This is a genomic window from Arthrobacter sp. AG367 (genome assembly GCF_007828995.1).
GTDB lineage: Bacteria > Actinomycetota > Actinomycetes > Actinomycetales > Micrococcaceae > Arthrobacter.
The window spans coordinates 342,892-457,920 of sequence record NZ_VIVE01000003.1 but is presented as its reverse complement, the minus strand read 5'-3'; the positions used below and the strand labels follow the sequence as shown (position 1 = coordinate 457,920).

At 65.9% G+C, this 115,029-nt stretch carries 106 protein-coding genes and 1 tRNA gene (2 of these 107 cut by a window edge); 64 read left to right on the top strand and 43 right to left on the bottom strand.

Going from position 1 to position 115,029, the window contains the following annotated elements; genetic code table 11:
* The 5 genes from FB478_RS11790 to FB478_RS11770 all read left to right on the top strand — a co-directional run.
* Nucleotides 1-1,068, top strand: the 3' portion of a protein-coding gene (locus FB478_RS11790; RefSeq protein WP_144600553.1) for an Nramp family divalent metal transporter. Its footprint begins 159 nt before the window's first position; 1,068 of the gene's 1,227 nt are visible here — the last part of the coding sequence; its start codon lies off the left edge, out of view; its stop codon occupies nt 1,066-1,068.
* Entirely contained in the window at nt 1,065-1,472 is a 408-nt protein-coding gene (locus FB478_RS11785) for a hypothetical protein (RefSeq protein WP_144600551.1), read from the top strand. The genes FB478_RS11790 and FB478_RS11785 overlap by 4 nt, the downstream gene beginning before the upstream one ends.
* Complete coding sequence (locus tag FB478_RS11780) at nt 1,459-1,806, top strand: PRC-barrel domain-containing protein (RefSeq protein ID WP_018770411.1); 348 nt, start codon at nt 1,459-1,461, stop codon at nt 1,804-1,806. Before FB478_RS11785 ends, FB478_RS11780 begins: the two co-directional genes overlap by 14 nt.
* A 201-nt stretch (nt 1,807-2,007) precedes the next feature.
* Nucleotides 2,008-2,211, top strand: coding sequence for a cold-shock protein (locus FB478_RS11775; RefSeq protein WP_009372930.1), 204 nt, complete (start codon nt 2,008-2,010; stop codon nt 2,209-2,211).
* 439 nt (nt 2,212-2,650) lie between these two features.
* A complete protein-coding gene (locus tag FB478_RS11770) occupies nt 2,651-3,607 on the top strand; it encodes a plastocyanin/azurin family copper-binding protein (protein ID WP_144600549.1) in 957 nt (318 codons plus the stop codon).
* Between the two features lie 57 nt (nt 3,608-3,664).
* On the opposite strand, the gene FB478_RS11765 is transcribed toward FB478_RS11770, so the two are convergent.
* Nucleotides 3,665-4,399, bottom strand: coding sequence for a FadR/GntR family transcriptional regulator (locus FB478_RS11765; RefSeq protein WP_186447789.1), 735 nt, complete (start codon nt 4,397-4,399; stop codon nt 3,665-3,667).
* Nucleotides 4,400-4,591: 192 nt separating this feature from the next.
* Between FB478_RS11765 and FB478_RS11760 the strand changes: the two genes are divergently transcribed.
* Complete coding sequence (locus FB478_RS11760) at nt 4,592-5,137, top strand: gluconokinase (protein ID WP_056393373.1); 546 nt, start codon at nt 4,592-4,594, stop codon at nt 5,135-5,137.
* A 35-nt stretch (nt 5,138-5,172) separates the two neighbouring features.
* Nucleotides 5,173-6,576, top strand: a complete 1,404-nt coding sequence (locus FB478_RS11755) for a GntP family permease (RefSeq protein ID WP_018771829.1) — start codon at nt 5,173-5,175, stop codon at nt 6,574-6,576.
* A gap of 527 nt (nt 6,577-7,103) precedes the next feature.
* Here FB478_RS11755 and FB478_RS11750 read toward each other — a convergent pair.
* Nucleotides 7,104-7,640: a hypothetical protein gene (locus FB478_RS11750; RefSeq protein ID WP_144600547.1), complete on the bottom strand. Its 537-nt coding sequence runs from the start codon at nt 7,638-7,640 to the stop codon at nt 7,104-7,106.
* Between the two features lie 535 nt (nt 7,641-8,175).
* Between FB478_RS11750 and FB478_RS11745 the strand changes: the two genes are divergently transcribed.
* A complete protein-coding gene (locus tag FB478_RS11745) occupies nt 8,176-9,006 on the top strand; it encodes an SDR family NAD(P)-dependent oxidoreductase (RefSeq protein ID WP_144600545.1) in 831 nt (276 codons plus the stop codon).
* On the opposite strand, the gene FB478_RS11740 is transcribed toward FB478_RS11745, so the two are convergent.
* A complete protein-coding gene (locus FB478_RS11740) occupies nt 9,003-9,782 on the bottom strand; it encodes a hypothetical protein (protein WP_261377386.1) in 780 nt (259 codons plus the stop codon). The genes FB478_RS11745 and FB478_RS11740 overlap by 4 nt on opposite strands.
* 139 nt (nt 9,783-9,921) lie before the next feature.
* Nucleotides 9,922-11,331, bottom strand: a complete 1,410-nt coding sequence (locus FB478_RS11735) for a PLP-dependent aminotransferase family protein (protein WP_144600543.1) — start codon at nt 11,329-11,331, stop codon at nt 9,922-9,924.
* Between FB478_RS11735 and FB478_RS11730 the strand changes: the two genes are divergently transcribed.
* Nucleotides 11,330-12,256, top strand: a complete 927-nt coding sequence (locus FB478_RS11730; RefSeq protein WP_144600542.1) for a DMT family transporter — start codon at nt 11,330-11,332, stop codon at nt 12,254-12,256. The genes FB478_RS11735 and FB478_RS11730 overlap by 2 nt on opposite strands.
* A gap of 19 nt (nt 12,257-12,275) precedes the next feature.
* Nucleotides 12,276-12,899, top strand: a complete 624-nt coding sequence (locus FB478_RS11725) for an FMN-binding negative transcriptional regulator (protein ID WP_056393589.1) — start codon at nt 12,276-12,278, stop codon at nt 12,897-12,899.
* Between the two features lie 12 nt (nt 12,900-12,911).
* Here the strand turns inward: FB478_RS11725 and rlmC are convergent, their stop codons facing one another.
* Both rlmC and FB478_RS11715 read right to left on the bottom strand, forming a co-directional pair.
* Nucleotides 12,912-14,039 carry a 23S rRNA (uracil(747)-C(5))-methyltransferase RlmC gene (gene rlmC, locus FB478_RS11720; protein ID WP_144600540.1) on the bottom strand — a complete coding sequence of 376 codons (1,128 nt, stop codon included), beginning with the start codon at nt 14,037-14,039 and terminating at the stop codon, nt 12,912-12,914.
* A gap of 100 nt (nt 14,040-14,139) precedes the next feature.
* Complete coding sequence (locus FB478_RS11715) at nt 14,140-14,775, bottom strand: HAD hydrolase-like protein (protein ID WP_261377385.1); 636 nt, start codon at nt 14,773-14,775, stop codon at nt 14,140-14,142.
* Nucleotides 14,776-14,900: 125 nt separating this feature from the next.
* On the opposite strand from FB478_RS11715, the gene FB478_RS11710 reads away from it, so the two are divergent.
* On the top strand, nt 14,901-15,416 hold the full coding sequence (locus FB478_RS11710) for an Lrp/AsnC family transcriptional regulator (protein ID WP_144600536.1): 516 nt from the start codon (nt 14,901-14,903) through the stop codon (nt 15,414-15,416).
* Here the strand turns inward: FB478_RS11710 and FB478_RS11705 are convergent.
* Together FB478_RS11705 and FB478_RS11700 are read right to left on the bottom strand one after the other, a co-directional pair.
* The gene (locus FB478_RS11705; RefSeq protein ID WP_144600534.1) at nt 15,400-16,818 is read right to left on the bottom strand and encodes an aldehyde dehydrogenase family protein; all 1,419 of its coding nucleotides are present in this window, start codon (nt 16,816-16,818) and stop codon (nt 15,400-15,402) included. The two genes, FB478_RS11710 and FB478_RS11705, sit on opposite strands and share 17 nt — an antisense overlap.
* Nucleotides 16,811-17,863 carry a homoserine dehydrogenase gene (locus tag FB478_RS11700; protein ID WP_144600532.1) on the bottom strand — a complete coding sequence of 351 codons (1,053 nt, stop codon included), beginning with the start codon at nt 17,861-17,863 and terminating at the stop codon, nt 16,811-16,813. Before FB478_RS11700 ends, FB478_RS11705 begins: the two co-directional genes overlap by 8 nt.
* Before the next feature lie 285 nt (nt 17,864-18,148).
* On the opposite strand from FB478_RS11700, the gene FB478_RS11695 reads away from it, so the two are divergent.
* A complete protein-coding gene (locus tag FB478_RS11695) occupies nt 18,149-19,594 on the top strand; it encodes an amino acid permease (RefSeq protein ID WP_144600530.1) in 1,446 nt (481 codons plus the stop codon).
* Between the two features lie 153 nt (nt 19,595-19,747).
* Nucleotides 19,748-20,521 carry an IclR family transcriptional regulator gene (locus FB478_RS11690; protein ID WP_144600528.1) on the top strand — a complete coding sequence of 258 codons (774 nt, stop codon included), beginning with the start codon at nt 19,748-19,750 and terminating at the stop codon, nt 20,519-20,521.
* 7 nt (nt 20,522-20,528) lie between these two features.
* Here the strand turns inward: FB478_RS11690 and FB478_RS11685 are convergent, their stop codons facing one another.
* From FB478_RS11685 to FB478_RS11675, 3 genes are read right to left on the bottom strand one after another with little or no spacing between them, the layout of a single operon-like run.
* Nucleotides 20,529-21,305, bottom strand: coding sequence for an IclR family transcriptional regulator (locus tag FB478_RS11685; protein WP_186447788.1), 777 nt, complete (start codon nt 21,303-21,305; stop codon nt 20,529-20,531).
* Nucleotides 21,306-21,335: 30 nt separating this feature from the next.
* Nucleotides 21,336-22,085 (bottom strand): cyclase family protein, encoded by a 750-nt coding sequence (locus FB478_RS11680; protein WP_056393397.1) that lies wholly within the window; start codon nt 22,083-22,085, stop codon nt 21,336-21,338.
* Nucleotides 22,082-22,531, bottom strand: a complete 450-nt coding sequence (locus tag FB478_RS11675) for a hypothetical protein (RefSeq protein WP_018771813.1) — start codon at nt 22,529-22,531, stop codon at nt 22,082-22,084. Before FB478_RS11675 ends, FB478_RS11680 begins: the two co-directional genes overlap by 4 nt.
* A gap of 117 nt (nt 22,532-22,648) precedes the next feature.
* Between FB478_RS11675 and mmuM the strand changes: the two genes are divergently transcribed.
* Nucleotides 22,649-23,593, top strand: coding sequence for a homocysteine S-methyltransferase (mmuM, locus tag FB478_RS11670; RefSeq protein ID WP_144600526.1), 945 nt, complete (start codon nt 22,649-22,651; stop codon nt 23,591-23,593).
* Between the two features lie 54 nt (nt 23,594-23,647).
* On the top strand, nt 23,648-23,998 hold the full coding sequence (locus tag FB478_RS11665) for a DUF3846 domain-containing protein (RefSeq protein WP_144600524.1): 351 nt from the start codon (nt 23,648-23,650) through the stop codon (nt 23,996-23,998).
* Nucleotides 23,999-24,000: 2 nt separating this feature from the next.
* On the opposite strand, the gene FB478_RS11660 is transcribed toward FB478_RS11665, so the two are convergent.
* Nucleotides 24,001-24,552 carry a dihydrofolate reductase family protein gene (locus FB478_RS11660; RefSeq protein WP_018771810.1) on the bottom strand — a complete coding sequence of 184 codons (552 nt, stop codon included), beginning with the start codon at nt 24,550-24,552 and terminating at the stop codon, nt 24,001-24,003.
* Between the two features lie 222 nt (nt 24,553-24,774).
* On the opposite strand from FB478_RS11660, the gene FB478_RS11655 reads away from it, so the two are divergent.
* Nucleotides 24,775-25,179 (top strand): hypothetical protein, encoded by a 405-nt coding sequence (locus FB478_RS11655; protein WP_144600522.1) that lies wholly within the window; start codon nt 24,775-24,777, stop codon nt 25,177-25,179.
* A 3-nt stretch (nt 25,180-25,182) separates the two neighbouring features.
* Here the strand turns inward: FB478_RS11655 and FB478_RS11650 are convergent, their stop codons facing one another.
* The 4 genes from FB478_RS11650 to FB478_RS11635 form a co-directional block, all read right to left on the bottom strand.
* A complete protein-coding gene (locus FB478_RS11650) occupies nt 25,183-26,091 on the bottom strand; it encodes a diguanylate cyclase (RefSeq protein WP_144600520.1) in 909 nt (302 codons plus the stop codon).
* Nucleotides 26,088-29,090: a response regulator gene (locus tag FB478_RS11645; protein WP_261377384.1), complete on the bottom strand. Its 3,003-nt coding sequence runs from the start codon at nt 29,088-29,090 to the stop codon at nt 26,088-26,090. Before FB478_RS11645 ends, FB478_RS11650 begins: the two co-directional genes overlap by 4 nt.
* A gap of 135 nt (nt 29,091-29,225) precedes the next feature.
* Complete coding sequence (locus FB478_RS11640) at nt 29,226-31,394, bottom strand: bifunctional diguanylate cyclase/phosphodiesterase (RefSeq protein WP_395858348.1); 2,169 nt, start codon at nt 31,392-31,394, stop codon at nt 29,226-29,228.
* Between the two features lie 143 nt (nt 31,395-31,537).
* Nucleotides 31,538-31,807, bottom strand: a complete 270-nt coding sequence (locus tag FB478_RS11635) for a GlsB/YeaQ/YmgE family stress response membrane protein (RefSeq protein ID WP_144600518.1) — start codon at nt 31,805-31,807, stop codon at nt 31,538-31,540.
* 276 nt (nt 31,808-32,083) lie between these two features.
* Here FB478_RS11635 and FB478_RS11630 point away from each other — a divergent pair, with 276 nt between their 5' ends.
* A complete protein-coding gene (locus FB478_RS11630) occupies nt 32,084-32,947 on the top strand; it encodes an HAD family hydrolase (RefSeq protein ID WP_144600516.1) in 864 nt (287 codons plus the stop codon).
* A gap of 18 nt (nt 32,948-32,965) precedes the next feature.
* On the opposite strand, the gene FB478_RS11625 is transcribed toward FB478_RS11630, so the two are convergent.
* The gene (locus tag FB478_RS11625) at nt 32,966-34,336 is read right to left on the bottom strand and encodes a UDP-glucose/GDP-mannose dehydrogenase family protein (RefSeq protein ID WP_144600514.1); all 1,371 of its coding nucleotides are present in this window, start codon (nt 34,334-34,336) and stop codon (nt 32,966-32,968) included.
* Nucleotides 34,333-35,490, bottom strand: a complete 1,158-nt coding sequence (locus FB478_RS11620) for a glycosyltransferase family 1 protein (protein WP_056393410.1) — start codon at nt 35,488-35,490, stop codon at nt 34,333-34,335. The genes FB478_RS11625 and FB478_RS11620 overlap by 4 nt, the downstream gene beginning before the upstream one ends.
* Before the next feature lie 258 nt (nt 35,491-35,748).
* Between FB478_RS11620 and FB478_RS11615 the strand changes: the two genes are divergently transcribed.
* Entirely contained in the window at nt 35,749-36,603 is an 855-nt protein-coding gene (locus tag FB478_RS11615; protein WP_018771801.1) for a PRC and DUF2382 domain-containing protein, read from the top strand.
* A 436-nt stretch (nt 36,604-37,039) separates the two neighbouring features.
* A complete protein-coding gene (locus tag FB478_RS11610) occupies nt 37,040-38,356 on the top strand; it encodes a DUF6350 family protein (protein ID WP_144600512.1) in 1,317 nt (438 codons plus the stop codon).
* Nucleotides 38,357-38,370: 14 nt separating this feature from the next.
* Here FB478_RS11610 and FB478_RS11605 read toward each other — a convergent pair whose 3' ends face one another.
* Nucleotides 38,371-38,802, bottom strand: coding sequence for a hypothetical protein (locus tag FB478_RS11605; protein ID WP_144600510.1), 432 nt, complete (start codon nt 38,800-38,802; stop codon nt 38,371-38,373).
* 39 nt (nt 38,803-38,841) lie between these two features.
* On the opposite strand from FB478_RS11605, the gene purN reads away from it, so the two are divergent.
* The gene (gene purN, locus FB478_RS11600; RefSeq protein ID WP_144600508.1) at nt 38,842-39,435 is read left to right on the top strand and encodes a phosphoribosylglycinamide formyltransferase; all 594 of its coding nucleotides are present in this window, start codon (nt 38,842-38,844) and stop codon (nt 39,433-39,435) included.
* 120 nt (nt 39,436-39,555) lie between these two features.
* Complete coding sequence (locus FB478_RS11595; RefSeq protein WP_144600506.1) at nt 39,556-40,506, top strand: hypothetical protein; 951 nt, start codon at nt 39,556-39,558, stop codon at nt 40,504-40,506.
* A gap of 63 nt (nt 40,507-40,569) precedes the next feature.
* Here the strand turns inward: FB478_RS11595 and FB478_RS11590 are convergent, their stop codons facing one another.
* Entirely contained in the window at nt 40,570-41,922 is a 1,353-nt protein-coding gene (locus FB478_RS11590; RefSeq protein WP_144600504.1) for an MFS transporter, read from the bottom strand.
* A gap of 142 nt (nt 41,923-42,064) precedes the next feature.
* Here FB478_RS11590 and purH point away from each other — a divergent pair, with 142 nt between their 5' ends.
* Entirely contained in the window at nt 42,065-43,750 is a 1,686-nt protein-coding gene (gene purH, locus FB478_RS11585; protein WP_018771794.1) for a bifunctional phosphoribosylaminoimidazolecarboxamide formyltransferase/IMP cyclohydrolase, read from the top strand.
* 61 nt (nt 43,751-43,811) lie between these two features.
* Here the strand turns inward: purH and FB478_RS21130 are convergent, their stop codons facing one another.
* Nucleotides 43,812-43,985, bottom strand: a complete 174-nt coding sequence (locus FB478_RS21130) for a hypothetical protein (RefSeq protein ID WP_166673078.1) — start codon at nt 43,983-43,985, stop codon at nt 43,812-43,814.
* Nucleotides 43,969-44,934, bottom strand: a complete 966-nt coding sequence (locus FB478_RS11580; RefSeq protein WP_018771793.1) for a serine protease — start codon at nt 44,932-44,934, stop codon at nt 43,969-43,971. Before FB478_RS11580 ends, FB478_RS21130 begins: the two co-directional genes overlap by 17 nt.
* Before the next feature lie 328 nt (nt 44,935-45,262).
* Between FB478_RS11580 and FB478_RS11575 the strand changes: the two genes are divergently transcribed.
* Entirely contained in the window at nt 45,263-47,482 is a 2,220-nt protein-coding gene (locus FB478_RS11575; protein WP_144600502.1) for an NADP-dependent isocitrate dehydrogenase, read from the top strand.
* Nucleotides 47,483-47,575: 93 nt separating this feature from the next.
* Here FB478_RS11575 and FB478_RS11570 read toward each other — a convergent pair whose 3' ends face one another.
* From FB478_RS11570 to FB478_RS11540, 7 genes are all read right to left on the bottom strand, one after another.
* Nucleotides 47,576-48,088 carry a hypothetical protein gene (locus FB478_RS11570; protein WP_144600500.1) on the bottom strand — a complete coding sequence of 171 codons (513 nt, stop codon included), beginning with the start codon at nt 48,086-48,088 and terminating at the stop codon, nt 47,576-47,578.
* Nucleotides 48,085-49,368 carry a serine/threonine-protein kinase gene (locus FB478_RS11565; protein ID WP_144600498.1) on the bottom strand — a complete coding sequence of 428 codons (1,284 nt, stop codon included), beginning with the start codon at nt 49,366-49,368 and terminating at the stop codon, nt 48,085-48,087. The genes FB478_RS11570 and FB478_RS11565 overlap by 4 nt, the downstream gene beginning before the upstream one ends.
* 282 nt (nt 49,369-49,650) lie before the next feature.
* The gene (locus tag FB478_RS11560) at nt 49,651-50,871 is read right to left on the bottom strand and encodes a hypothetical protein (protein ID WP_144600496.1); all 1,221 of its coding nucleotides are present in this window, start codon (nt 50,869-50,871) and stop codon (nt 49,651-49,653) included.
* An 88-nt stretch (nt 50,872-50,959) separates the two neighbouring features.
* The gene (locus tag FB478_RS11555; RefSeq protein ID WP_261377383.1) at nt 50,960-51,928 is read right to left on the bottom strand and encodes a hypothetical protein; all 969 of its coding nucleotides are present in this window, start codon (nt 51,926-51,928) and stop codon (nt 50,960-50,962) included.
* A gap of 208 nt (nt 51,929-52,136) precedes the next feature.
* On the bottom strand, nt 52,137-53,207 hold the full coding sequence (locus FB478_RS11550; protein ID WP_056393428.1) for a Gfo/Idh/MocA family protein: 1,071 nt from the start codon (nt 53,205-53,207) through the stop codon (nt 52,137-52,139).
* Between the two features lie 120 nt (nt 53,208-53,327).
* Nucleotides 53,328-54,035 (bottom strand): ABC transporter ATP-binding protein, encoded by a 708-nt coding sequence (locus FB478_RS11545; RefSeq protein ID WP_144600494.1) that lies wholly within the window; start codon nt 54,033-54,035, stop codon nt 53,328-53,330.
* A gap of 2 nt (nt 54,036-54,037) precedes the next feature.
* A complete protein-coding gene (locus FB478_RS11540) occupies nt 54,038-55,498 on the bottom strand; it encodes an ABC transporter permease (protein ID WP_134164572.1) in 1,461 nt (486 codons plus the stop codon).
* 145 nt (nt 55,499-55,643) lie between these two features.
* Between FB478_RS11540 and FB478_RS11535 the strand changes: the two genes are divergently transcribed.
* Nucleotides 55,644-56,678: an AAA family ATPase gene (locus FB478_RS11535; RefSeq protein ID WP_144600492.1), complete on the top strand. Its 1,035-nt coding sequence runs from the start codon at nt 55,644-55,646 to the stop codon at nt 56,676-56,678.
* 174 nt (nt 56,679-56,852) lie between these two features.
* Here the strand turns inward: FB478_RS11535 and FB478_RS11530 are convergent, their stop codons facing one another.
* The 4 genes from FB478_RS11530 to FB478_RS11515 form a co-directional block, all read right to left on the bottom strand.
* Nucleotides 56,853-57,956 carry a sugar-binding protein gene (locus FB478_RS11530; protein WP_056332472.1) on the bottom strand — a complete coding sequence of 368 codons (1,104 nt, stop codon included), beginning with the start codon at nt 57,954-57,956 and terminating at the stop codon, nt 56,853-56,855.
* Between the two features lie 46 nt (nt 57,957-58,002).
* Nucleotides 58,003-59,286, bottom strand: a complete 1,284-nt coding sequence (mmsB, locus tag FB478_RS11525; RefSeq protein WP_056393436.1) for a multiple monosaccharide ABC transporter permease — start codon at nt 59,284-59,286, stop codon at nt 58,003-58,005.
* Nucleotides 59,287-59,331: 45 nt separating this feature from the next.
* Nucleotides 59,332-60,891 (bottom strand): multiple monosaccharide ABC transporter ATP-binding protein, encoded by a 1,560-nt coding sequence (gene mmsA, locus FB478_RS11520; protein ID WP_144600490.1) that lies wholly within the window; start codon nt 60,889-60,891, stop codon nt 59,332-59,334.
* A 131-nt stretch (nt 60,892-61,022) separates the two neighbouring features.
* Entirely contained in the window at nt 61,023-62,213 is a 1,191-nt protein-coding gene (locus FB478_RS11515) for an ROK family transcriptional regulator (protein WP_018770238.1), read from the bottom strand.
* Nucleotides 62,214-62,452: 239 nt separating this feature from the next.
* Here FB478_RS11515 and FB478_RS11510 point away from each other — a divergent pair, with 239 nt between their 5' ends.
* Nucleotides 62,453-63,310 (top strand): nitrilase-related carbon-nitrogen hydrolase, encoded by an 858-nt coding sequence (locus tag FB478_RS11510; protein ID WP_056393439.1) that lies wholly within the window; start codon nt 62,453-62,455, stop codon nt 63,308-63,310.
* A 6-nt stretch (nt 63,311-63,316) separates the two neighbouring features.
* Here the strand turns inward: FB478_RS11510 and FB478_RS11505 are convergent, their stop codons facing one another.
* Complete coding sequence (locus tag FB478_RS11505; RefSeq protein WP_144600690.1) at nt 63,317-64,936, bottom strand: PucR family transcriptional regulator; 1,620 nt, start codon at nt 64,934-64,936, stop codon at nt 63,317-63,319.
* Between the two features lie 214 nt (nt 64,937-65,150).
* Between FB478_RS11505 and FB478_RS11500 the strand changes: the two genes are divergently transcribed.
* Nucleotides 65,151-66,581: an amino acid permease gene (locus FB478_RS11500; RefSeq protein ID WP_315898342.1), complete on the top strand. Its 1,431-nt coding sequence runs from the start codon at nt 65,151-65,153 to the stop codon at nt 66,579-66,581.
* The gene (locus FB478_RS11495; protein WP_186447787.1) at nt 66,578-68,314 is read left to right on the top strand and encodes an NAD(P)/FAD-dependent oxidoreductase; all 1,737 of its coding nucleotides are present in this window, start codon (nt 66,578-66,580) and stop codon (nt 68,312-68,314) included. Before FB478_RS11500 ends, FB478_RS11495 begins: the two co-directional genes overlap by 4 nt.
* A gap of 16 nt (nt 68,315-68,330) precedes the next feature.
* On the opposite strand, the gene FB478_RS11490 is transcribed toward FB478_RS11495, so the two are convergent.
* On the bottom strand, nt 68,331-68,849 hold the full coding sequence (locus FB478_RS11490; protein WP_018770233.1) for a gamma carbonic anhydrase family protein: 519 nt from the start codon (nt 68,847-68,849) through the stop codon (nt 68,331-68,333).
* A gap of 115 nt (nt 68,850-68,964) precedes the next feature.
* Nucleotides 68,965-69,825 (bottom strand): formyltetrahydrofolate deformylase, encoded by an 861-nt coding sequence (gene purU / locus FB478_RS11485; RefSeq protein ID WP_144600488.1) that lies wholly within the window; start codon nt 69,823-69,825, stop codon nt 68,965-68,967.
* A gap of 275 nt (nt 69,826-70,100) precedes the next feature.
* Here purU and glyA point away from each other — a divergent pair, with 275 nt between their 5' ends.
* The 10 genes from glyA (at nt 70,101) to FB478_RS11435 (ending at nt 79,410) form a co-directional block, all read left to right on the top strand.
* Nucleotides 70,101-71,399 (top strand): serine hydroxymethyltransferase, encoded by a 1,299-nt coding sequence (gene glyA / locus FB478_RS11480; RefSeq protein WP_056393445.1) that lies wholly within the window; start codon nt 70,101-70,103, stop codon nt 71,397-71,399.
* A 3-nt stretch (nt 71,400-71,402) separates the two neighbouring features.
* Entirely contained in the window at nt 71,403-72,305 is a 903-nt protein-coding gene (locus tag FB478_RS11475; RefSeq protein ID WP_018770230.1) for a bifunctional methylenetetrahydrofolate dehydrogenase/methenyltetrahydrofolate cyclohydrolase, read from the top strand.
* Between the two features lie 161 nt (nt 72,306-72,466).
* On the top strand, nt 72,467-73,408 hold the full coding sequence (locus tag FB478_RS11470; protein ID WP_018770229.1) for an ABC transporter ATP-binding protein: 942 nt from the start codon (nt 72,467-72,469) through the stop codon (nt 73,406-73,408).
* Nucleotides 73,401-74,285: an ABC transporter permease gene (locus FB478_RS11465; RefSeq protein WP_395858347.1), complete on the top strand. Its 885-nt coding sequence runs from the start codon at nt 73,401-73,403 to the stop codon at nt 74,283-74,285. The genes FB478_RS11470 and FB478_RS11465 overlap by 8 nt, the downstream gene beginning before the upstream one ends.
* Complete coding sequence (locus tag FB478_RS11460) at nt 74,282-75,127, top strand: ABC transporter permease (protein WP_144600486.1); 846 nt, start codon at nt 74,282-74,284, stop codon at nt 75,125-75,127. Before FB478_RS11465 ends, FB478_RS11460 begins: the two co-directional genes overlap by 4 nt.
* A gap of 77 nt (nt 75,128-75,204) precedes the next feature.
* Nucleotides 75,205-75,768: a hypothetical protein gene (locus FB478_RS11455; protein WP_144600484.1), complete on the top strand. Its 564-nt coding sequence runs from the start codon at nt 75,205-75,207 to the stop codon at nt 75,766-75,768.
* A gap of 10 nt (nt 75,769-75,778) precedes the next feature.
* On the top strand, nt 75,779-76,612 hold the full coding sequence (locus FB478_RS11450) for an exodeoxyribonuclease III (protein ID WP_018770225.1): 834 nt from the start codon (nt 75,779-75,781) through the stop codon (nt 76,610-76,612).
* Between the two features lie 15 nt (nt 76,613-76,627).
* On the top strand, nt 76,628-77,671 hold the full coding sequence (gene trpS / locus FB478_RS11445; protein ID WP_018770224.1) for a tryptophan--tRNA ligase: 1,044 nt from the start codon (nt 76,628-76,630) through the stop codon (nt 77,669-77,671).
* Nucleotides 77,672-77,675: 4 nt separating this feature from the next.
* Nucleotides 77,676-78,380 (top strand): 2'-5' RNA ligase family protein, encoded by a 705-nt coding sequence (locus tag FB478_RS11440; protein ID WP_235509878.1) that lies wholly within the window; start codon nt 77,676-77,678, stop codon nt 78,378-78,380.
* 58 nt (nt 78,381-78,438) lie between these two features.
* Nucleotides 78,439-79,410: a YihY/virulence factor BrkB family protein gene (locus FB478_RS11435; RefSeq protein ID WP_186447786.1), complete on the top strand. Its 972-nt coding sequence runs from the start codon at nt 78,439-78,441 to the stop codon at nt 79,408-79,410.
* Between the two features lie 45 nt (nt 79,411-79,455).
* On the opposite strand, the gene FB478_RS11430 is transcribed toward FB478_RS11435, so the two are convergent.
* Complete coding sequence (locus FB478_RS11430) at nt 79,456-81,744, bottom strand: hypothetical protein (protein WP_223994424.1); 2,289 nt, start codon at nt 81,742-81,744, stop codon at nt 79,456-79,458.
* A 14-nt stretch (nt 81,745-81,758) separates the two neighbouring features.
* Entirely contained in the window at nt 81,759-81,947 is a 189-nt protein-coding gene (locus FB478_RS11425; protein ID WP_056393454.1) for a hypothetical protein, read from the bottom strand.
* A 100-nt stretch (nt 81,948-82,047) separates the two neighbouring features.
* Here FB478_RS11425 and FB478_RS11420 point away from each other — a divergent pair, with 100 nt between their 5' ends.
* Nucleotides 82,048-83,349 carry an ABC transporter substrate-binding protein gene (locus FB478_RS11420; protein ID WP_056393455.1) on the top strand — a complete coding sequence of 434 codons (1,302 nt, stop codon included), beginning with the start codon at nt 82,048-82,050 and terminating at the stop codon, nt 83,347-83,349.
* Nucleotides 83,350-83,374: 25 nt separating this feature from the next.
* On the opposite strand, the gene FB478_RS11415 is transcribed toward FB478_RS11420, so the two are convergent.
* The 5 genes from FB478_RS11415 to sdhC all read right to left on the bottom strand — a co-directional run bounded on the left by FB478_RS11415 (nt 83,375) and on the right by sdhC (nt 87,776).
* Nucleotides 83,375-84,148, bottom strand: a complete 774-nt coding sequence (locus FB478_RS11415) for a carboxylesterase (RefSeq protein WP_144600482.1) — start codon at nt 84,146-84,148, stop codon at nt 83,375-83,377.
* Nucleotides 84,149-84,238: 90 nt separating this feature from the next.
* Nucleotides 84,239-85,021 (bottom strand): succinate dehydrogenase iron-sulfur subunit, encoded by a 783-nt coding sequence (locus FB478_RS11410; RefSeq protein ID WP_134164564.1) that lies wholly within the window; start codon nt 85,019-85,021, stop codon nt 84,239-84,241.
* A gap of 1 nt (nt 85,022) precedes the next feature.
* Nucleotides 85,023-86,822 (bottom strand): succinate dehydrogenase flavoprotein subunit, encoded by a 1,800-nt coding sequence (sdhA, locus tag FB478_RS11405; RefSeq protein ID WP_018770217.1) that lies wholly within the window; start codon nt 86,820-86,822, stop codon nt 85,023-85,025.
* A gap of 108 nt (nt 86,823-86,930) precedes the next feature.
* On the bottom strand, nt 86,931-87,392 hold the full coding sequence (locus FB478_RS11400) for a succinate dehydrogenase hydrophobic membrane anchor subunit (RefSeq protein WP_018770216.1): 462 nt from the start codon (nt 87,390-87,392) through the stop codon (nt 86,931-86,933).
* Nucleotides 87,393-87,395: 3 nt separating this feature from the next.
* Nucleotides 87,396-87,776 (bottom strand): succinate dehydrogenase, cytochrome b556 subunit, encoded by a 381-nt coding sequence (gene sdhC / locus FB478_RS11395; protein WP_081620212.1) that lies wholly within the window; start codon nt 87,774-87,776, stop codon nt 87,396-87,398.
* A 276-nt stretch (nt 87,777-88,052) separates the two neighbouring features.
* Between sdhC and FB478_RS11390 the strand changes: the two genes are divergently transcribed.
* From FB478_RS11390 to FB478_RS11265, 26 genes are all read left to right on the top strand, one after another.
* Nucleotides 88,053-89,186, top strand: coding sequence for a mannose-1-phosphate guanylyltransferase (locus tag FB478_RS11390; protein WP_018770214.1), 1,134 nt, complete (start codon nt 88,053-88,055; stop codon nt 89,184-89,186).
* A 99-nt stretch (nt 89,187-89,285) separates the two neighbouring features.
* Nucleotides 89,286-90,503 (top strand): amidohydrolase, encoded by a 1,218-nt coding sequence (locus FB478_RS11385; protein WP_018770213.1) that lies wholly within the window; start codon nt 89,286-89,288, stop codon nt 90,501-90,503.
* A 144-nt stretch (nt 90,504-90,647) separates the two neighbouring features.
* The gene (locus FB478_RS11380; protein WP_144600480.1) at nt 90,648-91,082 is read left to right on the top strand and encodes a MarR family winged helix-turn-helix transcriptional regulator; all 435 of its coding nucleotides are present in this window, start codon (nt 90,648-90,650) and stop codon (nt 91,080-91,082) included.
* Between the two features lie 42 nt (nt 91,083-91,124).
* Nucleotides 91,125-91,556, top strand: coding sequence for an organic hydroperoxide resistance protein (locus tag FB478_RS11375; RefSeq protein ID WP_018770211.1), 432 nt, complete (start codon nt 91,125-91,127; stop codon nt 91,554-91,556).
* The gene (locus FB478_RS11370) at nt 91,553-92,569 is read left to right on the top strand and encodes an NADP-dependent oxidoreductase (RefSeq protein WP_018770210.1); all 1,017 of its coding nucleotides are present in this window, start codon (nt 91,553-91,555) and stop codon (nt 92,567-92,569) included. The genes FB478_RS11375 and FB478_RS11370 overlap by 4 nt, the downstream gene beginning before the upstream one ends.
* Nucleotides 92,570-92,862: 293 nt before the next feature.
* A complete protein-coding gene (locus FB478_RS11365; RefSeq protein ID WP_051081395.1) occupies nt 92,863-93,933 on the top strand; it encodes a BMP family protein in 1,071 nt (356 codons plus the stop codon).
* Between the two features lie 179 nt (nt 93,934-94,112).
* Complete coding sequence (locus tag FB478_RS11360) at nt 94,113-95,684, top strand: ABC transporter ATP-binding protein (protein WP_144600478.1); 1,572 nt, start codon at nt 94,113-94,115, stop codon at nt 95,682-95,684.
* Nucleotides 95,677-97,071 (top strand): ABC transporter permease, encoded by a 1,395-nt coding sequence (locus FB478_RS11355; RefSeq protein WP_144600476.1) that lies wholly within the window; start codon nt 95,677-95,679, stop codon nt 97,069-97,071. The genes FB478_RS11360 and FB478_RS11355 overlap by 8 nt, the downstream gene beginning before the upstream one ends.
* Entirely contained in the window at nt 97,068-98,393 is a 1,326-nt protein-coding gene (locus FB478_RS11350) for an ABC transporter permease (RefSeq protein ID WP_018770206.1), read from the top strand. The genes FB478_RS11355 and FB478_RS11350 overlap by 4 nt, the downstream gene beginning before the upstream one ends.
* 5 nt (nt 98,394-98,398) lie before the next feature.
* Nucleotides 98,399-98,806 carry a cytidine deaminase gene (locus FB478_RS11345; RefSeq protein WP_144600474.1) on the top strand — a complete coding sequence of 136 codons (408 nt, stop codon included), beginning with the start codon at nt 98,399-98,401 and terminating at the stop codon, nt 98,804-98,806.
* The gene (locus tag FB478_RS11340; protein ID WP_144600472.1) at nt 98,803-100,119 is read left to right on the top strand and encodes a thymidine phosphorylase; all 1,317 of its coding nucleotides are present in this window, start codon (nt 98,803-98,805) and stop codon (nt 100,117-100,119) included. The genes FB478_RS11345 and FB478_RS11340 overlap by 4 nt, the downstream gene beginning before the upstream one ends.
* Nucleotides 100,120-100,125: 6 nt before the next feature.
* Complete coding sequence (locus tag FB478_RS11335) at nt 100,126-100,755, top strand: DedA family protein (RefSeq protein ID WP_018770203.1); 630 nt, start codon at nt 100,126-100,128, stop codon at nt 100,753-100,755.
* 134 nt (nt 100,756-100,889) lie between these two features.
* Entirely contained in the window at nt 100,890-101,615 is a 726-nt protein-coding gene (locus tag FB478_RS11330; protein WP_144600470.1) for a DedA family protein, read from the top strand.
* A gap of 53 nt (nt 101,616-101,668) precedes the next feature.
* A complete protein-coding gene (locus FB478_RS11325; RefSeq protein ID WP_018770201.1) occupies nt 101,669-102,805 on the top strand; it encodes an adenosine deaminase in 1,137 nt (378 codons plus the stop codon).
* A gap of 61 nt (nt 102,806-102,866) precedes the next feature.
* The gene (locus FB478_RS11320; RefSeq protein WP_018770200.1) at nt 102,867-103,439 is read left to right on the top strand and encodes a MazG nucleotide pyrophosphohydrolase domain-containing protein; all 573 of its coding nucleotides are present in this window, start codon (nt 102,867-102,869) and stop codon (nt 103,437-103,439) included.
* Nucleotides 103,440-103,557: 118 nt separating this feature from the next.
* Nucleotides 103,558-104,838 (top strand): phosphopyruvate hydratase, encoded by a 1,281-nt coding sequence (gene eno / locus FB478_RS11315; protein ID WP_018770199.1) that lies wholly within the window; start codon nt 103,558-103,560, stop codon nt 104,836-104,838.
* A gap of 137 nt (nt 104,839-104,975) precedes the next feature.
* Complete coding sequence (locus FB478_RS11310; protein ID WP_018770198.1) at nt 104,976-105,656, top strand: septum formation initiator family protein; 681 nt, start codon at nt 104,976-104,978, stop codon at nt 105,654-105,656.
* A 27-nt stretch (nt 105,657-105,683) separates the two neighbouring features.
* Nucleotides 105,684-106,355, top strand: a complete 672-nt coding sequence (locus FB478_RS11305) for a DUF501 domain-containing protein (protein WP_018770197.1) — start codon at nt 105,684-105,686, stop codon at nt 106,353-106,355.
* A complete protein-coding gene (locus FB478_RS11300; RefSeq protein WP_018770196.1) occupies nt 106,352-107,299 on the top strand; it encodes a Ppx/GppA phosphatase family protein in 948 nt (315 codons plus the stop codon). The genes FB478_RS11305 and FB478_RS11300 overlap by 4 nt, the downstream gene beginning before the upstream one ends.
* Before the next feature lie 3 nt (nt 107,300-107,302).
* Nucleotides 107,303-108,712, top strand: a complete 1,410-nt coding sequence (locus FB478_RS11295; protein WP_018770195.1) for a S8 family serine peptidase — start codon at nt 107,303-107,305, stop codon at nt 108,710-108,712.
* Nucleotides 108,713-108,746: 34 nt separating this feature from the next.
* Nucleotides 108,747-110,213: an NAD(P)/FAD-dependent oxidoreductase gene (locus tag FB478_RS11290; protein ID WP_018770194.1), complete on the top strand. Its 1,467-nt coding sequence runs from the start codon at nt 108,747-108,749 to the stop codon at nt 110,211-110,213.
* Nucleotides 110,214-110,323: 110 nt separating this feature from the next.
* Nucleotides 110,324-110,397, top strand: a tRNA-Leu gene (locus FB478_RS11285).
* A 242-nt stretch (nt 110,398-110,639) separates the two neighbouring features.
* Nucleotides 110,640-111,872 (top strand): branched-chain amino acid ABC transporter substrate-binding protein, encoded by a 1,233-nt coding sequence (locus FB478_RS11280; RefSeq protein ID WP_018770193.1) that lies wholly within the window; start codon nt 110,640-110,642, stop codon nt 111,870-111,872.
* Nucleotides 111,873-112,028: 156 nt separating this feature from the next.
* A complete protein-coding gene (locus FB478_RS11275) occupies nt 112,029-113,036 on the top strand; it encodes a branched-chain amino acid ABC transporter permease (RefSeq protein ID WP_018770192.1) in 1,008 nt (335 codons plus the stop codon).
* Nucleotides 113,033-114,280, top strand: a complete 1,248-nt coding sequence (locus FB478_RS11270) for a branched-chain amino acid ABC transporter permease (protein ID WP_018770191.1) — start codon at nt 113,033-113,035, stop codon at nt 114,278-114,280. Before FB478_RS11275 ends, FB478_RS11270 begins: the two co-directional genes overlap by 4 nt.
* On the top strand, nt 114,277-115,029 hold the 5' portion of the coding sequence (locus FB478_RS11265; protein ID WP_018770190.1) for an ATP-binding cassette domain-containing protein. 195 nt of this gene lie beyond the right edge of the window; only the first 753 of its 948 coding nucleotides appear in the window; it begins with the start codon at nt 114,277-114,279; its stop codon lies off the right edge, out of view. Before FB478_RS11270 ends, FB478_RS11265 begins: the two co-directional genes overlap by 4 nt.

The following is a 115,029-nucleotide window of genomic DNA, read 5'->3' as shown; positions in this document are numbered from 1 at the left end:
AACATGTCCGGCCGGGTGGCGGCCGCATCCGGCCGCGCCACGTTCGAAGTGATCCGCGAACGCCTGGGGCCCCGGGCCGGGCTGGCCAACCTCTCGGCGTCGTTCCTAATCAACCTCATGACGGTCACGGCGGAGATCGGCGGCGTGGCCCTGGCCCTGCAATTGGCCAGCAGTGTGTATTACCTGTTGTGGATTCCCGTTGCCGCGGTGGCAGTGTGGCTGGTGATCTGGCGGGTGCGGTTCTCCATCATGGAGAACGTCACGGGCGTGCTGGGGCTGACGCTGATTGTCTTTGCGGTGGCGCTGTTCCTGCTCAAGCCGGACTGGGGTGCGCTCGCCGGGCAGCTGGCGCCGGCCGTGCCGGAGCAGGAAACGGTATGGACCTACAGCTACTACGCGATCGCGCTGTTCGGCGCTGCCATGACCCCCTATGAGGTCTTCTTCTTCTCCTCCGGGGCCGTCGAGGAAGGCTGGACCGTGAAGGACCTGCTGCAGGAGCGCACCAACGTCCTGGTCGGCTTCCCGCTGGGCGGCCTGCTGTCCGTGGCGATCGCCGGGTGCGCCGCCGTCGTCCTCCTGCCCGCCGGTATTTCGGTGACGTCGCTGTCCCAGGTGGTCCTGCCCGTGGCGGAGGGTGCCGGGAAGGTCGGGCTGGCGTTTGTGCTGGTGGGCATTGTGGCCGCCACGTTCGGCGCCGCCCTGGAGACCACCCTCTCGTCCGGATACACCCTGGCCCAGTTTTTTGGCTGGTCCTGGGGGAAGTTCCGCCGGCCGGCGGAGGCCGCGCGGTTCCACCTGTCGATGATGGTGTGCCTCCTGGTGGGCATGGCCGTCCTGGCCACCGGTGTGGACCCGGTGCTGGTGACCGAATACTCGGTGGTGTTCTCCGCCATCGCCCTGCCGCTCACGTACCTGCCGGTCCTCATCGTGGCCAATGATCCCCAGTACATGGGCGAGCATGTGAACGGGCGGGCCGTGAACGTGCTGGGAATGGTTTACCTGGTGATCATCCTGGTGGCCTCGCTTGCCGCCATCCCGCTCATGATTGTGACAGGAGCCGGCTCATGACGTCGCCATCCGGTCCTTTGCCGCCGACGCGCGTAAGCGGCCGCATCCTGGACGCGCAACTGCACCTCATGGACCGGCAGGTCCTGGACCACGACGGCGTCCCGGTCACCACCGTGGACGACCTTGAGGTGGGCGGGCCTGATTTGGGCGTGGAGATTCCGGCGGGGACGGCACCGCCGGCCATCACCGCCCTGCTGACCGGCGCGGTCCTGGGCACGCGGATCTTTGGCGGCAGGCCGCCGTCGTCCCGGCTGATCCGCATCCCGTGGAAGGACGTGGCGGAAGTGGGTGTGGTGGTGCGCCTTGGCGTGAGCGGGGAGCCGCTGGACGCCGGCTGGGTGGAACGGTGGGTGCGGGACAAGATCATTGCGCGGATACCGGGAGGCCGCCATGATCCTCGGTGACCTGCTGGGCACACCGGTCCACGATGCCGACGGCGGACGGCTGGGCCGCGTTGCCGACGCCCGTTTCGTGCTGGACGGAGCCCCGCACCAGCTGATGGCGGAGCCGCGGCTGCTGGGGCTGGTGGTCAGCCCGCACAGTGTCGCATCGTTCCTGGGCTACGAGCGGAACGGCCTCACCCGGCCCTGGCTGCTGGCCCGGATCCTTCGGTGGCGGCACCGCGGCTCGTTTTTGGTGCTGTGGGAGGACATATCGATGGTGGGGCCGCACTCAGTCCGGCTCCGGCCGGGATACACCCGCTACAGCACGGCGTTGGAAGGCGGCGGCCAGGTTTAGCGGCGCCCAACAGGTGCGGGATTAGGTGTGGGCGGAAACTCCTGTAGTGTTGAGACTGTTGTTGTGTTTATGCAGTTGGTAGTTCAGGCAGTACGCGCGGTCGAAAGTCCGTGTTCTTCTGAAGTAGCGGTTTTTGAACACCCCACGCCGGAGGGCCCGAAAGTCGGGATTTTCCCTCCACCTTCACGAAGGACAAAAATAATGGCTACTGGTACCGTCAAATGGTTTAACGCTGAAAAGGGCTTCGGCTTCATTTCCCCGGACGACTCCTCGCAGGACGTTTTCGCGCACTACTCCGCGATCAACTCCAACGGCTTCCGCTCCCTCGAAGAGAACCAGAAGGTTTCCTTCGACACCGAGCAGGGCCCCAAGGGTCCCCAGGCCACCAACATCCAGGCTCTCTAATTCCTTAGAGTTCCGGGACCGTTAGGTTTCCAAGCAGGGCCTGCCGTTTATCGGCAGGCCCTGCTTTCTGTTTAACCCGTGTGTGCCAGTTCCCCGGGTTGGGCCTTGCCCAGGGCTGAGCGTTGGGCGGGCATCTTCCTTGGAAGAACCGTCTCGACAAATGTGAATTGCAGGAGCACTCTTGTACTGCGCACGCCTCTGACGTGCGGAACCAGCGCCTTGGCTGGGAAGAGAATTGAACCTGCGCGGCACCAGTTGGGGTGGTGCATATCCGGCCCCGATCACCGGCCGGCACTGGCTGCCAGCGCTCCCCGGCATCGGCAGCCGGCACCTTCACTCCGAAAAAACAGTGGCCGGTTGGGCCAGTCATGCAATGGGTTTGAATCGGCCGCAGCTGCAAATCGGCATTTAACAGATCGCCGTTCAAGAAAGCATCGCCATGAAGCACTATCGGGGAATCAAACCGAGATCCAACAAGCTGGCATTGATTGTGGCATTCGCTGTCGCATTGCTCGCCTCCCTGGCTGCAGCCGGCCCCGCGTCAGCCGACGGATGGGGCCACCGGACCTGGCAGGTACAGGTGGGCTCTGAGTCCAGCGACCAGGAGATCCAGGGGATGGCCTTCCTTCCCTCAGAGATCTACATCAATGAGCGGGACACCATCACCTGGCAGGCAAACTCCGCAGAAATACATACCGTGACGTTCCTGGCGGCAGGCCAGTCGCTGCAGCCGTTCAATCCGTTCAGCGACGATGAGCTGCAGAAGCGTGGAAAGGATTATTACGACGGAAAGTCGTACTACAACTCCGGCATCCTGGCCAATGTGGACGTCCCTGGCTTCCCGGATGCGAGGAGCTACACCCTGTCCTTCCCCCGGGAAGGAAACTTCACCTACTACTGCCTGGTCCACGGCACGATGATGAAGGGGACCGTGCACGTGCGCGACCGGGGCACCGACTACCCGTACAGCCAGGCTGACTACGACAAGGCATCACGGGCGCAGGAGCGGGCCATCCTCCGGGACGGGCACCAACTGGACGCATCCCTGGCACAGGAGGCATCCAACCACAAGGTGATGGCAGGCGGTGACGACGGCGTGGCCATGGTCATGCGGTTCGTGCGGCCCACCGTGACGGTGCACGTGGGCGAGACGGTGGAGTTCGTCAATGACGGCATGGGCGCACCCCACACGGTCACCTTCGGCACTGAACCGGCGAACATTTTCGCCCCGTCCGGCGACCCGGAGCATTTCACCGGCGGCGACCTTAGTTCGGGCATCATCCCGCCCGGTGGCGGCACATTCGAAGTAACGTTCAAGTCCGAAGGAACGTTCGAGTACATCTGCGCACTCCATGACTACATGGGCATGGTGGGCAAGGTGAGAGTGGTCGACTAACGCCGGCTACACGGTCCGGCCGGGGCGGTTGCCCCGGCCGGACCTGCGTTTTCCGGGTCAGTGCAGCCCCATGGCCTCCCGCACCTCATCGAGGATGTGGTGCATGGCCCGTTCAGCCTCCGCCGTGTCACCGCCGGCCACGGCTGAGGCCACGTCCTCGTGCGCCTTCAGCGCCTCGTTCCTCGGCTTGAACGGCATGAGCCCCTGCCGGGTCCGGCTGGTCAGGACCTCCGCGATCATTCCTTCCAGCGCACGGAACATTTCATTGCCGCAGCTTCGCAGCAGCAGCTGGTGGAAGGCGATGTCGGCGGTCAGGAAGGCCTGAAGATCACCAGCCTCGCCCAGCTTGCGGAGGTCAGCGGCCAGGGCCACGAGCTGGGCACGTTCGGCTGCGCTGGCCCGGCGTGCCGCCCCAGCGGCCGCGATGGGTTCGACGGCGATGCGTAGCTCGGTCAGGCTGCTGTACTGCAGGTCCCGCCGGTCCGAGGCCAGCCGCCAGCGCACCAGGTTGGGGTCAAACACATTCCACAGGGACGGTTCCTGCACCACGATGCCCACGCGACGCCGCGAATAGACCAGGTTCATCGATTCCAGGACCTTCATGGTGTCCCGGGCAACGGTCCGGGAGATGCCGTAGTCGTGCTGCAGCCCTTCAAGAGTGAGGCGGGTGCCCGGGGCCAGCTTCCCGGAGGCTATGGCTACCCCCACTGCCTCAATAACCCGGCCCTGCGTGGCTGGGGCAGGCCCGCCGTCGTGCACTTCATCGCCGTCCTGGACTGTCGCCGTCGACATTCTTTTCCCCGTTCCCTTACGCGCCGGTGCGCCCCTCAAGAATAGCCCCCTAACCGCCAAAGGTATGACTTGTGACACGAATAGATAGTATCTATTGCTCAAAAAGGTGATACCTTATCGCTTGGTCCGATGAACACCGGACCCGCAGCGAGCTTCTTCGAAAGCCAAAGACGTCTTCTCCGGAGGTATGACATGCAGTATCCAGCCACGCACCTGGTGGTCATGGGCGTTGCCGGTTCCGGCAAATCCACCCTGGCGGCCGCCCTGTCCCAGCAGCTGGGATGGGCCTGCGCCGAAGCAGATGAGTTCCATCCAGAAGCGAACATCACCAAGATGAGCCAGGGGATTCCGCTCCAGGACGAGGACCGCTGGCCCTGGCTCGATGAGATCCGCAGCTGGATGACCGCGCAGGCCGCCGCCGGCAAGAGCACCGTCCTCACCTGCTCCGCGCTCAAGCGCGGCTACCGGGAGCTGCTCGCCGGCGCCGAAGGCCGTGTCATCTTCCTCCACCTCGACGGCGGCGCGGACCTGATCAGCCAGCGGATGCAGGGCCGGGTGGGCCACTTCATGCCGCCCGCCCTGCTGCCCAGCCAGCTGGCCACCCTAGAACCGCTCAGCCAGGAAGAGCTCGACGCCGGCAGCCTCCGCCTCGACATCTCGCACTCACCCGAAGAGCTGGTCGCCGCCGTCGTCCGGGCCCTGAACCTCCCCGCCGGCCAGGCGCCCAAAGCGTCCTGACCCCGTAGTCCCCAACCCTGTTTCAAAGGAGAACCATGACCATCGAAGGATGGACCCAGACGATGGGTGCAGGCCCCCTGCTGCTCATCGCCGCGGCGGCAATTCTTGTGCTGCTGTTCCTCATCATCCGGCTGAAGATGCACGCGCTGGTGGCACTGATCCTCATCAGCCTCGCCACCGCCTTCGCCACCGGAATCCCCGCCAACCAGGTGGTTCCGGTCCTGATCAACGGCTTCGGCACCACCCTGGGCACCGTGGCACTGCTCGTCGGCCTCGGCGCCATGCTCGGCCGCATCGTGGAAACCAGCGGCGGCGCCAAAGTCCTGGCCGATTACCTGATCGGCGTCTTTGGCGAGAAACGGGCACCGTTCGCCCTGGGCCTGGCCTCCCTGATCTTCGGCTTCCCCATCTTCTTCGACGCCGGCCTGGTGGTCATGCTGCCCGTCGTCTTCGCCGTAGCCCACCGACTTGGCGGCGGCGTGCTGCGGTATGGACTTCCGGCCGCCGGCGCGTTCTCGGTCATGCACATCTTCCTGCCGCCGCACCCGGGGCCGGTCTCGGCCGCTGCATTCTTTGACGCCAACATCGGCCTGGTGCTGATCGCCGGCCTCATCACCGCCATTCCCACCTGGTACGTCACGGCCTACCTGTATGGCCTCTGGACCGGCAAGAAGCTGGTCCTGCCCGTGCCGGAAATCCTGGGCCACGCCAGCGCGGAGGCCGAGTCCCACCCGCCCCGGTTCCGCACCATCATTGGCCTGCTGCTCCTGCCACTGGTCCTGATCTTCCTCAACACCGGCCTGAACACCCTGGCCTCCTCCGGCGTGCTGTCCGACGCCGTGAAGAAGGAACAGTGGTTCCAGCTCCTTCGCACCGTGGGTGAAACGCCGGTGGCGCTGCTGATCGCCGTGCTCGTGGCCATGTATGTCCTCGGAGCCCGCCGCGGAACCCACGCCGGTGCCCTGGAGAAGCTGCTTGAGTCCTCGCTGGGCCCGGTCTGCTCTGTCATCCTTATTACCGGCGCCGGCGGCATGTTCGGCGGCGTCCTGCGCACCTCGGGCATCGGCGCGGCGCTGGCTTCTGTCCTGGGCAACCTGGGCATCCCGCTGATCCTGGCCGGCTTCCTCATCTCCGCCATCCTGCGCATCGCCCAGGGTTCGGCCACCGTCGCACTGACCACCACCGCGGGCCTCATCGCCCCGGCAGTGGCCACCGCGGGGCTGACCGGCATGCAGGTGGCGGCGCTGGTCATCGCCGTGGCTGCGGGCTCAGTGGTGGTCTCACACGTCAACGACTCCGGCTTCTGGCTGGTTGGCCGCTTCTTCGGCATGGACGTCAAGACCACCCTGAAGACCTGGACCGTGATGGAAACGCTGATCGGCGTGATGGGCTTCGCCGTCGCCGCGGTCATCTTCATGGTGGCCGGTATAGGGGGCTAAGTCCGCTCTCAACCAAGCAGCGCCGACTGCCGTTCTGAGCCTTCGGAACGGCAGTTGGCGCTTTTGCTTGACCTGTGGTCAGGGAGCATGGGTGGGCCCCGAAACCCGCGAGGGGCTCCGGGGCCGTGCAGTCCTCAGACCCAGGGGAGAAGCTGCGGGCTTTCGGATCGCTGAAGGGATGTACTGCCCCATGTCAGTGGGAACCGACCATGGTGTCTCCTAAAGCGGTGAGCCGGATGTTGATTGCTCGGTGCCGCTGGACTGCTCCGCCACGGTAGGTGAGGTCGTATCGTCATAGTGGGGCTGCTGGTTGCGGGATGACAGCGACGATGTTGCGGTCGCGAAGTTGGGACCGGGTGGCCCTCGAGGAGTAGGCCTTGTCGTGGGCGGCGGGATAAGTGAGCCGCCGCGGGATCCGGTGGTGTGTTCGACTAACACCCACAACGAGATCGCGCCGTCGACGGCAGAGAGCCAGGGCCCGGCCCCGGCTCTCCGCCTCGCGCAAAACTACTGGGCTGCGATAGTTACTACCCGGTGATCTTGATGTAGTCGCCGGTGAATCCAGCGAAGTGCAGCGTGTAGGTGAAGCTGCTGAGCGTGATGGTTCCGCCGAGCAATTCCTTGGTCCAGTTGCCGTTGGGGCAAGTCGCACGGGCCTCAAACTGTGCCGCCGTCGGGACGGGCCCCGAAGTCAGCTGTGGGACGGTGAGCCTGCCGTTCTTGGGCTCGAGTTTGCCGGTGGACGTCGGCGCTGTGGTGACCTGAGACTTCACCTCGACGATCTGGCCGCCGTGGTTGCGGCATTGGACCGTGGCCGTGTAGGTCGCGGTCAAGGTTGCTGTGGCGTTGGTGTTTCCGACGCCCGCCAATTCGAACGTGGTGCAGGTAACGAGTTGCGTTGTCGAGTCGACGCTACAACCGATAGTTCCCGTCTGAAGATGCGTACCCGTCGGGGCGGCAGCGGGATTGATGGTGGTGGCTGCCTGCGCCGCCGACATGCCCGTCGCGAGGGCGAAAAACAGTGCCGCGAACAAAATCCAGACGCGGCGGAGTGATAGCTTCATTTTTAGTCTTTTCTGCAAATGCCTGGGGTTTCGACGCCGAAGGCAGACATAACAGGGATTCGCGGATACGGCTTTCGCCTCCTCCGTGCATGCTTCGGAAAGCCCTTTCAAGCACCGAACGCCAACCGGCCGCGGCCAAATTCAAGCTGCGCCTTTCAAGTCCGACGGGTGCCCAGCAGTGCAACTGCCTGTGCTGTCACCGCCGATGAAGGGACTGAAATCGAGTCCGACTAATTTGCTTGACTGATATTCGGATTCTTTCAATGCATTGATGCAAATATGAATCCGCCATCCCAGCTACTGGCGGTGTGTGCGATCATCGCTAAACCTTAAGGAGGTCCTTTTAGGCGCACCTTCCGGCACAAACATTTTACGTCTCGAGGTGCGTCCTAGCAGGCCACGGTCCCAAATAGGGGAGGGACTATAGGGGAAGTGGGTAGGGAGGGGAACACCTGCCGCCCGGCCGTCGTTGTGCCAGAGTCACCCCTTCCGGAAGTACAACGGCTCCGGAAGTACCTCAACCGAAGGACACCCCTTGACTCCTCGCACCATCGTGATCACCGGCGCCAGCGACGGCATCGGCGCTGCGGCCGCCCGGACACTGGCAAAGGCGGGGGAGCAGGTGGTCGTCGTCGGCCGTTCCGCTGAAAAGACCCGCGCCCTGGCGGAGGAGATAGGTGCAGACTTTTACCTCGCCGACTTCGCCGACCTTTCGCAGGTCCGGACCCTGGCCACGGAACTTGAGGAAAAGTACCCCCGCATTGACGTCCTGGCGAACAACGCCGGCGGCATGATGGGCAAGCGAACGCTCACGGTGGACGGGAACGAACTGACGTTCCAGGTCAACCACCTGGCGCCGTTCCTGCTCACCACCCTGCTGATGGACACGCTGGCGGCCAGCAACGCGAAGATCATCAACACCGCCAGCGCCGCAAACTACTCGGGAAAGATGGACCTCTTCGACCTCAAGGCCGAGCAGGGGTACCGCACCTACCGCGCCTACGGGACGGGCAAGCTCGCCAACATCCTCTTCACGTCCGAGCTGCACCGCCGCTTCCATGACCGGGGAATCACGACGGCGGCGTTCCACCCCGGCGTTGTCCGCACCAACTTCGCGGCAGATTCCACCAGCCACTTCCGGCATGCCTACAAGACCCTGCTGAACCGCTTCATGCTCAGCCCGGACCAGGGTGCCGACACCATGCTTTGGCTCATCAACGGCACCCCCGGCACGGACTGGATCTCCGGGGCCTACTACGCCAAGCGGGCCCTGGCCAAGGCCAACCCGCAGGCTTACGACGCCGAACTGACGCGCGGGCTGTGGGACAAGAGTGATGAGCTGGTCAAGGCCTTCGTCCAGCCCTAACGCTCACAGGCAACGCCGTCGTGGTCGGCGTCCAGCCCGTAGATGTCCCTGCCAATAACCTGGAGGGGGCCACTGACGTAGGCCGGTCCGTTGCCGCTTCCGCCGGCGCAGTCCACGTCCGAGGCAATGGGGACGCACCCTGAGTAGTTCGGGTCGCAGCCGGGATTGGTGCCCGGAACGGCCGGGGCAACATGGGCCGGAGGCGCAACGGGAGCGGGCGGCGCTGCCGCCTTCGCGGCTGCTTCGGCGGCGGCCTTTGCTGCCGCAGCATCCTGCGCCGCCTTCGCCTCGGCGGCCTGCCGGGCGGCGGCTGCGTCAGCGGCGGCCTTGTCGGCAGCGGCTTTGTCAGCTGCCGCCTTCTCGGCGGCTGCCTTTTCCGCCGCGGCCTGGTCGGTGGCCGCCTTCGCTGCGGCAGCGGCTGCCAGCTTCTCCGTGACGCGCTTGGACTCCGCGGCTTCCAGCCACACAAGCCTGCCCGACCCGTCCTTGGTACAGACGTAGGTGGTGCCGGCCGAAACCTGCTGCCCGTTTGCGGCGGTGCACAGCGTACCGGCAATGGGCGTTGCCCTGGGCGTTGCGGTGGCGGATTCGCTGGCGGGTCCGGCAGCGGCGCTCAGGGAGGCCTGGGGTGCACCGCACCCGGTCAGCAGAAGCACGACGGCGGCGGCCCCGGCGCCCAGCACCTTGTGCGGGCCCTTCCGCCCGGCGGCTCCTGGGGTCAGCGCGGGTTCCCGACGGCGGGTGCGGGGCGCGGAAAAGCGTTGGACGGCAGGCATGGTTCCCCCAAGTGCGTGTGCTGGATGCGATGTGCACGGCCAGCGTAGCTACGCCGGGATGGCCGGAACGGTTTAAGCGCAAATCTTGATGTATTCCTGCACCAACCTTGAAGCTCCCGGTTGCCCGGTTGTGCGGAGGTCAGCCCTGCCTGGCCAGCGCCCCACCGATCAGCCGCGCACCCTCCGGGTAGGCGCCCGGATTCGGACCCGAGAAGTTGAGCCGGATGAAGGCTCCGGCGGGTTCGGCCGGGTACCACTCCGTGCCGGCGGCTATGATCACGCCGGCATCCTCGCAGTCCCGCACCAGGCGCGGCAGATCCGTGGCGTCGGGCAGGCGCAACCACAGGTTCAGGCCGCCCTTCGGCAGGACATCGAGGTGCGCCTGGGGGAGGTGCTCCCGGATGCTGGTGGCCAGCAGGTCGCGGCGTGACTGGAGCTGCTGCCGGAGGCTCCGCAGGTGGGTCTGCCACCCGGGTTGCGTCACCACGTCCAGCGCGGCGGCCTGCAGGAGCCCGCTGACGTACATCGACTCGGCGGCGCGCTGGCCCAGGATGCGTTCGCGCGCCGGTCCCCGGACGATCACGGCAGCAATCCGGATGGCGGTGGACACGCTCTTGGTCAGGGACCTGATGTACACCACGTGCCCGGAATCATCGCGGGTTGCCAGCGGAACGGGGTCGGAGGTGATGCCGAAATCGTGTGCCCAGTCGTCCTCCACCAGGAAGGCGCCGTGCCGGCGGGCCACGTCCAGGATCTCGTCGCCGCGCCCTGCCGCCCACTGCCCGCCCGTGGGATTCGAATAGTTGGGCTGCACGTAGAACGCCCGCGCCCCGGTCTCGGCAAAGGCGCGGTCCACGTCCGCGGGATCCGGCCCGTCCGGGCCGGTGGGCACCGGAACCACCCGCACCCCGGTCTGCGCGGCGGCAAGGATGGCGCCCCAGTACGACGGCGACTCCATCAGCAGCGGCTGTCCCGCGCCCACCAGCGCACGGAAGATGGAGCTGAGCCCGCTCTGGCTTCCGGGCAGCACAACCACATCATTCGGGGTGGGAGGCGTGATGCCCACCGGGGTGGCCGACCCCAGTTCCTGCGCGAACCATTGCTGCAGCTCCGGCATGCCCGCCGCCGGCGGCCGCGACAGTGCGGCGTCGCCCCGGGCAGCCCGGGCCAGCGCGGCGCGGACCAGCCGTTCCGGCAGCAGTTCGCGGTCCGGGTAGCCGGAATGGAACCAGATGGCATCGCCGGGAACGTTGCGCATGGTGCCCGACGACGACGGCAGCGGGGACGACGGCGACCGCAGCGCAGCCGTCTGCCAGCCATAGTCCGACGGACGGGCGGTGCGCACGGCACGGACGAACGTTCCAACGCCGGGCCGGCTTTCAATCAGCCCCTGAGCGGTCAGCGCCTGCAGCGCCTTCTGCACTGTCACCGGGCTGGCCTGGTACTCGGCAACGAGCTGCCGGGTGGACGGCAGCCGGGCCCCCGGAGCCGCGCCGCCGACCCATTGCCGGAGTGCCGCAACGATCCGCGAACTGCTATCGTTATTCATGAAAGAACATAGTAGCGCTACTGTACTGAATCGCCCAGTGATATCGCCGCGAAAGGCCACCGGAATCTGGTGGGGCCTGCTCGGCGTGGCGGCCTTCTCCTTCACCGTTCCGTTCACCCGCGTGGCCGTGGCAGGCATCCCGCCGCTGCTCATCGGTTCCGGCCGGGCCGTCGTGGCCGCTGCCCTCGCCATCGCAGCACTTGCCATCACCCGCCAGCGGCTGCCCCCGCCCCGCACCTGGCTGCGCCTGTCGCTCGTGGCGGGCGGCGTCGTCGTCGGCTTTCCGCTGCTGACGTCCTATGCCCTCACTGCCGTACCGGCGGGACATGGAGCCGTGGTCATCGCCCTCCTGCCGGCCGCCACCGCAACGGTGGCGGTCCTGCGCACCGGAGAGCGGCCCCCGGCCGCCTTCTGGGTGGTGATGGCGCTCGGCTCGCTGGCCGCCATCTCCTTCGCCTTCCTCCAGTCAGGCGGCGTGGGGCACCTGCACTGGGCGGACCTCCTGCTGCTCGGCGCCGTGGCCTGCGCCGCGGTGGGGTACGCGGAGGGCGGCCTGCTGGCGCGCACGCTGGGCTCGTGGCAGACCATCGCCTGGGCACTGGTCCTTGCCGCGCCGGCCATGCTGGTCCTCGCCGTAGTGTCGGTCCTGGACCAGCCGCCGTCGGCCACACCCGTCCAGTGGGCTGCCTTCGCCTACCTCGCCGTGGTCAGCATGTTCCTGGGCTTCTTCGCCTGGTACCGGGGGCTGGCCATTGGCCCCATGGCGCAGGTGAGCCAGATCCAGCTGTTCCAGCCCGTCCTCAGCATCGGCTGGGCCGCGCTACTGCTGGGGGAGGCGCTCACCTGGACCACCCTGATCGGCGCCCTCGCCGTGATCCTCTGTGCCGCTGCGGCCGTCCGCGTCCGGCTCAAACCGGCCCCCTGAACTGCTGAAAGGACTTCCCATGTACATTCCCGCCCACTTTGCTGCCGGCCCCGATGCCGTCCGGCACCTCCTCACGACTCCCGGCGCCGCCAACCTGGTGACCATGACGGACCACGGCCTGCTGGCAACACTGCTGCCCTTCGCCTTCAACCCGGCGGTGGGGGAGCGCGGCGCGCTGCAGGCCCACATGGCGCGCACCAACCCGCAGTGGTCCACCGCGCCGGCCGGCGAGGCGCTGGCCATCATCCAGGGCCCCGACGACTACATCTCGCCGTCGTGGTACGCCGCCAAGGCCGAGCACGGGCGGGTGGTCCCCACTTGGAACTACAGCACCGCGCACGTGTACGGCGAGCTGGTTATCCATGACGACGCCGGCTGGCTGGCACGGCACGTCCGGCACCTGACCGGACTGCACGAGGACGGCCGGGCAGACCCTTGGGCCGTGGACGACGCGCCGGAGAAGTTCATTGCCGGGCAACTGCGGGCGATCGTGGGCGTGGAGCTGGTGATCAGCCGGATCGAGGCGAAGGAAAAACTGAGCCAGAACCGCTCCGACGCCGACGCTGAAGGAGTGGCAGCGGGTCTTCGGGCCGGGGGGCGTGAAGCCGGCGCGGCCGCCGTCGAACGCGCGCGCCGGAACTGACGCCTATGGGCCCTAAGCCGCCCGTTCCAGCAGCACCATCACCTCGTAGTGCGTGGTCTGCGGGAACATGTCCAGGACGCGGGCACGCCGGGCGGTGAACGACGGGAGCGCGGCCAGGTCCCGGGCCAGCGACTGCGCGTTGCAGCTGGAGTACACAACGTGCTGCACGTCCGAGGCTTCCAGCCAGCCGCAGAGCTCCTTGCCGATGCCGCGCCGGGGCGGGTTCACGATCACCAGGTCCGGCGACTGCTTGCTGGCCACGGCAAACGCGGTGGCGTCCCCGGCCTGGAACTCCATCCCCTCCAGGCCTGCCTCGTCACTGCTGAGGCGGGCGGACACGATCGCTTCGCTGCTGGTTTCAATGCCCGTGACGGTGCGGGCCGGTGCGGCGCTGTGCAGGGCGAACCCGCCCACGCCGCAGTACAGGTCCCACACCGAGGCCGGCGCCAGTTCGTTGACCCACTCGCGTCCCTGGCGGTACAGGGCCGCGGCCATCTCACTGTTGGTCTGGAAGAAGCTTTGCGGGCGGAGGTGCAGGTTGATGTCGTTGACCCGCATGTTCAGGGTGGACTGGCCGGTCAGCAGGATCTCCCGGTCGCCTTCCAGCACGGCCTTGTGTTCCGGGTGCAGGTTGACCGAGACCACCTTCACCTGCGGCAGGGCGGCCAGGAGGTCCGGGAGGTGCTTCCGGATGCGCGGCACCACCTGGTCCGAGCGCAGGACCAGCCGGAGCATGACCTCGCCGTCCGGGGATTCGGTGAGGATGACGTGCTTGAGTTCACCGGTCCGGCGGGGAACGTCATAGGGCGTCAGGCGGACCCGGCGGATGAAATTCGCCAGCACGGGGAAACAGGCGAGCAGGCCGGGTGAGCAGACGCCGCACTTGCGCAGGTCCACGCCATGCCCATCGGCGTCCAGGATCCCGATGGTGGGATTCTGCGCGGTCCCGCCGATCACCATCTTGGCCTTGTTGCGGAAGCCGGACTCCTGGCTGGCCACCGGCGGCAGCCATTCGAGTTCGGTGTGACCGGACAGGAGGGTCTGGCAGTGCAGCTGTTTGCCGGCCAGCTGCTCACCGTAGGGCACGCCCATGTGGGTGCAGGAGCGGCAGGTGCCGGCATCAAAGTAGGAACAGCGCATGACCGGACAAGTTTACCCGGTTGCCTTCCCCGCCACGACGTGCAGGTCCTACGCCGGCACTTGGGGGAGTGCCGGCGTCGTACCTTTCAGGGCTGTACCGTCAGGGCAGCGCAACCGGCAGCACCCCATCCGGGAAGGGCGCAACGAAGGCGGCTCCTGCTTCTTCCCCTGCAGAGCCGTAGCCCCAACCGGCGAAGACGGTGGGAATACCGTGGACGGCTGCCCCGGCCACGTCGTAGCTGCGGTCACCCACCATGAGCGGGGCAGAGACATCCACCTTGGCTGCCCTCAGCCTGTCCAGCACTTCGGCAATGACATCTGCCTTGCTCCACCTGGCTTCCTGGTCCGATGCGCCGCAGACGGCGGAGAAGTAATGGTCCATCCCAAACAGGCGGGCCATCCGGAGCGCCTGGTCTTCGGCCTTCGAGGTGGCAACCGCCATGGGTACGCCCGCACGATGGAGCTGTTCCAGCAGTTCCCTGATCCCGGTGTACGGAACGGACTGGTGTGCACCGTAATCCGCGTAAGCCTTCCGGTAATGCCGCAGCGCCAGCCGGGCAAGGACCTCATCGTGTCCCAAGTGCTCGCGGAAGGACTCAAGCATGGGCGGCCCCACCAGCCGGACCAGGTCCCCGGCCGGTGGCACAGCGGCCCCCACGGCGGCAAGCGCCCGGGCGGCGCTCGCCGTCACGCCTGCCGCCGAATCCAGCAGCGTCCCGTCCATGTCCAACAGCACGCAGCTGAAGGCTCTCCGCTGACTCTGCAGCGGCTGCTGCCGAAGTATCATCTCTGTGTGCTTTCATTCTGGAGCCGGGCCGACTCGTGTCTGCTGTTGTGAAGTCATGCGGTGAAGGGTGAAACATGGATCGGGCGAGTCTTGACCGGATCGACCAGGGCATCCTGGCGGAGCTGACCCGCAATGCCCGGGTCAGCCACGCGGAGCTGGCTGCAAAGGTGATGCTGTCCCGCAATGCGGTCCGGCAACGCATCGACAGGATGGAACGGCAGGGTTACATCCAGGGCTACACCGTGGTGACCGGCGCCCCGGGGCACGGCACAGTCTCTGCTTTCCTGATGGTCTACCGGAAGGACAGGGTGCGCGGATCGGACGTCATCGCCGTGCTGCAATCGATCCCGGAGGTGGTCCTGTGCGATGTGGTCAGCGGCGACTTCGACCTGCTGGTGCGGGTGGAAGCACGGTCGCTTGAACGCATCCAGGAGATCTGGGAGCAGATAGCGGCCACGCCCGGCGTGACGGACACCGTGACGGCGATGACCCTTTCCAACTACATCCGGCGGGATGCGGCAGCGAAGCCGGCCCAGCCGGGAAACGCTCTCGACCAGGCTCCGCTTCCGGTGATCAGCCCTGGCGCTTGACGCATACCACTTTCGGCTGGGTCATCTCCTCATAGGCGAACCGGACCCCTTCGCGGCCCAGGCCGCCATACTTGGATCCCCCGAACGGCATGCCGTCGAAGCGGTAGTCCGATGAGTCGTTGACCATGACGCCGCCTGCGTCGATGCGGCCCGCGGCGTCCAGGGCCGTGTCCAGCGAGCCGGTGAAGATCCCGGCGTGAAGGCTGAAGTCGATGGCGTTGGCGGTCCCCACGGCTTCGTCGAAGGTTGTGAAGGGGTGCAGCATGACGACCGGCCCGAACACCTCCTCCGTCCACAGCCTGCTGCCGGCGGGCACTCTCTCCAGGACCGTCGGATGCAGCACGTTGTTTACCCTGGTGTTGCCGGCGAGGACCACGGCGCCGGAGGCAACCGCCGCCTCAATCTTGGCCTGGAGCTGATCCACGGCGGCGGGACTGATCATGGGACCGACGTCGGTGGCTTCCTCGGCGGGGTCGCCCGCCACCAGCCGCGACGCCTCCTGCAGGAAGCGCCGACGGAACTCGTGGTAGCGGGAGGCGGCCACGAGGATGCGCTGAACCCCCACGCAGTTCTGTCCGGCTGCCCAGAAGGCTCCGGAGACGCAGGCTGAAACGGCAGCATCCAAGTCGGCATCATCCATGACGATGACCGGGGCGTTCCCGCCAAGGTCCATGGACAGCTTCTTCAGGCCTGCGGTCCTGGCAATGGCCTCGCCGGCCGTGAATCCGCCGGTGAAGGACACCATGCGGACCTCCCGGCTCCGCACGATCGCCTCCGCCACGTCCCTGTCCCCGTGGACCACTGTGAGGACGCCGGCAGGCAGGCCAGCTTCGGCGAAGACTTCGGCAAGCAGTTGCGCGGACAGGGGCGTCAGCGCGGACGGCTTGAGGATGACGGCGTTGCCACCGGCGATTGCCGGGCCCACCTTGTGTGCCACCAGATTAAGGGGGTCGTTGTACGGGGTGATGGCCGCAATGATGCCCAGCGGTTCCCGTGCGTACCACCCCATGCGGTCCTCGGAGCCTTCATAGGAGTCAAAGGGAATGATCTCGCCGGCGTTCCGGCGTGCCTCCGCGGCGGACAGGCGCAGGGTGTTGACTGCCCGCAGCACCTCCTTTCGTGCCTGGCGGATGGTTTTGCCGCTCTCGGCTGTGATGGTCTGGGCGAATTCCGCGTGGCGCGCGTCGATTAGTGCGGCAGCCGCGTCCAGCAGCTTCCCCCGGGCATGGCGGGACAATGCGCGTGCCTGCGCCGCCCCGGACCTGGCAGCCCGGATAATCGCGTCCACGGACTCCGCCGTGGTCAGGGCCACGGCTCCCACCACCCGGCCGTCGTAGGGGCTGAGCACCTCCCGGATCGCGGCCGTTGCGTGATCCAGCGGTGCAAGGGTTGATTCACGCATCTGCAGCCACCTGGTTCCGTGCGGCGTGCATGGCGATGATGTCGGACAGCAGGGCGTACGCTGTCTCCACCCGCCCGGCCCCGGGTCCGGACACCGTCACCGGGCCGAGGAGATCGGTGTTGAACGACACTGCATTGTTGGCACCCGAAACCCCGGCGAGGCCGTGGGCCAGGGGGAGCGCCACGGGGGCAACTCCGGCACTGATGCTTCCATCCAGGTTCCGCCGCGCGGAGCCCACCAGTTTCCACCGCCGCCCCTCGTTCCTGGCGCGCCTGATGTCCTCGGGCGACAGCGTTGACATCCCTTGGCGGTGCACGTCCGCCAGCGTGATGTCCGCCCCCAGCAGCTCATTGGCCAGGATCAGGACTTTCAGTTGGACGTCGTGGCCCTCGATGTCGGCCGTGGGATCTGCCTCTGCGTACCCCCGGCTCTGGGCTTCGAGGACCGATTCCTCAAAGCTGAGGCCCTCTTCCATCCTGCCCAGGACATAGTTGCTGGTGCCATTGAGGATGCCCTCGAAGCCATTGAGCGCCAGTCCGGGGAACAGTTGTTTGGCCAAACGGATGACGGGTGTCCCGCTCATCACCGCGCCCTCGAATTCGAAATGCAGCCCTTTAAGCTTCGCGAGCCGGCTCAACTCCTGGCCATGCAGGGCGACCGGACCCTTGTTGGTGGTGCAGACACTCTTTCCCGACTCCAGCGCCCAGCGAACGTGTGAAGCCGCAGGCTCGCCGTCTGCAGGGTTGGTGAACGTTGCTTCGCAAATGATCCCTGCGGAGCAGGTCCGGATCACGCGCTCGTTGTCCGGGTCCGCTGACCCGCCGTACGCTGCAAATGTCGCGACGGCGGGATCCAGGCCCAAAGCCATGTCAAGATCGATCCCCCCATCCTGGACCAGGGAACCCAGCCCAAGGTCCGTAATGGCAACCACCCGCAGGTCAAAGCCGAGGGCGCTGCCAAGCGCATCCCTTCTGGTGGCAATCAGTTCGGCCAGGGTCCGGTTGACGCCGCCGAACCCGATCAGCGCGATGTCGTAGGTGGTCATTGCTGCTCCCTTGAGGTGGTTGTTGTTGCTCCCATCCTGTGCCCACCGGGTGTCCGTTGAGGCATGTCCAAACGCTCCGCCGGGGAGGCGAAACGACCATCTGAAGGGCAAATCGACATACGGAGTAACAGCAATAAACGTGCAACATTCGCATTTAAATATGATTTTGATGACTAAAAATGCCAGCTTGTGTTACTTTCGTCACTGTCGACGCGCTTAAAGCTTTCATGGACCGGCACCCGAACCGCGGCCGTCCTTCCGACCATCCCCCACTGGAGGCACCACTTGGAATCTTCGACCCCCCTCACCCTCAAGCCGGAGCCGGACGCACCGCCGTCAACGGAATCAGGGCTCCGCCGCTCCATGGGGCCCCGGCACCTTGTCATGATCGCCATGGGCGGCGTGATTGGTTCCGGACTGTTCCTCAGCTCGGGTTACACCATTTCCCAGGCCGGCCCGCTGGGAGCCGTTCTCGCCTACCTCATCGGTGCCTTCGTGGTTTACCTGGTCATGGCCTGCTTGGGGGAGCTCGCCATCGCCTACCCCGTCTCCGGTGCGTTCCATATCTATGCTTCCCGGTCCATTGGTCCCGCCACGGGATTCGCCACCGCCTGGCTCTACTGGCTGTGCTGGGCGGTCGCCATCGGATCGGAGTTCACAGCCTCGGGCCTGCTGATGCAGCGCTGGTTCCCGGGCGTTGACGTCTGGGTCTGGTGCCTGATCTTCGCCGCAACGTTGTTCGGCCTCAACGCCGTGTCATCCAAGTTCTTCGGTGAGTCGGAATTCTGGTTCGCCATCATCAAAGTGGGCGCCATCATCGGGCTCATCGTCCTGGGCGGGGCAGCCCTCCTGGGCTTCCACCCGCTCAGCGCATCGGGCAACCATCCCTTCCTGTTCGAAAACTTCAACACCGAGGGAGGGCTGTTTCCCAACGGTTTCACCGGCGTTCTGGTGACGGCGCTCGCAGTCTTCTATGCCTTCTCAGGCTCTGAACTGATCGGCGTCGCCGCAGGGGAGACGAAGGATCCCGCCACCAGCATTCCCAAAGCGATGCGCAGTACGGTCATCCGCCTCCTGGTGTTCTTCGTCGGAGCCATCGCCGTCATCGCCGCCACGATCCCGTACCAGGAAGTTGGGCTCGACGAAAGCCCGTTCGTGACGGTGTTCACGGCGACGGGTGTTCCCTTTGCCGCCGATCTGATGAACTTCGTCATCATCACGGCGCTGCTGTCTGCAGGCAACAGTGGCCTGTTCTCGTGCGCCAGGATGCTGTACTCCCTGGCCGACGAAGGCCACGCACCCCGGGCGCTTAAGAAGCTGACTAAGCGCGGCATTCCCATGACCGCGCTCTCGGTGAGCATGCTCGGAGGGCTGGCCTCACTCATCAGCAGCGTGGTTGCTCCGGAAACCGTGTACCTGGTGCTGGTATCGGTAGCGGGCTTCGCAGTGGTGGGAGTCTGGATGTCCATCACCGCCTCGCATTTCTTCCACCGGCGGTCTTTTGTCCGGAACGGCGGGGACGTGTCCACCTTGTCCTACCGCGCGCCGCTCTTCCCACTGGTGCCGGTCCTGGCATTCACTCTCTGCACAGTCTCCCTGGTCGGCATCGCTTTCGATCCGGCCCAAGTGGCGGCGCTGTACTTTGGGATTCCTTTCGTCGCCGCCTGCTACGGTTACTTCCACATCAGGTACGGGCGCCGGGCCGCAGCCGAAAAGACGGCGCAGGGCTGAACCGTTTCCATGGCCTGGCGCGGACGGCCGAACGTCCGTGCCAGGCCATCGCCGTGCCCGGGACTGCGTTGCTTCCGGCTGATTGGTGTTTCCCGTTGGGCGGTGCCGCAACGTGTGAGGATAGGCTGGTTGCCGGTCGGAAGGAGCAGCAGGGTGGATAACTCCCCGGAGGCGGCGTCGCTGGCGCAGGGATTGCGGATAGTGCGCCTGGTCATTGACCGGGAAAAGACGGGGAAGCAGCTTATGGGTGTCTCCCAGTTGGCCGCCGAGCTGGACATGGACCAAAGCCGCGTCTCCCGTTTGACCCAGGAGCTTTGTGAGCTTGGCCTGCTGGAGCGCCGCGAACGCGGCCCGTTCCGCGTAGGGACGGGCTTCTTCGGCCTTGCGGCCACCCTCAATACGGGGTGGATCCGGCATGCGGCGGCGGAACTGGAGGCGCTGGTGGCCACTACCGGGCTGCGCGCCCGGGTCTCGGTCCGCGACGGCTACAGGGTCATCCTGCTCCTGGCGTCCAGCAACGATTTGCAGGCGGGCAGCTTCGTCCAGCCCGGCATGGTGACGCCTGTGTGGTGTACCGGATCGGGCAGGGCGCTGTTGTGGGACCATAAGCGGCGCGGGTTTGAAGCTTTGCTTTCCGACGTGAACTTTGTCGGCGTCGGTGGTCCCGGCGCCCCGCATTCCAGCGCGGAGGCCTGGGAACTCATGGCCAAAGACAAGCCCCATGGTTTCGTTGTCGCCACCGAGGAATTCGAACACGGCATCGTGGAGGTGGCCGTGCCTGTCCGGGATCCGGGCGGTGGGATCGTCGCTTCGCTGAGTGTGCTGGGCGGGCAGCCGGACGTTGGACCCCGCGCAGGGGAATTGGCGGATGTGCTCGCGGAGGCCGCGGCAAGGCTCGGTTCGGTCCATCCCGGGCCGGAGGGGTAGGCGGCCCTTAGGGGTTGCTGTCCGGAGACTGCCATCCCAGCATGCCTTCCAGCCAGCGGCCCTGGCGGACGAGCGCTTCGGCGTGCCGGGACCGGCTGGGTTCAAGGCGGCCCTTCAGGCCCACCACCTGCAGGGCCGCCACCACGTCGCCCCTGAAATCCCTGATGGGTACGGCCAGTGAGTAGAGCCCGGGCTCCGCTTCCTCGTCGACGATGGAGTAGCCGCGGACCCGTGCGTCCCTGAGCCGTGCCAGGAAATCCTCGACGTCCGCGGGGGTGTTCGGGCCGTGCTGCTGGAACTGGACGCCCGCGAAGATTTTGCGGACCTCATCGTCCGGAGTCTCCCACAAAAGTGCCTGCCCGGCGTCGCTGCAGTAGGCCGGGTAGGGCCGGCCCAGCCACGAGCCCACCAGCCGGCTGCTCGCCGGGACGCTTTCGCCCACCGTTACGGTGCTCCTGCCGCTGAGGACCCCCAGGAAGCACCCCTCATCAGTCTCCCTCGAAAGGCGTTCCAGGGCGGCGGTCCCGTCGGTTGCCAGCCGGCGCCGGGTCAGCAGGAGGGCGTCGGTCAGGACGCTCCAGTCCAGGGCGAAGGTGCGTTCGGGGGTTCTCCGCAGGAAACCTTCCTGTTCAGCTGTGCGCAGGCTTCTGGAAACCTGGCTTCGGTCCCTGCCCAGGTCCGCAGCGATCTCTGCAACCGAGCCGCCGGGGAGGCCACGCAGGTGGCGTTCCCCGGCCGCCAGGACGGCCATGACGCCACGTCCCATGCTTGAAGTCCTCGACATGGTCCGAGTCTAGAGGACCGCCCGCCCGGGTCAGGAGATGGCGAAGACGCGGGCCGGGAAGCCGCTCCCTTCGGAGGGTTTGGCCCAGCTGGCCACGATTGCGGCACCCGATTCAGGGAGGCCGGACAAATCAGCCATCAGTTCTATCTGCCAGCGGTCCTTCGCCAGGATGTAGGTTTCCAGGCTAAAGTCCCCCTGCGAGGTTGCCAGCCCCGGATCGGTGTCCGTTTGCTCGTGCCCGATGGCCGAAACCCAGCGTTCCTCCACCAGGAAGGACAGCACCTCACGGGACCACCCGGGAGTGTGGCTGACTCCGTCCGCATCCTTGTTGGCCATGGCATCTCCGTCCGGCCACCGTGAGCTCCAGCCGGTCCTCAGGGCAACGAAGCATCCAGCCGGGATTCTTCCGTTCCGGTCTTCCCATCCGTGCACATCCTGCAGGGTGGGGGTTGCATCCGGATCCCGTTCCACCCGCCGGGTGATGTCCAGGACCACAAGGGGAAGAATCATGTCCTGGACTGGAATCCGGTCAAGGGTGCGTCCACCCCGGATGAAGTGGGAAGGCGGATCCACATGCGTGCCCCACTGGCCAACGATCGAATATCGGTGGGCCGTAAACCCGTCGCCCCTTTCAAGGTCGAAAAGAGCCTCCCGGGTTTCGTCCGGAAAGGCGGCGAAACGGGGCTGGCCTGGATGGAAGGCATGGGTGAGGTCCGTGAACGTCCTGCCTGCCAGGGCGGACTGAAGCGCGGGCCAGGCGGCAGTGGTGGTGAGTGTCATGATGCTGCCGCCGCCGAGGGGGTTTTACGGTGCAGCCCACCGGCCACGCTCACGGGACCGGTCACCTCGATGACAGGCAGTTCCCACGGGTGGATGGCCACCAGTTCCTGCATAACCCGTTCCAGGACGGCCTCGTCCAGGGTGGCATCAAAATAGGTGGTGAAGACGAACGTGGGGGAGAGGGTCTGCTCGCCCACCCTGCCAAGCGTGGGAGACGCCCCTTCGCCGCACGAGAATCCTTCGAATCCGATGCCGGATTCGAAGACGTGCTTGTAGTTCCCGAAATCACCGAGGTCCGGGTAATGCCCAACGGTGTGCAGGAGTTCTGCCAGCCCCGGATCCTGCTGGACGGCGTTGGCGTCTCCGGCGGCTATCCGGCCGAAGGTTTCCGCACTGATGGGCCAGTGGACCCGTAGCTTGCGGACACTGTTCAGGTGCACACTCACGAATATTCCTCCTGTAATGGTCGTTGCTGCAGTCATCGTGGCACACAGTGATATGCATTACAAGCATGGAAACTTGCCTATAATGAATAAAACAGCCAACAATCGACCGGAGTTGCGATGCCTAGCCGCCGTTCCCTGTCCACCCTGCTTGACGCCGGCGCAGGCCTCGTAGCTGACGGCGCCCTGGCCACCGAACTGGAGGCCCGCGGCTGCGATTTGAACGACGCACTGTGGTCCGCCAAGGTCCTCCTGGAACAGCCCGAGCTGATCAGGGACGTGCACCGGGACTACTTCGCCGCCGGCGCGAACATCGCCACCACCGCCAGCTACCAGGCCACGCCCCGGGGGTTTGCGGCGCGGGGGATGGGCGAACGGGAAGCCCTGGAGCTCGTTGCGCTGTCCGCCCGGTTGGCGGATGAAGCGCGGCGGCAGCATCTGGAGGACCACCCGGACGCCGGGCCGCTGCTGGTCGCCGGTTCCGTGGGTCCCTACGGTGCCTACCTTGCGGACGGCTCGGAGTACCGGGGGGACTACGCCCTCACCGCAGAAGAGTTCCAGGACTTCCACGCCCCCCGCATCGCCGCGCTGGTGGACGCCGGCGTGGACCTCCTGGCCTTGGAAACGCTGCCTTCCTTCGCTGAGGCCGAAGCCCTCCTGGCACTCAGCCGGGAACACGGCGTCGACACCTGGTTCTCCTTTTCCCTGCGCGACGGCGGGCACATCAGCGACGGAACCCCGCTCGCCGACGTGGCCCGGCTCCTTGACGGACAGCCCCACGTCGCCGCCGTGGGTGTGAACTGCGTCCCGCTCAACCTGGTCGCTCCCGCGCTCGCAGCACTGGGCCTGCACACGGACAAGCCGCTGCTGGCCTATCCCAATTCGGGAGAGACCTACCATCCCGCGACAAAGACGTGGAGCCAGGACCGGGCGGCTTCCGGCAGCGGTGCTCCCTCCAGCCTCGGCACAGGTGCCCCTGAGTGGCGGCAGCTTGGTGCCCGCATCGTGGGCGGCTGCTGCCGGACCACGCCCGCCGACATCGCAGCGTTGGCCGGGAAGGCATAGTTACCGGGAACACTGCCGTCTCCACCGGTGTTAAAACCTAAGGAGAAATGAACGATGAACAACAGAACTTACACTGCACTTGTCGTACCGGCCGGCAATTCTGAGCCCATGCGCATCGAGCAGGTGCCGGCAGACCTGCAGGCCTTGGAAGCCCTGGTGGGCGGGCCGCTGGAGTCGGTGATCCGCGGCGACTGGCATGTCTACGTCAACGCCGAAAGCGTCACCATGCTCCTGCCGGTCAACTTCCGCGCCGGGCAGCTGATGCACGAATGCGGCCTGGACCTTGACGGGATCCGTGGCACCGCGGTCTTCCTCGGCCGCGGCGAGCACGGGGCCGAAGCGGACATCCCGGACCACTTGTCCCGGCTTGCGGAGGAGCTTTTCGGGGCCCCGCTGGCCGCGTAGGCTTAGTCCCCGCGGACCCCGTAGGTGCTCAGCACGTTGCCCTTGCTGGTGGTGGACTGGTCAAGCAACACCAGCCGGGTCAGCGGGTCACCGTCCTGGAACAGCCTGCGGCCGCTGCCGGCAATGACCGGGTGCGTCATCAGCTGCAGCGAGTCCAGCAGCCCGGCGAACAGCAGCTGCCGCACCACCGAGATGCTCCCGCACACGGCGATCTCGCCGCCGTCGCGGTCCTTCAAGGCGGCAACGAACTCCTCAAGCGGAGCGTCCATCAACTGAGAGTTCTGCCATTCCAGCTGCCCGGTCAGGGTGCGTGACGCAACGAACTTTTCCACCGGGTTGATGAACGCGGCAAAGTCCTGGTCTGCCGAGGCGGTGGGCCAGTAACCAGCCCACTCCTGGTAGCTGACGCGGCCCAGGACCACGGTATCCACGGTGTTCATCATCTTGGTCAGGCCCGCGCCGAGTTCGTCGTCGAAGCTGTCGAACTGGAACTTGAAGGGTTCGGACACCACCCCGTCCACGGAGTGGAACAGGCCGGCAGTGACTTTGCGCATGGGAACCTCCAGTTTTCGAGCGGACAGGCATTACGGTATGCGCCCAGGGCCTTTCCGGGAAGGGCGCCGGACCTTATTTTGGCCCGGGAATTCGGACGACGGCGGATGGTTACGTTAGCTTGATCACTCGCCGTGTCGTCTTGCACGGTTTCGCGCCGGCCGGGCCCCATACTTGTTTTTGAGCGGCTTTCGCCGTCCCCCCGGCCAGGCAGGAGGAAGTGCATGGAAACCCTGAAAAAAGTCGTGACCAACCAGTATTTTCCTGCCGGCGCTGTCCTGACGGCCGTAGTGCTGTTCTGGGTTGTTGGAATGCTGGGCGGACTGTCCCTGCTCAACAACAACCAGCCACCGCTCACCACCCTGACCTGGATGCTGTTCGTCTACGCGGCAGCTGTGCTGACCCCCCTCGCAGGCCTGCTGGCCGCCGTCGACCTGGTCCGCCGCTGGCGCCGCAACCGCGCCGCCGCACCCGGTGTGCACGCTGAACCTGCTGCTTCCGCAACGGCCAGGGCGCCGTACGCTGGCCGGCCGGCAGAAACACCCGCCCATGCGGCAGCCGTTGCTGAGCAGCGGCCGTCCGGTCAGAAGGCCCCGCAGAAGAAGTCTGGCGGGAAAAAGGCAGCATAGCGCCTACGGTGCAAGCATCACCTGGTTCCGCCCTGCGGCCTTTGCCGCGTAAAGGGCTGCGTCGGCTTCATTTAGCAGCATTTCGGCACTCACCACATGCCCCGCGGAGAACCCGGAGACTCCAGCGCTGAACCCCAACTGGCCCGATGGGTCGCCGGCATGGGGTATGGCCAGGTCACGTACGGCGCATAACGCCCGTTCCACAAGGGCCTTGGCCCCGATCACGCCCTGTCGGGGAAGCACCAGCAGGAACTCCTCGCCCCCGAACCGGTAGACACCGTCAGCCCGTCGTGCCGTTGCCGCGAGGGTGGATGCCACCGCCCGAAGGGCCAGATCGCCGGCCTGGTGACCGTAGAGGTCGTTGTAGCTCTTGAAATTGTCCACGTCGCACAGCGCCACACTGTACTCCTCGCCATGGCGGGCGCTCCGGGCGTGCAGTTGCTCCAGGTCCTCTGAAAGTTTCAACCGGTTGTGAAGTCCGGTCAGGGGATCGGTGCGCGCTTGCTCCGAGAGGACTTTCCGGTAGTGTGCGAGGTCCGCGTGAAGCGTGGTGATCCGCAACGCCACTAGGAGCCTGGTGTGCAGGACAAAGGGGTCCAACGGCTTGGTGACGTAGTCGTCGGCGCCGGCCTCGAGCCCGGACAGAACGTCGTCGCGCGATCCTTGCGAGGTCAGCAGCACGATGTAGGTGTACAGCTCAGGCTCCTCTGCACGGATGGCCCGGCAGAGTTCCAATCCGTCCATCACGGGCATCATCCGGTCGGTGACCACCACATCCGGCCGGTGTGCCTGGAACAGGGCCCATGCCTCGCCACCGTCCGCAGCCGTTATGCAGTCATGCCCCGAACGTTCGACGGCGGCCCTGGCCACCAGGAGCGACCCCGGATCATCGTCCGCTACGAGAACTCTCAATGGTCCCCCTTCACTGCGGCCTCCAGTTCGGCGTCCAACCGCTGCAGTTCAGCCTCGAGCCGGCTGACGAGTCCCTCGGCGTTGCCCAGTTGCCCGTTGCGGCCCAGCTCTTCGAGCTCGGCACAGGCCGAAACCACGCCGGAGGCTCCGATGTTTGCCGCGGACCCCTTCAGGGCGTGGGCAGCCTGCACCAGGACCTGGCTGTCGCCAGGAACCGCTGCGCGAAGCGCCGCCACGCGCACCTGGCTCTCCCGTCGGAACGCCTCCAGCGTTGCCCGCAACAATGCCCCTCCGTCATCCTGGCCCAGGTCCCTAAGGACGGCGAGGCGGTTCGGGTCCAGTGCGGGCCCGGGGCTTCCGGCGGAAGGACCTCCGGTGACAGCAAGAGGCTGCGGGAGCTGCACGGGAACCCAGCGGGACAACGCAGCTTCCAGGGCAGCCGCGTCCACGGGTTTTGACAGGTAATCGTCCATGCCCGCGGCGAGGCAGCGTTCCCGGTCTCCATCGAGGGCCCCTGCGGTCATGGCAATGATGGGCACCCGGATTGCAGAGGGCAGGCGGCGGATCTCGCGGGTTGCCTCGAAGCCGTCCATCACCGGCATGTGGCAATCCATCAGTATGGCGGAGTATCTTGTCGCGGCCGCGGCCGCCACCGCTTCGGCACCGTTGCACACCACATCCACCGCGTAGCCGAACTTTTCGACTGTTGCGCGTGCCACCAACTGGTTCACCTCATTGTCCTCAACGACCAGGATCTGCCCGCGGCGCGGCGTGCCGCGCCCAGCCTGCGCGGTTCGGGCGGGCCTTGGGCGGCTCCAGGATTCCGGTGTGGGCTCGCGGGTCGAGATCAGGCGGACCAGCCGGTTGTAAAACTCGGAACTGCGGACGGGTTTCATCAGCCACTCACGCACACCCGCGGCGGCAATCTCTGCCGGGTCTACCTGCATGGTCGAGGTCAGCATGATCAGTTCCATGCCCGCAAGTGCTGCGTCGGCCTTGATGCGCCGGGCCAGCTCCAGGCCATCCGTGTCGGGCATGCAGTAGTCCAAAACGGCGAGATGGAAGGGTGTCCCGGCCTGCCGCGCGGCGCGGGCCACTTCCAAAGCGGCCGTCGCGTCCGGAACGGATTGCGGTTCAAGGCGCCAGCCACGGAGCTGGGATTCGAGGACCAGCCGGTTTGTGGCATTGTCATCCACCACCAGGACGCGGAGACCGGTGAGGAAGCCGGCGGCCGGCACAGGATCCGTGGACGGGGGTGCTATGGGCAGCGGCAGCCGGAACCAGAATGTGCTGCCCTGGCCCGGTGCGCTGTCCATCCCGATGGCACCGTCCATCACAGCGGTCAGGCGCCTGCAGATGGCCAGGCCAAGACCCGTACCGCCGTAGCGGCGGGTGGTGGAAGCATCCGCCTGCGAGAAGGATTCAAACAATTTGCCGTGATGTTCCGGGCTGATGCCAATGCCGGTGTCGCGGACCTCGAACTCAATTGCCGCGGTGCTTCCCGGGCCGTAGCCCGGGTCCTTGGCCGTGACCCGGATGGAGACCTCCCCGGATGCCGTGAACTTCACGGCATTGGAGGCAAGGTTGAGCAATATTTGCCGGATCCTGCCGGAGTCGCCCTGCAAACGGGCAGGAACGTCAGGCTCACAGTAGGCGATCAGCTCCAGGTTCTTGGCCAGTGCAGGTTCGGCCAGCAGGGCGGCCACCTCTTCGACGAGGACCCTGGGGTCGAAGGGACGGACGTCCAGGTCCACCTTTCCGGCCTCCAGCTTCGAGAAATCGAGGATGTCATTGATAAGGGCCAGCAACGATTCCCCCGCACCCTTAACCCCTTGGGCGTACTGACGCTGCGTCTCGTCCAGCCCGGTTTCCAGAAGGAGCCCGGTTAGGCCGACTACCCCGTTCATCGGAGTGCGGATTTCGTGGCTCATGGTAGCCAGGAATTCGGATTTGAGGCGGCTGGATTCCAACGCCGCCTCCCGGGCCGCCTCAAGTTCCACGGTGCGGGCAGCCACTTCATCCTCGAGTCCGCCGGTCAGGCTGATGTTCTCGAAGACGATCAGCACCTGACGGACCAGCACGGAGGCAAGGACAGTGGCTCCCACTACGAGAAGGAACGGATCGAGCTCCTGCAGGTGCGGGCCGGCGAATTGGAGTACAGCCAGGAGGAGGGGAACGTATGGGAGCAGTTCCAGTGCAAGCGTGTATCCCTTCCGGTCCGGGCCTGTGTTCTCCACGTACGGTGCAGCAGGAGCCATGGCGATGATGAGGAAGGCGCCTATCCAGCCCAAGGCAAGCGGTGATCCGGTGGTTCCCGTCACGCCGTCGAACGTCATGCGCACGTAAATGCTGTCCGTAACGGCCAGCACCACCAGGCCGCCACCGAAACAGAGCCAGGGCAGGCGCTCGCCCGGCTGACGCCGCATGGCCAGGACCAGTACCAGGGACGTGATCACCAGATCCACCACGGGGTAGGCCATCCCGGTAAGGCGTGTCAGTGGGTCCCCAACAGCGTTGAAGGCGGGGCCAAGGGCCGTGTACCAGCTGACCACAAGCACCGAGCCGGCAATGACGGCGGCGTCCATGACCGCCCGAAACAGCGCCACGGGAGTGCCGGCGCGCCGCTTGAACGAGAACAGCGCCACGACAGCGGGCACCGAGTAGCCAAGGAACAGGGCGTCTGCCAGGGAGGGAAAGGGGTAAACATGGTCGTTCAGAAGGCCGTAAAACGCGTAGAGCGCCATTCCGGCTGCCCAGACGAAGGACGCCGCAGCCATATAGGTCCAGGCCTTCGCGTTCGCACCCCCTCGGGCACCGGCTCGCGCACAGCTCACCCCGGCCACCAGGGACGCGGCCAAAATGAGGAAGTCGCCGGTAACAAGGGCGGCCGGAGTGCCCCTGTTCACTGCCAAAAACACCCCGAGTCCAGTGAGGACCAACGCTGCCGCCACGATCCGCGGCCACAGCCGCGACCTACCGCTGTTGACACGGTGTTCCAAGAGACCAGACTGGGACACGGAGACCCCTTCCCCCTAATTGCGCCCAATGCCCCAAAACAGGGGCGGAGCCGCCGGAGACCACGGCGGAGACGCCCCCTCATAATATCCCGCGCACCCTTGGAATGGGCCGGAAAATTACCGCCCCTTCAAGGCATTGAGGGCTTCTTCCGCGTTCTGCAACGCGTGGCCAAGCCGCTCGCCTGGCTCCGGCAAGGAAAACAGGTAACCCTGCAGCGAATCGCACTCCAGCGCGGCCAGGTAATCCGCCTGCGCCGCCGTCTCAATCCCTTCAGCCGTGACGGTCAGCCCCAGGCTGTGGGCCATGTTGATCATGGAGCTGAGGATCGGCAGGCGCTCGTTGCCGGTCCGCACCATGGACACAAAAGACTTGTCGATCTTGACCGTGTCCACGGGCAGGTCCTGCAGCCGGCCCAGTGAGGAGTAGCCGGTGCCGAAATCATCCAGTGCCACCCTGGCGCCGGCGTCCCGCAGCGTGCTGAGTTGCCGGATCAGGCTGCAGTCGGCGTCAAAAAACACACTCTCGGTAACTTCCATGACCAGCTGGTAGGGGGCCACGCCGCTGGCTGCCGCCAGCCTTAGGACGGTCTCGGCGAAGTCCGGTTCCTGCAACTGGACTCCGGAGACGTTCACCGCCAGGGACCGCGCCGGATCCTCGCTGAGCCATCGCGCCAGCTGCACCATGCCGGACGCCATTACCTCGGCCCCGATCTCGCCGATCAGCCCGGTGCGCTCGGCAAGGGGGATGAAGATCGACGGCGGCACCCGCTCACCGCCGCGGTCCCACCTGGCCAGCGCCTCGAGTTGGACCACCTGCCCCATGCGGTGCGACACGATCGGCTGGAAATCCACGGTGATTTCGCCGCGCGGAACAGCCAGCCGCAGCCCGCCCTCCATGTGGGTGCGCTGCACCAGTGCCTGCATCATGTCCGGGTGGAAGCGGAGGAACCGGTTCTTGCCTGCCGCCTTGGCCGCATACATGGCAATGTCGGCATGCCGCAGGAGTTCCGAGGGCCCAACGCTGTCCTGCCCCAACGAGGCGAGGCCCAGGCTGAGGCTCGGCCGGAGGACAGTGCCGTCGATGGTCACGGGGACGTGCAGGCAGCGCACGATGCACGCCGCGATGGCGTCGGCATCCGGGCACGCCGTCAACAGCACCACGAACTCGTCCCCGCCCAATCGTGCAACAACGTCAGCTGTAGGGACGCAGCCGCGAAGCCGGCGTGCCACTTCGATGAGCATGTCATCACCCGCCTGGTGGCCAAGGATGTCGTTGACCTCCTTGAAGTCGTCCAGGTCAAGGAGCAGGACATCCACCGTCTTCAGCCGGGCTTCCTGAAGTGCTTCGGCCAGGGCGTCGTTGAACACGGCCCTGTTCGCGAGCCCGGTCAGGGGGTCCTGGAACGCCATGGCCCGCAGCTTTTCGGCCTGGACGGCCAGGTCCATCATGGCCCTGTGCGCCTGCTCCTGCGCTTTTCGCCGGGGCGTGACGTCGCGGAAGCTCCACACCCGTCCAACGATCTTTTCCTCTACCCGCTGGGGGCGGGAATATCTTTCATAGGTGCGGCCGTCCCTGAACTCGACCACGTCGTGGCTCTCGGCGGCCGGGTCTTCCTGAAGTTCGCCCAGCCGCGCGGTGAAGGCCGCTGGGTCTGCCACCTGCTCCACGATGAGCTGCATGGCCGGTTCTCCGCTGTCCGCTTCCATCAACTCGGGCGGGATGCGCCACATGGCAAGGAATTGTTCGTTGAACCCAGCCACCCTGCCGTCATTGCCCATGACCAGGATGCCGTCGGCAGTGGATTCAAGGGTGGCCGTCAACAAGGACATGGCCTCGCGCAGATCCTCGTCCGCCGCCTTGCGGTGTGCCGTGCCACGGGCGGAGAGCAGCAACCGCGCTCCGGATTGCCCTTCTGGCCCGCGCTCTGCGCGGGCGTGGTCCGCGGTTGGCTGGGGGAGGAGTGCGGCCGCCACTTCGATGGGGACCTCGCTGCCGTCGTGACGGAGTCCCCTGATCTCGCGGGGCAGCGGATGCCCATCCGGCTCTGCAAGGAGCTGGAGGAACAACTGGCCTACCTCGTCGCGGAAATCCTCGGCAATCAGTGGGCGGTGGTCCAGGCCCGCAAAAGCTTCCTTCGGTAAGCCAAAGAGCCTTGACGCAGCAGAATTGGCCGCAAGGATAATACCGTCCGCGGTCAAAGCCAGCAGTGCGTCCGGGCTGGCATCCATGACCACGCCAAAAGTTTGTAATGCCACATCATCGCCACGGCCCATAAAACTGGTCATTACACCACCCCTTCGCCATCATAAAGGCCAACGGCAGGAATTGGGTGCGCACCAGGGAAGGCAAATTAGGCGTGGAACAGAGAAAGCGCCGTCCTCCCTTTGGGGAGTCCGGCGCTTCTTGTTTAGGTGAACAGGTGCTGCGGCTACACCCTGCGGCCGCTGCGGTTGGCGACTGCCCCGTAGATCAACAGAACGACGATGGAGCCGAGGATGGCCAGCAACCAGGTCCTGAGGTCGAAGAATTCGGCCAGTCCGCCGCCAAAGATGAGCGATCCAATCCAGCCGCCCAGAATGGCTCCGACGACGCCGAGGACCAGGGTCACTACCCAGCCGCCGCCCTGGCGACCCGGCAGGATTGCCTTTGCAATGGCTCCAGCAATCAGGCCCAAAATGAGAAATCCGATAATGCCCATGTTGCCACTCCTTGTCAGTAAGTTGTGCCGGGCCCCCATTTCCGGTTCCATCATTCAATCAGCAGGCTTACTACTGTGCAAGGCCTTGAATATCACAGGATGACTGTCAGTTTCAGGCGGAATGCCGTGCTTTTATCAATCGGTGTCCTGACGGTCCTTGGTTTTCCGCCGTATGGCCTGGCTTGGGCATCCCGTAAACCGTTCATTCTCGGGTGCGGCCTGCCTGGCGTCCGCCGATAGGATGGCAAGTCCCCGAACAGACCAAGGAGCGCAGGCATGCCCAGCCAGACCGCCAGGCCCCGTGCCATCTTCCTCGACATCGACGGAACCTACGCCGACCACGGCCTGGCTCCGGCAGCCCACGTGGACGCGGTGCGGACCGCCCGGGCACGGGGCCACCTCGTCTTTGTCTGTACCGGACGCCCGCTGTCCATGGTCCCCGGCCACATCCTGGACGCTGGGTTTGACGGCACCATCACAGGCGCCGGCGCCAGGGTGGAGGTCAACGGGGAGATCCTCAAGGATGCCCGTTTTGAACCCGGCCTGGCCGCACGCATCGTTGAGGCCCTGGATGCCCACAACGCCGCCTACATCCTGGAGGCCCCGGAAGCCCTGCATGGCCGCACCGGTGTGGACCGGCGGCTGAGGGAGGTGCTGGGCCCCATCTTCGCCGGGCGTCCGCGCCACGACGGAGTGCTCAGCACGGACGTGGATCCGCTCGAGGACATCCTGGGGCCAATGCATTACGGCGATGACCTCCGCGCCACCTCGTACGCCAAAATCTCTTGCTTCGATTCACCGGTGCCGCTGACCCGGCTGTTGGAGGCCTTCGGGCCGGAGGTTGGGCTGATCCCGAGCTCCCTGTCAGCGCTCGGCGACCGTGCAGGGGAAATCTTCATGGCCGGCACGCACAAGGCGGTGGGCATCCAGGTGGTGGAAGCCCGGCTCGGCCTGGACCGGGCCGACATCATTGCCATCGGCGACAGCGCCAACGACATCGAAATGCTTGAGTACGCAGCCGTCGGCATCGCCGTGGAAGGTGGCCACCCCGCCGTCCTTGCCGTGGCGGACAGGACCACTGCCGCACCCGCCGGCAACGGCGTGGCCCTGGCCTTCGCCGAGCTGGGGCTCCTCGGCTAGGCCGTCCCCTGTCGGGCGTCAGCCCACCGCGCTTGCCGTGGCCAAGGTGCCGGCGGAGGTGCCAAGGCCGCGCACCAGCCAGCCTTCCTCCCGCCACGCTGCCGCGTCCAGCACGTTCCGCGCGTCCAGGACCACCCGCCGTCGTACCAGCTGTCCGGTGACGGCGGGGCACAGCCGCCGGTACTCGTCCCATTCGGTGAGGAGCAGCACCAGTTCGGCATCCTGGAGTGCCCGCCCGGTCGACGCCTCGAAGCGCAGGCGCGGGTAGCGGCGCCAGGCAAGATTGACCGCTTTGGGGTCGGTGACGGTGACGTGTGCCCCGGCAGCGGCCAGCCGGTCCGCCACATCCAGCGCCGGCGAATCCCGGATGTCGTCCGTCTCAGGCTTAAAGGAGGCGCCCAAAACAGTGACCGAGCGTCCGGCCAGCGCTCCGCCGCACAGCTCCGTGGCGAGGCCCACCGTGCGTTCACGCTGCCCAAGGTTCACCGCATCAACCAGGCGCATCCAGTCCTCCACGGCGGGCACGCCCAGTGTGGCTGCCTGTGCTCCGAAACTGCGGATGTCCTTGGGCAGGCAGCCGCCGCCGAAGCCCAGCCCCGCCTGCAGGTACCTGCTTCCGATCCTGGGGTCCAGCCCCATCGCCTCGCTGAGCTCCGACACGTCCGCGCCGGCAGCATCACACAGCCCTGCCACGGCGTTGATGAAGCTGACCTTGGTGGCCAGGTACGCGTTCGCGGCCGATTTGATCAGCTCTGCCGTGGCGAAGCTGCAGACCAGGCGGGGGATCCCGGCGGCCAGCAGCGGTTCATAGACGGCATCCAGTGCTGCCGCCACCCCAAGGGGTGCGCCGGTTGCCGGGTTGAAGGCAGCGGGCCGGCCGCCCTCCACGCCGTAAACCAGCCGGTCCGGCACCAGCGAGTCCTTGACGGCGGTGCCCTGCCGCAGGAACTCGGGGTTCCAGCCGAGCAGCACGTCGGGCCGTCGCGCCAGGATGCGGCGCAGCATGTCCACGGTGCCAACCGGCACGGTGGATTTGCCCACGACGACGGCGCCCGCGGCCAGGTGCGGCAGCAGGCTTTCCAGGGCTGAGACCAGGAAGGTGAGGTCGGCGGCGTCGGACGCCTTGTCCTGCGGCGTCCCCACGCACAGGAAATGAACCTGCGCGCCCCTTGCCTCTGCCGGGTCGGTGGCGAACCGCAGCCTTCCGGTAGCGCGGCCGTCCTGGAGCAGCTCGTCAAGCCCGGGCTCGTGGAATGGCGCCACCCCCTGCGCCAGTTGCTGCACCTTGCCGGGATCGACGTCGATGCCCACCACCGAGTGGCCCATGGATGCAAGGGCCGCCGCGTGGACAGCGCCCAGGTAGCCGCAGCCTATTACAGAAATCCTCATGACGGTGCTCCTGCCTTTGACGCCTTCCGCGGGGGACCGGGAACCGTCGCGGTGACGTCCCGGTAGTGCTGCGCCAGTTCGGCGCACAGCGCCGGCCAGGTCCTGTCCTGCACCGACGCGTGGGCTGCCGCCGCGAACGCCCGGCGCTTGGCGTCGTCGCCCACCAGGTCCTGCACCCTGGCGCGCATGGCCGCCAGGTCGCCCGGTTCGTAAAGCCACCCGGTCCGCGAATTCTCCACCAGGTCCAGCGGACCGCCCCGCCCCGTGGCCACCACAGGAACAGCCGATGCCATGGCCTCCTGGATGGTCTGGCAGAAGGTTTCGAACTCGCCGGGGTGGACGAACAGGTCGAAGGACGCCACCGCCCGGGCCAGTTCTTCGCCGCCCAGGAACCCGGTGAACACCGCGCCGGGGAGTACCGTCTCCAACGCCGTGCGCTGGGGCCCGTCGCCCACAATCACCAACCGGGTGTTGGGGAGGCCGGAGAGGGCGGCCAGGTCCTCCACCTGTTTTTCCACGGCGAGCCTGCCCACGTAGCCGATAATCCGTTCACCGTTCGGGGCCACCGAAGCCCGCCACCCGCCGTCGCGCTTTTCCGGTGAAAACCGCGCGGTGTCCACGCCGCGGCGCCACATCCGCACCCGCGGAATGCCCCGGCCGCGCAACTGGTTCAGCGCGAACGTGGAGGGCACCAGGGTTCGGGTGGCCAGTAAATGAATGTTCTCCACCCGGTTCCATGCCCAGTTCTCCAAAAAGGGCACACCGTACCGGGCGGCATAGCTGGGGACCTCGGTCTGATAGACCGCCACGGTGGGAATGCCCAGCTGCGCGGCAGCCTGGGCGGCGCGCCAGCCCAGCACGAACGGCGAGGCAAGATGCACCACATCGGGCGCGTACTCGGCAAGGATTCGCTTGACCCGGTACACACCTCCCACGGCCACCCGCACGTTCGTATAGCCTGCCAGCGGAACCGCTGGAAGCCGGTGGACCTCGGCGCCGTTGACGTGGACTGCGGCCTCCCCGTCGTGCGCGGACGGGGCAATGACCATGACGTCGTCGCCCCGCTCCTGCAGATGGTCCAGGACCCGCAGGATTGAGTGCGTGACGCCGTTCATCAACGGCAGAAATGATTCGGCGACGATTGCGATCCTCACCCCTCAACCGTGCGCGGCCTCCCTGAAATGGCGGGGGAGTAGGCATTACCCGGAGGCAAAGGACCGGTGAACAACTGGACCCAGTCCCGAAAAAAATTACTAAGTAGGCTTGGCATTCGATGCTAAGCATGCTTACGGTAGGGGGGTAGTCAGCGCAGAGCCTCAAGCAGCCGGGGCGGAAACCGGGCGTCGGAGACATCCCGCGCAAGGACATCCATTGCTGGCAGACCCAGTGCAACGACACATCCAAGGAGAGTCATGCTCAACAGGGAAAATCTTGAAAACCTTCTCACCAAGGGCGGCAACGTCGTCGGTTCCGATGGTACGAAGATCGGTTCGATTGGCCAGTTGTACGCAGACGACGACACGGGTGAGCCCACTTGGGTCACGGTCAAGACCGGCCTTTTCGGCACTTCCGAATCGTTCATCCCGGTCGAAGGCGCACGCCACCAGGACGACGACCTGGTAGTCCCCTACACCAAGGAGCACGTCAAGGACGCGCCCCGCGTGGACGCGGACGGCCACCTCACCCCCGAGGAAGAGGACCGGCTGTACACCTACTACGAACGCGGTGCCCGGACCTACACGCAGGCGACCACCGGCACTGACCGGGACGTTGACCTGCAGGGCGACGCCGACCTGAACGCCGGCACCCCCACGGCAGGCCTGGCGGCAGGCCACGGCACCTCCGACCGCGACACCACACGGGGAACCGTCGGCCACGACACCTCCGGCCCCACCACCGATGACGCCATGACGCGGTCGGAGGAACAGCTTCACGTGGGCACGGAGCGTGAGGCCACCGGCCGCGCGCGGCTGCGCAAGTACGTCACAACCGAGAACGTCACCAAGACCATCCCGGTGGAGCGCGAAGAAGTCCGCATTGAGCGCGAGCCCATCACGGACGCCAACCGCGGTGCCGCCATGGGCGGACCGGCCATCAGCGAGGAAGAGCACGAAGTGGTCCTCCATGAGGAGCGCCCGGTGGTGGAGAAGGAAGCCGTCCCCGTGGAGCGGGTCCGGCTGGACAAGGATGTTGTCCGCGACGACGTCACGGTCAACGAGGAAGTCCGCAAGGAAAACATCGAAACAGACGGCGGCAGCCGCCGCTGACAGGTGCGGGGGACTCGTCCCTACGTTCCGCGGGCAGGCTGGCTGAAACAGCGGCCCTGACACGGTGAACGGCGCCGGGAGCCTACTTGGAGGCTCCCGGCGCCGCACTCTTTAAACGCTGGTGCAGCCGCGCATAAACGTGGCTGCACCAGCCAGTAGGACGAATATCTTCAGAACTTACGGTTCATCTCTCATTCGCGGCTCCTGTTTTCCCGGTTTACGGAATCCGGGTCATCGAACTGGCGCCGGGTCACGGCGGCGGCCAGCAGAAATCGCAGCACGCCCTCGGCGGGGCAGCGGGTGTTGGTTTCTACCAATTTTACGGCGGCCTCCAGGAAAAAGCGCCGGCGTCCCGGTCATTTGATTGATCATCCGCACCCCCGTGGAGCCTGTCGTTCGCGGGCAGAGCCCACCCGGCGTGACACCATGGAGCACGATGAAACTGCGCGCTGACCAGACCGGAGACCGTGGCCTTCCCATGCCGTTGTGGCTGCAGGGAGCCCTTGAAACGGCGCAGGCGGCCATCATTTCCGCGCTGGTGGTGGTGGCGCCCATCGTGGCTGTCTGGGCCACCGCCGGTTTCCAGAACGGACAGTTCGAGGTCCTGGCCCGGCTGGCAGGCCAGTCCTGGCTCCTGGTACACGGCGTGCCGCTGGAACTGGCGGGCGCGGGACCGCAGGCGGCCACGCACGGCGGAACCGGCGTCCTCAGCCTGATTCCCCTGGGCCTGACCCTGATCCCGTTCCTCCTTGCCTGGCGGGCTGGCCGCCGGCTGGCCCGTGCTTCCTACACGGACCAGCTGTGGCAGGCGCTGCTTGGATCCTGGGTGGTCTACGGGGCTTTCGGCGCCGCCACCGGGTTCGTCTGCCGCAATGCCGACGTCGTCATCAATCTTTGGTACGCCATGCTGGTTCCCCTGGTTCCGTACGGACTGGGCATGGTGATCGGCGCGCGCAGGGAAGCAGGATCCTGGAGCCGGCTCATCGGCGTTGACGCGGTGGACTGGATTTCGCGCACCAGCCAGCATTCGCGCTGGGCCGGTTCCTACTTCGCGTCGGTGGCCAAGGCAGGATTCGTGGCGGTGGTGTCCGCGCTTGCGTTGGCAGCAGCGCTGCTCGCAGTTGACCTGTTCATCCACTGGAACCTTGTGGTGTCTGTCTATGAGGCGCTCGACGCCGGCCCGGTGGGAGGTGCCGCCCTCACCATCGCGCAGCTCGGCTTCCTGCCCAACCTTGTGGTCTTCGCCCTCGCCTGGACATCCGGTGCCGGCTTCGCCATGGGTGTGGGCTCCCAGGTGGGTCCGCTGGGCACCGCCGTGGGTCCGCTTCCGTCCATCCCCGTCCTGGCCGCCATCCCCTCGGGCCCCCTGGATTACGCCTTCGTGGCCATGATCGTTCCGGTGCTGGCCGGTGTCATTGCGGGGTGGTGGTTCCTCCGGGAGGGAGAGAACCACTTTGATGAGTGGCTTGCCATCAAGGTCCACGCCCGCTGGTTCACGGCGACAGTTTCCACCCTCGCCCTTGGCGTGCTGGCCGGCGTGGCCGCGGGGCTGCTGACCCTGTGCCTGGCCTGGGTTGCCAGGGGTTCAGCCGGGGTGGGCCGCCTGACCGCCATTGGACCTGACCCGCTGTGGACGGGACTGTGGGTGGCCGCCGAGGTGGCTGCCGGCGTCGTGATTGGCTACGCAGCCGGACCATGGCTGGAACGCGAGAAAAGCACGGCTGTTGAACGGGACGCGGAACTGGTCCACTAGGACCTGCGCGGGGCCTAGCGCACCTTGGTGGGCAGGACGTCCTGGAACTGCACCATGCAGGCGTGGGTGGCCCGGTCCGTCAGCGCACGGCCAAGGCAGGCCTGGTACTCGCGGACCTGGTCAAAGAGGACCATGGTGGTGACAATCAGCAGCACCATGACGGCAGCGACCACCAGGCCGGAAATGGTGCCCAAGAGAATCAGCTTGGATTCCTTCAACCGGACTGCACGGACCAGCAGGACAATTCCCAGGACCAGGCCCGAGGCGGTGAGCACCGTGGTCAGCCAGAGGTAGCCCACATCCAGCTGGTAGACGAAGAACGCGCCGAGCACCGAGACCACGAACATCCGGAACAGGGTCTGGGTCTTGGCGAGGGACGCTTTCGCCGCCTCGCTGAGCGGGGGCCTGACCTGCTGCTGCCCGCTCCGGCCCGGTTCGCTGTTCATGTTTTCCAGCGTACGCGAGCCTGCACCTAAGCTGGACCAATGCGTATCGTCGTCCTCGTTTCCGGCACCGGGTCCAATCTCCAGGCAGTCATCGACGCCGTCAAGGCGGGCGGGCTCGCTGTGGAAATCGCTGCGGTGGGCGCGGACCGCGAAGGAACGTACGGCGTCGAACGCTCCGCTGCCGCAGGCATCCCCACGTTCGTGGTGGACTTCAAGGCCTACCCGGACCGTGCCGACTGGAATGCCGCCCTGACCGAAGCCGTGGCCGCCTACAAGCCGGACGTGGTGGTGTCTTCAGGGTTCATGCGGATTGTCAGCCCCGGTTTCATCGACGCGTTCAACGGCAGGTACCTCAACACGCACCCGGCGCTGCTGCCGGCGTTCCCAGGGGCCCATGGCGTGCGGGATGCGATGGCATACGGGGTGAAGGTCACGGGCTGCACCGTCCACTGGGCGGACGCGGGCGTGGACACCGGCCCCATCATTGCCCAGGAGGCCGTGACCATCGACGACTCAGACACCGAGGAAACGCTGCACGAACGCATCAAGGTGGTGGAGCGGCGGCTCCTGGTCTCCACCTTGGCGGCCCTCGCCGCAGACCCCTCGTTCACGTCCCCCCAGCCCCCCAACTAGCTCGCAGTTGTTGTCGTTTTGACCCGTCAAAACGACAACAACTGCGAGTCACTTAATCATCGCCGCCGCTGGCTGTGGATAACTCCGGCAGATGGCAGAAGCGTTTGCGACTATGGTCGCGTGAAGACGCCTCGTCCACTTCCCGCCGAGATCGCCCGGGTGCCGTTTACGTGCCAGGAAGCGGTCGACGCCGGCGTAACTCTTAGGCGGCTGCGCCACGGAGAGCTGGACGCACCCAGCCGCGGCATCAGGGTCCCGCAAGACGGCTCGGGCCAGGGTCGAGAGGGCACGGCCCTGTCTGAAGCGTTGAGGCCGTTTACGAGGATCACTTCGTTTTCGGCGGTGTCCCACGCCACGGCCTTCACGTTCTGGAGTTTTCCTGGTTTTTTGCCCGGTCAAGAGGACCCGCTGATCCATATTTCCCGTCCGGACACCATGGCTATTCCCCGCCGCAAGGGCGTTGTCGGCCACGTAGGACAGTTCTTCGACGACGAGATCGTGCATGTGGAAGGGGTGCTGGTAACCAGCAGGCCCCGGACATGGCTGGACAATGCCCGAAGGATGAGCGTTGAGGAGCTGACAGTAGTGGCGGACCATCTTCTGCGGGTGCCGAGGGCTGCGTTCGAAATCAGGACGGAGCCGTTTTGTACCCTTGGGCAGTTGTCCGACATGTTGGATCGACACAAAGGTACACCCGGCATCCGGAAGGCAAGACTTGCCCTGGAGTTGGCGCGGGTTGGTTCGGACTCGGCGCCGGAGACGCGGCTTCGGCTTGCCCTGAACGCCGCGTGCCTGCCTGAGCCGATGCTGAACATGCCCATCGAACTTCGCCCCGGCGTCATTCGTCAGCCTGACCTGAGCTATCCGGAGTACAGGATTGCGGTGGAATACGACGGCGACGGCCATTCCGAGCCACAACAGATCGTTAGGGATATCGACCGCGAGGAGGATTTCAGCCGAGGAGGATGGCTGCTCGTGAGGATCTCAAAGCGCCACATGCAAAACCAGGCGTTGTCCGCCCTCTCGAAAGTGCGCGGGGCGCTTCTCAGCAGAGGCTGGGTACCAAAGTAGCTCGCAGTTGATGCCGTTTTGACGTGCGAGAACGACAGCAACTGCGAGTCAGTTGGGAACCGTCTACTGCAGCCGGCGCTGGCGGGTTTCGGGGGAGAAGAACGCCATCCACAAAACGGAGACCAGTACCAGGGCTCCCGCCAGTGCAAACGACGTTGCAAGCCCGAGTTCCGGCCAGAAGTAGTTCGCGAAGATCAGCGGCCCAAAACCTGCGCCGAGGCGCGAGAACGTGGATGCCCAGCCGAAGCCGGTGCCGCGCAGTTCTGTGGGGTAGAGCTCGGACACGTAGGCATACAGCACGGGGATGGCCACCTGCACCACGAAGCCGAACACCAGCAGCCAGAACACCGCGGCCGTGGGGATGTCCACCACGAAGGCCACAATCACCAGCGTAAGAGCGGACAGCGGGCCGGTGATGGCCAGGATCCATTTGCGGCCCACACTCTCCACCAGGAGCGCTGCCACCACCACGCCAAGGAAGCCGACGGCGGCCATGGAGGCTGTGGTGACGAACGCCTTGTACTCGGCGAACCCTGCGCCGATGAGGATGCGCGGCATCCAGGTCAGGGACAAGTAGTAAACCAGCAGGATGCTGAAGAACAGGGACCATGCGGCGGCGGTGATCTTCCAGCTGAACTGCCACACTGAGCGCAGCTGCGTCCAGGCGCTGCCGGCGGAGAGCCGCGGGACATCCCTGGCGTCCGGAAGGCTGTAGGCACGCGGTTCTGCCCCGGTTGCTTCCACCAGTCCGTCGATGATACGGGCCGCTTCCTCCCGCCGGCCTTTCCGGATCAGGAACAGCGGGGACTCGGGCACGCTGCGCCGGACCCAGAAAACCAGCAGCGCCGGCAGGACCATCACCAGCATGGTCAGCCGCCAGTCGCCGTAAAGGGCCACCAGCCCGGCCGAGACGAATCCCGCCAGGGCAGCGCCGATGGGCCACCAGCCATCCATGGCCGTAAGCACTTTCCCGCGCTGCTTCCGCGGCGTGAACTCACCCACCAGTGCGTAGTCCACGGGAATGCAGCCGCCCAGGCCGAATCCTGCCAGGAACCGGAAGGCGCAGAACCAGATGAAGTCGGGGGCGAAGGCGCCGCACACGGTGAACACGGAGAAGAGCAGGAGGGTTGCCGTGAAGGCCTTCTTGCGCCCAACGGTGTCCGCGATGGTCCCCCAGATGAAGGCGCCCAGCGCCATGCCGACCAGGTTCGCCGTGCCCACCCAGGCCGCTTCCCCCGCGGAAAGGGACCAGTGCTTGGACAGCAGCGGAATCAGGATGCCGTTCAGGGTTACATCCCAGGCATCGAACATGAAGCCGAGGCCTCCGATCAGGAAGATCCTGCCCTGGACTTTCCATCGCCAGGGCAGTTCCTGGACCACCTGTTCGCCGCTGGGCACAGTGGTGTATGTATTCATCGCCGCCTCCTGTCCAAAACTTTAGCCCGCCCCAGCCCGTTCACACTCCGGCGTCCACGCCGGGCAACCGCGCCCTTCGCGATAAACTGGCCCTATCCCCACCAACCGCGGCCCTGTACCGCGAGATAAGACGGAGACATTTGTGAGCTTCACGCAGCATGAGCGCGTATCCATCGACCGTGTACCCATCCGCCGGGCCCTGATCTCGGTTTACGACAAAACCGGTCTGGAGGAGCTCGCCACGGGCCTGCACGCAGCGGGCGTGAAGCTCGTCTCCACCGGCTCCACGGCAAAGAAGATCGCCGCCGCGGGCATCCCCGTGCAGGAGGTGGAGGAAGTCACCGGTTCCCCCGAAATGCTGGACGGCCGCGTCAAGACGCTGCACCCGCGTGTGCACGGCGGCATCCTGGCGGACCGGCGCGTTCCGGCCCACATGGAAACCCTTGCCAGCATGGACATCGAAGCCTTCGACCTGGTGGTGGTGAACCTCTACCCGTTCGTGGAGACCGTCAAGTCCGGCGCCGCCCAGGATGACGTCGTCGAACAGATCGACATCGGAGGCCCCGCCATGGTGCGTTCGGCCGCCAAGAACCACGCCGCCGTCGCCATTGTGGTGGACCCGTCCTTCTACGGCCAGGTGGTGGAGGCCGCCGCCGCCGGCGGCTTCGACCTGAAGACCCGCCGCCGCCTCGCGGCCAAGGCATTCGCCCACACCGCGTCTTATGACAACGCGGTTGCCACCTGGACCGCCAGCCAGTTCCTGGACGAGGACGGCGACGGCGTCATCGACTGGCCTGCCTACGCCGGCCTGTCCCTGGAACGCTCCGAGGTCCTCCGCTACGGCGAAAACCCGCACCAGCAGGCTGCACTGTACGTGGACAAAGCCGCCCCGGTGGGCATCGCCCAGGCGGACCAGCTGCACGGCAAGGCCATGAGCTACAACAACTTCGTGGACGCCGACGCCGCCCTGCGCGCTGCCTACGACTTCAGCGAGCCCGCCGTCGCCATCATCAAGCACGCCAACCCCTGCGGTGTGGCCGTCGGCTCCAAGGACGCCGCAGACCCCATCGCCGACGCGCACGCCAAGGCCCACGCCTGCGACCCCGTCTCCGCGTTCGGCGGCGTCATCGCCGCAAACCGCCCCGTCACCGCAGGCATGGCCAACACCGTCAAGGACATCTTCACCGAAGTGGTCATCGCCCCCGGCTTCGAGCCGGAAGCCGTGGAGATCCTGTCCAAGAAGAAGAACATCCGCCTGCTCGCCCTGCCCGAGGGCTACGGCCGTTACCCCACGGAGTTCCGCCAGGTCTCCGGGGGCATGCTGGTCCAGGTAAGCGACAAGGTGGACGCCGATGGCGACAACCCCGCCAACTGGACCCTCGCAGCCGGTGAAGCAGCGGACGAGAAGACCCTCGCGGACCTTGCCTTCGCCTGGACAGCCTGCCGGGCCGCCAAGTCCAACGCCATCCTCCTCGCCGAGAACGGCGCAGCTGTGGGCATCGGCATGGGCCAGGTCAACCGGCTCGACTCCTGCCGCCTGGCCGTGGAGCGGGCCAACACGCTGGGCGTCACGGTGGAGTCCGACGTCGAAGGTGCCGGCGGTGCCTCCAACGCCAGCGCTGCCGGGGCACCGCAGCGGGCCCGCGGCGCCGTGGCTGCCTCCGACGCGTTCTTCCCGTTCGCCGACGGCCTCCAGATCCTGATCGACGCCGGCGTCCGCGCTGTCGTGCAGCCGGGCGGATCCGTGCGCGATGAAGAGGTGATCGCGGCAGCCAATGCGGCCGGCATCACCATGTACTTCACCGGGGCCCGCCACTTCTTCCACTAGGACAAACGACGGCGCCCGCCCCCTGAGCAAAGGGGGCGGGCGCCGTCGTCGTTGTGCCGGCTTAGTCCTGGTCAGCTGAACCGGGGCCGGGCTCCGGAAGTTGGATCTCCCGGGGCTTGGCCTCTGCCATTCGTTGCTTTGTCCAGTACTCGAGGACTTCCTCGTGTGACTGGGTCAGGTCAACGTGGCTGACAGGATCCTCGTCGGGCCCGGGTTCCTTAGGATTTTGCTGCACTGGCGTAGGTTGCCTGGATGACTGAGCCCCAGTATGGGCCGTACATCACGGCAGAACGGTTGTAGCCGTAGCTGTTGATGGAGTTCTGCACGCCATCGGAGCTGGTCCCGATGAACCACGGGCCGCCTGAGGAACCCCCGGTCATGTCGCAGGGGATGCCCTGGCTGTTGAACTGCGGGTTGTTCGGATCATTGGTTGCCGTGCCGGTGCAGCTCTTGAGGGTCTCACCGTTGTACGGGGCAGCGGCGGGGTAGCCGTAGGACTTGTAAGTCAGGCCCCGGGCCTGGTTGAAGGCCACGCCCGAGCCTCCGACCACAGCGGTGAGGTTCTTGCCGTTCAGGGGGTTCATGACGGCGAAGCCGGTGTCGTACGTCATGTCACCGTTTGAGACCCACTGGCTCGGCGCGTACAGGGCCCGTGCAGACCACTTGCCATACGGTGCTGCGCCATTCTCATAGGCAGGAACAAAGACGAAGTTGGTGGCGTACGCTCCAGGCCCCTCGTTAACGCAGTGTCCCGCTGTGGCAACCGTGCTGCCGTTGGTCGATGAGACAGCGTTGCCGGAGCACACATAGTTGGCGCCCCCCAGGGTGAAGAAGACCTTGCCGATGTGGCTGACCGGCGTTTCGCTCTTGGCAGTGCTGCCGGTGCTCTTGGTGCCCTTGGTGGAAGACGGTTTGCCCTTCTCCACGACGGCTGCGCTGGAGCGGTTGCCGCGTTCCAGTGCCTTGCCGGCCAGGGTGTCGCCGGGGATGGCGCTCTGCATCCGCTCCGGTGTCCAGTAGTCGGCAGCACCCGCCGCGTCAAGGACAGCACTGGTAACGGACGGATTCGTGTGGTCGTCCGCCGCTGCTGGTGTTGCGGTGGCGGCACCTGCACTGGTGAAAGCCAGAACGGCGGCCGCGGAGAGGCTCAGGAGGGCGGAAGCCAGAGACCTGGTGCTTGTCATTGTTGTCCTGTCTGAACGGGGAAAGGCGTGGGAATGCCAAGTGTGACCCTGCGAATTTATCCCTCCATGACAGATTTGTAAATAGTAGTGACGTATCATGTATGGCCTGCATTGTCCCGGGATGGAGCCCTGGTGGCCGGGTGCCCGGGCGCGGCGGGCACCCGGTTTCCTGCCGCCGTCGGCCGTTCTCCATCGCTGTAATCCTGCCCACGGCAGGGGTAACGCTGGGCCTCCGGTACGCTTCAAACTGGTGTCCTCGGGTAAGTTGTACATGGTGAAATAGACCGAATTTTCACAACCAAGCCGACCCACAGGGAGACGCCCGCGCATGTCCAAGATTATCTACACCCACACCGACGAAGCGCCGATGCTGGCTACCTATTCGTTCCTGCCCATCATCGAGGCGTTCGCTTCGACAGCAGGTGTGGAGGTGGAGACCCGCGACATTTCGCTCGCCGGCCGCATCATCGCCCAGTTCGGTGACTACCTGACCCCCGAGCAGCAGATCGGTGACGCCCTTGCTGAGCTCGGTGAGCTGGCGAAGACGCCGGAAGCCAACATCATCAAGCTGCCCAACATCAGTGCCTCCATCCCGCAGCTGAAGGCCGCCATAGCCGAACTGCAGGGCCAGGGCTACGCGCTGCCGGACTACCCGGACAACCCCTCCTCCGACGAGGAAACCGCCGTCCGCTCGCGCTACGACAAGATCAAGGGCTCGGCCGTGAACCCGGTCCTGCGCGAAGGCAACTCGGACCGCCGGGCCCCGCTGTCAGTCAAGAACTACGCCCGCCAGAACCCGCACTCCATGGGCGCCTGGACCCCTGACTCCAAGACCAACGTGGCCACCATGGGCCAGGATGACTTCCGGTCCAACGAGAAGTCCGTGGTCATCGAGTCCGAGGGCACCATCGCCATCCAGCTGGTCCGCGAGGACGGCTCGGTGAAGGTCCTGAAGAAGGCCTTCCCGGTCCTGGCCGGCGAGGTCATCGACGGCACTGTGATGCGCGCCGCCGCCCTGGATGAATTCCTGAAGGCCCAGGTGGCCCGCGCCAAGGAGGAAGGCGTGCTGTTCTCCGCACACCTGAAGGCCACCATGATGAAGGTCTCGGACCCCATCATCTTTGGCCACGTGGTCAAGGCCTACTTCTCCGAACTCTTCGAAACCTACGGCAAGCAGCTCTCGGCAGCCGGCATCAGCCCCAACAACGGCCTTGCCGCCATCCTGAGCAGCCTTGAGGACCTTCCCGCGGATGTGCGCGACGGCGTGCAGAACCTGATCAAGAAGGGCCTGGAAGACGGTCCCGCCCTGGCCATGGTGGACTCGGACAAGGGCATCACCACCTTGAACGTCCCCAGCGACGTCATCGTGGACGCCTCCATGCCTGCCATGATCCGCAGCTCCGGCCACATGTGGGGACCGGACGGCAAGGAAGCGGACACCCTGGCCGTCCTGCCGGACAGCTCCTACGCCGGCATCTACCAGGTGGTCATCGATGACTGCCGCGCCAACGGTGCCTACGACCCCACCACCATGGGCACTGTGCCGAACGTTGGCCTCATGGCACAGGCAGCCGAGGAATACGGCAGCCACGACAAGACCTTCGAGATCCAGGAAGCCGGCCGGATCCAGATCGTGGACGGCTCGGGCAACGTGCTGATCGAACACGAGGTTTCCGAGGGCGACATCTGGCGCGCCTGCCAGACCAAGGATGCCGCCATCCGCGACTGGGTCAAGCTGGCCGTCACCCGCGCCCGAGCCTCGCAGACCCCGGCCGTGTTCTGGCTGGACGAGGAACGCGCCCACGACGCCAACCTCATCGCCAAGGTCAACGAGTACCTGAAGGACCACGACACCAACGGCCTGGACATCCAGATCATGTCCCCGGTCAAGGCCATCGCCTTCACCCTGGAACGCATCCGCAAGGGCGAGGACACCATCTCCGTCACGGGCAACGTGCTCCGCGACTACCTCACGGACCTGTTCCCCATCCTGGAGCTTGGAACCAGCGCCAAGATGCTCTCGGTCGTTCCGCTGATGAACGGCGGCGGACTCTTTGAAACCGGTGCCGGCGGTTCCGCGCCGAAGCACGTCCAGCAGCTGCTCAAGGAAAACCACCTCCGCTGGGACAGCCTGGGCGAGTTCCTGGCGCTGGCCGTCAGCTTCGAGCACCTGGCCACCACCACGGGCAACGCCCGCGCGCAGGTCCTGGCCGACACCCTGGACCGCGCCACCGGCACGTTCCTGCTGGAGAACAAGTCCCCGAGCCGCCGCGTGGGCGAGCTGGACAACCGCGGCAGCCACTACTTCCTGGCCCGCTACTGGGCGGAGGAGCTGGCCAAGCAGACGGACGACGCCGACCTGGCCGCCGCTTTCGGTTCCGTCGCCAAGGAGCTGTCCTCCAAGGAGGAGACGATTGTGGGCGAGCTGGCCGAGGTCCAGGGCTCACCTGTGGACATTGGCGGCTACTACCGCCCCGAGGATGCCAAGGCCTCCGCGGTGATGCGTCCTTCCGCCACCCTTAATCAGGTCATCGCCGGCCTGGCCTAGCACCGGCCGCTGCTGCGGCAGCTGACAAAGAGAGGCGGTGGCCGGATCGTTCCGGACACCGCCTCTCTTTGTGCTCTTTATAGTATGGGCGGGCTAGTTCTTGCCTTTGCCTTTGTCGGCGTTGCTGTTCTTGCCGGTGTCCGCGCCGGAGCCGCCCGCGTTGCCCTGGGCCGGTGCCGGGGCGGGAGCCGGCTGGGGCGCGGGTGACTCGGCGGTGGGGGATGGGCTTTGAGCTGCCTGCGCGGCGTTCCGGGCATCCTCGGCGGCTTTGGCCGCAGCCTGCTGTGCGGCGACAACCTCGTTCAGGTCTGCCCGGACAGCGGAGGCCACGGTGGTGATGCTGCGGCGCCGTTCCTCCGAGACCTTGCCCTTTGCCTGCAGTGAAGTGAGGTCGGCTTCAAGGCCTTCCAGTGCCTTCAGTGCCGACGCAGGATCGTTTTGGGACGACGCCTGCGTCACTTCCAGCACGCGTGCCTGGAGCTGTGCCGCAGCTTCGCGCTGAAGGCCGTTTCCCGGCGCCGCGCAGGCGCTGAGGAAGCCTGCCGCCAGAAAGGCCGCCGAGAAAGCCAGGACCAGCCGGCCCGGGATTGTCTGCCGCGGCGTCACGGCTCCACGCTTTTCTGCAGCTCCTGCAGATGGTCGCCCAGGACGCCGGTCACGGTGGGATAAGGGACGACGTCGGCGGGCCGGGCCGAGATGCTCATCATCACCGCAGCCACGGCTGCAGCAATGACAAGGACACCAAGCACGACGACCAGCCATATCCGTTGGTTCCGGGAGAGGCGGGGTGTGCGGGGAGCCTTGCCTGCGGATGCACCGGCAACCACTCCGGCCGTTGCCACTCCGCTCGTTGCCACTCCGGAACCAGCCGGTGATGCAGCAGGTGGGGCGGCTGATGCGGGATCGGCAGCCTCTGTAGAGGCCGCTGCCTCGCGCACATCATCCACCGATTCTTCAGCGGTGATCGAGGGCGGGTGGAAGGGCATGGCGGGAAGCACCCGCGTGGTTTCCGGTGCCAGTTCTCCCGGCGTTGAAGCCGGCGAGACCAGTGCCTGGCGGAGTGCCGTTTCGATGTCGGCGGCCGCAGGGCGTTCCAGCGGCTCGATGCCAGTCATGGAACGGATGAGGTCCGCCCATTCCGGGGGAACGTCGTCGGGGATCTCCGGGGCGCGGTGGAGCCGGGCAACGGCGGATTCCACTGCGCTGCCGGGGTACTCCACGGTGCCCTTGATGCACTCAAGCAGCACCAGTCCAAGGGAGTAGATATCCGTGGCTGACGAAAGGGGTTTGCCAAGGGCCTGCTCGGGGCTGAGGTATGCAGCCGTGCCCACCATGGTGCCCGTGGCCGTGAGCCGGGTGGAATCCGCGATCCTGGCGATGCCGAAATCCGTGAGCTTGGGCCGCAGCGGCTCACCCGGGCGGATCTGGACCAGCAGGATGTTCCCCGGTTTGATATCGCGGTGGATGATGCCCAGGCCATGAACGTACGCCAGAGCGTCGGCGATGCCGGCTCCGATCACGGACAGCTCTTCCAGGGGTACCCGGCTGTGCCTGATGCGGCTGCGCAGGTCCTGGCCCTCGACGAGTTCCATGGTCAGGAAGGGCCGGGGCTCGTCCGGAATGCGGTCATCGATTCCGGCGTCGAAGAGCGTCACCAGGCCGGGGTGGTTCAGGGTGGCCAGAAGTTGGATTTCGGCTTCCTGCCGCTTAAGCTCGTCCGCATCCGGAGCCTGCGGGGCGAAGAGTTTCAACGCCACGTCACGGCCCAGCTTTTCGTCCCGTGCGCAGTACACCGACGACATCCCGCCGCGGCCTATGACCTCACCTAAACGATAGCGACCGCCGACAACTTCATTCTTGATGGAGCTAGGCGATTCCGCCACCATGACCGTTCCTCCCGGTGCGCTGCGGCACTGTCGTACCTCAAATTATACGGGCGGGACGGCGGAACCAGCGATTGACCTAGGGTTTCGCGTTGCGACACGCCGACGGCCCGGCGGCGATTTCAAACACGTTCGCCGCCGGACCATTGGCTACAAGGACATGTGTGCTGATGACATGTTTTGTACTGTTACTTGGTTGTTCGGTGGGTGTCCTCCTCTCGTCAGCCCGCCGGGTGCTGCCGCTTCAGGCGCGTGCGCGGGCGGTTTCCTTACAGGACTCAGGCCTCAGGACACCTTGCGCTTGCGGAGCATCAGGAGTCCGCCTGCCAGAAGCACCAGTGCCAGGGGAACCAGCGCTCCGTCCCAGCCGGTGTTGGCCAGGCGGGTGTGGGCTGAGCCGGTGTTGGCAAGGGCAGGATTGCCGCCAGTCGGAGTGCTCCGCGGTGTGGTGACCGGGGCGATGGCCCCGCTCACTGCGGTGGAGCCTGCCGGTGCAGCGGTGAAGTTGCCGCTTCCTGCAGTACCAGTACCGCTTGTGGAGTCATTGCCGGAAGTCGAGCCGCCGTTGCCGGCAGGGTCGCCTGACCCCGGAGTGCTGGTTCCGGGATCAAGGGTGCCGGTGTCTCCGGTGGTGCCGTCTCCCGGGGTGGTGGTTCCCGGGTCAGTGGTGCCGGGTGTGTTGGTGCCCGGAGTGCTGGTTCCGCTGTCATTACCGAGTCCGATACCCAGGTCAATGCCAAGGTCGACAACGGCATCCAAGCCGCCAGCGTCCGCAGTTCCGGTGTCCACACCGGCTCCGAGGTCGATGCCTGCGTCGACTCCACCCGATGTATCACTGCTGGTGACGCCACCGATGGTGAGGTCGAGAACTGCCTCAACGGTAGTGCCGAGCCCACTGGTATCGCCGGCACTCACGCCGCCGAGTCCCAGGTCTGCGGCTGCGTCCACGGCGAGGTTTGCCGTGGTGCCGTCCGTGGTGCCGGTGCCGGTGGCGGTGCTTCCGAGGCCGAGGTTTACGTCCACTGCGGCGGCCAGGTCGGTGGTGCCGGTTGTTGTGGGGTCGGTGGTGCCGGCGAGTCCCAGGTCTGCGGCTGCGTCGACGGCGAGGTTTGCCGTGGTGGCGTCCGTGGTGCCGGTGCCGGTGCTTCCGAGGCCGAGGTTTACGTCCACTGCGGCGGCCAGGTCGGTGGTGCCGGCGAGTCCCAGGTCTGCGGCTGCGTCGACGGCGAGGTTTGCCGTGGTGCCGTCCGTGGTGGTGGTGCCGGTGCTTCCGAGGCCGAGGTTCACGTCCACTGCGGCGGCGACGCCTGTTGAGCCGGCCGGCGTTGGGTCACCCAGCAGGCCCAACGACGTCGAGCCAGCGGGCGCCGCCGCCGAGATGAGGGCGGAAGCGGAAAGATCCGTCCCGCTGGTGGTGTCCGCTGCGTTTGCGGCAGCGCAGCCGAAGGCCAGAAGGCCGCCGGCAAAGAGGGTGCTAAGCAGCCCCCTGCGAAGGGTGCAGTTCATGATGGTTACTCCTGAAGTTGAGGTAGTTCGGGCGCTTATCAGCTGCCCGTAAAGCCACGTGCTGCCCGTTGGGGGCAGACGGCCTCAACTAGTCAGGGGAAGAACCGGGGTCGAACGACACCGGCGCAGGGGCGTGCTCGGAGGCCTCGCCGGCGGGAACAGCGCCAGGCCGCTCAAAACCAAAATAGGCAGGGCTAAGCCATGCTGCGGCACCGGATGAACCGCCGGATGATCCAGCGCTGCCGGTGCCGGATCCCGGTGCGGCAGGAACCTGGGCAGGCAGCGGTGCCGGCTCGACGGGAAGGGGCTGCCCCGACGCGGGGTCAGCCGGGACAGACATGCCAGCCCACGGGGAGGACGTGTTGGCCAGGGCTGCACTGCGGACGGTTGCCAAGGCCGCGCTGCCGCCGGCAACCGGCGCCGTGGGCGACGCATCCGGTTCCTGCCCCGGTTCCAGCCCCGTTCCGGCCCCATCCGGAAGGATTTCCAAGGCCACGGGCTGAGCTGCCGCGGGACCAGGGACAACCCCGGAAGGAAGATCTGCCGGCACGGCGTCAACGGCCGGGGCGGGAAGCGGAAGTGGAGCGGTGCCGGTCAGGAGATCGGCAACGGGCTGCAGCGCCGGTTCAAGTACCGGGACGGCCTCGGCTGCAGGGGCTACAACAACCTGCACCACCCCGGCCGTCACGGTGTCGGCGATCTCCCCAACGGGAGCGGAAACAGTGGAAAGGGTTCCCGCCGGAATCACCTGGTCCAGCACGGGAACGGAGGTAATGAGGTTGTCGGCAACGCCGGCGACCTGGGCTACGGCAGGCTGCGCCAGTCCAGGGCCTGCAGCAGGTCCGGCCGGGGAGGCGGCAGGAGCCGGTGAAACAGTGTCCGCAAGTTCGTAGGCCAAGGATGAGGCCGAGCCGGTGACGCTGCCGAGCAGGGAAGGGGAGTCAGGCCCGGCGTCGGCGGATGCTGAAGTTGACGAAAGCGCCAGCCAAGTAACTGCGGCTGCCCCGGCCAGGAGCGCTGGTCGCAGGGCACGCCATGGCGAACTCATGCTAGCCATGCGTACCACCCCCCAGTGAGCTGTGCAATCAATGCTGGCTAAAGCCTATGACTCCTTGTTGCCGCAAGTCCAGACTTTGCTAAAGGGGTTTTACAAAGGGCGGGAACAAGCACTGAAGGTGTCAAGGGCGAAAGCAGGAAGTCACATGCCCCAACCTCACCGCGAAAGCCGCCTTGCCGGCGTCGAGCATCTTTCGCGGCGCCTCTTGCTAATGGCCGTCGTTGGGGTAGGTCACACCGAGCTGGGCACGAACGCCATCGAAAAGCCGCATGGTGTTCAGTGTGTCTTCGAGCGGCATCACCGGACTCTCCGTCACTCCCTGCTGGACACACCGCATTACTTCGCGCAGCTCGTAGGTGTACCCCTTGCCCACAACGTCGAAGGTTTCCGTCCGGCGGTCTTCCCACCCCTTGGTGATGAGGAGTTCGCGGGGGTTGTTGATGGAGCCCACGCTCTGCAGGAAGCCCAGGCTCCCTGCGACGGTCGCCGTGCGCGGACCGTGTGCCAGGAGTGAGGAGGTGAGCTGGACCTGGGCCGCGTGGCCGTAGCCGAGGGTCATGGCGTTCTGCGAATCCACGCCGTCGTCGTTGACGAAGCCCGTGGCGCTCACGGTGTGGGGAAAGCCAAGGGTGCCCAGCGCCCACAGGAGCGGGTAGACGGACAAGTCCAGCAACGCCCCTCCGCCGTCCTTCCGCGCCCACAACCTGGCCGTGGGGGAGTAGGGGGCGGGGAAGCCCAGGTCCGCGGTAATCCAGTGGATGTCGCCAAGTTCACCCGAAGCTGCGATCTGGAACGCCCGCTGCATCGAGGGCAGGAACCGGCTCCACATGGCTTCCATGAGGAAGAGACCTCGGCTGCGGGCAACATCGATGAGCTCGGATGCTTCCCGGGCGTTGATGGTGAACGCCTTCTCGCAGAGCACGTGCTTGCCGGCGTTGAGGGCGGCGAGAACCATCTCGTGGTGCTGCGCGTGCGGCGTGGCGACGTAGACAACGTCCACGGCGTCATCGGCGAGGAGCCGCTGGTAGCCGGGGACACCGCCGTCGTCACCATAGGCTTTTGCGAAGTCATAGGCCACGGCAAAAGCGTCCGCGCTGTCCTGTGCCCGGGAGCTGACCGCGTACAGCTCGGCGTCTTCAAGCAGCGCGAGATCCTGGGACACGGCGCGGGCGATGCTGCCCGTTGCAATAATTCCCCAGCGCAGGGGAGCCCCGGTGGCGGAGCGGGGATCCTGGTCAGGCTGGCTGGAAAGCCATGGCGTGGCGATGGGAGCAGTCATAGCTGCAATCCTGTCACAGCGGCGGGTGAGGACCGGGGACGTGCCGGCGACGGGGACAAGCAATAAAGGGGCCAGCGGTGGGGGACGGGATGTCCCCCACCGCTGGCCCCTTGGCTGAGGTCAGGCGGAAGCGGCGACGGCGGTCCGGCCGCGGACCGGTTCCTCCGCCAGCTTGCCCTGCTGGAGGCGGAAGCGGCGGTCCGTCTTGTTCGCCAGGGCCCGGTCGTGGGTGACCACCAGGATGGTGGTGTCGTGGTCGCGGCTCAGCGAGCTGAGGAGTTCGATGATGTGGTCGCCGGTCTGTTCGTCAAGGTTGCCGGTGGGCTCATCGGCGAGGATGAGCTTCGGTTCGTTGGCCAGGGCCCGCGCAATGGCCACCCTTTGCTGTTCGCCGCCGGAAAGCCGGTTGATGCGCCGTTCGTGCTTGGACGGATCCAGCTGGACCTGCTCCAGCAATTCCCTGGCGCGCTCCAGCCGGGCGGCCTTGCGCACCCCGGCAAATTCCATGGGGAGCATGACGTTGTCCACGGCGGACAGGTTGGGGATCAGGTTGAACTGCTGGAACACGAATCCGATGTCCCGGCGGCGGTATTCCGTCAGCTTGCTGTCCGGCAGGCTCGCCAGGCTGACGCCGTCCACGACGACGTCTCCGCTGGTGGGCTTGTCCAGTGCCCCAAGGAGGGACAACAGGGTGCTCTTGCCGCTGCCGCTCTTGCCCACGATCGAGGCCAGGGTGCCCTGGTCCAGGGCGAAGCTGACGTCGTTGACCGGTTTGATGGTGCGGTCACCGGAGTTGAAGGTGCGGACCAGGTTCTTGACTTCTATCATGGCTATTCTCCTCGCAGGACTTCGATGGGACGGATGCGCGCGGTGAGCAGCGCGGGAACCAGGGCGCCGATGATGGCGACACCGAACACAGCAGCGATGCCACCGGCGATCACCCCCGGTGAGGCGCTGGCGGTCACGGAGTTCAACAGCTGGGAAGCGCCGCCGAAGGGTCCGCCCTGGCCGCCCGGGAAGCCCGCGCCACCACCGGCCCCGCCCGGGACGCCGCGGCCCGTGGCGGCGGTGGTTCTGGTGGTGTTGCTGCTGATCAGTGCCGAGGCGATGCCGCCGCTGGCGAACGATGCAATGGCGGCACCGACGGCGCTGCCCAGGGCTGCCAGGACCAGTGCCTCGAGGACGAACTGCAGGCCGATGGTGCGGTTGGGCGCGCCGATCGCCTTCAGCACGCCGATTTCCCTGCGGCGCTCGCGGACCAGCATCACCATGATGAGCAGGATGATGAGCCCTGCGGTGCCCAGGGCGGCGATGAAGGCGATGAAGGAAATGTTCTTGACGCTGTCCAGCGAACTGACCGCGGTCTGCAGGTTCTGGCCCTGGGTGACATCGGCCTTGTCCGTGCCGAGAGCCGTCTGCAGGGCCGTCTTGGTGCTGGCCACGTTGTCCATGGAGTTGACCGTGACGATCATGCTGGACAGTTCACCCGGTGTGCCTGCCAGGGTCTGGGCGGTGGGGAGGGTGACATACACAGCGTTGTTGCCAAAGGTGGTGCCGGCGTCGAACAATCCCGAGACCGTGTAGGTCTGGTCGTTGATGGTGAAGGTGGAGCCAACCGTGAGGTTGTTCTTCCCTGCCAGGGTGGTGCCCAGCAGGGCACTGGTGGATGCTGCCGAGTAGTCGCCGAGCCCGGAGCCCTGCGTGATGTTCAGTGCCTTGCCGGTGGTGTCGACTTCGGCGCCAATGCCGGTGGCGGTGATCGGCAGGGACCGGACGGGCTGCTGCGTGGTTCCGGTGGAGCCCGTGCTTCCGTTGGCCTGCTGGTTGCGGTTGCCAAGGGTGCCTGCGTCCACCGCCGCCGTGAGGCTGGTGGTCAGTGTGGCTGCCGCCTGGCCGCCGGGGCCTCCCTGCCCGTTCTGGCCTCCGGGCCCTGCCTGCCCGGTCTGTCCCGTTTGCCCGGCCGCGGCCTGTGCGGCCGCTTCGGTGGCATTGCGAAGCCGCAGGGAGGATGTCCCGACGACGGCACTGACGTTGGGCACGCCGGCGGCCGTGGCTGCCTGGCTGGTGGTGAGCGGCTCACCGCCGCCTTCGAAACCTTGCCCGCCGGCGGGGTTGACGGTCAGGACGGTGCCGACGGACGCATTGAGCTCCTGCACTTTCGCCCCGACCGCCTGGTTGGCTACCAGCATGGCCAGGGCAAGGCCAATGGCGACGGCCAGCACCGCGACAACAGCTGCGGTGCGGACCTTGTTTCTGAAGGCATTGCCTACGCTTCGGGCAAGGACGCTCACGTTACTCCTATGACTCAGGTGCCGGCGCGGAGGGCCGGCTTCGCATCAACCCTCGCTGGGCATCCTGTGCAGCAATCCGGCCCCACCTGTGTCTGGGCTGTGAAGGGCAGGGCCGGGAATCGAGTGCTGGTACTACAGTGGATGCATGGCTGCCAGCCGCAATCCGCTTGACGACCTGCGCGAAACCATCGGCCGTCTGGCCGATCAGCTCAAGCTGCCCGGTTCGGAGCGCGTCGACGACCTGGTGGGCGATCTCATGGCTGCGAGGCCCGGGCCGGCGCGGCCGCTGTCCGAGCTGCAGGCCGAGCTCGACGCCCTGGTCGGACTGGAGACAGTGAAGGAACAGGTGCGGGCGCTCGTCGCACTGCTCCAGGTCCAGGCCCGCCGTAAGGCGCACGACCTGCCGGAGGTGGCCACATCACAGCATCTGGTATTCCTCGGAAACCCGGGCACGGGCAAGACCACCGTGGCGCGGCTCCTGGCCGAGATGTACCGCGCGGTCGGCCTGCTGCAGAAAGGCCATCTGGTCGAGGTCGACCGTTCGGGCCTGGTAGGGCAGTACGTCGGCACCACCGCCATCAAGACAGACCGGGTGATCCGGCGCGCGCTGGACGGCGTCCTGTTCATTGACGAGGCCTACGCGCTGGCCCCGGAGGACGGCCGGATGGATTTCGGCCCCGAGGCGATCGAGGTCCTGCTCAAGCGGATGGAGGACCACCGCCACCGCCTGGTGGTGATTGTGGCCGGGTACCCGCGGCTGATGGAGTCCTTCCTGCTCTCGAACCCCGGACTGCGCTCCCGGTTCGCCCGTGAAATCACGTTCCCCGACTACTCCGTCGACGCACTCCAGACGATCTTCCACCGGATGCTGGCCCAGCACGAGTACAGGCTGGAGCCGGGTGCGGACCAGATGCTGCGCCGCATTTTCACCGGGCTGCACGCGGGCGAGGACTCCGGCAACGCGCGGTTCGCCCGCACATTGTTCGAGCAGGCGCTCAACCGTCAGGCGCTGCGGCTGTCGCTCGACGAGGAACAAAGTCTTGACGCGCTCGATCGTGAGGCCGTCATGACGCTCACCGCGGACGACATCGTCGGGGCCGCACTGGCCTTGGGCGAGGAGCCGGAGCCGGAACCGACGCCGGAACAGGAGCAGCCACGCTGGTGGCGCTGGCTGGTCTGACCGGATCTGCCGGCGCCGCGGCTTCGGGCTGCTCCCCGGACAGCGGACTGCCCTTAAAAAACGAAACTGCTCCCCGTAAGTCGGAACTGAATCTTCAGTCCAACTTACGGGGAGCAGTTCAGGGTGGGGCCGGGCTTCCCGGCCTCCGGGTGTACCGGCTGGTTCTAGAAGCTGTTACTTGATGATCGGTTCGAGGACCGGGTCACCTTTGTAAGCAGTCTTCACATTGGCGGCCGTCACGATGACCGGCTCCAGCAGGTAGGCGGGAACCACCTTGTTGCCATTGTTGTAGGACTTGTCGTCGTTGACCTCAGGCTTCTTGCCCGCCTGGAGGTCCTTGACCATGGTGATGGCGTGCTCAACGAGCTTGCGGGTGTCCTTATTGATGGTGGAGTACTGCTCGCCCGCAAGGATCGACTTGACGGACTCAACCTCGGAGTCCTGCCCGGTGACGACGGGAAGCGGCTTGCCGGCGGCCTTGACTGAAGTCAGGACGGCACGGGCCAGAGTGTCGTTGGGGGAGAGGACGCCGTCCAACGACTCGGTTCCGTACGATCCGGTCAGGATGGTATCCATGCGGCGCTGGGCGTTCTCAGCTTTCCAGTCCTGGGTCACAGCCTTCTCAAACGTGGTTTGGCCGGAGAGAACCTTCAGCGTGCCGTCGTCGATCTTAGCTTTCAGGACGCTCATGGCACCGTCGAAAAACACCTTTGCATTGGCATCGTCCGGCGAGCCAGCGAGAAGCTCAACGTTGTACGGGCCGGAGGGCTTCTTGGCCTTCATCCCGTCCAACAGCGCCTGTCCTTGCAGCTGGCCGACCTTGAAGTTGTCGTAAGCCACGTAGTAGTCCACATTCTCGGTGTTCAGCAGCAGGCGGTCGTAAGCGATGACCGTGGCTCCGGCGTCCTTGGCCTGCTTGAGCTGGGTACCCAGCTGGGACCCGTCCAATGCACCCACGATAACCACCTTGGCGCCCTTGGCGATCATGGCACTGATCTGGTTCTGCTGTTCGGCCACACCATTGTTGGCGAACTGGACCGTGGGTTTGAAACCGGCACTGGAAAGACCGTCGTTGAACAGCTTCTCCGCCAGGACCCAGTTCTCGCTGGTCTTCTTCGGAAGTGCCACACCGATCGCCGAGTCCTGCGGGAAGCCTCCGGCTCCCCCACTGGCGCCACCGCCAGAGTTACTGGGTTCGGAACGTCCGCAGCCCGTCAGCGCCAATGCTGCGATGGCAGCTACCGCTGCTGCCTTCCCTGCTTTGCCAAACATTCGCATTTCTTGTCCACTTTCTTTTGGGGGTGTTGGGGTCAGGAAGTCCTGCTCAGGCTTCCCTGGAGATGGTTTCTCGTGTAGAGGTGACCTCGTCCGGCTGAAGAGGGGTGCCGGGTCCGCTGGATGGACGGTTGAAGTTCTTCATCATCAATCCGATAATTGACGCCCGTCCCTGTGACTTGTTGTACACATCGATGGCAACTGCCACCAGCAGCACCAGGCCTTTGATCATGGACTGCCAGTCAGCGCCGACGCTGAGCAACTGCAGACCGTTGTTCAACACGGCCATCACCAGACCACCGACGATGGAGCCGATGACCGTACCGACGCCGCCAGTCACCGCCGCACCGCCGATGAACACTGCGGCGATGGCATCAAGTTCCCAGCCTGTGCCGTCAGAAGGTCCCGCCGAGGTGGAACGGGCAACGAAGATCATTCCGGCCAGTCCGGCGATGATGGACATGTTCATCATGACCAGGAAGTTGATCTTCTTTGACTTCACGCCGGAGAGTTCTGCCGCGTGGCGGTTGCCACCCACCGCATATACGTGCCGTCCAACGACCGTTTTCGAGGAAATGAAGCCATAAATCAAGACCAGCACAGCGAGAATGAGGCCGGGGATTGGGAAGGAGGTGCCCGGACGGCCAGTGGCGAACAGGTAGGTCGCGTACAGAATTGCGCCGCAAATCAGGACCAGCCTGAGGACGCTCACCCAGGTCTCCGAAACCTCAGCGCCGAGGGCTTTGGCCATGCGCCGGCGCCGTATTTCACTAAAGACCACGAACGCGACTGCTGCAAGTCCAAGGAGGAGCGTGAGGTTGTTGAACCCAGTGTCTGGCCCGACTTCAGGCAGGTAGCCTGCTCCGATGTACTGGAACTCCCTTGGGACAGGAATGGAGTTGGACTGGCCAACAAACTGCTGCGCCCCGCGGAAGATCAGCATGCCCGCCAAGGTGACGATGAATGCGGGGATGCCGACATAGGCCGTCCACCACCCTTGCCAGGCTCCGATAGCGGCCCCCAGGCCGAGGCCCAGGAGGATAGCCAGGTACCAAGGGAGGTTCCAGTCCCGCATCGTGATGGCCACCATCATCCCGACGAACGCCGCCACCGAGCCTACCGACAAGTCGATGTGGCCGGCGATGATCACCAGCACCATGCCGATGGCGAGGATGAGGATATAGGAGTTGCCATTGAAGAGGTTGATGACGTTACCCGGGGTAAGCGTGATGCCGCCGGTGAGCCACTGGAAGAGAACTATCAGAGCCACCAAGGCAAAGATCATCCCGAACTGGCGGGTGTCACCACCGAAGAGTTTCTTGAGCGCGTTCATTGTTTTGGTCCTTGTTTCTGGAAGGTTCTGGAAAGCTCCAGAGGGTTAGGCAGCTTTTCGAGTGGTGGAGGTCATGAGCTTCATCAGGCTTTCCTGGCTGGCTTCCTCTTTGTTGAGCACCCCGGTGATGGCACCCTCGAAGATCGTGTAGATGCGGTCCGAGAGACCCAGAAGTTCCGGCAGCTCAGAGGAAATCACGATGACGCCCTTGCCCTGGTTGGCAAGCTCCTGGATGATGCCGTAGATCTCGTACTTGGCCCCGACGTCGATGCCGCGGGTGGGTTCGTCCAGGATCAGCAGGTCGGGGTCCGTAAACATCCATTTGGCCAGGACCACCTTTTGCTGGTTGCCGCCGGACAGCTTGGCCACCCCTTCCTGTACTGAAGGGGCCTTGGTCCGCAGCGACCGACGATACTGCTCCGCCACAGCGAATTCCTGGTTGGTGTCCACCACACTGCGTTTGCTGATCTTTTCGAGGTTGGCGGAGACCGTTGTGGTCTTGATGTCGTCAAGCAAATTCAGTCCGAGGGATTTCCGGTCTTCGGTAACGTAGCCCAGTCCGGCGTCGATAGCTTGGTGGACGCTTTTGAGTGTGACTTCCTTGCCGTTGATATAGATCTGGCCGGAGACGAAATGGCCGTACGACCGGCCGAAGACGGAACGGGCCAGTTCGGTGCGGCCCGCGCCCATCAGCCCGGCGAAGCCGACGATCTCGCCGCGGCGTACAAAGAAGCTGGAATTCTTACATACCAGCCGGTCCTGGATCTGAGGATGGGCGACGGTCCAGTTCTTCACCTCGAAGAACACTTCGCCGATCTTGGGGGTGTGGTCCGGGAAGCGGGACTCGAGGGTCCGCCCCACCATGCCCTTGATAATACGGTCCTCGTCCACGCCGTCGGCCTTCACGTCAAGGGTTTCGATGGATTTGCCGTCACGGATGATGGTGATGGAGTCGGCGATCTGCTCGATCTCGTTGAGTTTGTGGGAAATGATGATGGACGTGATGCCCTTGGCCTTCAGCCCGAGCATCAGGTCCAGCAGGTGCTGGGAGTCGGACTCGTTGAGGGCGGCAGTGGGCTCGTCCAGGATCAGGATCTTCACGGACTTGTTCAGCGCTTTGGCGATCTCCACCAGCTGCTGCTTGCCTACGCCGATCTCCTTGATGGGCGTGTCCGGATCATCCCGCAGGCCCACCCTCGCCAGCAGGTCCAGTGACCGCAGCCTGGCTTCGGCCCAGTCGATCATGCCCCGCTTTGTGGGTTCGTTGCCAAGGAAGATGTTCTCCATGATGGACAGCTCCGGGATCAACGCCAGTTCCTGGTGGATGATCACGATGCCGGCGTGTTCGCTGGCCCGGATATCCCTGAACTGCTGGACCTGCCCCTGGTAGACGATGTCGCCGTCGTAGCTGCCGTAAGGGTAAACGCCGGAGAGGACTTTCATCAGGGTGGATTTGCCGGCGCCGTTCTCGCCGCAAATGGCGTGGATCTCACCGGCTTTGACCCGAAGGCTTACGTTATCCAACGCTTTAACGCCGGGGAATTCCTTGGTGATGGACCGCATCTCGAGAATGATCGGATCCGTATGCGTGGTCTGGGACGTCATGAACCCTAACCCTCCAATGCAATGACTTCTTTGTCCGGCCGGCAAAGCGCAGGGCCGTCTGAACCAAAAGTAAACTGGATCACAGCTGTTGTCGTCAAGTCTTTAACGCAATTGCTGGGTAACGATGTGGTCTACGGCTTGCGGATTCCGGCGTGCTGGAAGACCAGGGCGGCCGCGCCGAGGGCCTCTGCCCGGTCGCCCAGGGAGGACATGGTGAGGGTGGTGGTCTCCCCGATGACCGGCACCGCATGCCGGATCAGCCCCCTCCGGATTGGGTCCAGGAGGATGTCCCCCAGGCCTGCCAGCGGCCCGCCCACCACGATCACCTCGGGGTTGATCAGGTTCGCAACATTGCCCAGCGCCCGGCCCACCGCCAGTCCTGCGTCGTCCACCACGCGCAGGGTGGCGGAGTCCCTGTTCAGGGCCTTGCGGACAATATCCGCCGGCGTCAATGGCCGGTCCTCGCCCCGGCTGAGGAGCTCAATCATGGTGGTGGTGGATGCTATGGTTTCGAGGCATCCACGGTTGCCGCAGCGGCACACCAGGCCCTGTTCGTGGATGGTGGCATGGCCTATTTCGCCGGTGATTCCAACGTTGCCGTAGTACGGCGAACCGTTGAGGATCAAGCCGGCGCCGATGCCGGAACCGATCTTCAGGAACATCAGGTTGCTGACGCCGGAGTGCTGCCCCCAGGTCACCTCGGACCATGCGCCCAGATTGGCGTCGTTGTCAACGAACACGGGGATTCTCAACGTTTCCTCCAGGTGCTGAAGGATGTTGATGCCCACCCATTCGGGAAGGATGGCCCCTTGGGCCACGGTCCCGGTCCGCCGGTCAATGGGGCCCGGAATACCGACGCCGGCGCCCACCACGGAGGTGCGTTCCACCCCGCTTTCCCGGAGTAGTTTCTCCAGTAGTTCCACCGCTGCATGGATGCCCTCATCCGCCTGGTGGCCCAGCGGGAGCAGCACTGATTCTTCAGCGATGACGTGGTAGCTGAGCGAGGCCAGGACCACCCGCAGGTGCCGCCGGCCGAAGTCGATGCCGACCGCCACGGCGCCGTTGCTGTTCAGTCGCACATTCAGCGCCCGGCGCCCTGAACTGGTTATCGGCTCTGTGGATGCCAGGCCGGAGTCAAGCATGATTTTGACGATGTTCGAGACGGTGGCGGTGGAGAGCCCCGTCTGCCGGGCGAGCTCCGCCTGCGTGGACGGGCCGCCCATGAGTGCCTCAATAATCCGCTGCTGGTTCAGTTGCCGCAGGGCGGACTGGGACCCCGGATTCTTGGGCTTGCTCCTCGTTGAGCGCGTGGTTGCGGACATGCTAAGAAGATTGCCCTATCGCTGCTCTTGTAGTCAAGAAGTTAACGCATGGCCTGTACGGGCATGCAGGAAATCGGCCGTCATGAGTACCCTCCGCGGCATCTGTGCATTCCGTCCCGGCGCGCGGGCGCCCGGGTCCAAACGACCCACAATCCTCCGCTGGCGGCTGGTTAGGCTGGAACGAGAGATCAGTCGGGCCCAGCCATTTCAGATGGACGGGGATACAGAAGGTGGTAACGATGCTGCTGTCCGTCCTGCAGGCGAACGCCGTGGTCCTGGACGTCGAGGCCAACCTTCGGACCATCGACGACGCCGCCACCCGGGCTGCCCGTGCCGGTGCCCACCTGCTCCTGACGCCGGAGCTTTTCCCCGTGGGCTACGCCCCGCTGCGGGTGCGCGGCGACCTGGACCCGGCAACCTTTCCCGCTGTCCGCGAACGGCTGGCTGATATCGCCCGCCGTAACAGGATTGCCCTTGTCTACAGCCTGCCCGCCGAAGCGGCTGGGGACGGTGCCGGCGCTGGGGTCGCCGGCAGCCCCGCGTGGCACATTACAGCGACCCTGGTTGATGCCACGGGCACCGAACTCCTCAGGTATGCCAAGGTGCATCTGTTCGGCAATGAGGAACGCAAGGCGTTCGTGGCAGCCGCGCAACCTCCCGCCGTCGTGGATTTCGAGGGTGTCCGCACCTCCCTGCTGATCTGCTACGACATCGAGTTCCCCGAGGCCGCCCGGGCAGCGGCGGCCCGCGGCGCGGAACTGCTCCTGGTCCCCACTGCCCTGTCGGCCGGTTACGAGGCCGTGCCCCAGGTACTCATCCGGGCGCGGGCGCTGGAAAGCCAACTTTATGTTGCCTATGCCAACCACTGTGGGGTCGAGGACGCCTACACTTTCGGCGGCGGAAGCGTGGTGGCGGGACCCGACGGCAGGCTCCTCGCCGAAGCAGCGGACACCCCTGCAGTGCTTTTCGCGGAGATAGGCCCTGATGCGGTGCGCGCAGCCAGGGACGAGGTGCCGTACCTGCGGGAACGCCGGCCGGAGCTTTACCGGGAGTGGGAGGCCGGCCTGGCGCGGGAAGCAGGCCAGCAGGGCGGATAACCGCCTTCAGGCGCCGTTTCCCGCCGCCCCGCCGGTCAGCCCTTCGGTGTACTGCAGCGCAATCCAGAGCTCAGCCCGCACCTGCGCCTGGTTCAGGTCCATCCCCAGCATGTCGGCAATGACGCCGATCTGCCGCCGCACGCTGTTGCGGTGCAGCCCCAGCAGCTTGGCGGAACCATCCCAGCTGCCGTTTTCGCCAAGCCAGCCACGCAGGACGGCCAGCAGCGGATCGCGCCGGTCCGGTTCGAGCGCCAGGACAGGATGCAGGAGCCGCTCGGCCAGCAAGGTTCCGGCCTCACGGCCCAGCAGGCCCGTGACCGACCAGGACACCTCGTCGGCCCGCAGGCTCTGTCCACTTCGCTGGACCCGGCTGCGCAGGGACGTGGCCCGTTGGTACGCGGCGGGAAGGCTGGTCAGCTCGGTGGGTTCGCCGATCACCAGGCGCCAGCCGAGCCTCTCGACGTCGGCAAGCAGCGCGTCGTCCACCTTGAGCCGGGTCAGCGCGGCGAACCCGTAGTCGGTGATCTCCACCAGCTTGGTGTCGAACATGCGCCGCCACTCCAGCAGTTCCCTGACGGGGCTGTCTCCCGCCGGCCACTCCGGGGCATCCACCTTGACGCCTTGAAGCACGCGGATGGGCGCGGACCGGGTGGAAGACAGGCTCTGCGCCAGCAGGTCCTTGAGCCCGTTGACGTGCTTGCTCCCGCCGGTGGTGAGGCTCTCGGGGTGCAGCAGGACGGCGGTGGCCAGCTGGCTGGGGGCGAGCGAGCCACTGGTTCGCTGCCGGACCAGCAGCTCCAGCAGTCCGACGGCGGACTGGACCACGTTGTTCTGGGCGGGGGTCAGCGGATCGTCCGAGCCCAGGATCAGGGCACCGAGGTTGGCGTCCCTGGTGCTCCGCAGCGGATGGCCCACCACCAGCGCCGAGCCGGGTTGGTCAAAGCCGTCCATTTCCACCCGGGGGCCACGGCCGGACAGCAGCCGTTCCAGCATGGGTTCCAGCAGGGAAAGTTCGACGGCGGTGCTGCCGCCGGCGCTGGTGCCCCGGGCCCGGACCCGGCCGTCCGCTCCCACCATCACGGCCCACACGGGCACGCGCTGGACCAGCGCAGCCAGTAGTTCGTGCTCCGGTTTGGGGGAGAGGACGGCGCGCATGAGCTGCCGGTTGGTCTCTGCCAGCTGCCGGAAGACCCTGGCGTTGTCGGTTTCCAGGAGCTGGGAAAACTGCAGGCCGATCGCCGCGAAGGGAAGCGACTCGGGCACCTCGAACAAGGTGAGGTTGTGCCGCCGGCACGCGTCGAGGACCACCTCCGGGACGGCGTCGAAGTACGGCCTGATCCCGAAGCCCAGGGCCGCCACCTTGGCCTCCACCAGCCGGCGGACATAGGCGTCCACGCTGGCGGGTGATCCCCCGTCACCAAGGAAGGGGAGGCCGGCGGTGAGCAGGAATTCCCCCTCCGGAAGGTAGGGCGTGGGGTCCTCCAGCTCACTGGGCTCAACCCACCGCAGCAGCCGGCCGCCGCTGCCGCCGTCGTGAAGCATTGTCAACAGCGGCGGCAGCTGGTCGAGGAACTGCTGGAGGGTGACGAAGCTCAGCCGTCCTGACGTGGCCGGCTCAGCGGACATCATGTGCATTAAGTCTCATGGTGGATCACTATAAGTCATTTTGCACCGCGCTGAGAGTTGGCTCACATGCCAACCTTGGGAAGGGGAAACCGACAACTACTCTGAAGGGACGTCAACGGTGACTGTGCCTGTGACCACCGAAAAAACTCTTGTGCCAAGCGGCGTGCGGCCCAGCCTCCGGACACAGCTGCTGCGCCGTAAACCGATCGGCCAGATGGTCAGTGAGGCCGGAACAGGCCAGGACGGCACTGGACTGGTTCGCAGTTTCGGCGTCCTCCACCTGACCATGATCAGCGTGGGCGCCACCCTGGGGACCGGCATCCTGGTGATCCTTGGCGAGTCGGTTCCGTTGGCTGGCCCGGCCATCTGGATCTCGTTCGTCATCGCCGGCCTGGCCGCGCTGCTCTCAGCGGTGTCCTACGCCGAAATGGCAGGCCTGGTCCCCGTCGCGGGCTCCAGCTACTCCTACTCCTACGCCACCATGGGCGAGGGGATGGCCTGGATCTGCGGGTGGTGCCTTGTCCTTGAATACGCCGTCTCCGTCGCTGCCGTAGCTGTGGGGGCAGGGCAGTACGTCAACGAGGCGCTGGCAGCGTTCGGCCAGGTGCTGCCCGATGCCATGTCGCAGCCGCCCGGGGACGGCGGACTGGTGAACATCCCAGCGGTGGCCATCGTGGTGCTGGCCATGGTCCTGCTGGTCCGCGGCGCCCGTGAAAGCGCCTGGATCAACACCGCCGTCGTCATCATCAAGATCGGCATCCTGCTGTTCTTCTGCGCTGTTGCCTTTACCGCCTTCAACGCCGGCAACTTCGAACCGCTCCTTCCCATGGGTGCCGCAGGTGTGTCCGCGGCCGCTTCCCGGGTGTTCTTTTCCTACATCGGTTTCGACGCGGCATCCACTGCGGGCGAAGAGGCCAGGAACCCCAAACGCGATCTTCCCCGCGCCATCCTGCTGTCCATGGTGATCGTCACCAGCATCTACGTCCTCGTGGCCGTCGCCGCCATCGGTGCCCGGCCCTGGGGCTGGTTCGACGGCACCGAAGCCGCCCTGGTCCAGATCCTGGAGGAGACCACCAACCAGCCGTGGATCGCCTTGGTCTTTTCGGTCGGCGCTGTCCTTGCGATCGCCAGCATCGTGCTCACGGTCCTGTATGGCCAAACCCGCATCCTGCTCTCGATGTCCCGGGACGGCCTGGTGCCCGAGGTCTTTGGACGCGTCTCCGCCCGGACCGGCACCCCGGCCGCAGGAACCCTGATTGTCGGCACCGCCGTCGCACTCACCGCGGGCCTGGTCCCGCTCGGCGCCCTCGCCGATGCCACCAGCATCGGAACCCTGTTCGCCTTCGCGCTGGTCAATGTCGCCGTCATCTACCTGCGGCGCAACCGGCCGGACCTCAAGCGAAGCTTCCGGGTGCCGCTGTATCCCCTGACTCCCGTGCTGGGCACGCTGATGTGCGCCTACCTGATGGCCAACCTTGGAGCCGATACCTGGGTTGTCTTTGGTGCCTGGATGCTGGTGGGGATCGCCATCTACTTCGGCTATGGACGCCGGAACTCGAAGGTAGCGGCTCTCAGTGAGCTCGACTACCGTGAACTGACCGCCAAGGCCCCACGCCAGGAACCTGTGAAAGCAGAACTATCATGACAACCGCCACCGAACTGCCGGCCTTCGACCCCTCCAGCACCTCCGCGGCTCCCGCAGGCGCCGCCGGACGGGGCATCGCCGGAAACGCGGCCCCCATCACCATGCTGAACCCCGACTTTCCGTTCAGCTACGACCACTACCTGGCCCACCCCGATGGCCTGGGTTCCGTCCCGCCGGAGCTTTACGGCACGGAAGTCGCCGTCATCGGCGCCGGCCTCTCCGGCCTGGTGACCGCCTATGAACTGATGAAACTGGGACTGCGGCCCGTGGTCTATGAAGCGGACCAGATCGGCGGGCGGCTCCGCACCGCCGCCTTCCCCGCAGCGCCCGGAGTGGTGGCGGACCTGGGCGGGATGCGCTTCCCGGTATCGGGCAAGGCCTTCTACCATTACGTGGACCTGCTGGGCCTGGAGACCCAGGAGTTCCCAAACCCCCTCGCCGAGGCCACGTCCAGCACCGTGATCGAGCTGGCCGGCAAGAAGCACTATGCGGAGAAGCCGGGCGACCTTCCGCCGTTCTTCCGCGAGGTGGCCGACGCCTGGAAGGCCGCGGTCAATGACGGCGCCAAGTTCGTCGAAATGCAGGACGCCATCCGGGCCCGGGACATGGCCCGCATCAAGGACCTCTGGAACGAACTGCTGCCGCTCATGGACGAGCAGACCTTCTACGGCTTCATCGCAGCCAGCGAGTCCTTCAAGAAGGCAGGCTTCGCCCACCGGGAGGCCTTTGGCCAGGTGGGGTTCGGCACCGGCGGCTGGGACACCGACTTCCCCAACTCCATCCTGGAAATCCTTCGCGTGGTCTACACCGACGCGGACGACCAGCACCGGCTGATCCGCGGGGGAGCACAGCGCCTGCCCGAGGCACTCTGGCAGCACGCGCCGTCGGACATGGTGCACTGGCCCGCCGGCACCTCCCTTTCCTCGCTGCACTCCGGATCGCCCCGCGGTGCCGTGGGAAGGATCAGCCGCGACCCGGACGGGAACCTGCGGATCCGTGAACGCTGGGGCCGCGAGGCCAGCTACCCGGCGGTGGTGACCACCTGCCAGTCCTGGCTGCTGTCCACCCGGATCCACACGGAGGAGGCCTTGTTCCCGGCCGAGCTGTGGACCGCGATGGAGCGCTCGCACTACATGCAGTCCTCCAAGACGTTCGTCATGGTGGACCGGCCGTTCTGGAAGGACATCGACCCGGACACCGGCAACGAGGTCCTGTCCATGACGCTGACCGACAGGCTGAACCGCGCCACCTACCTGCTGGACAACGGCCCTGACCAGCCCGCCGTCATCCTGCTCTCCTACACCTGGAACGACGACGCGCTGAAGTGGCTGGCCCTGGACGCCGACGAACGCGTGGAACTGATGCTGCACTCGCTCGAACAGATCTACCCCGGAGTGGACATCGCAGGGCACATCGTGGGCCAGCCCATCACCGTGTCCTGGGAGGCGGACCCCAACTTCATGGGTGCCTTCAAAGCCAACCTCCCCGGCCACTACCGCTACCAGCAGAGGTTGTTCACCCACTTCAAGCAGGACAAACTGCCGGAGTCCCAGCGCGGCATCTTCCTGGCCGGCGACGACGTCTCCTTCACCGCCGGCTGGGCGGAAGGCGCCGTCACCACGGGGCTGAACGCGGTGTGGGGCGTGGTGAAGCACCTGGGCGGGTCCTCCGCGCCGGGCAACCCCGGCCCGGGCGACCTGCTGGACGAGTTCGGGCCCATCAGCCTGGACTGATGCAGGCCGGACTGGGTCAGGCGTGGAGCTCGCGGTGTTTCGCCGCGAGTTCCACGTAGCGCGCCGCATTGGCGCGGACGCCGTCGAACTCTTCATCCGTGAGTTCGCGGCGCACCTTGGCGGGCACGCCCGCCACCAGCGACCGGGGCGGAACCACCGTTCCTTCAAGCACGACGGCGCCGGCCGCCACCAGCGAGCCGGCGCCGATCACGGCGCCGTTGAGGACGGTGGCGCCCATGCCGATCAGGCAGTCGTCCTCCACCGTGCAGCCATGGACGACGGCGGCGTGCCCCACGCTGACCCGTTCGCCCACCGTGCAGGGGAAGCCGGGGTCGGCGTGCAGCACCACGTTGTCCTGCAGGTTGCTGCCGGCACCCACGGTGATGGCCGCGGTGTCGGCGCGGACGGAGACGCCGTAGAAGGCACTGGAATCCGGTCCCAGGCTGGCGTTGCCGATGATCGAGGCCGACGGGGCTACGAACGCTGAGTCATGGACAGCCGGGGAATTTCCGGCGAAAGGGTACAGAGGAGCCATGGCTTCACCATAAGCCACCCCTGCACCCAACTGACTCGCAGTAGATGCCGTTTTGAGGCCCCAAAACGGCATCTACTGCTACCTAGTTGAAGACCACCGTCAGTTGAAGACCGCGTCAGTTGAAGACCACCGTCCGGTTGCCGTCCAGGAGCACGCGGTGCTCGGCGTGCCACTGCACGGCCTGGACCAGCGTGCGCCCCTCCACGTCGCGGCCGATCTGCACGAACTGCTCAGGGGTGCGGGCGTGGTCCACCCGGATGACTTCCTGTTCGATGATGGGCCCCTCATCCAGGGCGGCCGTCACATAGTGAGCCGTGGCACCGATCAGCTTCACGCCGCGGGCATGTGCCTGGTGGTACGGCTTGGCGCCCTTGAAGGAGGGCAGGAACGAGTGGTGGATGTTGATGGCCTTGCCGGTCAGCTCGGTGCAGAGTTCATCGGAGAGGATCTGCATGTAGCGGGCCAGCACGGTCAACTCGATATCGTGCTCCGCGATGATGGCGCGCAGTTTGTCCTCCGCCTGCACCTTGGTGTCCTTGGTCACCGGGATGTAGTGGAAGGGGATGCCGTAGAACTCGGCCAGCCCGGCGAGATCCTGGTGGTTGGACACAATGGCGGGAATCTCAATGGGCAGGGTGCCCGAGCGCTGCTGGAACAGCAGGTCGTTGAGGCAGTGGGCAGAAGTGCTGGCCATAACCAGGGTGCGCACCTTGTCGCCAACAGTATTGAGGTTCCACTGCATGGAGAAGGCCTCCGCCACTGGCTCCAGCGCGGCACGGAGCTCCGACTTGGGGGCTGCAGTGGTCACCTCAACGCGCATGAAGAAGTTCCCGGTTGAAGGGCTGCCGTACTGCTGCGAATCCGTGATGTTGCACCCCGCCACCAGCAGCGCTCCGGCCACCGCGTGGACGATTCCGGGACGGTCCGGGCAGGACAGGGTTACAACGTACGCTTGGTTCAGCTGCTCTTCATTCACGCGTAATAGCCTACCCGCGCCGGGGGCGCCGGTTTTGGTAGGCTGGGATGGTCGCAACTGGCGTTGGGTGGCTAACCACCAGGGAGCGGCAATCACGAAGACCACGGATCGTACGCCTGGGCCGAGGGTCATGTTTTGCCGGAAATGGGGCTGCACCCGCGTCAGCGCAGCAGTGCCATGCCGAGCTTTCACGCCCTGTCATCAACGCGGTGCGAAAGTGCGCCACCCGGTAGCCTGACCTAAGCAGTGCCCATATCCCTAGCCAGGAGTTCTCCGTGACTACTACAGCCACCTCAACCACAGCCGTGAGCAACCAGCCGTTGGCTGAGCTCGATCCCGAAATTGCAGCAGTCCTGGACCAGGAGCTCGGCCGCCAGCGCGGCACCCTGGAGATGATTGCCTCCGAAAACTTTGCGCCCCGCGCCGTGATGGAAGCCCAGGGCTCCGTCCTCACCAACAAGTACGCCGAGGGCTACCCGGGCCGCCGCTACTACGGCGGCTGTGAATACGTCGACATCGCAGAGCAGCTGGCCATCGACAGGGTCAAGGCACTGTTCGGCGCCGAATACGCCAACGTCCAGCCGCACTCCGGCGCGCAGGCCAACGCCGCCGCCCTCTCCGCCATGATCACCCCGGGCGACAAGATCCTGGGCCTGTCCCTGGCCCACGGCGGGCACCTGACCCACGGCATGAAGCTGAACTTCTCCGGCAAGCTGTACCAGGTGGCCGCCTACCAGGTTGAGGAAGACACCTTCCGCATCGACATGGACAAGCTCCGCGAGCAGGCCATCGCCGAAAAGCCGCAGGTCATCATCGCCGGCTGGTCCGCCTACCCGCGCCATCTCGACTTCGCCGCCTTCCGCTCCATCGCCGATGAGGTTGGCGCGCTGCTCTGGACCGACATGGCGCACTTCGCCGGACTGGTTGCCGCCGGACTGCACCCGAGCCCGGTGCCGCACTCCGACGTCGTCACCTCCACCGTGCACAAGACCCTGGCCGGGCCCCGCTCGGGTGTGATCCTGGCCAAGGAACAGTGGGCCAAGAAGCTGAACTCCAGCGTCTTCCCGGGCCAGCAGGGCGGGCCGCTGATGCACGTCATCGCCGCCAAGGCCGTGGCCTTCAAGATTGCCGGCACGCAGGAATTCAAGGAGCGCCAGGAGCGCGTCCTGGAAGGCGCCCGGATCATCGCCGACCGCCTGAACCAGGCCGACGTGTCAGAGGCCGGCGTCTCCGTCCTCACCGGCGGCACGGACGTCCACCTGGTGCTCGTGGACCTTCGCAACTCGCAGCTGGACGGCCAGCAGGCAGAAGACCTGCTGCACTCGGTGGGCATCACCGTCAACCGCAACGCCGTGCCGTTCGACCCCCGCCCGCCGATGGTCACCTCCGGCCTGCGCATCGGCACCCCGGCCCTGGCCACCCGCGGCTTCGGTGCCGCCGAATTCACCGAGGTGGCCGAGATCATCGCCACCGCCCTCAAGGCAGGCACCAGCGCCGACGTCGAGGCCCTGCAGGCCCGCGTGGACAAGCTGGCAGCCGACTTCCCGCTCTACCCGCAGCACGAGCAGTGGTAACCGATGGCTGAAACCACAACCGCACAGATCCTTGACGGCAAGGCTACCGCCGCCGCCATCAAGGCCGAGCTGACCGAACGAGTGGCCGCACTCAAGGCCAAGGGCGTCACGCCCGGCATCGCCACTGTGCTGGTGGGAGCGGACCCCGCCTCGCAGCTGTACGTGTCCATGAAGCACAAGCAGTCCGAGCAGATCGGGATGAACTCCATCCAGCGTGAGCTTCCGGCCGATGCCACGCAGGAACAGGTGGAGGCCCTCATTGACGAACTCAATGCGGACCCGGCCTGCCACGGCTACATTGTGCAGTTGCCGCTGCCCAAGCACCTGGACACGGACGCCATCCTGGAGCGCATCGATCCCGCCAAGGATGCCGACGGCCTGCACCCCACCAACCTTGGCCGGCTGGTGCTGAACGTCAACAACAAGATCACCACGCCGCTGCCGTGCACCCCCCGCGGGGTCATCGAGCTCCTGGAGCGCAACGGATACAGCCTGGCAGGCAAGCACGTTGTGGTGGTGGGGCGCGGCGTCACGATCGGCCGCTCCATCGGCCTGCTGCTCACGCGGCGCGAGGTGAACGCCACCGTGACCCTGACCCATACCGGGACCAGGAACCTGTCAGAACTGCTGCGGCAGGCGGACGTCATCGTGGGCGCGGCCGGTGTGAAGCACATCGTCAAGGCCGCGGACGTAAAGCCGGGCGCAGCGGTGCTGGATGTCGGCGTTACCCGCGAGACCGATCCGGACACCGGCAAGAGCCGCGTCTACGGCGACATCGACCCCGCCGCCGCCGATGTGGCCGGCTGGATTTCGCCGAACCCCGGGGGTGTCGGTCCCATGACCGTGGCGCTGCTGATGACCAACGTGGTGGAGGCCGCCGAACGCGCGGCAGCCAACGCGCACTAGTCCCCGGCACTAAGTGCACGACGGCGGCACGGTACCTTCCGCAGGGAAGGCGCCGTGCCGCCGTCGTCCGTTTCAACGTAACTGCAAGCACACTTCCACCTGCGCCGCGCCTCCACTAGTCTGCACAGGTGCACAACCACGCCCTTACCCCCTCCGGCACGATGACCGGGGGCCCGCCGTCCGGCACCGTCATCTCCGCCGAAAACCTGACCAAGACTTACGGCGACGTGGCCGCCGTGGACGGCATCTCGTTCACCGTGCAAGCGGGGGAGTCCTTCGGCCTCCTGGGGCCCAACGGCGCGGGCAAATCCACCACCATGAAGATGATCGGCGGCGTGACCCGCCGGTCCGCCGGCCGGCTCACCATCATGGGCCTGGACCCGGACACGCACGGACCCGAGGTACGCGCCCACCTGGGCGTGGTTCCGCAGCAGGACAACCTGGACGAGGAACTCCGCGTCCGCGACAACCTCCTGGTCTACGGCCGCTACTTCGGCCTGCCCATGAGCTACCTCAGGCCCAAGGCCGATGAACTGCTGGAGTTCGCACAGCTGACGGACAAAGCGAGATCCAAGGTGGACGCGCTCTCCGGCGGCATGAAACGCCGCCTGACCATCGCCCGTTCCCTGATCAACGAGCCGCAGATCCTGCTGCTGGACGAGCCCACCACGGGCCTGGATCCCCAGGCCCGGCACATCCTGTGGGACCGCCTGTTCCGGCTCAAGGAGCAGGGCGTCACCCTGATCCTCACCACCCATTACATGGATGAGGCCGAGCAGCTCTGCGACCGGCTGATCGTGGTGGACAAGGGCCGGATCATGGCCGAGGGCTCGCCCGCGCAGCTGATCCGCGGGCATTCCACCCGGGAGGTGGTGGAACTGCGGTTTGGTTCCGAGCGGAACGCCGCGATCGCGTCCCGGCTGGAAGGCATCGGGGAACGGCTTGAGGTGCTGCCGGACCGGGTGCTGATGTACGCGCACGACGGCGAGTCAGCCCTTGAGCAGGTGTCGGCCCGCGGCCTGAGGCCGCTGACATCGCTGGTCCGGCGGTCGTCGCTGGAGGATGTTTTCCTTCGGCTCACCGGCAGGAGCCTCATTGACTGATAGGCAGGCGTCCGGGCGGCAGCCGACCGGAGGGCAGGCAGGGGCCGCGCAGCCGGGCGGCCTGCGCGCGCATGCGCCGGCGGTTTCGGCGGCAAGGGCGCGGCGCTGGGGCTCCTTCTACTATGCCGAGCAGGTGCTCCGGGTGATGAAGGGTTACAGCTGGTCCATCCTGATGTACAGCGTGGGCCAACCGGTGGCGTACCTCTTCGCCATGGGGGTGGGACTGGCCACCCTGGTGGATACCGGCAACGCGGCCTTTGGCGGCGTGTCCTACCTCGCCTTTATCGCCCCGGCGCTGCTGGTGTCCGCCGCCGTGATGACGGCAGCCAACGAGTTCACTTTTCCCGTCATGGCAGGGTTCAAATGGCGCCGGGTCTACTACGGCCCGCACGCGTCGCCGCTGACGCCGCAGCAGATCGCCGCCGGGCAGGTCATGGCCGTGACGCTGCGCCTGGTGCTGCAGTCGGCCATCTACTTCGCGGCCGTGGCACTGTTCGGTGCCTCGCCGTCGGGCTGGGGCTGGGCCGGGATACTGGTGGCCACCCTGACAGGGCTGGCCTTCGGGCTGCCGCTGATGGCATATTCCGCATCGATCACCGAAGACAAGGGGCAGTTCGCACTGGTGATGCGGTTCATCGTGATGCCGCTCTTCCTGTTCTCCGGGACGTTCTTCCCGCTGGACAACCTGCCGTTGGCGGTCCGCTGGGTGGGCTGGATTTCGCCCATCTGGCATGGCACCGAACTGGGCCGGGTGCTCAGCTTCGGATACCGCGAACCGGCGATCCTCAGCGTGCTCCATGCGGCCGTCCTGGCGGGGTTGGCAGTCACCGGCTGGGTCCTGACGCGGCGCCGGTTTGCCCTGAGGATGGGCCAGTGAGCACATTTTCCGGTCCCGCCGGCGCCTCCCGGAGCGCCGCGGAGCAAGCCCGCAGCCGCACTTTCGGGCCCCTGTATTCAGGCAATGCCAGGGCAGTCATTGCCCGTGGGCTGATGGCCACACGGAGCACCAACTGGCTGGTGATGCTGTCCGGGTTCTTTGAGCCGGTGCTGTTCCTCCTTTCCATGGGGGTGGGACTGGGCGCGATCGTTGGCAGCGTCCAGGGACCCAACGGAACCACCATCAGCTATGCGGCCTACATCGCACCGGCACTGCTGGCCGTCTCCGCGATGAACGGCGCCGTCTATGACTCCACCTGGAACGTCTTCTTCAAGATGAACTTCGCCAAGCTCTACCAGGGCATGCTGTATACGTCCCTGGGCCCGCTGGACGTGGCGCTTGGCGAGATCTTCCTGGCCCTGCTGCGGGGGATGCTCTATGCCACCGGCTTCACTGCGGTCATGGGCATCATGGGACTGATCACCACGCCCTGGGCACTGCTGATGATCCCAGCCTCGGTGCTGATCGCCTTTGGGTTCGCCAGCCTGGGCATGGGCATCACCAGCTTCCTCAAGACCTTCCAGCAGATGGACTGGATCAACTTCATCCTGCTGCCCATGTTCCTGTTCAGCGCCACGTTCTACCCGCTCAGCGTCTACCCACAACCCATCCAGTGGTTCATCCAGGCCATGCCGCTCTGGCACGGGGTGGAACTGCTGCGGCAGATCAGTGTGGGCACTTTTACGGCTGCCACGCCACTGCATGTTGGCTACTACCTGGTGATGACCGCCGTGGGGATGCTGCTGACCACATTGCGCCTGCGGAGTTTGTTCCTGAAATAGCCTGCCCGGCGAGCTGCCCTGTTCGCCGGGGGTGGAAGGCGGCGGGAGCACAGTCCGCCGTTTGAGACAATGGCTGCATGCGAACTTTGGGCAGCTCCTCGTCATCTTCCAAACCCGCCCGGGGCGGTTTTTCCATGTTCCGGATCAGCGGGCCGGGCCTGATGGTCCTGGTGACGGCGTTCATTGTGGCCGTGATCTTCGCCGCAAACCAGAACGACGTGGTGGGCTGGGTTGTCGCCATCATCGCCGCCTTCTGGCTGGCACTGGCTGCGTTCGTGGTCTTCAGCATCCAGCGGGCCGCCAGGAAAGCGGGCGCAAAGCTGTCCGAAGCCCAGAGCGCCTTCAACACCGCCACCGGCCGCGTACCGGCCCGCACCTCCGCCGACCACGGCGGCACCCGGGTGGTCTACGAACGTTCCGAGGCAGACGAGGTGCGCGACCTGAAGCTGGACCATTCCTTCAAGATCGTCCAGGTGCAGGTCCGCGTGGTGGAGGAGGAGCGGGCCAAGGGCGCCGACGCCAACCAGGACACGATCAACCGCGCCCTTGAAACCATCGAGATCACAGCCACCAACGCCCGGGACATGATCAAGTCCTCCGGCGGCAGCGGGGAGCCGGTGACCGGAACCATCATCGACTAGAGTGGAGCGGGTGAGCTCGGCATTGAACAAGGACCACCTTCGCATCGCATCCGTCAACGTAAACGGCCTCCGGGCTGCCTACAAGAACGGTATGGCGGCCTGGCTTGAGCCGCGGGAAGTGGACATCCTCTGCCTGCAGGAGGTCCGAGCCCCTGACGCCGTCGTCCGGCAACTGTTGGGGGAGGACTGGCATATCCTGCACGCGGAAGCGGAAGCAAAAGGCCGTGCCGGCGTCGCCATTGCCTCCCGCCAGGAGCCCCTGGCCACCAGGAACGGCATCGGTGACGACTACTTCGCCACCGCCGGGCGCTGGGTTGAAGCCGACTTCCGCGTCCCCGACGCCGCAGGGAACCCCGTGCAGCTCACGGTTGCCAGCGCCTATGTGCATTCCGGTGAAGTGGGGACGCCCAAGCAGGATGACAAGTTCCGCTTCCTGGACGTCATGACCACCCGCCTGCCGGAACTGACCAAGCACAGCGACCACGCCCTGGTGGTGGGCGACCTCAACGTGGCGCACACCCCCCGTGACATCAGGAACTCCAAGGGCAACCTCAAGAAGGCCGGGCACCTGCCGGAGGAACGCGCCTACTTCGACCGGTTCTTCGGTGAGGAGATCGGCTGGCATGACGTCCACCGGACCCTGGCAGGGGATGTCGACGGGCCCTACACATGGTGGTCCTGGCGCGGCAAGGCATTCGACAACGACACCGGCTGGCGCATCGACTACCACATGGCCACCCCCGAACTGGCGGCCTCCGCCATTTCGGCTGTCGTGGACCGTGCAGCCTCCTGGGACACCCGCTTCTCCGATCACGCCCCGCTGGTAGTGGATTACCAGCTCTAAGCCCGAAAGTTTTCCATGACCAGCCAGACTTCCTCCACTGCCAAGAAGCGCATCCTTTCCGGCGCCAAGCCCACCGCCGACTCCCTGCACCTGGGCAACTACATCGGTGCCGTGCGCAACTGGGTGGACATGCAGGCGGAGTACGACGCCGTCTTTTTCATCCCGGACCTGCACGCCATCACGGTGGACTTCGACCCCGCCGAGCTGGCCAAGCGGACCCGCATTGTGGCTGCCCAGTACATCGCGGCCGGCATCGACCCGGACAAGAGCATCTTCTTCGTCCAGTCCCATGTTCCCGAGCATGCGCAGCTTGCGTGGGCGCTGAACTGCATTACCGGGTTTGGCGAGGCTTCCCGGATGACCCAGTTCAAGGACAAAACCCAGAAGTCCGGCGCGGACTCCGCAACACTGGGCCTGTTCGCCTACCCCACCCTGATGGCCGCGGACATTCTCCTGTACCAGAGCGACCTCGTGCCCGTCGGCGAGGACCAGCGGCAGCACCTGGAACTGACGCGGAACCTGGCGCAGCGTTTCAACACCCGGTTCGGCCACACCTTCACGGTTCCGGAGGCCACGATCGTCAAGGAAAGCGCCAAGATCTACGACCTCCAGAATCCCAGCGCCAAGATGTCCAAGACGGGGGAGTCGCCCAACGGTGCCATCCAGCTGCTGGAGGATCCCAAGATCGCAGCCAAGCGCATCAAGTCGGCAGTGACCGACGCCGGCACGGACATCCGCTTCGACCCTGAGGAAAAGCCCGGCGTGTCCAACCTGCTGACCATCTACTCCTCGCTGACGGGCAAGTCCGTGGCGGAGCTTGAAGCCGAGTACCAGGGCAAGATGTACGGCCACCTCAAGGTTGACCTCGCCGAAGTTGTGGTGGACTTCATCACCCCGCTGCGCAACCGGACCAATGAGCTGATGGCAGATCCCGCCGAGCTTGACCGGCTGCTGGCCCTTGGCGCTGAGCGGGCCCGCGAGATCGCCTCCGTCACCCTGGCCCAGGTCTACGAGCGCATGGGCTTCCTGCCGTCCCTCAGCCTCGCGGGAGTCCGCTAGCGCCATGTCTTCGGGAAAAGTCACCGCCAGGGGAGGTGCCTGCTCTGCCGGCCAGGTGGAGCAGACCCTGGCTGACCGCTTGGGAGACCAGCCAGGCCGGAATGCGGCGGCGAACCATGAGGTGGCCCGCAGCGAAGAGGTCAGCGTGGGCGTCATCCTGGGCTTTCCGGCAGACATCGCCGAAGAGCTGCAGCGCTGGCGGGCGTCGTTCGGTGACCCGCTGGCGGACGTGGTACCGGCCCACATTACGCTGGTCACCACCACCCCCACCCAGGACTGGGAAGCGACCCTCCGGCATGTCCGCGAAGTGGCCCGCTGCCAGAGCCCGTTCATGGTGACCATCGCCGGGACCGGAACTTTCCGGCCCGTTTCCCCCGTAGTCTTCATCAATGTGGAGGACGGGTTCGAGCACTGCGTGGACCTGCACCGCAGGCTCCAGCAGGGCCCACTCCACCGTGAACTGCCCTTTGCCTACCATCCGCACGTCACCATCGCCCACGACGTCGCCCCGGAAAGCCTTGACGAGGCCGAAACGGTGCTGAAGAACTACAAGGCCACCTTCCCTGTGGTTAGCATGGGACTCTACGAGCACGATGCCGACGGCATCTGGCAGCTACGGGAAGAGCTGGACTTTGGGACCGAAACTGACAACAACGCCGGCACCCGGTTCACGGACGCTGCCGCGGACACCCCAACCGACGCAGGGTAACCAGCAGCCGCTGCCCACCGAGCAGGCCAGGCTGAAGCTGGAGGTCATCCAAAAGCGGATGGAATGGAACCGGGCGCGCAGGTCCGGCAAAAAATTCGGTGCCCTGATGGCCTTGGTTCAGTGGCTCACCGCCCGCCTGAACGTCCTGCGCCCCATGCGCGCCTTCCGGCACTACACCCTCCACTACGGGCCGCTGATGAGCGCCGGCATCGGCTTCAACATGTTTTTCTCCGTCACAGGCCTGCTGGCCACCGGCTTCTCCATCGCCGGGCTGGTCCTCAGCGGCCAGCCGGCGCTGCTGGACACCGTTATCGGCAGCGTGGCCGCCAGCGCACCGGGCCTACTGAAAGTCAACGGCGGACCGGGGCTGGTGGACCCCAAGGACATGCTGGATCCCAACGGCCTCGGCTGGACCGCGGTCATCGGTGCGCTGGTAACGGTGGTCACATCACTCGGTTGGATCAACGGCCTCCGGGACGGCCTGCGCGGCGTCCTGCAGCTGCCGCCGCTGATCGTCAATCCCATCGTGATGAAGCTGCGCGACGCCGGAACCCTGCTGCTGCTGGGCGTGGCCCTGGTGATCAGCGGCGGTGCATCGCTGGTGTTCGGCACACTGGCGGGTTGGGTAGCGGACTTCCTGCACCTCAGCGACGCCTTGGCCGGCCCGCTGACCACCTCCGTCAAAATCGTCGTCCCGCTGGTCCTGAACTGGGTCACGGCGCTGATCATGTTCCGGTTGGCCGCGGGGCTCAAGCTGTCCCGCCAGGCACTGGTCGAAGGCACCGTCCTGGCCGCCGTGGGCACCACCATACTGCAGATCTTCAGCACTGAACTTCTTGGCGGGGCCAGCCGCAATCCCATCCTGGCGCCGTTTGCCATCATCATCGGCCTGCTCATCTGGTTCAACCTCGTCAGCCAGGTCTACCTTGTCTCGGCAGGATGGGCGGCCGTCCGTGAAGCGGACCTGGAGTCGGACGCTCCTCCGCGCAAGACGATCCTCGGCGCACGCCGAACCACGCCCCAAACCTGACGCGCGCCCGGCCGTAGAATTGTCCGGCCCTCCAGCACAGCGACGTCAGGGGGCCGGCACCAGACCTTCCCACGCAACGGTCCAGCCGGGCGGAAAGCCCGGAGCGTGGCGGTCCGGGCCGTGGTCCCAGCCGGCAGCCATCAGCGCGGCCGCGGCAAGGAGCCCCCCGTTGCCTGGAAGGTACAACGGCAAGGAGTCCGTCTGCCGGTTGTGACCGTTCGTCAGGACTGTGTTCTTACCGGCCTCCTGCAGGAGCGCGTCGACGGCGTACTCCGGGTCCCCGAGCCGGGCAGCGGTCATCGCCATCACCGGGTAGTCCCACCCCCATGTGGTGGTCCAGTCCCAGTCGGCCAGGACATCCTCAAGGGTGGCCCGCATGACTGCCTCATCGATCAGGTCTGTCAGCGGCAGGACGCCCAGTGCGCAGAGCATCGAGGGATGGTCCGTCCTGATGGTGAAGGGCTCCACGTCCATTGCCGCATAGACGCCGTCGACTACGCGCGGGCGCACCAGCCCGTCAGCAACCTCCTGCCAGCATGCAACGGGCTCGAGGCCCAACCGTTCCCGCCAGGCGGCGGCAGTCCTGAGGCCCCACTGCCAGTAAGCGAGTTCGAACGTCGGGTTTTTGATCTTCGCCCGCATGGACCCATAGCTCTCCTGTGCGGGTATGAGCGGCGGCCCAAGTTCGAAACCCCTCGGGGTGCGATGGGCGAAGCCCGCCATGAACGCGGCGGTTTCGAACACGATGTCAGCGAACTCCTCCAGCACGTCAGGGCCCGGATTGGCCCGGTATAGCAGCTCGGCCAAATGGATGGGATGCGGCTGCTGCCAAATCAGGAACGTCCCGATCGGGCTGGGGCTCTCCCTGCCGTCCGGGCCTACCTGCTTGGGCCAGCGGGCGCCGTCGAAGCCCTGCGCCCGGGCGGTTTCCCGCGACGTTTCCAGCACCGTTGAGTACCAGCGCAGGGAGGGGAGGAGGAGCTCCGTCCGGTTCCAGTGCGCAAAATGGGCGGCGTGCCACCAATGCATCTCCAGGTGGAAGCGGCCGCGCCACGAGCTGCACACCAGGCCTGTTTCCTGCGGCGGCAGCGATCCGGAGCAGTTGACGGCCGTCAGGTACTGGGAGAGGACAATCCGGCGTTCGAGCTCCCTGGCCCGTGGGTCCGGCGTGGCAGCCAGCTCGATGGCACCTCCGGACGACCAGAACCTGGGCCAACGGTCCATGGAGGCGGCTGCAACGTTGCTGCCGGGCTGGTTTGCGCTGGGAACCGACGGCGCCGAAGGGGAAGGCCCGACGGCGGGACCCGCATGGCGGCCAACGCCCGCCTTGCCTGCCACTCTGGAAAGGCCCGCACCGCCCCGGGGGATACAGTCCCCGTCCGCGGCGGATATGAACTCAATGGACAGGTCCAGCGCCTCGGTGCTCGAGTGGACATCCGGCCGTATGCGCAGGTGGTGCGCCCCGGTCTGCTCCACGACCAGGCCTTGGCCGGTGATCACCACGCGGTAGCGCGCGTTGTCCAGTTCGCGGTCCACCGTCCAGCTGCTGGCCCCTGCATGGGATACTGCAGGTTGCGGTCCGTTGAGGATGGTGGTGTGGGCGCCCGGCAGATCCCACCCGGCGCCGTTGTGCCACGCCTCGGAGCCGTACGGGAAGTCGATGCCGATCACCAGGCCGTCACCCAGCGCGGGTGACTCCACCCGAATGCCTAGTTCGTCGCGGTCCGGATGGCAGGCTGTGGTGACCGTGGCCTGGTGGCCGGCGATGGCGAAGGTGCTGGTGACGATGCCCGTCCAAAGATCAAGAATCTGGCTGGCGTGGGAAAGCTCGCTGCTGCTGATGGGCCGGCTGGTCCCGTCCTGCAGCAGCTGGAAACCGATGCGTCCCAGATCCAGGCGGTGCGGGTTTGCCCGCAGCCATGCTTCGGCCGTTGAGGTGCCTGTCTCACGGTCATTGACGATGTCCCCCACCATGTCCACGTACGGCACCGGACCACGTGGGGAGTCGTAGAGGACCGTGGAACCTGCCAGGCTGTAACGATCGCCGCCAGGCATGGAGTGCCAGCCCCAGGTGGATTGGGTGCCCAGCAGCGTTCCCGGGGGAAGCGAGTCCTCACGGGGCCCCACGGGGTACTCGGCTGGCAGGCTTTGAAGGCCCGTGAGGTCCATGGTGAAGGCAAACTCCCCGTTGCCCACTGAGACAGGGCTTCGCGGATCAAGACTTTGCTGACGAACGTTGTGCCGCCGGACCAGCGCCTTCCTGTCAATCTGCTTGTGCCGCCGGTGGGACGTGGTCGTGGCCTCCGGCCGTACGGTGCTGGCGTGGCTGTGCACGGTGCACGCCCTCCTTACAGGTGTGTGGTGACTGATGCCGCGAAATGTCCGGGCATGGCCAGCGCGCCTCCCCGGAACGCGGCACCGGGGAGAAAGCGGTTTCTGGCGATTCCATCCTTGGCGGGTTCCACAGCGCTGTCAAGGGGCCGCCATGTGAAATCGTGCGCCGAGAACTCCAGGTCGATAACCGGTACGGAAACCATGACGGGATCCTATTGACGGGCTTTGCCCGCCGTTGATACGTTTCACGAAACCGCTTTCTCTCGCTCACCCACCCTTCTCACCAAGGAAGAAGCTTGCCCAATGACGCGCCCTGCTACCGGAACAATCCGTAAATCCCTTGCCGTCCTCTCGGCCGCAGCCCTTCTGGCCGTGACGGCCGGCTGTTCCAGCCCGTCGTCCAACAAGGCCGGGGACGGGCCCGTGGAGATCCGCTTTTCCTGGTGGGGCAATGCCGGCCGGGCCGAGCTGACCAACAAGGCCATTGCCGAGTTTGAGGCCGCCAACCCCAACATCAAGGTCAAGCCGGAATATGGCGACATCAGCGGCTACTTCGACAAGCTCGCAACCCAGATGGCCGCCAACGACGCGCCGGATGTCATCACCATGGGGGGCGCCTACCCCGCCGAATACGCAAACCGCGGCGCGTTGCTGGACCTGACCACGGTGCAGGGCTCACTGGACCTGTCAAGGATCGACCAGGGCGCCCTGGAAAACGGACAGGTCAAGGGCAAACAGTACGGCGTTTCCACCGGCGCCAACGCACTGGCCATTGTGGCCAATCCCGCCGTCTTCGCGGCGGCAGGGGTTCCGCTGCCAGATGACAGCAGCTGGAGCTGGGACGACTTCGCCAGGATTGCCGGTGACATCACCGACAAGAGCCCCCGGGGCACCTACGGAACTGCAACCGTGCTCACCCATGACTCCCTGGACGCCTTCGCCCGCCAGCGCGGCGAATCCCTGTACACCCAGGACGGACAGCTGGGACTGGGCAAGCAAACGGTGCAGGACTACTTCCACTACTCGCTGAAGCTTAGTGAATCCGGTGCCGCTCCGAGTGCTTCGGAGACGGTGGAGAAGCTCAATGTCAGCACTGAGCAGACCCTCATGGGCATGGGCAAGGCCGCAATGATGCTCACGTGGAGCAATTCACTGACCGCCCTCAGCAAAGCCTCCGGCGCAGACCTGAAACTGCTCAAGCTACCGGGGGAGAAGCCCACCCCGGGGATCTGGCTGCAGTCCTCGCAGTTCTACACCATCTCCGCACGCAGCAAGCACACGGACGCTGCCGCCAAGCTCGTGAACTTCCTGGTCAACAACCCGGCCGCGGCCAGGATCATCCAGAGCGACCGGGGCATCCCTGGCAACTCCGACATGCGCGCCGCCATCCAGGACATGCTCACCCCTCAGGGCAAGGTGGAGGCGGAGTACATCAACCAGATCGGCAAGATGGATTTCGCCCCAACGTACATCGGCCCCACCGGGTCAACCGCCGTCTCGGAGATCACCGCCCGGATCAACACTGACGTCCTTTTCAAGCGGGTCACGCCGGACAAGGCAGCCGAACAGTGGATCAGCGAGAGCAAGGCGGCTATCGGCAAGTAGGGCCGGCCAAACAGGCCGGGGAGGGTCAGGCAGGTGCGGCGTCGAGGTACTGGTCCGCCCAGGCGGCGATGATCCTGGCCGCCCGTGCGGCCTGGCCCTTGCCGGTGAGCAGGTGGTCGCTGCCCTCAAGGGACACGAAGTTCCTCGGATGCCTGGCCGTCTGGAAGATGGTGCTGGCATTCTCGATCCCCACGGTGTTGTCGGTGGGGGAGTGCAGCACCATCAGGGGCTTGTGCAGCTGCTTGATGCAGTCCGTCAGGTCCGCGTTCTCCAGGTCCTCCACGAAGTGCCGTCGGATCTCCACCCGCTTGCCTCCGAGGTCGACTTCGGCGCTGCCCTCGCTCAGGATCCTGTCCAGCGCGGCATCGAAAACGTGGGCCACATGTTTGGGGGAAAAGGGCGCTCCCACGGTGGCAACGGCGTCGAGCTCGGGTATCTCCCGCGCTGCGGCAAGAACCGCGGCGCCGCCGAACGAGTGGCCCACCAGCAGGGAGATTTCCTTCCCCTCCGCACGCATGAACTCCGCGGCCTTCACCGTGTCGGCCACTTTGTGGCTGAACGAGCCGGCGGACCATTCCCCGGCGGAGCCGCCCAGGCCCAGGTTGTCGAAGCGCAGCATTCCGATGCCGCTGTCCGCCAGCGCCTTGCACATCCGCGCTGCGGAGGGGCTGTCCTTGCCCAGCGTGAAACCGTGCGAGAAGACTCCCCAGCCCTTGACGGGGCCCTCCGGGACGTCAATGATGCCGGACAGCATCTCGCCGGTGGAACCGGCAAAGGACACTTTTTCGGAGCGGGACAAGGAGGACCCCTTTCTGCTGAAACGACGACGGCGCCCCCACCACGTGTGGTGAGCGACGCCGTCGGCCGTTATATCTGTTGGTGAACGTGCCTAGATCTTGCGGGCCAGGATGGCCTGCTTGACTTCCGCAATGGCCTGCGTGACCTGGATGCCGCGGGGGCATGCCTCGGAGCAGTTGAAGGTGGTGCGGCAGCGCCACACGCCTTCCTTGTCGTTGAGGATCTCCAGGCGCATGTCGCCGGCATCATCACGGGAATCGAAGATGAAGCGGTGTGCGTTGACGATCGCGGCGGGGCCGAAGTACTGCCCGTCCGTCCAGAACACGGGGCAGGAGGACGTGCACGCGGCGCAGAGGATGCACTTGGTGGTGTCGTCAAAGCGCTCCCGGTCCTCCGCGGACTGGAGGCGTTCCCGGGTGGGCTCGTGGCCCTTGTTGATCAGGAAGGGCATGACTTCGCGGTACGACTGGAAGAAGGGCTCCATGTCCACGATCAGGTCCTTCTCCACCGGCAGACCCTTGATGGGCTCCACGGTGATGGGCTTGGACGTGTCCAGGTCCTTCAGCAGCGTTTTGCAGGCAAGGCGGTTGCGGCCGTTGATGCGCATGGCGTCAGAGCCGCACACACCGTGGGCGCAGGAGCGGCGGAAGGACAGGGTGCCGTCCATCTCCCACTTCACCTTGTGCAGGGCATCCAGGACACGGTCCGTGCCGTACATGGTCAGGTGGAAATCATCCCAGGTGGCTTCCTCGGAAACCTCCGGGTTGTACCTGCGGACCCGCATGTGGACGTCGAACGTGGGGATTTCCCCACCCCCGCCAACGCCGGCAGGAAGTTCAACCTTTGAGGCTGGCTCAGCGATTTCAGCGGTCATCTTAGTACTTCCTCACCATCGGCTCGTAGCGGGTAAAGACAACCGGCTTGGTGGCGAGGCGGATACCGGCGATTGACTCCGCCGATCCGTCAGCCGGCGCATGGTCATCCTTGTACGCCATGGAGTGCTTCATGAATTTCTCGTCGTCACGCTCGGGGAAGTCCTCGCGGAAGTGTCCGCCGCGGGATTCCTCACGGTGCAGGGCGGCCACGGTCATGACCTTGGCCAGTTCCAGCAGGAAGCCGAGCTCAACGGCCTCGAGCAGGTCCAGGTTGAAGCGCTTGCCCTTGTCCTGGACGTTGATGCGCTTGTACCGCTCCTCGAAGGATGCGATGTCGCGCAGCACCTGGTTCAGGGTGTCCGCCGTACGGAACACCTGCATGTTGGCGTCCATCGTGTCCTGCAGTTCCTTGCGGATCTGCGCCACCTTTTCGTCGCCGGTGCCGTTGCGGGCAATGTCCAGCAGTTCGGTGGTGTAGGCCAGCGGGTTCTCCGGCAGTTCCACGAACTGGGCGGTCTTGGCGTATTCCGCGGCAGCGATGCCGGCACGCTTGCCGAACACGTTGATGTCCAGGAGCGAGTTGGTGCCAAGACGGTTGGAACCGTGGACGGACACGCAGGCCACCTCACCGGCGGCGTAGAGCCCGGGGACCACGGTGTCGTTGTCCTGGAGCACTTCGGTTTCGATGTTCGTGGGGATGCCGCCCATCGCGTAGTGCGCGGTGGGGAACACGGGCACCGGCTCGGTGTACGGTTCCACGCCCAGGTAGGTGCGGGCGAACTCGGTGATGTCCGGCAGCTTCGCATCGATGTGCGCCGGCTCCAGGTGGGTCAGGTCCAGGAGGACGTAGTCCTTGTTCGGGCCGCAGCCGCGGCCTTCGCGGACTTCGTTGGCCATGGAGCGGGCCACGATGTCGCGCGGTGCCAGGTCCTTGATGGTGGGGGCGTAGCGCTCCATGAAGCGCTCACCCTCCGAGTTGCGGAGGATGGCACCTTCACCGCGGGCGGCCTCGGACAGCAGGATGCCCAGCCCGGCCAGGCCGGTGGGGTGGAACTGGAAGAACTCCATGTCCTCCAGGGGGATGCCGCGGCGGAAGGCGATGCCCATGCCGTCACCGGTCAGGGTGTGGGCGTTGGACGTGGTCTTGAAGACCTTGCCGGCGCCACCGGAGGCGAACACCACGGACTTGGCCTGGAACACGTGCAGTTCACCGGAGGCGAGGTCGTAGGAGACGACGCCGGCCACGCGCTTCTGCTTGTAGGGCGTCCCGTCTTCGCGGACAGCATCCTCTTCGACCGTCAGCAGGTCCAGGACGTAGTACTCGTTGTAGAACTCAACGTTGTGCTTGACGCAGTTTTGGTACAGGGTCTGCAGGATCATGTGGCCGGTGCGGTCCGCGGCGTAGCATGCACGGCGGACCGGAGCCTTGCCGTGGTCGCGGGTGTGGCCACCGAAGCGCCGCTGGTCGATGCGGCCCTCGGGGGTGCGGTTGAAGGGCAGGCCCATCTTTTCCAGGTCCAGCACGGCGTCGATGGCTTCCTTGGCCATGACCTCCGCGGCGTCCTGGTCAACCAGGTAGTCGCCGCCCTTGACGGTGTCGAACGTGTGCCATTCCCAGTTGTCTTCCTCGACATTGGCAAGGGCTGCGCACATGCCACCCTGGGCCGCACCTGTGTGCGAGCGGGTGGGGTAGAGCTTGGTCAGTACTGCTGTGCGCGCGCGCTGACCGGACTCGATCGCGGCGCGCATGCCAGCGCCACCGGCACCGACGATGACGACGTCGTACTTATGGACCTGCATACCAGACGCTCTTTCTCTCAAAATTCGCTATAAAACAACGGGGCGGCTTTGCCTGCTCCGCAAAACAGGGCCCGCGGAAAAGCCCGCGGGCCCGGGGTTGTGCCAGTTCTAGGCAGGGCAGAATCCACCCGGAAGGGCAACGCCGTTCACCACGGGGCACGGGTTGAAGGTGAAGATGACCAGCGTGCCGAGGAGGATGATGACGACGGCGGCCGCGTAGAGGACGGTCTTCAGCCAGCGGCGGGTGGACGTCTTCTCTGCGTAGTCGTTGATGATGGTCCGGACGCCGTTGGTGCCGTGCAGCATTGCCAGCCAGAGCATGGCCAGGTCCCAGAACTGCCAGAACGGGTCTGCCCACTTGCCGGCCACGAAGCCGAAGTCAATGGCGTGGATGCCTTCGCCCACCATGAGGTTCACGAACAGGTGGCCGAAGATGAGGACCACCAGCACTACGCCGGAGAGACGCATGAACAGCCAGGCGATCATCTCGAAGTTGCCCCGTGAGCCGCTGCTGCGGCGGTACTGGGGGGCGATCCGCCCGCTGCGGGGGCTCTCGATCGTTGCAGTCATGGCTTAGTGACCTCCGAGGGCGAGGGATAGGTGGCGGATGGAGAAGGCGACCATGGTCACGACCCAAAGGGCCAGGACTGCCCACAGCATCTGCCGCTGGTACTTTGCGCCCTTCTTCCAGAAGTCGACCGCAATGATCCGCAGGCCGTTGAAGGCGTGGAACACGATCGCGGCAACAAGGCCGGTCTCGCCCAGCGCCATCAGGGGGTTCTTGTAGGCGCCGATCACAGCGGTGTAGGCCTCCGGTGACACACGCACCAAGGAGGTGTCCAGGACGTGGACCAACAAGAAGAAAAAGATCACTACACCGGTAATGCGGTGTCCTACCCAGGACCACATGCCTTCACGGCCGCGGTACAAGGTGCCAGCTGGTTTTGTCGGCACTGATAAACCTCCCTGCAACACAGCGGCGCTGGCATGAGATCCATGCGGGGGGAACGCCTGCTGCGAGAGCACTCGTAGCTCAGGCCTAAATCTAGGCTCCGCTAACAGCTTATTCAATTTCGGAGATTCTTGGTGCCCAGTACTGGAGCGGATTTTCCGGGGAAATGAGACGAACGCCACATCCCTGCAGGCTTTTGGGTACGACGGCGCCGCAAAACGCAGGTCTGATGTGTCGCCAAAGGAGCCGGTTGGGGCCGTTCCGCTAAAGTAGCCGTGATGAGTACAGACAAAGTGACAAGCCCGGCTTCACCCCTTGACCGCTTCATCGCGGTGATTCCGGCAGGCGGAGTGGGGACCCGCCTCTGGCCCCTGTCACGTGCAGCAGCTCCCAAGTTCCTTCACGATCTCACGGGATCGGGCAGCACGTTGCTGCGCGCCACCTATGACCGGCTGCACCCTTTGGCGGGCAACCGGATGCTGGTGGTGACCGGCCGGGCGCACCGCGACGCCGTATGCCGCCAGCTGCCCGAGGTGCAGGACGCCGACCTTGTCCTCGAGTCGGAGCCAAAGGACTCCGCTGCCGCCATCGGCCTTGCGGCGGCGATCCTGCACGAGCGCGATCCCGACACCATCATGGGTTCCTTCGCAGCCGACCAGGTGATCAGCCCGGATGATCTGTTCCAGCAGGCCGTCCGCGAAGCCATCCACACCGCTGCCACCGGCAAGATCGTCACCATCGGCATCAAGCCCACGCACCCGTCCACCGGCTTCGGCTACATCCGCTCCGGCAAGGCCCTGCACATTGAAGGCGCGCCCAGCGCCCACGACGTGGTGGAGTTCGTCGAAAAGCCGGACGAAGTGGTGGCCCAGCAGTACGTGGACAGTGGCGACTACGTGTGGAACGCCGGCATGTTCGTGGCACCGGTGGCGTTGATGCTCAAGCACCTTGAGGCGAACCAGCCCGAACTGTTCCAGGGGCTGCAGGAAATCGCCCGGGCGTGGGACACCCCCCGGCGCGACGAGGTCACGGCACGCATCTGGCCCACCCTGCCGAAGATCGCCATCGACTACGCAGTGGCCGAGCCCGCCGCCGAAGCCGGGGACGTCGCCGTCGTTCCCGGAACTTTCCGCTGGGACGATGTTGGCGACTTCGCCTCCGTTGGCCGCCTCAACAGTGCCAAGGAAGTGGACGACGTCACCGTCCTCGGCGAAGGTGCCCGCGTGTTCACCGAGAACTCAAGCGGCGTTGTGGTTACCGACACCAAGCGCGTGATCGCCCTGATCGGCATCCAGGACGTGGTCATCGTGGATACCCCGGACGCTTTGCTGGTGACCACCATGGCCAATTCCCAGCGCGTCAAGGCTGCCGTCGACGCACTTAAGGCAAGCGGCGACACGGACGTCCTCTGACCCGGAACCTGCCGGCGCCACCGGTGCCGGCAGTCTCCGGAATGTAATGAGGCGTCAGTGAATGGGCACTAAAGCCGGCACCCTCGCTAGAGTGAAACAGTGCGCAACTACACTACTGAAGCCGAGCCCACCGCCCTGGTGGCTCCCTGGCTTGAACCGCTTTTGCCGGAACTGATCGAATTCCGGCGGGACCTGCATGCGCACCCGGAGCTGTCCTTCAAGGAGTTCCGCACCACGGACAAGCTTGCCGAGCGGCTCGAAGCCGCCGGCCTGAGTCCCCGCCGCCTGGAAGGCACCGGGCTGACCGTGGACGTGGGCGAAGGTCCCATCGCCACGGCGCTGCGCGGCGACATTGACGCCCTGCCCATCATCGAGGAGACGGGCCTGCCGTTCGCGTCGAAGAATCACGGCGTCACGCACGCCTGTGGCCATGACGTGCACACCACCACCATGCTGGGCATCGCCCTGGTATTGAACCGGATGCACCAGGAGGCACCCCTTGGGGCCACCGTCCGGATCATCTTCCAGCCTGCCGAGGAAACGATGCCCGGCGGCGCGCACGCCTGCATCGAACAGGGCGTCCTGGAGGGCGTCCCCCGGATCCTGGCCCTGCATTGCGACCCCCGGATTGAGGTGGGCAAGGTGGGAACGCGGATTGGTGCCATTACCTCGGCTTCGGACACCATCCGGATCGAACTCTCCGGCCGTGGCGGCCACACGTCGCGCCCGCACCTCACCGAGGATCTGGTGTTCGCGCTGGCCCAGATCGCCGTGAACGTACCGGCCGTGCTGTCCCGCCGGGTGGACGTCCGCAGCGGCGTCTCCGTGGTGTGGGGCCAGATCACCGCGGGCTCGGCACCCAATGCGATTCCCGGCAGCGGCTACATGGCCGGGACCATGCGCTGCCTGGACCGCGACGCTTGGCACGCTGCCGGCGAACTCCTTGACGAAGTGGTCCACCAGGTGGCCGCACCGTACGGCGTGGACGTCCACCTGGAGCACACCAGGGGGGTGCCGCCGGTGGTGAACTCGGAACACGAGACAGCCATCATCGAAGCTGCCGCCCGGGCCGAAATCGGCGAGAGCGCCGTGGTGCTGACGCCGCAGTCCATGGGCGGCGAGGATTTTGCCTGGTTCCTGGCGGAACTTCCGGGAGCCATGATGCGGCTGGGCACCAAGACGCCGGGCGGTGAGGACTACGACCTCCACCGCGGCGATTACATCCTGGACGAGCGCGCCCTTGGCCTGGGCATCCGGGTCCTCACCGCAGCGGCGCTGCGGACCATCCGGGACCTCGAGCAGGCACCGCTTCCGTAACCTCTTTGGCCTGGGGGCGCGCCTGGCAGAGCCCGGCCGTAAAGGTGCCCTGCCGCCGTCGTTCGCATGCCGACGGCGGCGCAACAGGGGCTGCCCCACCTGCAGTAAGTTGTGCACAACTTAATTGTGGGCTATCGTTTCTGTATGACCGAAGCACCCCGCCTGGACCGGCAAGTCTGTTTTGCCCTGTACTCAGCTTCCCGTGCCGCCACCGCCGTCTACCGGCCCGTGCTGGACCAACTGGGGCTCACCTACCCGCAGTACCTGGTGATGCTGGTCCTGTGGGAAAGCGAACCCCGGGGCGTGAAGGAACTCGGCGGGGAACTTGGCCTCGACACCGGCACCCTGTCGCCGCTCCTTAAGCGCCTGGAAGCCCTGGGGCTGGTGGAACGGCGGCGGTCCGGCGAGGACGAACGCCGCGTCGCCATCCACCTGACGGATGCCGGGCGGAACCTCAGCGGCGCGGCCAGCGCCATTCCGCAGCGGCTGGCCGATGCCGCAGGACTTTCGCTGGACGAACTCGAACAGCTGCGGACCACCCTGGGCAAGCTCACGGCTGCCCTGCATGAATCGCTGTGAACCCGAATACTGCACCATCCCATCTACAGGACGGATTTTTTCGTGAAGACTCTCTACACCGCCGAGGCGCTGGCCTCGGGCGAAGGGCGCGACGGCGCTGCACGCAGCAACGACGGCAGGCTCGCAGTGGATCTCGCCAGCCCGGTCGAACTCGGCGGCAGCGGCCACGGCACCAACCCCGAACAGCTTTTCGCCGCCGGGTATGCCGCCTGCTTCCATTCCGCACTGCGCCTGGTCGGCCGCAAGGCAGGCGCTGACCTGACGGACTCGGCAGTGGCAGCGAAAATCCACCTGGGGCAGCTGGAGAGCGGAGCCGGCTTCGGGCTGGCCGCCGAACTGGAAATCGCCCTGCCCGCCCTGGACCTCGCCACGGCGGAAGACCTTGTGGCCAAGGCGCACCAGGTCTGCCCCTATTCCAACGCCACCCGCGGCAACATCAACGTCGACCTCAAGATCCTGGAGTACGCAGCATGAGCACAGCCCTTGCAACCACCACCCGCGAAATCCGGTTGGCTTCGCGCCCCGAGGGACGCCCGTCCAATGAGAACTTCGAACTTGCCGAGTCTCCGCTGCCCGCACTCGAAGACGGCCAGATCCTGGTGCGGAACCTCTTCATGTCCGTAGACCCGTACATGCGGGGCAGGATGAATGACGTCAAGTCCTACTCCGCGCCCTTCGCCGTGGGCAAGGCGCTCGACGGCGGGGCGGTGGGCGAGGTGATGGCGTCCCGGTCGTCCGCACACCAGGAGGGCGACGTCGTCGTGCATCCGCTTGGCTGGCGCGAGTATGCGGTGGTCGACGGCGCTTCTGCCACCCCCGCCCGCACTGACCTGGCCCCGGCGTCCGCTTTCCTGGGTGCCCTGGGCATGACCGGGCTGACGGCCTACACCGGTCTGTTGAAGGTTGCCGAATTCAAGCCGGGCGACGCCGTGTTCGTTTCGGGCGCGGCGGGTGCCGTGGGCTCGCTGGTGGGACAGATCGCCAAAGCCATGGGCGCCTCCCGGGTCATCGGCTCGGCTGGCTCGCCCGCCAAGGTGGCCCGGCTCCTGGAGCTCGGTTTCGACGCCGCGTTCGACTACCATGACGGTCCCGTTGTCGGGCAACTGGAAAAGGCGGCCGGCCCGGCCGGCATTGACGTCTACTTCGACAACGTGGGCGGCGAGCACCTCGAGGCAGCCCTGTCGGTCCTCAACGTGGGCGGCCGGGTGGCAATGTGCGGCGCCATCGCGCAGTACAACTCAACCGAACCCACTCCTGCACCCCACAACCTGATGCAGGCTATCGGGAAGCAGCTCACCCTCCGGGGCTTCCTGGTGGGCGGGCAGCGCCAGCACGCGGCGGAGTTTGCGGAGAAAATGGCCGGCTGGCTGGCGGACGGGACCGTGCGCTACGACGAGACCATTGTTGACGGACTGGAGAACGCGCCGCAGGCCTTCATGGACCTCCTGGACGGCGCAAACACCGGGAAAATGCTCGTCCGGCTGTAGCCGCCACCATCACGCACAAGCAGTAGGGACACCGCATCCGCGGTGTCCCTACTGCTTGGTAACAACTTGTAAACAATCTCCCGGCTGGGCTCCTGGCGTGCTATGGGGACGTGGCGCAGGCCACTAAAGTAAGTGCCATCAGTGCGCTCCGGCGCAGTGCTGCGTGCCTTCAGTGAAAACAGAATTTCAGCGCCGAAACGGACACTCATTGAATTCCAGCCCGTAGCGCCACTCGCATCATCCCTGGAGGAAAATTGAAGAAATCACTGCGTGCCAGCTTCAAGCGCGGTTCAATGGCCGGAGTGGCCACCCTCGGTGCGTCCGCGCTTGTGCTCACCGCCTGCGGTGCAGCCCCCGAAGCCGGAAGCACCTCATCCGCAGGTGCCAGCGACTACACGGGCTGCATCGTGTCGGACTCCGGTGGATTCGACGATCAGTCCTTCAACCAGTCCTCCTACGAGGGCCTGAAGAAGACCGAGAAGGACCTTGGCATCAAGGTCAACCAGATCGAGTCGAAGACCAATAACGACTTCGAACCCAACCTGCGGGCCATGGTCACGGCCGGCTGCAACCTGACCATCACGGTGGGCTTCCTGCTCGGCGACGCCACCAAGGCCCAGGCCACCGCCAACCCGGACAAGCACTTCGCCATCATCGACTTTGGCTACGACAAGCCCATCAGCAACGTCAAGCCGATCATCTACGACACCGCGCAGGCGGCCTTCCTCGCCGGCTACCTGGCTGCAGGAACCACCAAGACCGGCACCGTGGCCACCTTCGGCGGCATCAAGATCCCCACCGTGACCATCTTCATGGACGGCTACGCCGACGGCGTGAAGTACTACAACCAGCAGAAGGGCAAGAACGTCAAGCTGCTCGGCTGGAACAAGGATGCCCAGGACGGCAGCTTCACCGGCGACTTCGAAAAGCAGGACGTGGGCAAGCAGCTGACCAAGAACTTCCTGGACCAGGGTGCGGACATCGTCATGCCCGTGGCCGGTCCCGTGGGCAAGGGCGCAGGAGCCGCGCTTAACGAGGCCAAGGCTGCCGGCAAGGACGTCAAGCTGATCTGGGTTGACTCGGACGGCTACCTCACCGCCCCGGACTACAAGGGCATCATGCTCTCCTCTGTCATGAAGCAGATGGGCGAGGCCGTGGAGACCGTTGTCACTGAGGACAAGGACGGCAAGTTCAACAACACCCCGTACGTTGGCACCCTTGCCAACGACGGCGTGCAGCTGGCACCCTTCCACGACCTCGACTCCCAGGTCCCCGCCGACGTGAAGTCCGACCTCGAGAAGATCAAGAAGGACATCGTCGACGGCAAGCTGAAGGTCGAGTCCGCAGCCAGCCCCAAGGCCTGATCCACCACAGGAAGCGCCACCGCCGGTCCGTCACCCACTGGCCGGCCGGTGGCGCTTTTTGCTGGCCGAACGTTTACAGCGCCCGGCCGGCTCCTCCCGGGACTGCAGCCACTAGGCTGGTGCTGCAGCCATATATCCCGTCCGGTCGATCACCGGACGCTTCGAGATTGGTCAGAGTTTTGAAACTTGAACTCAGAGGGATCACCAAACGTTTTGGCACGCTCCTGGCCAACGACCACATAGACGTGGTGGTTGAGCCGGGACAGATCCACTGCCTCCTTGGTGAAAACGGGGCGGGGAAATCCACCCTGATGAATGTGCTCTACGGGCTGTATGAGCCGTCCGAAGGCGAAATCCTCATCGATGACAAGCCCGTCACGTTCCGGGGCCCGGGCGATGCAATGGCGGCAGGGATCGGCATGGTGCACCAGCACTTCATGCTGGTGCCGGTCTTCACCGTGGCCGAGAACGTAGCGCTGGGCGCCGAACCCACCAAGGCGGCCGGGTTCCTCAACCTGGACCAGACCCGGCAGCGCATCAAGGAAATCTCGGACCAATACGGCTTCGATGTGGACCCGGACGCCCTGGTGGAGGACCTGCCGGTGGGCGTGCAGCAACGGGTGGAGATCATCAAGGCACTGGTCCGCAACGCCAAGGTGCTGATCCTGGATGAGCCCACCGCCGTGCTGACTCCGCAGGAGACCGACGAGCTCCTGGATATCATGCGCCAGCTGAAGTCGCGCGGAACCTCCATCGTCTTCATTTCGCACAAGCTGCGCGAGGTCAAGGAAGTCTCGGACACCATCACCGTGATCCGGCGGGGCAAGGTAGTGGGCACGGCCGATCCCGCCGCCTCCACCACCGAACTTGCCTCGATGATGGTGGGCCGTGCCGTAAGCCTGACCCTGGACAAGGCTCCGGCCCAGCCCAAGGACACCACCTTCGAAGTCCGCGACCTCACCGTCATCGCGCCCAACGGCCAGCACGTCGTGGACCATCTCAGCTTCCACATCAAGCGCGGCGAGATCCTGGCCGTTGCCGGCGTCCAGGGCAACGGGCAAACCGAACTCACCGAAGCGATCCTGGGCCTGCAGGAGCGGGTCACCGGTTCCATTGTCCTGGACGGCAAGGAGCTCGTGGGCCGGTCCGTCAAGGAAGTCCTGCAGGCCGGCGTCGGGTTCGTTCCCGAAGACCGCAAGGTGGACGGGCTGGTGGGCACCTTCTCCGTGGCGGAGAACCTGATCCTTGATCTTTATGACAAGCCGCCCTTCGCCAAGGGGATCAGCATGAGCCCTGCGAAAATCATGGAGAATGCCAAGGCGCGCATCGGCGAATTCGATGTCCGCACACCCTCCGCCGCAGCCGCCGCCGGGACCCTGTCCGGCGGCAACCAGCAAAAACTTGTGATGGCCCGCGAACTTTCCCGTCCACTGCGCCTGTTCATCGCCTCCCAGCCCACCCGCGGCGTGGACGTGGGTTCCATCGAGTTCCTGCACCGGCGGATTGTCGCGGAGCGTGACCAAGGGACCCCGGTGATGATCATTTCCACCGAACTGGACGAAGTCATGGAACTGGCGGACCGCATTGCGGTGCTCTACAAAGGCAAGCTGGTGGGCACTGTCCCCGCCGGAACCAGCCGGGACGTCCTTGGCCTCATGATGGCTGGCATCCCGCCGGAAGAACACGCACACACCCCGCCGGCCGGCACCCCGGCCGCCACCTCCAACGCCGAGGGAGCCGACCATGCCTGACCAGCCTTCCCCCAAACACGCAGACGAAAGCCGGCACGTCGACAACGAACAGCCCGGCGCCGGGTCTGCCGCCGGCCAAAATGCTGCGGAGGAAACGGCCGCAGTAGTGGCCGTCGACACCGCCGGCGGGGCGATGCAGCCCTCGGCTGTTCCAGCCACGGCCCAAAGCGGACTGCTTCCCGGCGGCTCCGACACCGTCCTGCGCAGGATCTTCACCGGAAGCGGCATGGTGTCCGTGCTGGCAGTGCTGCTGGCGCTGATCATTGGCGGCCTGCTCATCGCGAGCACCGACAAGCAGGTGGCCACCACCGCCGGCTACTTCTTCGCCCGGCCCACCGACATGCTGACGGCCGTATGGAATGCTGCCACGCGCTCCTACATAGCGCTGTTCCAAGGCTCGGTGTTCAACCCCCGCGGCAATGGGCTGGCCGCACAGTTCGCACCCTTCATGGAGACCCTCACCATCGCCACGCCGCTCATCACGGCCGGCCTGGGCGTGGCGCTGGCGTTCCGGGCCGGGCTCTTCAACATCGGCGCCCAGGGGCAGATCATCGTGGCCGGCATCCTGGCGGCCTGGGTGGGCTTCGCCCTGCACCTGCCGTTCGGCCTGCACCTGCTGCTGGTGCTGGTGGCCGGCATCATTGGCGGCGCCCTCTGGGGCGGCCTCGCCGGCCTGCTGAAGGCCCGCACCGGAGCCCACGAAGTCATCCTGACCATTATGTTCAACTACATCGCGCTGTACTTCCTGCGCTACCTGCTGAATACCCCGGCGTTCCAGCGGCCGGGGGAGTCGAACCCCATTTCGCCCATCCTGGATCCCAGCGCTGTCTACCCCCAGATCCTGGGCAGCCAGTACCGGCTGCACCTTGGCTTCATTCTGGCCATCGCGGCCACAGTCCTGGTGTGGTGGCTCCTCAACCGGTCCACGGTGGGCTTCGAGTTCCGTGCCGTGGGCGCCAACCCCAAGGCAGCCCAGACCGCCGGCATCAACGTCTCCCGCTCCACCGTCCTGGTCATGGCCATCGCCGGCGGGCTCGCAGGCATGTCAGGCGTGGCCCAGGTCGCGGGCACGGAGAAGGTGCTCACGGACGGAGTCGCCGCCACGTACGGCTTTGACGCCATCACGGTCGCCTTGCTGGGACGTTCGACGCCGTGGGGCACCTTCGCTGCCGGCCTGCTGTTCGGCGCCTTCCGCGCCGGGGCGGTCCAGATGCAGATCCAGACCGGCACCCCCATCGACATCGTCCTGGTGGTCCAGTCCCTGATTGTCCTTTTCATTGCCGCGCCGCCGCTGGTGCGGGCCGTCTTTGGACTGAACCCGCGGCGCAGGAAGCCCGCGCGCGCAGCCAAGTCCGGGCAGGCAGCCACTACCGGAGGTGCCGCATGAGCACAACAGTTTCATCGTCCAGGCCGGGCAAACCCCAGCCCGGAGGGCCCAAGGCGGACGCCCCTTCCGCAGCGCCGGCGGGCAAACCCGTCAGCTGGAAGACTCCCGTCCTGCTCGCTGTCTTCGCCCTGGTCTCCCTGGTGTTCTTCGGATTCCTGGCGCCCAGCCAGACGGCCAGCTTTGGCATCTCCACCGGCGGCGACTTCTTCCAGCTGCCTGCATTGGAGATCAATGCGTTTGCCGGCGGCATCGTACTGTCGGTAGTGCTCATGGCGCTGGCAGGATACGCCGTCTACCTGAAGACCAAGAACCAGCCGGCTCCGGGCTGGTTGGCGGTCACGTTCATCGTGATCTTCGTGGCGGCCTTCCTTATTTGGGTGGTGGGCGGGGCCCGCACCCCCGCCATCTCGCTGGCGGGGCTCATCGCCGGGTCCGTCACGCTTGCGGTTCCGCTCGTGTTCGGTTCATTGTCCGGTGTCCTGTGCGAGCGGGTGGGCGTGGTCAACATCGCCATTGAAGGACAGCTCCTGGGCGGTGCATTCACCGCAGCCATCGTTGCCAGCATGACAAAGAACGCCTTCATCGGGCTGCTGGCCGCGGCCATTGCCGGGGCGGTCGTGTCCATGGTGCTGGCGCTGTTCAGCATCAAGTACCTGGTGAACCAGATCATCGTTGGCGTCGTCCTCAACGTCCTGGTCTCAGGGGTGACGGGCTTCCTCTTCAGCACCGTGATGCAGGCCAACAAAGCCCAGTTCAACTCACCGCCGGGGCTGGACGTCATCGACATCCCCATCCTCTCCAGCATCCCCATCATCGGCCCCATCCTGTTCCGGCAGTCGCTGGTGGGCTACCTCATGTATGTGGCCGTCGCGGTGGTTTGGGTAGGCCTGTTCAAGACCAGGTGGGGCCTGCGCGTCCGGGCAGTGGGGGAGCACCCCCAGGCCGCAGATACCCTTGGCATCAACGTCAACGCCACGCGGTTCTGGAACGTGACCCTGGGCGGTGCCGTTGCCGGAATTGGCGGCTCCTTCTTCACCCTGGTAGCGATCGACAGCTTCACCAAGGAGATTTCCGGCGGCCGCGGCTTCATCGCGCTGGCCGCCCTCATCTTTGGCCGCTGGAACCCGGTGGGCGCCTTCTTCGCGGCACTCCTGTTCGGTTTCGCCGACAACCTGCAGAGCATCGTGACCATCATCGGCACCCCGGTGCCCAGCCAGTTCATGGCCATGCTGCCCTACCTGGTGACCGTCCTCGCCGTCGCCGGCCTGGTAGGCAAATCCAGGGGCCCGGCCGCCAGCGGCATCCCCTACGTCAAGGGATGACAGCCATGGCCGGCACGCAGCCGGTGGACTGGGCCGCCCTGGAGGCGGCCGCAGTCGCCGCCATGAAGAACGCCTACGCCCCGTACTCGAAGTTCCCGGTGGGAGCCGCGGCCCTGACCGGGGATGGCCGGATTGTCAGCGGCTGCAACGTGGAGAACGCCAGCTACGGGCTGACGCTCTGCGCGGAATGCGCCCTGGTGGGAAACCTGCACATGACCGGCGGAGGCCTGCTCCGAGCGTTCTACTGCGTTGACGGGGCGGGGAACATCCTCATGCCCTGCGGCCGGTGCCGGCAGCTGTTGTACGAATTCCGCGCCCCGGATATGCAGCTCATGACTACCCAGGGCATCAAAACCATGGACCAGGTGCTGCCCGACGCCTTTGGTCCCGAACACCTGGAGGAGACCCGGTGAACGAGAGCAGGACTGAGGCGTTCGACGCCGTTGACATCATCCGCACCAAGCGGGACAAGGGAACGCTGAGCCCCGAACAGATCGACTGGACCATCGATGCCTACACCCGCGGAGCGATCGCGGATGAACAGATGGCAGCCCTGAACATGGCCATCCTGCTCAACGGCATGGATCGCGCCGAAATTGCCCGGTGGACCGCCGCAATGATTGCCTCCGGCGAACGGATGGATTTCTCCAGCCTCCGGCGCCCCGATGGCGGCCTGAAGTACACCACGGACAAGCATTCAACGGGCGGTGTGGGGGACAAGATCACCCTGCCGCTGGCCCCGCTCGTCGCAGTGTTCGGCGTGGCCGTTCCGCAGCTGTCAGGCCGTGGTCTGGGGCACACCGGCGGAACCCTGGACAAGCTGGAATCCATTCCCGGGTGGCGGGCCAACCTCTCCAATGACGAGATCCTGGCCCAGCTCCAGGACGTGGGGGCTGTGATCTGCGCCGCCGGAGCGGGCCTGGCGCCGGCGGACAAGAAGCTCTACGCCCTGCGCGACGTGACCGGCACCGTGGAGGCCATCCCGCTGATCGCGTCGTCCATCATGAGCAAGAAGATCGCCGAGGGCACCGGCTCGCTGGTCCTGGACGTTAAGGTGGGCAGCGGCGCGTTCATGAAAGACGAGGCCAAAGCCCGCGAACTCGCCGGGACCATGGTGGCGCTGGGCAAGGATGCGGGGGTCAACACGGTGGCGCTGCTGACCAACATGAACACCCCGCTGGGGCTCACCGCCGGCAACGCCATCGAGGTGGAGGAATCAGTGGAGGTGCTGGCGGGCGGCGGTCCCGATGACGTTGTGGAACTGACCGTCCGGCTCGCCGAGGAAATGCTCGCCTGCGCAGGAGTGCATGACGCCGACCCCGCTGCTGCCCTCAAGGACGGCCGGGCCATGGACGTCTGGAACCGGATGATCGCCGCCCAGGGAGGCGACCCCCGGGCCGCGCTGCCGGTGGCCAGGGAATCCGACGTCGTTTACGCTCCGGCGGACGGTGTGCTGGTGGAACTGGATGCACTCGCCGTAGGGGTGGCCGCCTGGCGGTTGGGCGCCGGACGTGCCCGCAAGGAGGATGCGGTCCAGGCGGGGGCGGGAGTGCGCATGCACGCAAAGCCCGGCGCCACAGTGCGCGCCGGGGAACCCCTGATGACCCTGCTCACGGACACCCCTGAGCGGTTCGCGCGGGCCAGGGAAGCCCTTGAACATGCCGTGGTCATCGCTCCGGAAGGTTCGCGGCCTGCCCAGCAGCTCATCATCGACCGCATAGCATAGGCACCAATGCAGGCCATCAATGACTTCATCCTCGCCGCAGCCGGGCAGCCCTGGGTGCTGGTACTGGTGCTGGCCTGCTGCATCATTGACGGCTTCTTCCCGCCCGTCCCCAGCGAATCCGTGGTGGTGGGCCTTGCAGCCGTCGCCGCCACCGCCGATGTGCCCAACCCGCTGCTCCTGGCCCTGGTGGCGGCCGCCGGTGCCTTCTCCGGTGACAACATCGCCTACCTCCTGGGCCGGCGGGTGGGCACCGGGCGCTGGGCCTGGATGCGCGGCCCGCGGATGCAAAGCGCGTTCCGCTGGGCGGGCCGCGAACTGCGGAAGCGTCCCGCCTCGCTGATCCTGGTGGCCCGCTTTGTCCCTATCGGGCGGGTGGCGGTCAACCTGACCGCCGGCGTCACCCACTACCCGCATCTTCGGTTCGTGGGCCTGACCATCCTGTCGGCCAGCCTCTGGGCCGGCTACTCGGTGGCGATCGGGCTTTTCTTCGGCCAGTGGTTCGAGGACAACCACCTCCTGGGCGCGGCAATCGCCATCGTGTGCGCCGTGGCCCTGGGCATTGTGGTGGACCTGGTAATCAACAAATTCCGGGGCAAACCCAACGTCGTGGAGCGGATCCGGGAACCCGGTGCCTGACCGGCGCGTTTAACCTGTAATTCCGGGCTTCGGGGCGTAGCGCATTGCGGCTCCCGCATGGGACACTTAGGAACGATTTCCGCTTTGGCTGCGGCACTTTGGCTGTGTCATTTTTTATACAGGAGCAACACCGCGTGGAGTTTATTAATGAGGCCGTGCTCCATGCAGCGGGCCAATGGTGGATTTACCCCGTCCTGTTGGTGTTCTTCTTCGTGGACGGCTTCGCCATGGTGGTCCCCAGTGAGACGCTGATCGTTGCGCTGGCGGCTTTTTCCCGTCACAGCGGCGAGCCCAATCTTTGGATCCTGGGCCTGACGGCCCTGGTCGGCGCCATCTGCGGCGACAACATGGCCTATATGCTCGGCCGGAAGATTGGCCTGGACCGGTGGGGGTGGATGCGCCGGCCCAAAGTCCGGAAGGTCTTCTCCTGGGCGCGGTATGAGCTTGAGAAGCGGGGTGCCGTACTGATCTTCACCGCCCGCTACATCCCCTGGGGCCGGGTGGCGGTCAACTACGTCGCCGGCAGCACCGGCTTCTCGCACCGCAGGTTCTTCGTCTTCGACGCCTTCGCCTGCGTCACCTGGGTGGGCTACTCCCTTGGTATCGGCGTGCTGGCCAGCTCGTTCCCCTGGCTGCACCACAACCCCCTGCTGAGCGCGGGTATCGCCGTCGTGTTCGCGATTGTCCTGGGCATCGTCATTGACCACCTGCTGCGCTGGTGGCACAAACGGCTGGGCCGGAACGACGCACCTGACGCGGACGGGTGGAGCGATGAAACCTCCGGCTCCGGCCACGAGGGACGACCCGGCACCCAGGCCCTTGTAATGCCGTCGGCAGAGGCCGGTCCCGCGGCCAAGTAGCGCCGGGCTTTGAACGGCTGGCTTTGAACTCTGGCCCACCCTAAGGTGGGAACGTGACTGAGCCTATTGTTGACGCTGCCCCTGCCATCGATTTTGACCTGAAGAGCCTGCCCAAGGTTTCCCTTCACGACCACCTGGACGGAGGACTCCGTCCGGCCACCATCATCGAACTGGCGGAGGCCGTAGGCCACACGCTCCCCTCGACCGACCCGGTGGCCCTGGGGCAGTGGTTCCGGGAGTCAGCGGATTCCGGATCCCTGGTCCGCTACCTGGAGACGTTCGACCACACCGTTGCCGTGATGCAGACCTACGACGGTCTGTTCCGCGTCGCGAAGGAGTTCGTTGAGGACCTCGCCGACGACGGCGTGGTGTACGGCGAAGTGCGTTGGGCCCCCGAGCAGCACCTCCAGAAGGGCCTGAGCCTTGATGAAGCCGTGGAAGCGGTTCAGGATGGCCTGGAGGCCGGCGTCGAAGCCGTGTCCGAAAGTGGCCGCGAAATCCAGGTGGGCCAGCTGATCACCGCCATGCGGCACGCCGACCGTGGCCAGGAGATCGCCGAACTGGCCGTCCGCCACCGCAACAAGGGCGCAGTGGGTTTTGACATCGCCGGGGCCGAGGACGGCTTCCTGCCCAGCCGCTTCAGGGACGCCTTCACCTACCTGGCCCAGCACAATTTCCCTGCCACGGTTCACGCCGGCGAGGCGGCCGGGCTGGAGAGCATCCAGTCCGCGCTGGTGGACGGCCGCGCCCTCCGCCTGGGCCACGGCGTCCGGATCGCCGAGGACATCATGGTGGAATTCGACGACGACGGGGAAGCCGGGGACACTGTTGGCCTGGTCACCCTCGGGGACCTCTCCAGCTGGATCCGCGACCGCGGCATCGCCCTGGAAATCTGCCCGTCCTCAAACCTCCAGACCGGCGCGATTGCAGAATTCGGTGAGGGCATCGAGAGCCACCCGCTGGACATGCTCTACCAGCTGGGCTTCAACGTCACCATCAACACGGACAACCGCCTGATGAGCGGCGTCACCCTGACCGACGAGTTCAACCTGCTGGTGGAAACCTTCGACTACGACCTCGACGACCTGCTGGAGCTGACCCTCAATGCCGCCGAAGCGTCCTTCCTGCCCCTGGAGGAAAAGGAAGCGCTGGTGGAATACATCAACGACGCCTACGCCAACCTTGGCTGACCAGGCGCCCGTCGGGAGGCTCGTCACTGTCATAGGGCAGCTGCGTGAGCACTGTCCCTGGATGGGCGCCCTGACACACGCCTCGCTGGTGGAGTACCTCCTGGAGGAGGCGTACGAGGTGGCCGAAACCATCGAGGAGGGCCACCCCGACGCCGAACTCCAGGGCGAGCTGGGCGACGTCCTGCTCCAGGTGGTGCTGCACGCCCGGCTGGCCGAGGAACGCGGTGCGTTCAAGTTCGACGACGTGGCGCGCGGCCTGGCTGCCAAAATGATCCGCCGGAACCCGCACGTGTTCCAACCTGACGGTTCCCTGCAGGAGAGCTTCCCGGCCACCGTTGAGGAGATCGAGCAGAAGTGGGACGAGGTCAAGCGGGCCGAACGCCCGGAGCGGCCCAGCGCCTTTGAGGGCATCCCGGAGGCCCTCCCGGCGCTGGCCAAGGCCCAAAAGTCGCTGGACCGTGCCGCCCGCGCGGGCCTCGGGCTTCCCGACGGCGCTGCCGTCCCTCAAAGCGAGGAGGAACTCGGAAACCTGCTGCTCGCCGTCGTGCGTTCCGCCCGTGACAACGGCATGGACGCTGAGCGTGCCCTCCGTGCCGCGGTCCGCCGTTACCAAGGCGGCCACGCGCCATCATGACGTCACGGCCCCGGCCGGTTTGAGTAACCCGGACCACTCTCGACTACGCTAGTCCCTGACGAGTACGTCGAGTTTTTTGCCTGATTCCCCCCGTTAATCGCCCATAAGGAGCAAATTCATGGCGCTTATCGATGCCATCCACGCCCGCGAGATCCTCGATTCCCGTGGCAACCCCACCGTAGAAGTTGAAGTCCTGCTTTCCGACGGCCAGATCGGCCGCGCGGCCGTTCCCTCCGGCGCTTCCACCGGCGAGCACGAGGCCGTCGAACTGCGCGACGGCGACAAGGGCCGCTACCTCGGCAAGGGCGTGCAGAAGGCCGTCGACGCCGTGATCGACCAGATTGCCCCCGCCCTGACCGGCTTCGACGCCACCGACCAGCGCAGCATCGACCAGGCCATGCTGGACCTGGACGGCACCCCCAACAAGGGCAAGCTGGGCGCCAACGCCATCCTGGGCGTCTCCCTGGCGGTCGCCAACGCAGCCGCGGCCTCTGCCGACCTGCCGCTCTACAAGTACCTGGGCGGCCCCAACGCGCATGTCCTGCCCGTGCCGCTGATGAACATCCTCAACGGTGGATCCCACGCCGATTCCGACGTCGACATCCAGGAATTCATGATCGCCCCGATCGGCGCCGAGACCTTCTCCGAGGGCCTGCGCTGGGGCGTCGAGGTGTACCACAACCTCAAGTCCGTGCTCAAGGAAAAGGGCCTGTCCACCGGCCTCGGCGACGAAGGCGGCTTCGCCCCGAACCTGCCGTCCAACCGTGCAGCACTGGACCTGATCCAGGAAGCCATCAAGAACGCCGGCTACACCCCGGGCAAGGACATCGCCCTGGCCCTGGACGTTGCCTCCTCCGAATTCTTCAAGGACGGCGCCTACCAGTTCGAAGGCAAAGCGCTCTCCGCCACCGAGATGAGCGCTTACTACGCCGAACTCGTGGCCGACTACCCGCTGGTCTCCATCGAAGACCCGCTGGACGAGAACGACTGGGAAGGCTGGAAGACCCTCACCGACACCATCGGCGACAAGGTCCAGCTGGTGGGCGACGACCTGTTCGTCACCAACCCCTCCATCCTGCAGCGCGGCATCGACACCAAGACCGCCAACTCCCTGCTGGTCAAGGTCAACCAGATCGGTTCCCTGACCGAGACCCTGGACGCCGTCAGCCTGGCCCAGCGCGCCGGCTACACCACCATCACCTCGCACCGCTCCGGCGAAACCGAGGACACCACCATCGCCGACATCTCGGTGGCCACCAACGCCGGCCAGATCAAGACCGGCGCCCCGGCCCGCTCCGAGCGCGTCGCCAAGTACAACCAGCTGCTGCGCATCGAAGAGGAACTCGACGACGCCGCACGCTACGCCGGACGCAGCGCGTTCCCGCGTTTCAAGGGCTAGTAACCGCCTAAACCCATCCGCGGTGGCTATGGTTGAAAGACCATAGCCACCGCTGTTGTTTCCAGCAGCATTTGTTTCAGCAGTGTTTGTCCAGCACAGATAGTGGCTGCCCAGGCAGGCTGCGTTTCAGGAGTGTCATGGCTACCCGCCGCCCCAAAGTTCCCAAGGTCGCCCCCGCCCGTCCAGCCAAGGAAACGGCCGACGACGGATCCGCCGGCGGTGCCGAGGTCATCCGGGCGGATTTCCGGCCGGGCAAGGGCGCCGCTACGACGGACAAAGCACCGGCGGGCGATAACCCGGGGCGTGGAACTGCGGGCAAGGCCGCGGCGAAGGCAGGGCAGGCAGCCAAGTCCGGGCCTTCCGCCGCACGCAAGGGCAGCAGTTCCGTTGACGGCAAGAGCGTCCGGGACGGCGATGAGGATCAGCACCCTGTCCCCGCCAAGGCGTTCTCCGGCCGCATGCTGGCGCTGGCCGTGGTGATGATTGCCATCACCATCATGCTGGCGCCCACGGTGAAGATCTTCTTCGACAAAAAGGCCGAAATCGACGCGCTGAACGCCGATATCGCCGCACGCCAGGCGGAAGGCGATGCCCTCCGGCAGCAGGTTTCGCGGTGGCAGGACCCCAACTACGTCAAACAGCAGGCCCGCGACCGCATTAACATGGTTATGCCGGGCGAAACCGGCTACTGGGTTTTTGGCAGCGATGAGCCGGCCGGAGAAAGCAGTAGCCCCGCCGGCGCAGCAGCACAAGACCCCGCCGATCTGCCGTGGGTGGATTCCCTGTGGGAGTCCATCAGGCGCGCGGCCACAGACTGAACCGCACAGGAAGGACGGCCCGCGAACATGGAACACAACACGGCAGCCGCCCGGGACGAATCCCGCCAACCGACAGCACACGACCTTGAAGTACTGAGCAGGCAGCTGGGACGCCCCGTCCGCGACGTCGTGGAGATTCCGGCGCGCTGCGTCTGTGGAAACCCCCTGGTGGCTGCCACCGCCCCGCGCCTCAGCAACGGCACCCCCTTTCCCACCACCTTCTACCTGACGCACCCGGTGATCACATCCGCGGTTTCCAGGCTTGAAGCGGCCGGCGTCATGAACAGCATGAATGAACAACTGGCAGGCGATGCCGGGCTCGCGGCTGCCTACCGCTCAGCACACGAGGAGTACCTCGCTGCCCGCGCGGCCATCGGGGAGCGTTCGGGCATCGGCGCTGTGCCTGAAATCGACGGCGTCTCCGCCGGCGGGATGCCCACGCGCGTCAAATGCCTGCACGTCCTGGTGGGCCACTCCCTGGCGGCAGGCAGCGGCGTCAATCCCTTAGGCGACCAGGCGCTTGACATGATCAGCGAATGGTGGACGGCGGACAGGTGTTACTGCGACGGTGCCTGGGACACCACAGGCGAGGCACCGTCCAGGGACCTCAGCCGCCACGGACCGCAGGGCCTGCCGGACATCGTGGGGCGCCCTGCCCCCGTGCGGAAGTCCGCCGGCGCCGCAGAGGCCGCCGAATGACCCGCGTGGCCGCCATAGACTGCGGCACCAACTCCATCCGGCTGCTGATTGCGGACATCGACCGCAGCAGCGGCGCCGCGAACCTCACCGACGTCGTCCGGGAGATGCGCGTGGTCCGGCTGGGCCAGGGCGTGGATGCTACCGGCGAACTGGCCCCGGAGGCGCTGGACCGGACCTTTGCCGCAGCGGCTGACTACGCCCGGCTGATCAAGGAGCGCGGCGCGGAGCGGATCCGCTTTGTGGCCACCTCCGCAAGCCGCGATGCGCGCAACCGGGACGTCTTCGTGGACGGCATCAGGGACCTGCTGGGAGTGGAACCTGAGGTGATCTCCGGGGACGAGGAAGCGGCACTGTCATTCGCCGGCGCCAGCAGCGTCCTGCCCATCCTCGACGGCCACCAGGTGCTGGTGGTGGACCTCGGCGGCGGAAGCACCGAATTCGTCCTCGGCACTGCAGCCGGGGTAACCGCGGCAAAGTCCGTGGACATCGGCTGTGTCCGGCTCACCGAACGGCACCTGCGCAACGATCCTCCCACCGCCGAACAGATCGCTGCCGCGGAAGCCGACGTGGACGCTGCCATGGCCCGCGCCGGGCGCGACGTACCGCTGGAACGTGCCACCGCCGTCGTCGGTGTTGCCGGGTCCGTCACCACCATTACCGCGCACGCGCTCCGCCTGCCCGGGTATTCCCCCGCCGCAATCCACGGCGCCGAACTCCCCATCGGGGAAGTCCGCGCCGCCGCCACCGACCTGCTGGGCATGACCCGGGCGCGCCGCGCGGCACTGCCGTACATGCACCCGGGACGCGTGGACGTCATCGGCGCCGGGGGACTGGTATGGCGCCGCATCCTGGAACGGATGGGGGAGCTGACCGGGGGGCGCATCACCGCGGCCACCGCAAGCGAGCACGACATCCTCGACGGCATCGCGCTGAGCATCGGTTAGGCCATGCACTCCACCCCAGCTTCCATCCCGCTCCTGCCCCGTGCGGCGGCCGCCGCCGTAGCCGTCCTCCTGGCAGCGTCCTGCCTGTGCGCCGGCCTCTTCACTGCACCCGCCGCAAACGCCGACGAATGGCGCGACAAGGAATACTGGCTGGCAGACTCCGGTATTACCAAGGCCTGGGAGGTGTCAAAAGGTGCCGGCGTCAAGGTGGCCGTCATTGACAGCGGCATCGACGCCCAGCACCCGGACCTCAAAGGCGCGGTCGTCGGCGGTTACGACGCCTCGGGCTCCGGCCAGCCCGACGGCCAGAAAAGCGTCGGCTCCAAACCCGAACACGGCACCTTGGTGGCCACCATGCTGGCCGGCCGCGGACACCAGCCGGCCAGTGCAAGCCCCAGCCCGGGTCCCGGGCAGCCCGGCACTCCGCCGGACGGGATCATGGGCGTGGCGCCGGAGGCCCAGCTTTTGTCCGTTTCCACCTGGCTGGGCTCGGCCAACCCCTCGGGCAAAAGCGACCAGGACCAGATTCCCGAGGCCGTCCGCTGGGCCGTGGACAACGGCGCCAAGGTGATCAACATTTCGCTGGGCAGCACCACCCCGCAGTGGCCGCAAAGCTGGGACGCCGCGTTCCTGTACGCAGAACAAAAGGACGTGGTCATCGTTGCCGCCGCGGGCAACCGCGTGGGCGGCAACACCCAGGTGGGCGCCCCCGCCACCATCCCCGGCGTACTCACCGTGGCGGGCCTGGACCGGAAGAACGTGGCCAGCGTGGACGCCTCATCGCAGGGGATCAGCATCGGGGTGGCTGCCCCCGCAGAGAACCTCCTGGGCGGCCTCCCCGGCGGGAGCTACGCGGAGTGGGCCGGGACCTCCGGGTCCACGCCCATCGTTTCCGGCGTCGCCGCCCTGATCCGGTCCAAGTGGCCGGACATGAGCGCCGAACAGGTGATCAACAGGATCGTCTCCACGGCAAAGGATGCCGGCCCTCCGGGCAAGGACCCGCTGTACGGCTATGGCATCCTGAACGCCGAGGCCGCGCTCAAGGCCGACGTCCCCCAGGTGTCGGTGAACCCGTTGGGCACCGTAGCCGAATGGATCCGCGTGCACCGGCGCGGCAACGCCGCGCCTGCAACTCCCCAGCCCACCGCCACCTCAGCGCCCATCGCGGCACCCACGCTGCCGGACGCCACCGTCCCGGCCGCCAAGGCACCCTCTCAGCGCGACACTGCCATCGGCGCCGCCGTCGTGATCGGTTTTGCCGTCCTGTTCGTGGCGATCATCGCTGCTGCCGGCATCTCGCTCCGGAGGGCTGCCCGGAACCCGGCCCTTGCCCGGGAGGAGCCGGAGACAGGGGTAGTGGAACAGGTGCAATCGCGCAGTAATCCGCACGTTACGGACCGGGGGGCAAGTTAGTGAAGATTTTCACAAACTGCGCTATCCTTAAACTATGGCAACCACCCCACAGCTCCAGGACCGTCCCAGGGTACTCGTCGTCGGCGGCGGGTACGTCGGCCTGTACGTAGCACTGAAACTGCAGAAGAAGATCGCGAATGCCGGTGGCATCGTCACCGTCGTCGATCCGCTGCCCTACATGACCTACCAGCCCTTCCTCCCCGAGGTGGCCGGCGGCAACATCGAGGCCCGCCACGCGGTGGTGTCCCACCGCCAGCACCTCAAGCAGACGGAACTGATCCAGGGCCGCGTTACCTCGATCGACCACGAAAACCGCACAGCTGTGGTGGCTCCCGCCGACGGCGGCGAAAACTTTGAAATTCCGTACTTCGACGTCGTGCTCGCAGCCGGCGCCATCACCCGCACGTTCCCCATCAAGGGCCTGGCGGACAAGGGCATTGGCCTGAAGACCATCGAGGAAGCCGTTGCGCTGCGCAACAAGCTGCTGGAGCGCATCGAGGTTGCCTCCACCATGACGGACCCCGCCGCACGCGCCCGCGCCCTCACCTTCGTGGTGGTCGGCGGCGGCTTTGCCGGCATCGAGTGCATCACCGAGATGGAAGACCTCGCCCGCGCAGCCGTGCGCAACAACCCCCGCATCAAGCAGGAGGAAGTCCGCTTCGTCCTGGTCGAAGCCATGGGCCGCATCATGCCCGAGGTCACCGCCAAGCAGGCCGAGTGGGTTGTGGAACACCTGCGCAGCCGCGGCATCGAGGTCCTCCTGAACACCTCGCTGGACAGCGCCGAAGGCACCCTGAAGCTCATCAACCTTCCGGACAAAACCCCCGCCCAGGAATTCGAAGCCGACACCCTGGTGTGGACGGCCGGCGTGCAGGCCAACCCGATGGTCCGCTCCACCGACTTCCCGCTCGAGCCCCGCGGCCGCGTCCGCGTCCTGCCGGACCTGCGCATTGCCGGGGACGAAGGCATCGTGGAGAACGCGTGGGCCGCAGGCGACATCGCCGCCGTTCCGGACCTCACCGGCAAGGGTCTGCCTGACGGCACCTGCGTCCCCAACGCCCAGCACGCCCTGCGCCAGGCCAAGCGCCTTGCCAAGAACCTGTGGGCTTCGCGCTGGGACAAGCCGCTGGCTGACTACAAGCACAAGAACCTTGGTGCGGTGGCCGGCTTCGGCGAATGGAAGGGCGTTGCCAACATCAACCTCCTGGGCCGGATCGGCCTCAAGGGCCCGCTGGCGTGGCTGGCCCACCGCGGCTACCACGGCATGGCCATGCCCACGTTCGAGCGCAAGTTCCGCGTGATCTTCAACTGGATCATCGGCTTCTTCGCCGGCCGGGACACCACCCAGCTCATGGACCTGGACAACCCCCGCGGCGCCTTCGTCGCGGCAGCTACCCCCGCCCCGAAGCCGGCAGCCGCACCAGCGGCAGTTCCGGCCGGCGGCTCTGGTTCAACCGCCACCACCGCTGCCAAGGAAACGGTGGCGGCCAACGCCAAGTAGTGCGTCTGCTCCCGCTTTACAGCGTCCGACGGCGGCCGTCCCCTTTGCGGGGCCGGCCGCCGTCGGCGTTTCCAGCCAACGTGCCATTCACAGGTACCATTGACCCCGGCGCCCCAGTAGCCCAATTGGCAGAGGCAGCGGACTTAAAATCCGCGTGTTGTGGGTTCGAGTCCCACCTGGGGTACAGACTGTCCCGGCACGGCGCTGCCGTCCCGGCGTTCCGAAAGCCGCCTGCCCAGCAGGCGGCTTTCGGCGTTTAATGCCCCACAGGAAACTACTGTTATAAGGCTGTGACCTCAGTCACTTAGGTTCGCTGGCGTCTATGCACTAGCTTGAAGCTAAATCAGGAATACCTGGTCCCGCTCCGGGCGCCACAGCGCCCGTTCCGCACCCGCATCGCACGGTCCTGTTTCGGAAGGCAGATTAATGTACCGAAAGAAAGTCCTCACTTCGTTGGCAGCGGCAGCCACGTTCAGCATGCTGCTGTCGGCCTGCGCCAACCAAGCAGGCCCCAGCAACACCGAGAGCTCCGGCTCGTCCAACAAAGTGAACATCCCCGCCATTTCGAAAGTGGACGTTCCCTCCGGCGCGGTCAAGCCCGCCGGCGACGGCAAGGCGACCTGCCCGGCCACCACCACGCTGGCCTACGCCGGCGCCCAGACCGGCCCCAACGCGCAGCTCGGCGTCAACATTTTCAACGGCATCCAGCTGGCCATCGACCAGCACAACAAGGCCAACCCGGGCTGCCAGGTGCAGTTCAAGAAGTTCGATACCGAAGGCGACCCCAACAAGGCCACCGGCCCCGTCACCCAGCTGGTGAGCGAGCCGGACATCCTGGGTGTGGTCGGCCTCCCGTTCTCGGGTGAGTCCAAAGCCACGGGCAACATCTTCGAGCAGAAGGGCCTGGTGCACATCACGCCGTCGGCCACCAACCCGGGCCTGACCAACAACGGCTGGACCACCTTCTTCCGGGGCCTCGGCAATGACGCCGTCCAGGGTCCGGCGGCCGCCAAGTTCCTCACCGGGAAGCTCGGCGCCAAGAAGGTCTACCTGGTCCAGGATGATTCCGACTACGGCATCGGCCTGGGAACCTCCACCTCTGCCGGCCTGGGCAGCGCACTGGCGGGGACGGAAAAGGTGACCACCGGGCAGAAGGACTTCTCGGCAGTCATTTCCAAGATCATGAACGCCAAGGCGGACGCCGTCTTCTACGCCGGCTACTACGCAGAGGGCGCCCCGTTCGACCAGCAGCTGGTCGGCAAGGGGTTCACGGGAACGTTCGTGGCACCGGATGGCGTCAAGGATGACCAGTTCATCAAGCAGGCAGGCGATGCTTCCAACAACGCCTACTTCACCTGCCCCTGCATCCCCGGTGAGCTGATTCCTGATTTTGCATCGGCTTACAAGGACATCGCCAAGGGTGCAGAACCCGGTACGTACTCTATCGAGGGCTACGACGCCGCAACCGTGCTCCTGTCCGGGATCGACGCCGGCAAGCAGAACCGCGCCGACCTGCTTGCCTGGGTCAAGGCCTACGACAAGGACGGCCTGAGCAAGCACTACAAGTGGGATGCGAAGGGCGAGCTCCAGGCCCCGACCGTGTACGGCTACAAGGTGGAAAACGGGAAGATCGTTCCCATCGGCCCCATCGGGGAGTAGCAGCCCGGCGCAAGACAATGGCTGTGGGGGCCAGCATCAGCAGGCCCCCACAGCCTTTTCTTCGCTTGGCAGCAGCCCAGGACCAAACTACGTCAATAGACACAAGTCCCACGGCCGGGCCCACAAGGCCGCGTGCAACTGGATCAGGATGTTCCCATGCTTCCCTCTCTTGTCCCACTACTCCCGACTGAAAACGACTGGATCACCTTCGACATACCGTCCCTGGCCCAGAACTTCTGGAGTGCCACCTTTGACGGCCTCACCTTCGGGGCCATCTACGCGCTCGTAGCGCTGGGCTACACCCTGGTCTACGGCGTGCTGAACCTGATCAACTTCGCCCACTCGGAAGTGTTCATCGTCGGCTGCTACGCAGTCTTCTTCACCCTCAGCAGCCTGGGCTTCGGCCCCTCGGTTCCCCGGCTCGACATCTGGGCGATCATCCTGAACCTGTTGCTGGCGCTGGTTTTGGCCATGGTTGCCTCGGCCGTCACAGCCTTCCTGCTGGAACGCATCGCATACAAACCCCTTCGGCGACGCAACGCCCCCCGCCTGGTCTTCCTGATCACGGCCATTGGTGCTTCCTTCACCATCCAGTACCTGATCTACCTGTGGCGTGGTCCCAGCCCCGAGCTTGCCCTGACCATGTTCCGGCCCACCCCCATCTTCGACGTCTTCGGCACCATCATCGATTCCCAGCAGCTGGTGATCATCATCGCCGCGGTGATCATGATGGTGGGCATCGACAGGTTCATCAGCAAGTCCCGCACCGGCCGCGGCATCCGGGCCGTTGCCCAGGATCCTGATACCGCAACATTGATGGGCGTCAACAAAGAGCGCATCATTATTACCACCTTCGTCATCGGAGGCCTGCTCGCAGGAGCCGCCGCCTTGTTCTATGTCATGAAAATCCCGTCCGGTGTCCAGTACAGCGGCGGATTCGTCCTGGGCATCAAGGCCTTCGCGGCCGCTGTGCTCGGCGGCATCGGCAACGTCCGCGGCGCCCTGCTGGGCGGCCTGCTGCTCGGCCTGATCGGCAACTACGGCCAGATCCTGCTGGGCAACTCGCAGTGGACCGACGTCGTGGCCTTCGTGGTGCTGGTGCTCGTGCTGCTGCTGCGGCCCGAAGGCATCCTGGGAACCTCCCTTGGAAGGAGCAAAGCATGAGCATGACGGACGGCCCCACACCGCTGCAGACAGCGGCGGCCCAACAGGCAGCAGAGGACCGCGAAGCTTCCTCGAAGGCCGCAGGAAAGAGCGACCTCCGCCAGCGGGGCAGACGCAAGTCCGGGTACTTCTCCGACCGGTGGCACGCACTGTCCCGGCAACAGCAGTGGGCGTTCCTGATTATCGTCGTCGTCCTGGCCTACCTGCTCCCGCTGATGAACCCGCCCATCATCACCACCGAGCCCGGCAACAACTTCGCCCTGGCCTGCTTCGACATGGCCCGGTTCGCACTGATCGCCGTCGGCCTCAACGTGGTGGTGGGATACGCCGGCCTCCTGGACCTGGGATACGTCGCCTTCTTTGCCGTGGGCTCCTACTGCGCAGCAATGCTGACCAGTCCGGACTCGCCCTTCCTGCATATCCCATACCTGTGGACCATTCCGATCGCCATGGCCGTCACCATGTTCTTCGGCGTCGTGCTGGGCGTGCCCACCCTGCGCCTTCGAGGCGACTACCTGGCCATCGTGACGCTCGGATTCGGCGAAATCGTCCGCATCCTGGCCACGATCATCCCGGCAATGAAGGGCCAGGTGGGCTTCCAGAACGTTGGCCACCCGCCGGGTACCGAGGCTGACGGAACGCCCATCTTCTCCAACTCGAACGGCGTGCCCTGGTACTGGCTGACGTTGACCATCATCATCATCGTCACCCTCCTGGTAGGCAACCTGGAACGCAGCCGGGTTGGCCGCGCCTGGATCGCCATCCGTGAAGACGAGGACGCCGCCGAAATCATGGGCGTTCCCACCTTCAAATACAAGGTGTGGGCCTTCGCCATCGGCGCAGCGATCGGCGGACTATCCGGCGCCCTCTTCGCCGGGCAGGTGGGGTTCGTCAACAACCAGAAATTCGACGTCACCACGTCCATCCTGTTCCTCGCCGCCGTCGTGCTTGGCGGAGCGGGCAACAAGGTTGGTGCCATCCTTGGCGGCGCCCTGGTCAGCTACATCCCGCTGAGGTTCACGGCCATTGCCGAATACAAGTACCTGATCTTCGGCATTGCCCTGGTGCTGATCATGATCTTCCGTTCCCAGGGACTGCTCCCGGCACGGCAGCGGTTGCTCGCCTACGGACGGACTGCTCTGAACAAGGTGGTCACCCGCGAGGTCACCCAGCCCAAGGACACGGACAATCCACCAGCCGGTCCCGACACCCGGGCGGCCGGACAGAGAGGAGCGGAGGCATGAGCTCCGAGGAAAGGCACGGCGGCTCCAGCAGCGTGGAGGAACAGCCGGCAAGTGATGGCTCCGCGGCTGTTGCGCCCGAGATCGACATCGAAGCCCTGGCAGAGGCCGGCGTGGACCCGGAACTTGCCGAGAAGGTGGCCCCGGACCGCGACATCGCGGTCAAGGTGGGCGACAACATCGTGGAAGTCCAGAACCTGACCATCAAGTTCGGCGGCCTCGTGGCGCTGGACAACATCAGCTTCAACATCAAGCGGGGCGAGATCCTGGGCCTCATCGGGCCCAACGGCGCCGGCAAGACCACCTGCTTCAACGCGATGACCGGCGTTTACAAGCCCACCAGCGGGAAGGTGGTGCTGGAAGGCCAGGTCCTGAACGGCATCAAGCAGCACAAGATCACCCGCCTGGGCCTGTCCCGCACCTTCCAGAACATCCGCCTGTTCGGTGAGATGACCGCCCTCGAAAACGTGGTGGTGGGCCTGGACGCCCGGCACCGGACCAGCGTCGGCGGGGCGCTGCTGCGCCTGCCCACCCACATCAGGGAGGAGAAGTCCGCCATCGAACGGGGCATGGCCCTGCTGGACTTCGTTGGCATCGGCAGCCACGCGCATGTCCTGTCCCGGCAACTGCCGTACGGCTACCAGCGCCGCCTGGAGATTGCCCGGGCCCTGGCAACCGATCCGAAGGTCCTGTGCCTCGACGAGCCTGCGGCCGGATTCAATCCTGCCGAAAAGGAAGAACTGATGGCGCTC

Coding starts and splice junctions, on each gene's coding strand:
- FB478_RS11270 (WP_018770191.1), top strand. CDS start 113,033: ATGAGCATGACGGACGGCCCCACACCGCTGCAGACAGCGGCGGCCCAA.
- trpS (WP_018770224.1), top strand. CDS start 76,628: ATGACCAGCCAGACTTCCTCCACTGCCAAGAAGCGCATCCTTTCCGGC.
- purN (WP_144600508.1), top strand. CDS start 38,842: ATGCGTATCGTCGTCCTCGTTTCCGGCACCGGGTCCAATCTCCAGGCA.
- FB478_RS11495 (WP_186447787.1), top strand. CDS start 66,578: ATGACAACCGCCACCGAACTGCCGGCCTTCGACCCCTCCAGCACCTCC.
- FB478_RS11355 (WP_144600476.1), top strand. CDS start 95,677: ATGCCTGACCAGCCTTCCCCCAAACACGCAGACGAAAGCCGGCACGTC.
- FB478_RS11320 (WP_018770200.1), top strand. CDS start 102,867: ATGGGCGCCCTGACACACGCCTCGCTGGTGGAGTACCTCCTGGAGGAG.
- FB478_RS11785 (WP_144600551.1), top strand. CDS start 1,065: ATGACGTCGCCATCCGGTCCTTTGCCGCCGACGCGCGTAAGCGGCCGC.
- FB478_RS11475 (WP_018770230.1), top strand. CDS start 71,403: ATGGCTGAAACCACAACCGCACAGATCCTTGACGGCAAGGCTACCGCC.
- FB478_RS11685 (WP_186447788.1), bottom strand. CDS start 21,305: ATGTCGAGGACTTCAAGCATGGGACGTGGCGTCATGGCCGTCCTGGCG.
- FB478_RS11370 (WP_018770210.1), top strand. CDS start 91,553: ATGAGCACAGCCCTTGCAACCACCACCCGCGAAATCCGGTTGGCTTCG.
- FB478_RS11305 (WP_018770197.1), top strand. CDS start 105,684: ATGGAACACAACACGGCAGCCGCCCGGGACGAATCCCGCCAACCGACA.
- FB478_RS11390 (WP_018770214.1), top strand. CDS start 88,053: ATGAGTACAGACAAAGTGACAAGCCCGGCTTCACCCCTTGACCGCTTC.
- FB478_RS11295 (WP_018770195.1), top strand. CDS start 107,303: ATGCACTCCACCCCAGCTTCCATCCCGCTCCTGCCCCGTGCGGCGGCC.
- FB478_RS11630 (WP_144600516.1), top strand. CDS start 32,084: ATGCCCAGCCAGACCGCCAGGCCCCGTGCCATCTTCCTCGACATCGAC.
- mmsA (WP_144600490.1), bottom strand. CDS start 60,891: ATGACGTCCCAGACCACGCATACGGATCCGATCATTCTCGAGATGCGG.
- FB478_RS11310 (WP_018770198.1), top strand. CDS start 104,976: ATGGCTACCCGCCGCCCCAAAGTTCCCAAGGTCGCCCCCGCCCGTCCA.
- FB478_RS11740 (WP_261377386.1), bottom strand. CDS start 9,782: ATGCCTGCCGTCCAACGCTTTTCCGCGCCCCGCACCCGCCGTCGGGAA.
- FB478_RS11765 (WP_186447789.1), bottom strand. CDS start 4,399: ATGTCGACGGCGACAGTCCAGGACGGCGATGAAGTGCACGACGGCGGG.
- FB478_RS11515 (WP_018770238.1), bottom strand. CDS start 62,213: ATGTCCGCAACCACGCGCTCAACGAGGAGCAAGCCCAAGAATCCGGGG.
- FB478_RS11735 (WP_144600543.1), bottom strand. CDS start 11,331: ATGAATAACGATAGCAGTTCGCGGATCGTTGCGGCACTCCGGCAATGG.
- FB478_RS11530 (WP_056332472.1), bottom strand. CDS start 57,956: ATGCGAATGTTTGGCAAAGCAGGGAAGGCAGCAGCGGTAGCTGCCATC.
- FB478_RS11440 (WP_235509878.1), top strand. CDS start 77,676: ATGTCTTCGGGAAAAGTCACCGCCAGGGGAGGTGCCTGCTCTGCCGGC.
- FB478_RS11605 (WP_144600510.1), bottom strand. CDS start 38,802: ATGAACAGCGAACCGGGCCGGAGCGGGCAGCAGCAGGTCAGGCCCCCG.
- FB478_RS11780 (WP_018770411.1), top strand. CDS start 1,459: ATGATCCTCGGTGACCTGCTGGGCACACCGGTCCACGATGCCGACGGC.
- FB478_RS11665 (WP_144600524.1), top strand. CDS start 23,648: ATGAACAACAGAACTTACACTGCACTTGTCGTACCGGCCGGCAATTCT.
- FB478_RS11280 (WP_018770193.1), top strand. CDS start 110,640: ATGTACCGAAAGAAAGTCCTCACTTCGTTGGCAGCGGCAGCCACGTTC.
- FB478_RS11345 (WP_144600474.1), top strand. CDS start 98,399: ATGGCCGGCACGCAGCCGGTGGACTGGGCCGCCCTGGAGGCGGCCGCA.
- FB478_RS11335 (WP_018770203.1), top strand. CDS start 100,126: ATGCAGGCCATCAATGACTTCATCCTCGCCGCAGCCGGGCAGCCCTGG.
- FB478_RS11705 (WP_144600534.1), bottom strand. CDS start 16,818: ATGCGTGAATCAACCCTTGCACCGCTGGATCACGCAACGGCCGCGATC.
- FB478_RS11435 (WP_186447786.1), top strand. CDS start 78,439: ATGGAATGGAACCGGGCGCGCAGGTCCGGCAAAAAATTCGGTGCCCTG.
- FB478_RS11500 (WP_315898342.1), top strand. CDS start 65,151: ATGGTCAGTGAGGCCGGAACAGGCCAGGACGGCACTGGACTGGTTCGC.
- FB478_RS11455 (WP_144600484.1), top strand. CDS start 75,205: ATGCGAACTTTGGGCAGCTCCTCGTCATCTTCCAAACCCGCCCGGGGC.
- FB478_RS11350 (WP_018770206.1), top strand. CDS start 97,068: ATGAGCACAACAGTTTCATCGTCCAGGCCGGGCAAACCCCAGCCCGGA.
- FB478_RS11755 (WP_018771829.1), top strand. CDS start 5,173: ATGACCATCGAAGGATGGACCCAGACGATGGGTGCAGGCCCCCTGCTG.
- FB478_RS11535 (WP_144600492.1), top strand. CDS start 55,644: ATGGCTGCCAGCCGCAATCCGCTTGACGACCTGCGCGAAACCATCGGC.
- FB478_RS11290 (WP_018770194.1), top strand. CDS start 108,747: ATGGCAACCACCCCACAGCTCCAGGACCGTCCCAGGGTACTCGTCGTC.
- rlmC (WP_144600540.1), bottom strand. CDS start 14,039: ATGCGCTGTTCCTACTTTGATGCCGGCACCTGCCGCTCCTGCACCCAC.
- FB478_RS11380 (WP_144600480.1), top strand. CDS start 90,648: ATGACCGAAGCACCCCGCCTGGACCGGCAAGTCTGTTTTGCCCTGTAC.
- FB478_RS11425 (WP_056393454.1), bottom strand. CDS start 81,947: ATGGTTTCCGTACCGGTTATCGACCTGGAGTTCTCGGCGCACGATTTC.
- FB478_RS11490 (WP_018770233.1), bottom strand. CDS start 68,849: ATGGCTCCTCTGTACCCTTTCGCCGGAAATTCCCCGGCTGTCCATGAC.
- FB478_RS11680 (WP_056393397.1), bottom strand. CDS start 22,085: ATGACACTCACCACCACTGCCGCCTGGCCCGCGCTTCAGTCCGCCCTG.
- mmsB (WP_056393436.1), bottom strand. CDS start 59,286: ATGAACGCGCTCAAGAAACTCTTCGGTGGTGACACCCGCCAGTTCGGG.
- FB478_RS11560 (WP_144600496.1), bottom strand. CDS start 50,871: ATGAACTGCACCCTTCGCAGGGGGCTGCTTAGCACCCTCTTTGCCGGC.
- FB478_RS11545 (WP_144600494.1), bottom strand. CDS start 54,035: ATGATAGAAGTCAAGAACCTGGTCCGCACCTTCAACTCCGGTGACCGC.
- FB478_RS11655 (WP_144600522.1), top strand. CDS start 24,775: ATGGAAACCCTGAAAAAAGTCGTGACCAACCAGTATTTTCCTGCCGGC.
- FB478_RS11775 (WP_009372930.1), top strand. CDS start 2,008: ATGGCTACTGGTACCGTCAAATGGTTTAACGCTGAAAAGGGCTTCGGC.
- FB478_RS11660 (WP_018771810.1), bottom strand. CDS start 24,552: ATGCGCAAAGTCACTGCCGGCCTGTTCCACTCCGTGGACGGGGTGGTG.
- FB478_RS11625 (WP_144600514.1), bottom strand. CDS start 34,336: ATGAGGATTTCTGTAATAGGCTGCGGCTACCTGGGCGCTGTCCACGCG.
- FB478_RS11555 (WP_261377383.1), bottom strand. CDS start 51,928: ATGGCTAGCATGAGTTCGCCATGGCGTGCCCTGCGACCAGCGCTCCTG.
- FB478_RS11590 (WP_144600504.1), bottom strand. CDS start 41,922: ATGAATACATACACCACTGTGCCCAGCGGCGAACAGGTGGTCCAGGAA.
- FB478_RS11730 (WP_144600542.1), top strand. CDS start 11,330: ATGAAAGAACATAGTAGCGCTACTGTACTGAATCGCCCAGTGATATCG.
- FB478_RS11770 (WP_144600549.1), top strand. CDS start 2,651: ATGAAGCACTATCGGGGAATCAAACCGAGATCCAACAAGCTGGCATTG.
- FB478_RS11565 (WP_144600498.1), bottom strand. CDS start 49,368: ATGGTGGCGGAATCGCCTAGCTCCATCAAGAATGAAGTTGTCGGCGGT.
- FB478_RS11700 (WP_144600532.1), bottom strand. CDS start 17,863: ATGACCACCTACGACATCGCGCTGATCGGGTTCGGCGGCGTCAACCGG.
- mmuM (WP_144600526.1), top strand. CDS start 22,649: ATGCCTAGCCGCCGTTCCCTGTCCACCCTGCTTGACGCCGGCGCAGGC.
- FB478_RS11410 (WP_134164564.1), bottom strand. CDS start 85,021: ATGACCGCTGAAATCGCTGAGCCAGCCTCAAAGGTTGAACTTCCTGCC.
- FB478_RS11400 (WP_018770216.1), bottom strand. CDS start 87,392: ATGACTGCAACGATCGAGAGCCCCCGCAGCGGGCGGATCGCCCCCCAG.
- FB478_RS11760 (WP_056393373.1), top strand. CDS start 4,592: ATGCAGTATCCAGCCACGCACCTGGTGGTCATGGGCGTTGCCGGTTCC.
- FB478_RS11710 (WP_144600536.1), top strand. CDS start 14,901: ATGGATCGGGCGAGTCTTGACCGGATCGACCAGGGCATCCTGGCGGAG.
- FB478_RS11470 (WP_018770229.1), top strand. CDS start 72,467: ATGACCGGGGGCCCGCCGTCCGGCACCGTCATCTCCGCCGAAAACCTG.
- FB478_RS11575 (WP_144600502.1), top strand. CDS start 45,263: ATGTCCAAGATTATCTACACCCACACCGACGAAGCGCCGATGCTGGCT.
- eno (WP_018770199.1), top strand. CDS start 103,558: ATGGCGCTTATCGATGCCATCCACGCCCGCGAGATCCTCGATTCCCGT.
- FB478_RS11615 (WP_018771801.1), top strand. CDS start 35,749: ATGCTCAACAGGGAAAATCTTGAAAACCTTCTCACCAAGGGCGGCAAC.
- FB478_RS11365 (WP_051081395.1), top strand. CDS start 92,863: ATGGCCGGAGTGGCCACCCTCGGTGCGTCCGCGCTTGTGCTCACCGCC.
- FB478_RS11640 (WP_395858348.1), bottom strand. CDS start 31,394: ATGACCAGTTTTATGGGCCGTGGCGATGATGTGGCATTACAAACTTTT.
- sdhA (WP_018770217.1), bottom strand. CDS start 86,822: ATGCAGGTCCATAAGTACGACGTCGTCATCGTCGGTGCCGGTGGCGCT.
- FB478_RS11610 (WP_144600512.1), top strand. CDS start 37,040: ATGAAACTGCGCGCTGACCAGACCGGAGACCGTGGCCTTCCCATGCCG.
- FB478_RS11750 (WP_144600547.1), bottom strand. CDS start 7,640: ATGAAGCTATCACTCCGCCGCGTCTGGATTTTGTTCGCGGCACTGTTT.
- FB478_RS11635 (WP_144600518.1), bottom strand. CDS start 31,807: ATGGGCATTATCGGATTTCTCATTTTGGGCCTGATTGCTGGAGCCATT.
- FB478_RS11510 (WP_056393439.1), top strand. CDS start 62,453: ATGCTGCTGTCCGTCCTGCAGGCGAACGCCGTGGTCCTGGACGTCGAG.
- FB478_RS11580 (WP_018771793.1), bottom strand. CDS start 44,934: ATGACAAGCACCAGGTCTCTGGCTTCCGCCCTCCTGAGCCTCTCCGCG.
- FB478_RS11505 (WP_144600690.1), bottom strand. CDS start 64,936: ATGTCCGCTGAGCCGGCCACGTCAGGACGGCTGAGCTTCGTCACCCTC.
- FB478_RS11550 (WP_056393428.1), bottom strand. CDS start 53,207: ATGACTGCTCCCATCGCCACGCCATGGCTTTCCAGCCAGCCTGACCAG.
- FB478_RS11420 (WP_056393455.1), top strand. CDS start 82,048: ATGACGCGCCCTGCTACCGGAACAATCCGTAAATCCCTTGCCGTCCTC.
- FB478_RS11300 (WP_018770196.1), top strand. CDS start 106,352: ATGACCCGCGTGGCCGCCATAGACTGCGGCACCAACTCCATCCGGCTG.
- FB478_RS11725 (WP_056393589.1), top strand. CDS start 12,276: ATGTACATTCCCGCCCACTTTGCTGCCGGCCCCGATGCCGTCCGGCAC.
- FB478_RS11275 (WP_018770192.1), top strand. CDS start 112,029: ATGCTTCCCTCTCTTGTCCCACTACTCCCGACTGAAAACGACTGGATC.